At 46.6% G+C, this 115,343-nt stretch carries 103 protein-coding genes (2 of these 103 only partly in view); 61 read left to right on the top strand and 42 right to left on the bottom strand.

The window, feature by feature from the left end:
* Nucleotides 1-290, bottom strand: partial view of an N-acetylmuramic acid 6-phosphate etherase gene (gene murQ / locus JK130_RS01540; protein ID WP_218352435.1) — the start only. The gene continues 628 nt to the left of window position 1, outside the view; only the first 290 of its 918 coding nucleotides appear in the window; it begins with the start codon at nucleotides 288-290; the stop codon falls past the left edge of the window.
* 185 nt (nucleotides 291-475) lie between these two features.
* Between murQ and alr the strand changes: the two genes are divergently transcribed.
* A complete protein-coding gene (alr, locus tag JK130_RS01535) occupies nucleotides 476-1,555 on the top strand; it encodes an alanine racemase (protein ID WP_218352434.1) in 1,080 nt (359 codons plus the stop codon).
* 55 nt (nucleotides 1,556-1,610) lie between these two features.
* Nucleotides 1,611-2,390 carry a ZIP family metal transporter gene (locus tag JK130_RS01530; RefSeq protein WP_218352433.1) on the top strand — a complete coding sequence of 260 codons (780 nt, stop codon included), beginning with the start codon at nucleotides 1,611-1,613 and terminating at the stop codon, nucleotides 2,388-2,390.
* A 97-nt stretch (nucleotides 2,391-2,487) separates the two neighbouring features.
* On the opposite strand, the gene JK130_RS01525 is transcribed toward JK130_RS01530, so the two are convergent.
* The 8 genes from JK130_RS01525 to JK130_RS01490 all read right to left on the bottom strand — a co-directional run bounded on the left by JK130_RS01525 (nucleotide 2,488) and on the right by JK130_RS01490 (nucleotide 7,825).
* Complete coding sequence (locus JK130_RS01525) at nucleotides 2,488-3,183, bottom strand: YitT family protein (protein WP_218352432.1); 696 nt, start codon at nucleotides 3,181-3,183, stop codon at nucleotides 2,488-2,490.
* Nucleotides 3,184-3,397: 214 nt separating this feature from the next.
* A complete protein-coding gene (locus JK130_RS01520; RefSeq protein WP_218352431.1) occupies nucleotides 3,398-3,745 on the bottom strand; it encodes a hypothetical protein in 348 nt (115 codons plus the stop codon).
* 247 nt (nucleotides 3,746-3,992) lie between these two features.
* Entirely contained in the window at nucleotides 3,993-4,472 is a 480-nt protein-coding gene (locus tag JK130_RS01515; RefSeq protein WP_218352430.1) for a hypothetical protein, read from the bottom strand.
* Nucleotides 4,473-4,598: 126 nt separating this feature from the next.
* Entirely contained in the window at nucleotides 4,599-5,375 is a 777-nt protein-coding gene (locus JK130_RS01510; RefSeq protein ID WP_218352429.1) for a glycosyltransferase family 2 protein, read from the bottom strand.
* Nucleotides 5,372-6,163 carry a glycosyltransferase family 2 protein gene (locus JK130_RS01505; RefSeq protein WP_218352428.1) on the bottom strand — a complete coding sequence of 264 codons (792 nt, stop codon included), beginning with the start codon at nucleotides 6,161-6,163 and terminating at the stop codon, nucleotides 5,372-5,374. The genes JK130_RS01510 and JK130_RS01505 overlap by 4 nt, the downstream gene beginning before the upstream one ends.
* 159 nt (nucleotides 6,164-6,322) lie before the next feature.
* A complete protein-coding gene (locus tag JK130_RS01500; protein WP_218352427.1) occupies nucleotides 6,323-6,910 on the bottom strand; it encodes a DUF6151 family protein in 588 nt (195 codons plus the stop codon).
* A 24-nt stretch (nucleotides 6,911-6,934) separates the two neighbouring features.
* Nucleotides 6,935-7,303 carry a VOC family protein gene (locus JK130_RS01495; protein WP_218352426.1) on the bottom strand — a complete coding sequence of 123 codons (369 nt, stop codon included), beginning with the start codon at nucleotides 7,301-7,303 and terminating at the stop codon, nucleotides 6,935-6,937.
* 192 nt (nucleotides 7,304-7,495) lie between these two features.
* Nucleotides 7,496-7,825: a DMT family transporter gene (locus tag JK130_RS01490; protein WP_218352425.1), complete on the bottom strand. Its 330-nt coding sequence runs from the start codon at nucleotides 7,823-7,825 to the stop codon at nucleotides 7,496-7,498.
* Nucleotides 7,826-8,052: 227 nt separating this feature from the next.
* Here JK130_RS01490 and JK130_RS01485 point away from each other — a divergent pair, with 227 nt between their 5' ends.
* Nucleotides 8,053-9,363 carry an NRAMP family divalent metal transporter gene (locus tag JK130_RS01485; RefSeq protein ID WP_425514578.1) on the top strand — a complete coding sequence of 437 codons (1,311 nt, stop codon included), beginning with the start codon at nucleotides 8,053-8,055 and terminating at the stop codon, nucleotides 9,361-9,363.
* 1 nt (nucleotide 9,364) lies between these two features.
* On the opposite strand, the gene JK130_RS01480 is transcribed toward JK130_RS01485, so the two are convergent.
* From JK130_RS01480 to fadB, 6 genes are all read right to left on the bottom strand, one after another.
* Nucleotides 9,365-9,706, bottom strand: coding sequence for a DUF805 domain-containing protein (locus JK130_RS01480; protein ID WP_218352424.1), 342 nt, complete (start codon nucleotides 9,704-9,706; stop codon nucleotides 9,365-9,367).
* Nucleotides 9,707-9,736: 30 nt separating this feature from the next.
* Nucleotides 9,737-10,210 carry a LabA-like NYN domain-containing protein gene (locus JK130_RS01475; protein ID WP_218352423.1) on the bottom strand — a complete coding sequence of 158 codons (474 nt, stop codon included), beginning with the start codon at nucleotides 10,208-10,210 and terminating at the stop codon, nucleotides 9,737-9,739.
* 47 nt (nucleotides 10,211-10,257) lie between these two features.
* Nucleotides 10,258-11,097, bottom strand: coding sequence for a PhzF family phenazine biosynthesis protein (locus tag JK130_RS01470; protein ID WP_218352422.1), 840 nt, complete (start codon nucleotides 11,095-11,097; stop codon nucleotides 10,258-10,260).
* A gap of 220 nt (nucleotides 11,098-11,317) precedes the next feature.
* Complete coding sequence (locus tag JK130_RS01465) at nucleotides 11,318-11,857, bottom strand: histidine phosphatase family protein (protein ID WP_218352421.1); 540 nt, start codon at nucleotides 11,855-11,857, stop codon at nucleotides 11,318-11,320.
* Nucleotides 11,858-11,990: 133 nt separating this feature from the next.
* Nucleotides 11,991-13,154, bottom strand: a complete 1,164-nt coding sequence (gene fadA / locus JK130_RS01460; RefSeq protein WP_218352420.1) for an acetyl-CoA C-acyltransferase FadA — start codon at nucleotides 13,152-13,154, stop codon at nucleotides 11,991-11,993.
* A gap of 18 nt (nucleotides 13,155-13,172) precedes the next feature.
* A complete protein-coding gene (fadB, locus tag JK130_RS01455) occupies nucleotides 13,173-15,323 on the bottom strand; it encodes a fatty acid oxidation complex subunit alpha FadB (protein WP_218352419.1) in 2,151 nt (716 codons plus the stop codon).
* 436 nt (nucleotides 15,324-15,759) lie between these two features.
* Between fadB and JK130_RS01450 the strand changes: the two genes are divergently transcribed.
* The 3 genes from JK130_RS01450 (at nucleotide 15,760) to JK130_RS01440 (ending at nucleotide 20,005) form a co-directional block, all read left to right on the top strand.
* Nucleotides 15,760-17,769 (top strand): transglycosylase SLT domain-containing protein, encoded by a 2,010-nt coding sequence (locus JK130_RS01450; protein WP_246587653.1) that lies wholly within the window; start codon nucleotides 15,760-15,762, stop codon nucleotides 17,767-17,769.
* Between the two features lie 169 nt (nucleotides 17,770-17,938).
* Entirely contained in the window at nucleotides 17,939-19,258 is a 1,320-nt protein-coding gene (gene pepQ, locus JK130_RS01445; protein ID WP_218352417.1) for a Xaa-Pro dipeptidase, read from the top strand.
* Nucleotides 19,259-19,282: 24 nt separating this feature from the next.
* Nucleotides 19,283-20,005: a ZIP family metal transporter gene (locus JK130_RS01440; protein WP_218352416.1), complete on the top strand. Its 723-nt coding sequence runs from the start codon at nucleotides 19,283-19,285 to the stop codon at nucleotides 20,003-20,005.
* A gap of 33 nt (nucleotides 20,006-20,038) precedes the next feature.
* Here the strand turns inward: JK130_RS01440 and ispB are convergent, their stop codons facing one another.
* Complete coding sequence (gene ispB, locus JK130_RS01435) at nucleotides 20,039-21,013, bottom strand: octaprenyl diphosphate synthase (protein WP_218352491.1); 975 nt, start codon at nucleotides 21,011-21,013, stop codon at nucleotides 20,039-20,041.
* 466 nt (nucleotides 21,014-21,479) lie between these two features.
* On the opposite strand from ispB, the gene rplU reads away from it, so the two are divergent.
* From rplU to folA, 4 genes are all read left to right on the top strand, one after another.
* Nucleotides 21,480-21,791: a 50S ribosomal protein L21 gene (rplU, locus tag JK130_RS01430; protein ID WP_218352415.1), complete on the top strand. Its 312-nt coding sequence runs from the start codon at nucleotides 21,480-21,482 to the stop codon at nucleotides 21,789-21,791.
* A gap of 15 nt (nucleotides 21,792-21,806) precedes the next feature.
* Entirely contained in the window at nucleotides 21,807-22,064 is a 258-nt protein-coding gene (gene rpmA, locus JK130_RS01425; RefSeq protein WP_218352414.1) for a 50S ribosomal protein L27, read from the top strand.
* A 276-nt stretch (nucleotides 22,065-22,340) separates the two neighbouring features.
* Nucleotides 22,341-23,498 (top strand): Obg family GTPase CgtA, encoded by a 1,158-nt coding sequence (gene cgtA, locus JK130_RS01420; protein ID WP_218352413.1) that lies wholly within the window; start codon nucleotides 22,341-22,343, stop codon nucleotides 23,496-23,498.
* Between the two features lie 8 nt (nucleotides 23,499-23,506).
* On the top strand, nucleotides 23,507-24,010 hold the full coding sequence (gene folA, locus JK130_RS01415) for a type 3 dihydrofolate reductase (protein ID WP_218352412.1): 504 nt from the start codon (nucleotides 23,507-23,509) through the stop codon (nucleotides 24,008-24,010).
* A gap of 553 nt (nucleotides 24,011-24,563) precedes the next feature.
* Here the strand turns inward: folA and rpoS are convergent.
* The 9 genes from rpoS to ftsB form a co-directional block, all read right to left on the bottom strand.
* Nucleotides 24,564-25,556 carry an RNA polymerase sigma factor RpoS gene (gene rpoS / locus JK130_RS01410; RefSeq protein WP_218352411.1) on the bottom strand — a complete coding sequence of 331 codons (993 nt, stop codon included), beginning with the start codon at nucleotides 25,554-25,556 and terminating at the stop codon, nucleotides 24,564-24,566.
* A gap of 73 nt (nucleotides 25,557-25,629) precedes the next feature.
* Nucleotides 25,630-26,454 carry a peptidoglycan DD-metalloendopeptidase family protein gene (locus tag JK130_RS01405; protein ID WP_218352410.1) on the bottom strand — a complete coding sequence of 275 codons (825 nt, stop codon included), beginning with the start codon at nucleotides 26,452-26,454 and terminating at the stop codon, nucleotides 25,630-25,632.
* A gap of 44 nt (nucleotides 26,455-26,498) precedes the next feature.
* Nucleotides 26,499-27,080: a YqaA family protein gene (locus JK130_RS01400; protein WP_218352409.1), complete on the bottom strand. Its 582-nt coding sequence runs from the start codon at nucleotides 27,078-27,080 to the stop codon at nucleotides 26,499-26,501.
* A complete protein-coding gene (locus tag JK130_RS01395; RefSeq protein WP_218352408.1) occupies nucleotides 27,077-27,712 on the bottom strand; it encodes a protein-L-isoaspartate(D-aspartate) O-methyltransferase in 636 nt (211 codons plus the stop codon). Before JK130_RS01395 ends, JK130_RS01400 begins: the two co-directional genes overlap by 4 nt.
* Before the next feature lie 37 nt (nucleotides 27,713-27,749).
* Nucleotides 27,750-28,493, bottom strand: coding sequence for a 5'/3'-nucleotidase SurE (gene surE / locus JK130_RS01390; protein ID WP_218352407.1), 744 nt, complete (start codon nucleotides 28,491-28,493; stop codon nucleotides 27,750-27,752).
* 40 nt (nucleotides 28,494-28,533) lie between these two features.
* Nucleotides 28,534-29,601 (bottom strand): tRNA pseudouridine(13) synthase TruD, encoded by a 1,068-nt coding sequence (gene truD / locus JK130_RS01385; protein ID WP_218352406.1) that lies wholly within the window; start codon nucleotides 29,599-29,601, stop codon nucleotides 28,534-28,536.
* A complete protein-coding gene (gene ispF / locus JK130_RS01380; protein WP_218352405.1) occupies nucleotides 29,601-30,077 on the bottom strand; it encodes a 2-C-methyl-D-erythritol 2,4-cyclodiphosphate synthase in 477 nt (158 codons plus the stop codon). Before ispF ends, truD begins: the two co-directional genes overlap by 1 nt.
* A 17-nt stretch (nucleotides 30,078-30,094) precedes the next feature.
* Complete coding sequence (gene ispD, locus JK130_RS01375; protein ID WP_218352404.1) at nucleotides 30,095-30,808, bottom strand: 2-C-methyl-D-erythritol 4-phosphate cytidylyltransferase; 714 nt, start codon at nucleotides 30,806-30,808, stop codon at nucleotides 30,095-30,097.
* A gap of 4 nt (nucleotides 30,809-30,812) precedes the next feature.
* A complete protein-coding gene (ftsB, locus tag JK130_RS01370) occupies nucleotides 30,813-31,100 on the bottom strand; it encodes a cell division protein FtsB (protein ID WP_218352403.1) in 288 nt (95 codons plus the stop codon).
* Between the two features lie 621 nt (nucleotides 31,101-31,721).
* Here ftsB and putA point away from each other — a divergent pair.
* Nucleotides 31,722-35,534, top strand: coding sequence for a bifunctional proline dehydrogenase/L-glutamate gamma-semialdehyde dehydrogenase PutA (gene putA / locus JK130_RS01365; protein WP_218352402.1), 3,813 nt, complete (start codon nucleotides 31,722-31,724; stop codon nucleotides 35,532-35,534).
* 177 nt (nucleotides 35,535-35,711) lie between these two features.
* Here putA and JK130_RS01360 read toward each other — a convergent pair whose 3' ends face one another.
* A complete protein-coding gene (locus JK130_RS01360) occupies nucleotides 35,712-36,317 on the bottom strand; it encodes a TIGR04211 family SH3 domain-containing protein (protein WP_218352401.1) in 606 nt (201 codons plus the stop codon).
* Between the two features lie 220 nt (nucleotides 36,318-36,537).
* Between JK130_RS01360 and JK130_RS01355 the strand changes: the two genes are divergently transcribed.
* Nucleotides 36,538-38,043, top strand: coding sequence for a CYTH domain-containing protein (locus JK130_RS01355; protein ID WP_218352400.1), 1,506 nt, complete (start codon nucleotides 36,538-36,540; stop codon nucleotides 38,041-38,043).
* A 36-nt stretch (nucleotides 38,044-38,079) separates the two neighbouring features.
* Nucleotides 38,080-38,883 (top strand): hypothetical protein, encoded by an 804-nt coding sequence (locus tag JK130_RS01350; RefSeq protein ID WP_218352399.1) that lies wholly within the window; start codon nucleotides 38,080-38,082, stop codon nucleotides 38,881-38,883.
* 17 nt (nucleotides 38,884-38,900) lie between these two features.
* On the opposite strand, the gene mutH is transcribed toward JK130_RS01350, so the two are convergent.
* Complete coding sequence (gene mutH / locus JK130_RS01345; protein ID WP_218352398.1) at nucleotides 38,901-39,575, bottom strand: DNA mismatch repair endonuclease MutH; 675 nt, start codon at nucleotides 39,573-39,575, stop codon at nucleotides 38,901-38,903.
* 235 nt (nucleotides 39,576-39,810) lie between these two features.
* On the opposite strand from mutH, the gene rppH reads away from it, so the two are divergent.
* The 7 genes from rppH to JK130_RS01310 all read left to right on the top strand — a co-directional run bounded on the left by rppH (nucleotide 39,811) and on the right by JK130_RS01310 (nucleotide 47,263).
* On the top strand, nucleotides 39,811-40,344 hold the full coding sequence (rppH, locus tag JK130_RS01340; RefSeq protein ID WP_218352397.1) for an RNA pyrophosphohydrolase: 534 nt from the start codon (nucleotides 39,811-39,813) through the stop codon (nucleotides 40,342-40,344).
* A 36-nt stretch (nucleotides 40,345-40,380) separates the two neighbouring features.
* Nucleotides 40,381-42,672, top strand: coding sequence for a phosphoenolpyruvate--protein phosphotransferase (ptsP, locus tag JK130_RS01335; RefSeq protein ID WP_218352490.1), 2,292 nt, complete (start codon nucleotides 40,381-40,383; stop codon nucleotides 42,670-42,672).
* A gap of 142 nt (nucleotides 42,673-42,814) precedes the next feature.
* Nucleotides 42,815-43,621: a sulfite exporter TauE/SafE family protein gene (locus JK130_RS01330; protein ID WP_218352396.1), complete on the top strand. Its 807-nt coding sequence runs from the start codon at nucleotides 42,815-42,817 to the stop codon at nucleotides 43,619-43,621.
* Between the two features lie 4 nt (nucleotides 43,622-43,625).
* Nucleotides 43,626-44,444 carry a prolipoprotein diacylglyceryl transferase gene (gene lgt / locus JK130_RS01325; protein WP_218352395.1) on the top strand — a complete coding sequence of 273 codons (819 nt, stop codon included), beginning with the start codon at nucleotides 43,626-43,628 and terminating at the stop codon, nucleotides 44,442-44,444.
* A gap of 3 nt (nucleotides 44,445-44,447) precedes the next feature.
* Nucleotides 44,448-45,281 carry a thymidylate synthase gene (locus JK130_RS01320; protein WP_218352394.1) on the top strand — a complete coding sequence of 278 codons (834 nt, stop codon included), beginning with the start codon at nucleotides 44,448-44,450 and terminating at the stop codon, nucleotides 45,279-45,281.
* 9 nt (nucleotides 45,282-45,290) lie between these two features.
* Nucleotides 45,291-46,307 carry a response regulator gene (locus JK130_RS01315; RefSeq protein WP_218352393.1) on the top strand — a complete coding sequence of 339 codons (1,017 nt, stop codon included), beginning with the start codon at nucleotides 45,291-45,293 and terminating at the stop codon, nucleotides 46,305-46,307.
* Nucleotides 46,307-47,263, top strand: coding sequence for a sensor domain-containing diguanylate cyclase (locus JK130_RS01310; RefSeq protein ID WP_218352392.1), 957 nt, complete (start codon nucleotides 46,307-46,309; stop codon nucleotides 47,261-47,263). The genes JK130_RS01315 and JK130_RS01310 overlap by 1 nt, the downstream gene beginning before the upstream one ends.
* Before the next feature lie 28 nt (nucleotides 47,264-47,291).
* On the opposite strand, the gene JK130_RS01305 is transcribed toward JK130_RS01310, so the two are convergent.
* The 6 genes from JK130_RS01305 to rapA all read right to left on the bottom strand — a co-directional run bounded on the left by JK130_RS01305 (nucleotide 47,292) and on the right by rapA (nucleotide 55,821).
* A complete protein-coding gene (locus tag JK130_RS01305) occupies nucleotides 47,292-49,475 on the bottom strand; it encodes a hybrid sensor histidine kinase/response regulator (protein ID WP_218352391.1) in 2,184 nt (727 codons plus the stop codon).
* A 58-nt stretch (nucleotides 49,476-49,533) separates the two neighbouring features.
* Entirely contained in the window at nucleotides 49,534-50,880 is a 1,347-nt protein-coding gene (locus tag JK130_RS01300; RefSeq protein ID WP_218352390.1) for an AmpG family muropeptide MFS transporter, read from the bottom strand.
* 44 nt (nucleotides 50,881-50,924) lie between these two features.
* On the bottom strand, nucleotides 50,925-51,248 hold the full coding sequence (locus JK130_RS01295) for a hypothetical protein (protein ID WP_218352389.1): 324 nt from the start codon (nucleotides 51,246-51,248) through the stop codon (nucleotides 50,925-50,927).
* 142 nt (nucleotides 51,249-51,390) lie between these two features.
* Nucleotides 51,391-52,224, bottom strand: a complete 834-nt coding sequence (locus tag JK130_RS01290) for a DUF3530 family protein (protein WP_218352388.1) — start codon at nucleotides 52,222-52,224, stop codon at nucleotides 51,391-51,393.
* 58 nt (nucleotides 52,225-52,282) lie between these two features.
* On the bottom strand, nucleotides 52,283-52,993 hold the full coding sequence (gene rluA, locus JK130_RS01285; RefSeq protein ID WP_218352387.1) for a bifunctional tRNA pseudouridine(32) synthase/23S rRNA pseudouridine(746) synthase RluA: 711 nt from the start codon (nucleotides 52,991-52,993) through the stop codon (nucleotides 52,283-52,285).
* Nucleotides 52,993-55,821 carry an RNA polymerase-associated protein RapA gene (gene rapA, locus JK130_RS01280; RefSeq protein ID WP_218352386.1) on the bottom strand — a complete coding sequence of 943 codons (2,829 nt, stop codon included), beginning with the start codon at nucleotides 55,819-55,821 and terminating at the stop codon, nucleotides 52,993-52,995. Before rapA ends, rluA begins: the two co-directional genes overlap by 1 nt.
* Nucleotides 55,822-56,150: 329 nt before the next feature.
* On the opposite strand from rapA, the gene JK130_RS01275 reads away from it, so the two are divergent.
* From JK130_RS01275 to JK130_RS01255, 5 genes are all read left to right on the top strand, one after another.
* Complete coding sequence (locus JK130_RS01275; protein WP_218352385.1) at nucleotides 56,151-57,548, top strand: PhoH family protein; 1,398 nt, start codon at nucleotides 56,151-56,153, stop codon at nucleotides 57,546-57,548.
* 241 nt (nucleotides 57,549-57,789) lie between these two features.
* Nucleotides 57,790-58,239 carry a hypothetical protein gene (locus tag JK130_RS01270; RefSeq protein WP_218352384.1) on the top strand — a complete coding sequence of 150 codons (450 nt, stop codon included), beginning with the start codon at nucleotides 57,790-57,792 and terminating at the stop codon, nucleotides 58,237-58,239.
* A gap of 289 nt (nucleotides 58,240-58,528) precedes the next feature.
* Nucleotides 58,529-60,820, top strand: coding sequence for a sulfotransferase (locus tag JK130_RS01265; RefSeq protein WP_281420588.1), 2,292 nt, complete (start codon nucleotides 58,529-58,531; stop codon nucleotides 60,818-60,820).
* An 8-nt stretch (nucleotides 60,821-60,828) separates the two neighbouring features.
* Nucleotides 60,829-61,647, top strand: a complete 819-nt coding sequence (locus tag JK130_RS01260; protein ID WP_218352382.1) for a sulfotransferase family protein — start codon at nucleotides 60,829-60,831, stop codon at nucleotides 61,645-61,647.
* A 743-nt stretch (nucleotides 61,648-62,390) separates the two neighbouring features.
* Nucleotides 62,391-63,371, top strand: coding sequence for a hypothetical protein (locus JK130_RS01255; RefSeq protein ID WP_218352381.1), 981 nt, complete (start codon nucleotides 62,391-62,393; stop codon nucleotides 63,369-63,371).
* Nucleotides 63,372-63,483: 112 nt separating this feature from the next.
* On the opposite strand, the gene JK130_RS01250 is transcribed toward JK130_RS01255, so the two are convergent.
* Nucleotides 63,484-63,621, bottom strand: coding sequence for a hypothetical protein (locus JK130_RS01250; RefSeq protein WP_218352380.1), 138 nt, complete (start codon nucleotides 63,619-63,621; stop codon nucleotides 63,484-63,486).
* 1,211 nt (nucleotides 63,622-64,832) lie between these two features.
* Nucleotides 64,833-65,048: a hypothetical protein gene (locus JK130_RS01240; RefSeq protein WP_218352379.1), complete on the bottom strand. Its 216-nt coding sequence runs from the start codon at nucleotides 65,046-65,048 to the stop codon at nucleotides 64,833-64,835.
* Between the two features lie 105 nt (nucleotides 65,049-65,153).
* On the opposite strand from JK130_RS01240, the gene JK130_RS01235 reads away from it, so the two are divergent.
* From JK130_RS01235 to JK130_RS01145, 19 genes are all read left to right on the top strand, one after another.
* Complete coding sequence (locus tag JK130_RS01235; protein ID WP_218352378.1) at nucleotides 65,154-66,122, top strand: glycosyltransferase family 61 protein; 969 nt, start codon at nucleotides 65,154-65,156, stop codon at nucleotides 66,120-66,122.
* 41 nt (nucleotides 66,123-66,163) lie between these two features.
* Nucleotides 66,164-66,499, top strand: coding sequence for a hypothetical protein (locus JK130_RS01230; protein ID WP_218352377.1), 336 nt, complete (start codon nucleotides 66,164-66,166; stop codon nucleotides 66,497-66,499).
* A gap of 193 nt (nucleotides 66,500-66,692) precedes the next feature.
* Nucleotides 66,693-68,678, top strand: a complete 1,986-nt coding sequence (locus tag JK130_RS01225; protein WP_218352376.1) for a glycosyltransferase family 2 protein — start codon at nucleotides 66,693-66,695, stop codon at nucleotides 68,676-68,678.
* A 50-nt stretch (nucleotides 68,679-68,728) separates the two neighbouring features.
* Nucleotides 68,729-69,739, top strand: a complete 1,011-nt coding sequence (locus tag JK130_RS01220; protein WP_218352375.1) for a glycosyltransferase family protein — start codon at nucleotides 68,729-68,731, stop codon at nucleotides 69,737-69,739.
* Between the two features lie 342 nt (nucleotides 69,740-70,081).
* The gene (locus JK130_RS01215) at nucleotides 70,082-71,077 is read left to right on the top strand and encodes a glycosyltransferase family 2 protein (protein WP_218352374.1); all 996 of its coding nucleotides are present in this window, start codon (nucleotides 70,082-70,084) and stop codon (nucleotides 71,075-71,077) included.
* Between the two features lie 1,344 nt (nucleotides 71,078-72,421).
* A complete protein-coding gene (locus tag JK130_RS01210) occupies nucleotides 72,422-72,802 on the top strand; it encodes a BlaI/MecI/CopY family transcriptional regulator (protein ID WP_218352373.1) in 381 nt (126 codons plus the stop codon).
* Between the two features lie 5 nt (nucleotides 72,803-72,807).
* Complete coding sequence (locus JK130_RS01205; protein WP_218352372.1) at nucleotides 72,808-73,812, top strand: M56 family metallopeptidase; 1,005 nt, start codon at nucleotides 72,808-72,810, stop codon at nucleotides 73,810-73,812.
* Between the two features lie 4 nt (nucleotides 73,813-73,816).
* Nucleotides 73,817-75,106 carry a TolC family protein gene (locus tag JK130_RS01200; protein WP_218352371.1) on the top strand — a complete coding sequence of 430 codons (1,290 nt, stop codon included), beginning with the start codon at nucleotides 73,817-73,819 and terminating at the stop codon, nucleotides 75,104-75,106.
* A gap of 8 nt (nucleotides 75,107-75,114) precedes the next feature.
* On the top strand, nucleotides 75,115-76,362 hold the full coding sequence (locus tag JK130_RS01195) for an efflux RND transporter periplasmic adaptor subunit (RefSeq protein ID WP_218352370.1): 1,248 nt from the start codon (nucleotides 75,115-75,117) through the stop codon (nucleotides 76,360-76,362).
* 11 nt (nucleotides 76,363-76,373) lie between these two features.
* Nucleotides 76,374-79,532: an efflux RND transporter permease subunit gene (locus JK130_RS01190; protein ID WP_218352369.1), complete on the top strand. Its 3,159-nt coding sequence runs from the start codon at nucleotides 76,374-76,376 to the stop codon at nucleotides 79,530-79,532.
* Nucleotides 79,525-80,220 (top strand): HupE/UreJ family protein, encoded by a 696-nt coding sequence (locus JK130_RS01185; RefSeq protein ID WP_218352368.1) that lies wholly within the window; start codon nucleotides 79,525-79,527, stop codon nucleotides 80,218-80,220. The genes JK130_RS01190 and JK130_RS01185 overlap by 8 nt, the downstream gene beginning before the upstream one ends.
* Before the next feature lie 43 nt (nucleotides 80,221-80,263).
* The gene (locus JK130_RS01180; RefSeq protein WP_218352367.1) at nucleotides 80,264-80,800 is read left to right on the top strand and encodes a hypothetical protein; all 537 of its coding nucleotides are present in this window, start codon (nucleotides 80,264-80,266) and stop codon (nucleotides 80,798-80,800) included.
* Between the two features lie 109 nt (nucleotides 80,801-80,909).
* Nucleotides 80,910-81,296, top strand: coding sequence for a mercury resistance transcriptional regulator MerR (gene merR / locus JK130_RS01175; RefSeq protein WP_218352489.1), 387 nt, complete (start codon nucleotides 80,910-80,912; stop codon nucleotides 81,294-81,296).
* A 136-nt stretch (nucleotides 81,297-81,432) separates the two neighbouring features.
* On the top strand, nucleotides 81,433-81,780 hold the full coding sequence (locus JK130_RS01170) for a mercuric transporter MerT family protein (RefSeq protein WP_218352366.1): 348 nt from the start codon (nucleotides 81,433-81,435) through the stop codon (nucleotides 81,778-81,780).
* Between the two features lie 45 nt (nucleotides 81,781-81,825).
* The gene (merP, locus tag JK130_RS01165; protein WP_218352365.1) at nucleotides 81,826-82,113 is read left to right on the top strand and encodes a mercury resistance system periplasmic binding protein MerP; all 288 of its coding nucleotides are present in this window, start codon (nucleotides 81,826-81,828) and stop codon (nucleotides 82,111-82,113) included.
* Nucleotides 82,113-83,594, top strand: coding sequence for a mercury(II) reductase (gene merA, locus JK130_RS01160; protein ID WP_218352364.1), 1,482 nt, complete (start codon nucleotides 82,113-82,115; stop codon nucleotides 83,592-83,594). Before merP ends, merA begins: the two co-directional genes overlap by 1 nt.
* 495 nt (nucleotides 83,595-84,089) lie before the next feature.
* Entirely contained in the window at nucleotides 84,090-84,599 is a 510-nt protein-coding gene (locus JK130_RS01155) for a DUF305 domain-containing protein (protein ID WP_218352363.1), read from the top strand.
* 14 nt (nucleotides 84,600-84,613) lie between these two features.
* Nucleotides 84,614-85,345, top strand: coding sequence for a MauE/DoxX family redox-associated membrane protein (locus tag JK130_RS01150; RefSeq protein WP_218352362.1), 732 nt, complete (start codon nucleotides 84,614-84,616; stop codon nucleotides 85,343-85,345).
* 57 nt (nucleotides 85,346-85,402) lie between these two features.
* Complete coding sequence (locus JK130_RS01145; RefSeq protein ID WP_218352361.1) at nucleotides 85,403-85,561, top strand: hypothetical protein; 159 nt, start codon at nucleotides 85,403-85,405, stop codon at nucleotides 85,559-85,561.
* A 103-nt stretch (nucleotides 85,562-85,664) separates the two neighbouring features.
* Here JK130_RS01145 and JK130_RS01140 read toward each other — a convergent pair whose 3' ends face one another.
* Together JK130_RS01140 and JK130_RS01135 are read right to left on the bottom strand one after the other, a co-directional pair.
* Nucleotides 85,665-86,411, bottom strand: a complete 747-nt coding sequence (locus JK130_RS01140; protein WP_218352360.1) for a copper resistance protein B — start codon at nucleotides 86,409-86,411, stop codon at nucleotides 85,665-85,667.
* A 10-nt stretch (nucleotides 86,412-86,421) separates the two neighbouring features.
* Entirely contained in the window at nucleotides 86,422-88,224 is a 1,803-nt protein-coding gene (locus JK130_RS01135) for a copper resistance system multicopper oxidase (protein ID WP_218352359.1), read from the bottom strand.
* 701 nt (nucleotides 88,225-88,925) lie between these two features.
* Between JK130_RS01135 and JK130_RS01130 the strand changes: the two genes are divergently transcribed.
* From JK130_RS01130 to JK130_RS01080, 11 genes are all read left to right on the top strand, one after another.
* Nucleotides 88,926-89,282: a hypothetical protein gene (locus JK130_RS01130; RefSeq protein ID WP_218352358.1), complete on the top strand. Its 357-nt coding sequence runs from the start codon at nucleotides 88,926-88,928 to the stop codon at nucleotides 89,280-89,282.
* 112 nt (nucleotides 89,283-89,394) lie between these two features.
* Nucleotides 89,395-89,940: a DUF411 domain-containing protein gene (locus JK130_RS01125; protein ID WP_246587651.1), complete on the top strand. Its 546-nt coding sequence runs from the start codon at nucleotides 89,395-89,397 to the stop codon at nucleotides 89,938-89,940.
* Complete coding sequence (locus tag JK130_RS01120) at nucleotides 89,940-91,352, top strand: TolC family protein (protein ID WP_218352357.1); 1,413 nt, start codon at nucleotides 89,940-89,942, stop codon at nucleotides 91,350-91,352. Before JK130_RS01125 ends, JK130_RS01120 begins: the two co-directional genes overlap by 1 nt.
* Entirely contained in the window at nucleotides 91,345-92,928 is a 1,584-nt protein-coding gene (locus JK130_RS01115; RefSeq protein ID WP_218352356.1) for an efflux RND transporter periplasmic adaptor subunit, read from the top strand. The genes JK130_RS01120 and JK130_RS01115 overlap by 8 nt, the downstream gene beginning before the upstream one ends.
* A gap of 12 nt (nucleotides 92,929-92,940) precedes the next feature.
* Entirely contained in the window at nucleotides 92,941-96,090 is a 3,150-nt protein-coding gene (locus JK130_RS01110) for an efflux RND transporter permease subunit (RefSeq protein ID WP_218352355.1), read from the top strand.
* Entirely contained in the window at nucleotides 96,083-96,805 is a 723-nt protein-coding gene (locus JK130_RS01105) for a PepSY domain-containing protein (protein ID WP_218352354.1), read from the top strand. Before JK130_RS01110 ends, JK130_RS01105 begins: the two co-directional genes overlap by 8 nt.
* Nucleotides 96,802-98,634 carry a 2Fe-2S iron-sulfur cluster-binding protein gene (locus JK130_RS01100; RefSeq protein WP_218352353.1) on the top strand — a complete coding sequence of 611 codons (1,833 nt, stop codon included), beginning with the start codon at nucleotides 96,802-96,804 and terminating at the stop codon, nucleotides 98,632-98,634. Before JK130_RS01105 ends, JK130_RS01100 begins: the two co-directional genes overlap by 4 nt.
* Nucleotides 98,631-98,984, top strand: a complete 354-nt coding sequence (locus JK130_RS01095; RefSeq protein ID WP_218352352.1) for a copper resistance CopC family protein — start codon at nucleotides 98,631-98,633, stop codon at nucleotides 98,982-98,984. The genes JK130_RS01100 and JK130_RS01095 overlap by 4 nt, the downstream gene beginning before the upstream one ends.
* Before the next feature lie 9 nt (nucleotides 98,985-98,993).
* Complete coding sequence (locus JK130_RS01090; RefSeq protein ID WP_218352351.1) at nucleotides 98,994-99,896, top strand: copper resistance D family protein; 903 nt, start codon at nucleotides 98,994-98,996, stop codon at nucleotides 99,894-99,896.
* Nucleotides 99,897-99,905: 9 nt separating this feature from the next.
* Nucleotides 99,906-100,367: a nuclear transport factor 2 family protein gene (locus JK130_RS01085; protein WP_218352350.1), complete on the top strand. Its 462-nt coding sequence runs from the start codon at nucleotides 99,906-99,908 to the stop codon at nucleotides 100,365-100,367.
* Between the two features lie 132 nt (nucleotides 100,368-100,499).
* Complete coding sequence (locus tag JK130_RS01080) at nucleotides 100,500-100,934, top strand: ion channel (RefSeq protein WP_218352349.1); 435 nt, start codon at nucleotides 100,500-100,502, stop codon at nucleotides 100,932-100,934.
* A gap of 5 nt (nucleotides 100,935-100,939) precedes the next feature.
* On the opposite strand, the gene JK130_RS01075 is transcribed toward JK130_RS01080, so the two are convergent.
* The 3 genes from JK130_RS01075 to JK130_RS01065 all read right to left on the bottom strand — a co-directional run bounded on the left by JK130_RS01075 (nucleotide 100,940) and on the right by JK130_RS01065 (nucleotide 105,185).
* Nucleotides 100,940-101,899, bottom strand: a complete 960-nt coding sequence (locus JK130_RS01075) for a hypothetical protein (protein WP_218352348.1) — start codon at nucleotides 101,897-101,899, stop codon at nucleotides 100,940-100,942.
* 61 nt (nucleotides 101,900-101,960) lie between these two features.
* Nucleotides 101,961-103,355, bottom strand: a complete 1,395-nt coding sequence (gene cysG, locus JK130_RS01070; RefSeq protein WP_218352347.1) for a siroheme synthase CysG — start codon at nucleotides 103,353-103,355, stop codon at nucleotides 101,961-101,963.
* A 117-nt stretch (nucleotides 103,356-103,472) separates the two neighbouring features.
* Nucleotides 103,473-105,185, bottom strand: coding sequence for a DEAD/DEAH box helicase (locus JK130_RS01065; RefSeq protein WP_218352346.1), 1,713 nt, complete (start codon nucleotides 105,183-105,185; stop codon nucleotides 103,473-103,475).
* A gap of 216 nt (nucleotides 105,186-105,401) precedes the next feature.
* Between JK130_RS01065 and prsT the strand changes: the two genes are divergently transcribed.
* Complete coding sequence (gene prsT / locus JK130_RS01060; protein WP_218352345.1) at nucleotides 105,402-108,176, top strand: XrtA/PEP-CTERM system TPR-repeat protein PrsT; 2,775 nt, start codon at nucleotides 105,402-105,404, stop codon at nucleotides 108,174-108,176.
* Between the two features lie 65 nt (nucleotides 108,177-108,241).
* Here prsT and JK130_RS01055 read toward each other — a convergent pair whose 3' ends face one another.
* Together JK130_RS01055 and tolC are read right to left on the bottom strand one after the other, a co-directional pair.
* Nucleotides 108,242-109,069 carry an ion transporter gene (locus JK130_RS01055; protein WP_218352344.1) on the bottom strand — a complete coding sequence of 276 codons (828 nt, stop codon included), beginning with the start codon at nucleotides 109,067-109,069 and terminating at the stop codon, nucleotides 108,242-108,244.
* Between the two features lie 258 nt (nucleotides 109,070-109,327).
* On the bottom strand, nucleotides 109,328-110,722 hold the full coding sequence (gene tolC / locus JK130_RS01050; RefSeq protein ID WP_218352343.1) for an outer membrane channel protein TolC: 1,395 nt from the start codon (nucleotides 110,720-110,722) through the stop codon (nucleotides 109,328-109,330).
* A 274-nt stretch (nucleotides 110,723-110,996) separates the two neighbouring features.
* On the opposite strand from tolC, the gene nudF reads away from it, so the two are divergent.
* From nudF to parE, 5 genes are all read left to right on the top strand, one after another.
* A complete protein-coding gene (nudF, locus tag JK130_RS01045) occupies nucleotides 110,997-111,626 on the top strand; it encodes an ADP-ribose diphosphatase (RefSeq protein WP_218352342.1) in 630 nt (209 codons plus the stop codon).
* A 34-nt stretch (nucleotides 111,627-111,660) separates the two neighbouring features.
* Nucleotides 111,661-112,056, top strand: a complete 396-nt coding sequence (locus tag JK130_RS01040; RefSeq protein ID WP_218352487.1) for a DUF1249 domain-containing protein — start codon at nucleotides 111,661-111,663, stop codon at nucleotides 112,054-112,056.
* On the top strand, nucleotides 112,017-112,790 hold the full coding sequence (locus JK130_RS01035) for a metallophosphoesterase family protein (RefSeq protein WP_218352341.1): 774 nt from the start codon (nucleotides 112,017-112,019) through the stop codon (nucleotides 112,788-112,790). Before JK130_RS01040 ends, JK130_RS01035 begins: the two co-directional genes overlap by 40 nt.
* Nucleotides 112,787-113,368 (top strand): YqiA/YcfP family alpha/beta fold hydrolase, encoded by a 582-nt coding sequence (locus JK130_RS01030; protein WP_218352340.1) that lies wholly within the window; start codon nucleotides 112,787-112,789, stop codon nucleotides 113,366-113,368. Before JK130_RS01035 ends, JK130_RS01030 begins: the two co-directional genes overlap by 4 nt.
* 118 nt (nucleotides 113,369-113,486) lie before the next feature.
* Nucleotides 113,487-115,343, top strand: the 5' portion of a protein-coding gene (parE, locus tag JK130_RS01025; RefSeq protein ID WP_218352339.1) for a DNA topoisomerase IV subunit B. The gene runs 42 nt beyond the window's last position; 1,857 of the gene's 1,899 nt are visible here — the first part of the coding sequence; it begins with the start codon at nucleotides 113,487-113,489; its stop codon lies beyond the right edge, outside the window.

Genomic DNA, 115,343 nt, shown 5'->3' with positions numbered 1-115,343 from the left:
AATGTGGGACGGCACTCTACAGCATCTAGTATGCCCAGCCGGCCACTGGTCCCTGCACCAATGTAGATAAGCCGGCCGCCTTGTTGCAGCTGCGCTGTAGTTAGCTCGACCGCCTGCGCTAATTGGGGCAGCTGGTCCGCAACAGCAGGGGCAACCTTATGATCTTCCTGGTTTATTGCCGTGACAATATCCAGGCTGGAGCCGGTATCAATATCCAAAGTATCCGGGTTGCGGCCCTCAGAGAGCAGTTGATTAAGTTGCAGCATAATATCGGCATGGGAGTCGCTCATGGGGTTCCTTTTGAATCAGGTAATACAGGCCAAAAATTCAGGTTTAAAAGGGTGATTCTGAATTTGATTACCATAGCATATTTTACTTCGAATTAGCCGTTTGCATAACGGCTAAGCCCTTATGGTAACTATAAAACGTGATAATATAAAAACCTGGTAACACACAAACTGACTGGCAAAGTACATTGAGCAGACAAACCCGGGCTATCATTCACATTGATGCGCTGCAGCACAATTTAAAGGCGCTAAAAGCACTGGCGCCAACCAGTCAAAGCATGGCAATTATTAAAGCAGATGCCTATGGCCATGGCGCTCTTACTATTGCGCAGGCCTTGCAGCATCAGGCCGACGCCTTTGCGGTCGCCATTACCGAAGAAGCGGTACATCTGCGAAAGCACGGCATAGCAACACCGATTATTGTATTAGAAGGCCCACATCAACCACACGATTGTGACCTTGCCGCTCAATATCAGCTTACCTTAGTGGCGCACAGCGAGGCGCAGCTGGACTGGATTAATACCGCCAACTCACCTGTGCAGTTGTGGCTTAAAGTTGATACCGGCATGCACCGGCTAGGGCTAAGTATTGAACGGGTGCCCGAACTGGTACAACGTTATCAGCACCTTTTGAATGAACACAGTGTGTTGGTAACACATATGGCCTGCGCCGACGAGCTGGATAACAACTTTACTGAGCAGCAAACCAGCAAAGTTGAAGCGCTTGCCCGTAAGGTGAATTTACCGTTATCTATCGCTAATTCTCCGGCACTTTTATACTGGCCTGAAACTTACGCACAGTGGAACCGGTTGGGAGTCGCCTTGTACGGTGTGAATCCGGCGTATCCGCGCCCGTGTAATCTGGCGCTACAACCTGTAATGACCTTACAGGCAAGTATCATAGCTATGCGGCAAGTGCCCAAAGGCGACGGGGTGGGCTATGGACAAATCTGGCGGGCTAAACGTGATAGTAAAGTAGCAACGGTAGGTATTGGTTATGGTGATGGGTATCCGCGCCATTGCCAAAACGGTACGCCGGTGCTGGTTCATGGGCAACGCGCACCGCTTGCTGGCCGCGTTTCTATGGATATGCTTTGTATCGATGTGACAGATATTGAGCACGTTAAAGTGGGCGACTTAGTGGAATTGTGGGGGCAGAATTTGTCGGTGAATGAAATTGCAGCAAGCGCTGATACTATTGCTTATGAACTTATCACGCGGGTGTCGGCCAGGGTGCCCCGGGTTAGTGACTCCCACGTTCAGAAGTGAACCAACCCTGGGTCATCCGGTTATAAAGAACACTTTGTTGTATTGATGAGCGTGTATGCCAGCCAGCGATGTTATTTTAATGGGTTTTACGGCCAGCTTTTGTGCCAGCCTTGGAACCGCAGCGGGCAGCCTCGGAGTATTTGCTATACGTCGTTTGTCGCGACGTATGGAAGACGGTTTGTTAAGTCTGGCCGCTGGCATCATGTTAGCCGCCACCTTTTTTTCACTACTATTGCCGGCACTTGAGTACGCCAGCGCCGATTATCAGTCAGACCCGCTGGGCGGTTTGGCTGTGGCCACGGGCACCCTGTTGGGGGCTTTCACCTTATTTGCCATCCATCAATATGTACCCCACGAGCACTTTATTTCTGGCCGCGAAGGTGGCGATAACTACAAGCTTGGACGCATCTGGCTGTTTGTTACTGCAATAACCTTACATAACTTTCCTGAAGGGCTGGCTGTGGGGGTGGGTTTTGCAGGCGGCGAGCTGGACAACGGGATCACACTGGCAATTGGTATCGGCTTACAGAATTTTCCGGAAGGGCTTGCGGTTGCTGTTGCTTTATTATCGGTAGGTTACAGTGCAGGTAAATCGGCTTTAATCGGTATTTTATCTGGGTTAGTAGAGCCGGTTGGCGGATTAATAGGCGCCATCGCGGTTTCTTCAGCAGCAGTACTGATGCCGTGGGCCCTGGCCTTTGCCGCAGGAGCAATGCTATTTATTATAAGCGATGAAATCATTCCCGAGACTCACAATAACGGCAATCAGAACCTTGCTACATTCACGTTACTCACCGGTTTTGTTATTATGATGCTGCTTGATACCAGCCTGTAATGACATAAATAACCAATCAGGTCGCGGCATTTGTAAAGCAACCAGAGCGTTGTATTAACATGTCAAACCCTGACCCGATACCAGCGCTACAACAAATTTAGCTATTTTGTGGCTGTAAGGCTGAACTAAGCTCAGCGTCTGGCGCTGAACGACCAGAGCTATGCTGCACCGGTTTATCATCAGACTGATGTTTTTTACCCGGAACATAGCGTTCCGGGCGATGATTTAGCGACAACACCAGATTCAGACAAAATGCAGCCAGAATAGAGATCATTATCAATGACCAGTCAATAAAGGCCAGGGCGCTCAGTAGAATTATTGTGTCCACACTAAGCTGGAATACACCGGCTCGTAAACCAAAACGCGCCTGCAGATAAAAGCCTAATATGCCCACCCCTCCAAGACTGGAACTATGCCGGAACATAATCAACATGCCGGTACCTATTAATACGCCGGCGAAAATAGCAATAAAGATAGGATTCGCATGGGAAATATCGACAAATGCAGGTATCTGCTCAGAAAGTACAGATACTGTAGTTACTGAAATAAACGTATTTAGAGTAAATCGCTTACTAATTTGAGTCCACGCCAGTGCGTAGAATGGCAGATTGATTAAAAAGAACAGTAAACCGAAGTTCATGGGCAAAGCATGAGTGCCTAACATTGCCAGACCCGCGGCACCGCCCACCATCAAGTCCTGAGACTGAAACAAGTGAACGCCGAATGCGACAAATAAGCCAGCACATATTAGTGCGAAAACATCTTCGACAAAACTGTGTTTTGTTTTTTGCATAAGATAAGAAACCCGTAAATGAACCCTGTTCAAAAGACGAGCCGATTATACGCAGCTAATGATGAGAAAATAGTCAGCAGGGCAAGGTAAACCAGGTCTTCGAATTGCGTTTCGGTAGCCAGAGTTTACGACTTTTATCAAAAACGTAAACAGCCTGTATGAGGGGTGTGAAAACAACCAGCATAAATTTATGCAAACAAGGGTTTAGTGCTCATTATGCGAAGGTCCGAACAAATTCAGCATCAGGAAATAAGGTCTTTGCCCGGCTGGCATTTGAAAACAAATATTCGTCGCACAACCATATATCTACAAAGTCGTTGGTGTCAGTGAATAGTGTCAGGCATTCATGCGAAACCTGAATGCGGCGAATATGGTGTTTTTCTACAAAAGTGGTGAATCTGGCTGACAAACGAGCCAAACTGTTATGGCGAACACCAACCAGGCTATCTAATTCTGTAAGTACATAGTTCGGGCGGTTTAATCGCTGAGAATGCATAGCCCAAAGATTGATCAACACATAAAGACTGAAGATACCTGCGCTAACGCCTAGATAAACAGACATACATGTGTCTCCTTTTCGCCTAAAACTGCACTATTATCTGAAATTGCTCGCAATACTGACTTGTACGCCAATATCTATGTACGAACTAGGCCGTTAAATGGCTTACGATAACCACGTTCGCGCCTGATAATATGTAATAGTGGGTTATTAAAATAAATAATTTACTTTACGCTATTTTTAGAATGTTTAGCGAACAGTATATGACCGGGTAAGCCCGATTTTGGGTTTAAGGCCCGTCGCCCTCTGGTTAATAATCTTTAGTATTACAGGGTAATACGGGCATAATTTTTATGGTTGCGTGGGGCAGGCGAAGACGAAAAAACGCTTCTACCGCTGGAAAATAAAGCGCTGCGAAGCTTAGCTGCGCCATTACCGTATCATCTTCTTTAACCAAAAGCTGAATCCAGGCCCGGCTTTCGGATTTTCCCATCACTACCAAATCGATACTGGTTTTATTCCAGCGCCGACTGTTCACCACAATATCTTCACCGTCACACCGTAACCGGGCCCAGGGACTGCCGTTAGCAGTACGTTTGCGCCGTTGGTCAATGGCAAAGAAAAACATAAGTAACACACTGAAAATGCTTAATATGAGCCACAACCATACTGAAAGCACGATAAATGAAATCATCCAACCGCCCGCAAAACCCAACAGGCTATATGATGACAACAACCAGTCAGGCCAGTGTTGCAACTTTTTTACGCTATCAATAGCTTGATTAAACATGGCGGTTCCTTTGCCTTAACTTCAATGTTTGGTTTAAGTAAAACTGATCCGCGATTTGTTTATAAATTATACTGTTTTAAATTAGTGCAATTTTGAAAAAATAGAAACTAAACTTTAGATGTAGATCTACCAATGGTCTTTATCTGTCTTTTGCTTATTGCGGCGGTGTAATTCGTAAAGCTTTGCCTCTTTTAAAAAAGCATACATGGCATTGGTAGTCGCAAGAATAAGCCCGCGAAACCCAGACAATACATGTTTTCGTAAAAAGTATTCTTTGATAAACATAAGCGGAAATACAAGACTCAGTTTGATGAGTGAGCAGGTCTTGCCACGCGCGAATTTTTCCTGCGCGCCCAAAGAAGAATAGCGGTTTTGCTTTGCCATATAGGTGGCCAGATCGTCATAACCGTGATGTACAATAAGGCCAGGGACGGTGTGTGTCGTGCCATCAACAATCACATTTTCATGAACCAGCCGTTGGGTAGGGTAATGAGTTTTAGACTTTTGAAATACCCGTACAATTGAACGTTTGTGAGCCGAACGGTGCATGGGGGCACCCATAAAAAGATCTTCAAAATACACCCTCAAACCGGTGTATTGCTGTTGGTTTACTCGCTGTTGTATTTCGCTTACAACCTGCTCGGGGACAACCTCATCGCCATCCAAATTAAAGCACCATTCATTACGACATGCTTCCATGGCAAATTGCTTTTGACTGGCAAACCCCAGCCAGCTTTGTTTCAGTACCTTCGCACCGTGTTGTTTGGCAATGTCCACGGTATTATCGGTAGAGCCAGAGTCCACCACAATAATTTCATCAAACTGAGCGACCGAGCGTAATACTTCATCCAGCATTTGTTGCTCGTTGTAGGTAACGATAAAAACACTTATCGGGGTATTCATTGATGGGGGGTCTCTTGCTTAGAATCAGACTGCATTTTCATTGCTGCTAAGGCGGCATACTTGTGAAACGCATACTGCCCTAACACCAGGGCCATAAAAAACCCCGCTTTTCCATCTAAAAACCCACCCCTGAGTAAGTATTGCTGTAAAAAGTCGGTGAAAAAACGCAAAACGGCATAAGGCAGGGAGCCGGTTTTACCTTTTGCATGTTTTTCTGCTGCCAGAATGCAGGCGTATTTCAGATGCTTTTCTTGTAAGTGTTCATAGGTTCGCCAGCTGAAGTGTTTCAGCGGTTGCGTTAATGTTCGTACTACCGGGTTGTTAATTTGCAGTACTTCGTGAACTTGCGAATTTTTAAACTGGGCGCCATTTTTGTTTAAAAAGAGTTTGCCCTGTGGTGTCGAATAGCGGCCATGATTAAGTGGCTTGCCAAACAGATAGGTTTGCCAGGGAAGCCGCAAAATGTTGGCGTTAAGGTCGGGTTCGCTGAGTACGTCATCTATTTCTTGTTTTAGTGCCACCGTGATATTTTCGTCGGCATCCAGGTTCAGCACCCAATCATGTTTACATTTAGCCAGTGCACGGTTGCGCTGTGGGCCGTAGCCTGGCCAGTCGGTAATGTAAACTTCATCGGTATAGTTACGACACAATTCAGCGGTATTGTCGGTACTGCCTGAGTCAAGAATAATCAGCTGATCTACCCACCCTGCCAAGCCTTGCAGGCAAGCCTCTATTCGGTCGGCTTCATTACGTACAATTAAAAAACAGGACAATGGGCGTCTTTTCATTTTGTCTTTGCCAACAGTGTGTTATCTGATTCAAAGTTACCGATATTGTAGGGTCTGTAACTTTGTCGTTAAAATCAAGGTAGTGTGGCACAGCCCGCTACTGCTAATCAAATAAGGCGGCAAAGCGGCGCGGTGAAGACGCAGTTTATTCAGATTAGTTTATCGATAAGGAAGCAAACTTGCGCGCTGCTCCGGCGATAAGATTTGCGGCTGTACGACCGGTTCGCCATTTTGTTCAAAAAACGGATTTTTTTTGTAATTACCCGACCAGCGTGCTTTAGCAACTATGGTTGCTGCACGCCACATGGTAGCCGGAAACCCTTTTGATTTAGGTTTTGGCGAGCCTTGCGCCGAGTCAGTATGAACCACAGCCATTTTGCCCGGAAAATCTTTTGGGATTGCGGCAGGTGTTAAAATATTATCTACCAGCCCTATAAAAGCGATGGATGAGCTGGCCAGCGTGTTGCCCACCGGGCTATTGCAGCATTGGGTATACCAGCGCAGCAAGCCATCAGAGCGAAGTCTGATGGCCGCCAGATGCTCTTGCCCGGTAGTGAATACCACACGGTGTGGTGACAGCTGCACCAGGTGCGTTCCGCCCTGAACATTCAGCACTCTGTCATTAGCCTGTAGATAGTACGCAAAGGCCTGACAGTCTTTGCAGTAGCACAATACTCTGCTGCAGGAGCCCCCTGGCTTTATGTAGCCCTGCACACTTTTACATTCGCAGGCAAGAGAGTGATTCATAGATTTCCTTGTGGTTTAACTGTGCTAAGGAGTGGCCGGTTCCCACAACTCAATAGGATTTCCTTCAGGATCATTAAGCCGGGCAAAGCGCCCGTTAGGGTAACTCTGTGGATCCACTTTGACCTCAATGCCAGATTTTTGCAACTGCTCTACCATAGCGGTTAAGTTATCTACTCGAAAATTAATCATCCAGACTTTGTCTGGGTTTCCAAAATAATCACTGGTTTGCTCAAACGGAGCAAATACGGTAGTGCCAGCGCTTTGCTGCCATCCCGGGTCGTCGTAATTATCAGGCACCTGGCTAACACCCAGATGGGTTTCATACCAGCTGGCCAACGAGGAAGGAGATTGAGAGCGAAAAAACAGCCCTCCTATACCGGTCACTTTTTGCATAATTTAACGCCTTAAAAAAGCAGGTAAGAAGCGCTTAACGCTTGCGCTGGTTATCGTCAAAACTCAGTCTCATAAAGCATGGCTAAAACACCACCATACTGCAAGTATAACGGGTTGCGCAAACACCTACAGCAGGTTACTCATAGTGCAGGCGCCGCATTTACCAAAGCCGGGTAAGGCACCACGATATTTTTAGTGTAGAGCGGTTTGAGAAAACACGTTAATAATAAGCACCCCCAGCAAAATAAATGTCATGCCGATAAGCGCCGGTAGGTCAGGAATCTCTTTATACCACAGTGCCCCTAACGCGGTGATAAGCACTATGCCAGCACCTGACCAAATAGCATAGGTGGTACCTACCGGAAGCGTTTTCACCACCAGCGCCAAAAAGTAAAAGGCGATACCGTAACTGATCACACAAAGTGTGCTGGCCAGACTATGTGTAAAGCCCGCGGAGGCTTTCAACGCCAACGTGCCCAACACTTCGGCGCATATCGCAATTGCTAAAAATCCATATGCCATATCGTCTGCCTATTCCTGTAAATAACAATAAATACGTAAATCTTACTTTTTACGGTACTGTTTTTTATGCATTTAAGTTTTGCATATGTTGATAAGTGCTGGTGGCATGCTGGACGTCATATCAGGCGCTATTTAAATAATAGGGAAGTGAACCATAAAGTACTTATGTAAAATAATCAGTCAACAAGGAATTTACATGGCAATTGAACCTGTTGCACGAAAGTGCAATGCTAGCAGGCTCTTTAGGGGTAAATGACAAAGTAAAGGATGTAGCAGTGGAAAAGGCGGTAAATACAACCGAGACGAAGCTGGGCAGTGTTATAAAGCTATTAGGTCCAGGTGTGTTAATGGCTACCGCTTCAATTGGCGGCAGTCACCTGGTCGCTTCTACCCAGGCTGGGGCAAAATTTGGCTGGCAACTCGCCTTTTTAGTGCTAATGGTCAATTTACTTAAGTATCCATTTTTTCGTGCCGGGGTTAGCTACACCATTAGTACCCACAAAACGCTGCAAACCGGTTATTTAGAAATGGGCAAAGGCTATTTATTGGTTGCCCTGGCGCTTAACAGCTTATCGGCGGTGGTTAATGCTGCAGCGCTTTTGATGTTCTCGGCCAGTCTGCTGAGCTACTTTTTGCCGCTCGCGCTACCTTTGCCTATTATGGCGGCACTACTGCTGGCCGCGATTTTATTTATTCTGTTGGCGGGTCATTTCAGAGCGCTCGATAATGTGGCTAAGGTCATTATGATATTGCTGGTGATGGCTACTGTGGCTGCTACAGCTGTGGCCTTTAATAATGGCCCGGTAGCCCCCGCAGACTATGTTTCTCCGTCGCCCTGGACCTTGGCCGCAATTGGCTTTTTGGTGGTGACGATGGGGTGGATGCCTGCCCCAATTGAAATTTCGGCAATTACATCGCTGTGGTTAAAGCGCCAGTGTAAAGAAGCTGCAGTGACCCCACGTTCGGCAATGTTTGATTTTAATTTAGGCTATTTTACCACGCTGTTTTTAGCTCTGGTGTTTTTATCTCTGGGGGCACTGGTTTTACATGGAACGCCGCAGGCACTGGCCTCGGGAAGTATTGGCTTTGCCCAACAGCTGGTTGGTATGTATGCCAGCACTATCGGTGAATGGTCCCAGTCACTTATCGCTCTTATTGCTTTTTTATGTATTTTTGGGTCGGCGCTTACGGTGTATGATGGTTACTCGCGAGCGGTAGCCGAAGCTCTGGTGCTGGCAAGAGGCGATAAAGAAGCATCGCATGGTTTGTTTGCTAAAGTATTACTTATTGTGGCGGTGGTCAGTTTTATTATCGTACTGTTTTTTAAATCGGCATTACTGGCAATGCTAAGTTTTGCCATGACCCTGGCGTTTATCACCACGCCGATGTTCGCCTGGCTCAATCATCGGCTGGTGAAGCGGGCCCCGCTAGCGCCAGAGGTTAAAAGCGGACCAATACTGACCCTGTTCAGCTATCTTGGGTTAATTTACCTGTTTGGGTTTCTGGCCCTGTTTTTATGGTGGAAAATTGTCTGGTAACTTATTTGGGATAGGGCCCATATTGATTGTCGTCAGGTGTGCTGTCAAAAAGCATAAATACCAGTAACACGATTGGGCCTATTATGGGAATAAATGACACCAGCCACCACCAGCCAGAGCGATCGGTATCATGAAGTCTTCGCATTGTTACCGCCACACTGGGAACAAGTATAAGTAAATTATAAATCATTCCAATAGTATCAAATGCCCCTATAAACTTGCTCAAAATTACAAATGAAGCAATAAGGGCAATATTGACTGCTTGAAAGCCCCAGTATTCGGTACGCCGGGCCCGGCCCGAAAAAACCGCATAATTTTTAAGTACGTGTTTGTACCAATACATAGTGATGCTCCTTTATTAAAAAGGTAACCGTTAAAGCAATAAACTGTGATCAATGGGCGTAAAGCGACTGGCGGCACGCTGTAAACTGGCAGCGGTTAATGACGGCGCGCCATACACTTCTACGGGAATATTGTATTTATGTTTTATACGCTCGACCAAAATATCAAAATCGCCATCGCCTGATACCAGAATCATCGCATCGCTTTGCGCTGCGTATTCCATCATATCAACTGCTATACCTACATCCCAGTCGCCTTTTGCCGAACCATCGGCGCGCTGAATATAAGGTTTCAGTTTTACTTCAAAACCAATAGCCCGCAGTATATTTTGAAATTGTTTTTGTTTTTCATCGTTTTTATCCACCGCATAGGCAAACGCCTGCGTAATCTGGTATTGCTGCGATACGTGCGCCCAAAAGCGGTTGTAGTCAAAGTTTTTGCCAAAACTACTGCGGGTGGTGTAATACACATTTTGCACATCTACAAACACACTGACATTCGGCATACTGATTCCCTGGTTGTAATTTTATTATGCTAAGCGCCGGCGAAAGGCTATACGTTGATGGTGCCGGTTAAGTAGGGTACGACTGCACCGCAAATATATACCTTTTCTGGCGTTACCCGGCACTCAAGCCTGCCGCCCCGGGCCGAGGCCTGATAGGCTTTTAATGTTGTTTTGTTTAAGCGCCGCGCCCAATAGGGGGCAAGCCCGGTATGAATAGAGCCGGTAACCGGGTCTTCATCTGAGCCATTGGCTGGCCAAAAATACCGCGAAACAAAGTCAACGCTATCTTCTGATACGTTAGCTTCGCTCAACGCGTTTGCCTCACCGGGCGCGGTAATCACCACATCCAATGGAGCTAACGACGCGATTATATTAGGATTTTGTGTTATTTGATGGATCTGCGATGCGTGCTCAAAAACAGCAAAATAAGCCTGATCATTTTTTAAAACTTCAACGGGTTTTTGAGACAATCCGGTTAACAACGCCTCTGGAATAACAGCAACAGGCTCAGGCATCCGGTTAGGAAACATCATTTCAAGGCGGCCATCAGAAAGTCGTTCAATTTGAAATACGCCTACCACGTCAGCAAAAAATGTAATGGTTTGGAGATCGGGCTTTGCCGTAAAAATTACGCTGGCAGAGGCTAGCGAGGCATGACCACAAAAATTAATTTCACAAACCGGCGAAAACCAGCGAATTTGGTAATCAAAAGGTGTATCAGCATTAGATGGTAGGCTTAAAAATGCGGTTTCTGATAGATTATTTTGACTCGCGATATTTTGCATCAACGTTTCGTCTAAGGGCGTATCGGTCACAACTACCGCTGCCGGATTACCTTTAAACTGAGTTCGAGTAAATGCATTAACAATATCCAGTGTTAACTTCATTATTGATAACCTGTTTAAAAAAACCGTCACTGGGTTTTACAGTAATTTTTTTAACTTGTCACCGGCTGACGGTTTTTGATTGGCTGTGCAAGAATACCTCACAAAACAACAAAAGGGTCTTGTATCAATGGCCCCAAAACCCCCGGCATTTATACAATGCCAATAGCCGGTTATGTTGTATTGGCTGTTCTGTTAAACAAAACCTAAAGCGATATACTGATTATTTTTGTTGGTCAGAGCACTTAAATGTCTGGTGGAACACATTAACCTGCGCGTTACCAGCGTTGAGTACTACCTGATACAGTCTGTCATAATCTGCTTCGGTTAGTGCAGAAACCGGCTGTGCGCTTAATAGCCCGGCCAACGTGGCGGTGGTATTGCTATGACCTACCACTAAAATGAGATCATCTGACTGCTGGAGCAAAGATTGCGCAAACTGTTCCAGTTGACGCGGATTGTATTCTTGTATTTTTAGGTTATGAGCGTTTGCGACAGGTTCTGCGGTATGCAAAGTGCGCAGATAGTTGGTGCTATAAACCGCGTTTAACGGCACCTTTTTAAAAAAATGCGCTAAAGATTGAGCCCGGGCGTGACCACACTCAGTTAACTGCGGATCTTGTGTATGAGAATCAGAGATTATTTTTTCGGCATGGCGAACCAGATAAATGGATTTTGTATGGGTGGCTATAGTTTCAGCCCAAACTGAGGGGGCAAGCAATAACGCCGCCAGACACAGTGCCCGGCCTAAGTGTAAAGTCATTGAAAATACCGCAGATAATAAGCTTATAACAATGAATATAACCAAAAACTAAGATAATAAGGCAACTTAATTGTGACAAATACAAAAAAAGGAGCCGGTAAGGCTCCTTTTTAATAGTGTCTAGCTGGAATAACTACACGCGTTCAAAGATTGTCGCAATACCCTGACCCAGACCAATACACATGGTGGCAAGGCCTACAGATTTATCATTAGCTTCCATCAAATTAAGCAAAGTGGTACTGATACGCGCGCCTGAACATCCTAATGGATGGCCTAATGCAATCGCGCCGCCGTTCAGGTTCACTTTTTCGTCATAGTTGTCAAGCCAACCAAGCTGCTTGATACATGACAGCGCCTGAGCAGCAAACGCTTCGTTAAACTCGGCCAGTTGAATATCATCCATGGTCATGCCCGCGCGTTTTAGCGCTTTTTGCGTGGCCGGTACCGGGCCAAAGCCCATAATAGCCGCATCACAACCCGACACGGCCATGGCCCGAATTTTAGCACGAGGCTTCAGGCCAAGCGCTTTAGCACGATCGGCCGACATCAGTAACATGGCTGAAGCACCATCTGAAATGGCCGAAGAAGTACCCGCCGTAACACTACCATTGACCGGGTCGAATACCGGGCGCAAATTACCTAGTGTTTCAACGGTGGTTTCAGGACGAATTACTTCATCATAATCAATAACCTTCAGAACACCATCTGCATCGTGCGCTTCGATAGGCGCGATTTCATTGGCCCAGCGGCCTTCTTCGTGCGCCTTCGCGGCACGTTGATGTGAACGGGCCCCGAAGGCGTCTTGCATTTCACGGGTAATACCATTTTGGCGGCCTAATAATTCGGCCGTCATACCCATATTTCCCGATGCTTTAGCGGTGTACTTAGCCAGGCCTGGATGAAAGTCCAGATTGTAATTCATAGGAACATGGCCCATGTGTTCAACCCCGCCTATCATAAAGACATCACCATTACCGGTCATAATGCTTTTTGCTGCATCATGCAGTGCCTGCATTGATGAACCACACAAACGGTTAACGGTGACCGCGCCGGTGCTACGAGGGATGTCAGTCAGTAACTGAGCATTACGGGCAATATTAAAGCCTTGTTCTTTGGTTTGTTGTACACAACCCCAAATAATATCCTCGATTTCAGCAGGATTTACCCCGCTATTGCGCTCAAGCAGCTTACTCATTAAGTGAGCAGACAATGTTTCTGCCCGCACATTTCTAAACACACCGCCTTTAGAGCGCCCCATGGGGGTACGAATACAATCAATAACTACTACATCTTTCATGTCTTTTCTCCTAAGGGGTTATGCGAAGTACGACTTGTTATTTGCCGCCATCTCGCGGGTGCCTTCGGTCACTTCATACAGTGGTCCCAAATGGGCATACTTGTCGGCCAACTCAACAAACTTGTCGACCCCCATAGTTTCAATCCAGCGGAATACACCTCCTCTAAACGGAGGAAAGCCAATGCCATACAACAACGCCATATCGGCTTCAGCAGCACTTGCTACAATGCCTTCTTCTAAACAGCGAATGGTTTCGTTGGCCATAGGAATCATTAATCGCGCGATAACTTCGTCTTTATCAAACTCCTGCGTATCGGCCGCCTGAGCATTAATCAGCTCGTAAGCGCGCTCAGCCGCATTTTTAGTCGGACGACCCCGTTTGTCGGTGCCGTACTCATAAAAACCTTTGCCGTTTTTCTGGCCGTAGCGCTCTTCGTTGTACATCAGCGTTACCGGATCGTTGTCCAGCTTGCTCATGCGCTCAGGAAAGCCTTCAGCCATTACGCCAGACGCATGATTGGCAGTATCCATACCCACTACATCAAGCAAATATGCCGGACCCATTGGCCAGCCAAAGACTTTTTCCATTACTTTGTCGACCTGGGCAAAGTCTGCGCCATCAAGTACCAGCTGGCTAAAGCCGGCGAAGTACGGAAACAGCACCCGATTAACTAAAAAGCCGGGGCAGTCGTTTACTACAATCGGTGTTTTACCCATTTTCATAGTGGCGGCGACGACAGCGTTAATGGTGTCATCAGAGGTTTTTTCACCACGGATAATCTCGACCAGGGGCATACGATGCACGGGGTTGAAGAAGTGCATACCACAAAAACGTTCTGGCTTATTCAGGCTTTCAGCAAGCTTGTTGATAGAAATGGTCGACGTGTTTGAGCAAATAATGGCATCATCGGCAACCACTTGTTCGGTTTCTTTTAAAACCGATGCTTTCACTTTTGGATTTTCTACTACCGCTTCAATAACTAAGTCAGCGTCTTTAAGTGTGTCGTAGTCCAGTGTCGGGGTAATAGCATTAAGGGTTGTTGCCATTTTAGATGCATCAACCTTGCCTTTTTGCATGCCTTTGCCCAAAATTTTGGCCGCTTCTTTGAGGCCAAGATCAAGTGCATCACGGTTGATGTCTTTCATGATAACGGGCGTGCCTTTAACTGCACTTTGATAGGCAATGCCGCCGCCCATAATACCCGCGCCTAAAACGGCGGTTAAATTTTGCTTTTTAGTGGCCGCTTTGGCCATCTTTTTGCCTTTGCTTTTTACCAGCTGGTCGGCCAGAAAAATACCAATTTGAGCTTGTGCTGCATTTGTTTTAGCAAGCGTAACAAAGCCTTCATTTTCCAGCTTAAGGGCACCATCGCGATCTTTTGAAGCGGCATTTTTTACCGTTTCGACCATTAAATGCGGTGCCGGATAATGCTTGCCCGCCATTGAAGCTACCATGGCAGCCGCGGTTGAAAAGCTCATCATGGCTTCGTTTTTGCCCAGTGTTAACGGGGCTTTTTTCTGCGCTCTACGTTTTTTCCAGTTCAGGGTTTCGCCGGCTGCGTCTTTTAGCATTGAAAGCGCTGCGCTTTGCAATTTGTCAGGTGCAACTACGGCATCAACAGCGCCTTCCGCCAATGCTTTAGGCGCTTTACGATCCTTACCGGTAGTCATCCATTCAAGGGCATTGTCAGCGCCGATAATTCGGGGCAAGCGCACAGTGCCGCCAAAGCCTGGCATCAGACCTAATTTTACTTCAGGCAAACCAATGGCTGCGGTAGTATCGGCAACGCGTAAGTCACAAGCCAGCGCCATTTCGCAGCCGCCGCCAAGGGCAAAACCATTTACTGCTGCTATGGTGGGAAAGGGCAGATCTTCAAAACGATCAAACACTTGTGACGTCTTTGCAACCCAGTCGTTAATCTCTTCTTTTGACAAACTGAACATATCCGTAAATTCAGTTATGTCAGCGCCTACGATAAACGTTGATTTTGCACTGCGAACTATTACACCTTTTATGTCGCTGGTCTGGCTCAGTGCAACAGTGGCTTCGTCCAGTTCCTGAACTGTTTTTTGATCAAACTTATTCACTGAACCAGCAGCATCAAATACCAGTTCAGCAAAACCATCCTCTAGCAGACTGACTGCCAGGCTTTTGTCTTCGTATATCATTTTATTTCTCCTTCGGCGACGGCCGAATTGTTAATGTGTAAGCAATCTATTCCAAAAACATGGACCTGCTGTAGTGCATTAACGCGTTAGGGTGCATTGATTTTTGACAAACCAAAAGAAAAATTCAACAAAAATTCAAACACGTGTTTCAATTTAGTTTACATATAGTGATGTTCATTTGACAATTCAACCTCGAAATTATGATTATCTGGCGTATAATTGATTTGCCTGCAGTTGCTGTAGAAACTGGTGGGTAGCGTATTTACCGCAGCAAATCTTATATTTTGTTATGCTGACTTTTTCTTCACTGTCTGCAGTATTTTCTTTGTCTATACTTATGCATAACAGACAGAGCAGGGCAGTTGACCCTGGTAGTATTGTTTTGCCTGCTAAGGGCAAAATACATTGTTGTTAGTCTTCAAAAGGGATGGCATTCATGCAGTATGGCAAATACATCTTCAAAGCAAACCTGATTTTTTCAAATCTTCTTTTGCTGAGTATCTTATTCACCGTCAATGCAACCGCACAACTTTTACCCGACAACGGGCAAGCACAATTACGCACTGAATTTGAGCGGGTGGAAAAAGCACTGCGTACGACTGCCCGTAGCAAACTAGGTGGGCTAGATGACGATATAGCAGCGTTGCAGGATTATCCACTACACCCTTATCTGGTGCGTCAACGACTGTATCGTGACTTAACTATTGCACAGCGTCCACAAATAGAAACTTTTTTGGCCACCTATGCGGGTCAGCCAGCCAGCTATGGCCTGCGCGCATCCTGGCTTCGGTATTTGGCAGAAGCAGATAATAAAACGGTTTTTCTGGCGAATTACCGGGAAGGCATGGGCGCCACAATTACCTGTCAGTATCTGCAATACAAGCTGGAAGACGCCGGTAATCCTAAATACTGGCTCAATAAAGTAAAACCTATCTGGCTAAGTGGTCAGTCGCAACCCGATGAATGCGATCCTATTTTCAAACAATGGGAAGCCGCCGGTATGCTCAGCGATTCGCTGATTATTGGCCGCATGCGTAAAGCTGCGACTTCTGGCAACCCCAGATTGGTTCCGTATTTACAAAAGAAATTGCCCAAACGCAGCCGCTATTTAGGGGATTTGTGGTTATCGGTTCGTAATGCACCCGACTATGTGCTGAACTTTCGGCGTTTTCCGCTAAATCATAAAGAGCAAGAAACGCATATTCTGGTATACGGTATTAAAAAGCTGGCCTGGCAAGCACCTGGCAAGGCGGTAAAAGCTTACCACTACTGGAAACGAAAGCGTTTGTTCAACCAACAGGAGTTGCATGACATTCACCGTGCTATTGCACTTAGTAAAGCCATAGAAGATGAACCTGATGCGCTGGCCTGGCTTGAAAAAGCGGATGTAAAAGGGGCTGATCAAGATGTGAAGCGCTGGCATATGGCGTATTTGCTTCGGTATCAGCGGTGGGGGAAGGTGTTAGCATTGATTGAACAAGCACCTCAGCAGGTGCAGCAGTCAAACAACTTTGCTTACTGGCGGGCCCGTAGTCTGGCTGCTTTAGGCAAACCGGAACAAGCCGAAAAACTATTCGCTGAATTAGCCGGCGAACGTCATTTTTATGGTTTTATGGCCAGCGCCCGAGCCGGTGTTAGCCCAGAGCTTTTGCATGCTCCGGTTAGTCGTACTTCTGATCAGGTAAGCGAAGTTGAAAAATACCCGGCCGCACAAAGAGCCTATGAATTTTTACAGCTTGGACGTCAGTTTCAGGCCCGGCGTGAATGGCATTATTTGCTAACACATGTAGACAGCGCGCAGTTAAAAGATGCGGCATTGATTGCAAACAAATGGGGCTGGTACGATCAATCAATCATTAGCTTTACCCGCAGCGGCTATTTAAATGATGTTGAAAAACGGTTTCCTTTAGCCTATGCCTCACAGTTTTCGGCGGTCGGCAAAACCTACGATATTCAACCGGCTTTTGCTATGGCTATTGCCCGGCGAGAAAGCTCATTTATGCCTGACGCCGTATCGCCTGCCGGCGCCACTGGATTAATGCAGCTTATGCCCGGTACCGCCCGGTATCTGGCGAAAAAGAATCTTAAACGCTCAACCTTGTTTGAGCCCGAACAAAATTTACAGTTTGGGGTGCAGTATTTGCGATATCTGGGTGATAAGTTAGCAGACAACCCGGTGCTGGTATCCGCTTCTTATAATGCGGGCTGGCGTAAAGTTTTGAACTGGTTACCGGCCAGTAATAACATTGCTACAGACATTTGGATCGAGAATATCCCTTACAAAGAAACCCGTAATTATGTTAAAGCGGTTATGGCTTATCGATATATCTACGAACACCAACTAGGGACGCCTTCTTCGTTGTTCGAACAATTGACCAACAGTCACATTCCGGCGGCAACTCAAATTGATCACTCTGGCCAACAGCTACAGCTGGCTCCGCGCTAAGCACCGTCTTTGTCTGGCAGTACCGGGCTGGATTTATACCTGGTACTGCAATCGTGTTAAACTTAAACACCTTTGCCTGACCTATATACTATGGGTTGGCTCACGTTAAGGCACTCGGCAGAATAACAACCGCGGCCCTCAGGCCGCCTTGATAAAATAAAGAGGAACTATGACAACGCATCACGACGCCTATAAAGAGCATATTGACACGTTGCAGGCTCGCACCCGCGAAGCGCTTGAGCGCGAAGGGCTGGATGGGCTGGTGATTCATTCAGGCCAGGGTAAGCGGTTATTTTTAGATGACAATCATTATCCGTTTAAAGTAAACCCGCAGTTTAAAGCCTGGCTTCCGGTAGTCGACAATCCAAATTGCTGGCTGGTGGTCAATGGCGTTGATAAACCTAAGCTTATTTTTTACCGGCCGGTAGACTTTTGGCATAAAGTTCCCCCTGAACCCACCGACTTTTGGACCCGCCATTTTGATATTGTGATGCTAAAACAGGCCGATGCGGTTGAAAAGCACCTACCTTATGATAAGCCTCGCTTTGCCTACATCGGAGAGTACATCGAGGTGGCCAAGGCCTTAGGCTTTGAAAATGTAAACCCGGACAGGGTGCTGCATTATCTGCATTACCAGCGGGCCTATAAAACAGAATACGAACTACAATGTTTACGCCAGGCTAACACACTGGCTGTTGCCGGACATCGGGCTGCTGCACAGGCATTTCATGCAGGTAAAAGCGAATTCGATATTAATCTGGCTTATGCCGCAGCAAGCCGTAATGGCGATAACGATGTGCCTTACAACAGTATTGTAGCGTTAAACGAACATGCCGCGATATTGCACTATATGCAATGTGATACCACAGCGCCGTCTTATAATCGTTCTTTTCTCATCGACGCCGGGGCCAGCTACCATGGCTATGCCGCCGATATTACCCGTACCTATAGTCGAGAAGATGACCGTTTTGCCGAACTGATTCAGCGTGTTGATAAAGTTACCCGCACATTGGTAGATACATTAAAACCTAATGTGGCGTATACCGATATCCATGTGCTGGCGCACGATGGTATAGCGCAGATTCTTCATGATGTAGGTTTGGTAAATTTACCTGCCCAGGATATTGTAGAAAAAGGGATCACCCGAACGTTCTTTCCTCACGGTATAGGCCATTTCTTAGGCTTGCAGGTGCACGATGTGGGTGGCATGGTCAATGATGATCGCGGCACACCAAAACCCGCCCCTGAAAATCATCCTTTTCTTCGGTGTACCCGAATGGTTGAGACCGGACAGGTATTTACCATCGAGCCAGGTTTGTACTTTATTGACTCGTTGTTAGCCGACTTGAAGGCCACGGATGCGTCGAAATATATCAACTGGGACACCATCGATCTTTATCGTCCTTATGGCGGTATCCGAATTGAAGACAACATTATTGTACACCGGGACCGCAACGAAAATATGACACGGGATCTCGGTTTAGATTAACCTTTAGAAAAACAGAGAGCGCCGATGTCTGAGCCTAATATCTTTTATGTACTGGCGATTGCTCTGATAGCCGGTATGGCGATGCCCACCGGCGCTATTCTGGCTAAAGTTGATAAATTACAGCCGCAATGGCTGGAGCAAGAGGTACGTCACGGTGTATTGGCGCTGGGGGCCGGGGCGCTTATATCTGCAGTAGCTTTGGTTCTGGTACCTGAAGGTATTTCGTATCATGGGGTACCCAGTGCCACCGCATGCTTTTTGGGTGGGGCACTAAGCTTTATGGCCTTAGACCGATATCTTGCCGCCCATGAAAGCTCTGCCAGTCAGCTTGCTGCAATGCTAGCCGACTTTATCCCCGAGTCCATTGCCTTGGGTACGGCGGCGGCGATGGGAGGCAGCACCTTGTTAATCGGCGTGCTGATTATGGTGCAAAACTTACCTGAAGGGTTTAATGCTTATCGCGAAATGCAATCGGCAGAAGGTGAGCGCAGACCTGACAAACTGGTATTGAAATTCGCCACTATGGCGTTATTAGGGCCGCTGATGGCGATAATTGGCTTTTATGTACTATCTGCTTATCCTGGCGTAGTGGGTGGCATTATGCTATTTGCTGCAGGCGGCGTTTTGTACTCGGTTTTTCAGGATATAGCCCCACAAATTAAAATGGAAAATAGCTGGTTACCGCCTTTGGGGGCGGTGCTGGGGTTCTTAATCGGGATGATAGGGTACATGCTGGAACACAGCTAATCCCTAAGCTGTGTTCAGATACTATAGTGTCGCTTATTTTGTACGTTCTACTGACATATGGGCCAAAGAAATAAGCGCCTGTTTGTAGGGCGAGTCAGGTACTACTGAAAGGCTCTGTATAGCCAGCTCAACTTCTTTATCGGCACACTGTCGGGTATATTCTAATGCGCCCGTTTCATGCATAACAGACTGAATCTGAGACAGGTGTTCCATACCGTTTGCTTCTTCAATAGCCGCTTTAATCAGCTCGCTCTGCGCCGCATTTTTGGCGTTCCACATTGCATATAATAGCGGCAGGGTAGGTTTACCCTCGGCTAAATCATCGCCAACATTTTTACCCATTTCGGTGGCATCAGCAGCATAATCGAGTATGTCATCAGCTAACTGAAAGGCAGTGCCTAAATGCTTACCATAGTTTTGCATCGCTGTTTCTATATGCGCGGGTTGATCTGTAAGCACCGCAGCTAACTGGGTGGCAGCTTCAAACAAACGGGCGGTTTTGCCGTAAATCACGTCAAAGTAACGCTGCTCGGTAGTTTGCGGGTCGTTACAGTTCATTAACTGCAATACTTCGCCTTCGGCTATCTGATTGGTGGCTTCAGACAAAATTGACATCACGCGCATACGCTGCAAACTGACCATCATTTGAAACGAGCGGGTATAAAGAAAGTCGCCCACTAAAACGCTCGCCTGATTCCCAAAAATGGCATTGGCGGTTTCACGACCGCGGCGCAACGTTGATTCGTCCACAACATCATCATGCAGCAAAGTTGCGGTATGAATAAACTCGATAATAGCGGCCAGCGTGTGATGATCATCGTTTTCAATATTCATCGACCGGGAGGCTAATACAGTAAGCAACGGGCGTAACCGTTTACCGCCACTATTTACAATGTAAAATCCGAGCTGATTAATAAGCGAAACATCTGAGTCGACTTGTTGTTGTATCAGTTGGTTAACCGCTTTCATGTCGTTAGCGGTAAGCTCCCGAATTTGCTCTAAGTCCATATGCATAGGCAAAAATAAATACAGGTACAGTGGGTTTGCAGCCGATTGTACCTGATTGGCATCGCTACGCCACCTGATTGTCTCAAAAAGCTGTCTCCTGAGCGTTTTCTGGATTAATAAATAATGGAACCCAGGGTTCTGTGGCTTTTTTAGCAAAAAAACTGACTAGCGGATGTTTTTATAGGTCTTATCAACTGGGATAAAGCTGATCAAAAGTGATCGTGATAGATCGCAAATTCGCTGAAGCTAAAAAAGTCGTCTTCAAAGGTAAGATATTTATGCAAATTTAGCAGGGGCTGTGGTAAATTTAGCCACCTAATGTTGCGAATATGTACAGCGATCGTGGTCCGTGCGAAAAACAATCAAATTTTGTGTTTTGCGGGGTTGTGGATTGCGGATGTTTCACGTACAATTCGCGCCCTGTTTTTTGAATTGAAGCGTCAAGTGACGCAGAGCGGAGTAGAATATGTACGCGGTTTTCCAAAGTGGCGGTAAACAGCACCGTGTGGCTGAAGGCCAGACCGTTCGTCTAGAGAAGATCGAAGTCGCGCAAGGCGAGACTGTTGAATTCGATAACGTATTAATGGTTAGCAATGGTGACGACGTTAAGATTGGCACCCCTTTAGTTGCTGGTGGTAAGATTACTGCTGAAGTTGTAACGCACGGTCGTGGCGAAAAGATTAAAATCGTCAAGTTCCGTCGTCGTAAGCATTCTCGCACACAAGCGGGTCACCGTCAGTGGTTCACAGAAGTGAAAATCACTGGTATTAACGCATAATAGGAGCACGAACACATGGCACATAAAAAAGCTGGTGGTAGTACCAAAAACGGTCGTGATTCAATAAGCAAACGCTTAGGTGTTAAGCGCTTTGGCGGTGAATCAGTTCTTGCAGGTAACATCATTGTTCGTCAACGTGGTACACGTTTCCACGCTGGCGACAACATGGGTATCGGCAAAGACCATACGTTGTTTGCATTAAAAGACGGTAAAGTTCAGTTTGACGTAAAAGGTCCGAACAACCGTAAATTTGTAAGCATCGTATCTGAATAAGTGCGAACGCATTTGCCTAACGGCTTAAAAAACCCCGCGCAAGCGGGGTTTTTTGTTTTTAAGATAATAATCAGTACAAACAAAACTATTGTTCAACTGGTATAAAATTTTACAGAATCCTCAAAGCACTGCTTTACTAAAAAGAGAGTTATTTGCTTTTTGTACTCTTGTTCAGTGATGAAGACCGCGTAATAGTGTAAACTGCAGGTTATATACAGCCGGCAAACGCTGTCGTCCTGCCTGCTCTGTTCTAACTGGTTAAATCCGGAGTTATAAATGAAATTTGTTGATGAAGCTGAAGTTCGTGTTGAAGCCGGCGATGGCGGCAACGGTACAATAGGCTTTCGACGTGAAAAATACGTTCCTAAAGGTGGCCCGGACGGTGGGGATGGGGGCGATGGCGGCAGTGTTTATCTGGAAGCTGATGAAAACCTGAATACGTTGATAGACTATCGTTTCGAACGCTTTCATCGGGCTCAGCGGGGTCAAAACGGCCAGGGCAGTGATTGTACAGGTCGTGGCGGTGAAGACTTATTTATGAAAGTACCTGTAGGGACCCGCGCTACTGATGTTGAAACCGCTGAAGTCCTGGGCGATCTTACTCACCATGGCCAAAAATTAAAAGTGGCTCAGGGCGGGTTTCATGGCCTGGGAAATGCCCGTTTCAAAAGCAGTACTAACCGCGCACCCAGACAAAAAACCAATGGAACACCGGGCGAAATTCGTAATCTCAGACTTGAGCTTATGCTATTGGCTGATGTAGGGCTACTGGGAATGCCTAATGCGGGTAAATCGACATTTATACGCTCGGTTTCTGCGGCAAAACCTAAAGTTGCAGATTATCCATTTACCACATTGGTGCCTAATCTGGGTGTGGTACGCCAGGACGCACAGCGCAGTTTTGTTATTGCCGATATTCCGGGTCTGATTGAAGGTGCTGCAGAAGGTGCAGGTTTAGGTATTCGGTTTTTAAAGCATTTAGAGCGTTGCCGTATATTGATGCATATTGTTGATTTGCTACCCGCAGACCTAAGCGATCCGGCTCAAAATGCCAAAGCAATCATAGATGAGCTACAAAAATACAGTCCTAAACTGGCTGAAAAACCACGTTGGTTAATATTCAACAAAGCCGATTTACTGCTTGAAGATGAAGTAGACGAAGTGGTTGAAAAGGTAACAAAAGCTCTGGACTGGGATGGTCCTGTTTATAAGATTTCGGCGTTTCAAAAATTACACACCGATGCACTGTGTCGTGATGTGATGGACTTTATCGAAACACTGCCGGCGCCTGAAGAACAAGAAATTGATGAAGAAGAAGTCACTTTTAAATGGGACACTTACCATCAAAATGCGTTACAAGAGGCGGATGATGATCTTGATGACGACGACTGGGACGAAGACGATTACGATGTTGATGTTGAATATCGTAAGTAAGGAATAGTATGAAAATTGCCATGATAGCGGCTATGGCTCACAACCGCGTTATTGGGTGTGACAACAAAATGCCATGGCATCTGCCTGCTGATCTTCGTTTTTTCAAAAAGGTTACCACCGGTAAACCGGTGGTAATGGGTCGCAATACCTTTGAGTCAATAGGGCGGCCCTTGCCAAATCGCACGAATATTGTGGTCACCAGTAACGCTGATTATAGCCCCGACGGAGTGATTGTCGTAACTAACCTTGACGCTGCATTACAGGTCGCCAGCGAGCATATGGGCGAATCTGATGAAGTAATGGTTATTGGTGGGGGGAAAGTGTATGAAGCGTTGCTATCAAAAACGGATGTGCTTTATTTAACGCATATCGATTTGAATGTTGACGGCGATACGTATTTTCCCGACTATAATAGTCAGGGTAACTGGCACCAGTTTGACAAACAGGTATTCAAGGCCGATGAAAAAAACCCGTATGACTATACCTTTGTGACATTAAAGCGTTCAGCCTGAACAATACCGTGGCAAGCTAGTAGGTCTAGGCAATAGCACTGTAGTTCAATATCGCTATAACGTGGATTGCGCTAAATTTGGCTGTATTAAGACCAAAAATTTTTGATATTAATAAAGCCAGCACAAATCATCACAATTATTACCCCATTAGCCAGACATAAGCATGTTTGTCAGTACGTCTAAAAGATTGCTGATAATAAATTACTGATAAAAGCCAACCATATAGCCTGGACCCCATTCCACTTTTAGCTACATACTATCTGCGTTTCTGAAATACCATCGGCGGTCGGTTTGACTGAGTCATCAAATGGCTCGTGTTTACCCACAAATACTTCCATTATTTTTTATTACACCAGGTCTTTAAAACATTGGATTTGCCGGTTGTAGTGGTCGTACAGACTTTGCAAATCAGACTTACCACGCAGTCACTACGCTCATATTTAGTATTTGTTAATGTTGTTATAGAAGCCCTTTTTATATCAATGTAGTTCAGGTTAGAACAATGCAAACAAAAAAGCCGCCTGGTTAAGGCGGCTTAATGCTAAAAGGCAGGTTATTCGCCCATATGGCTAAACAGGTTATCTAATGACAAACCTTGATGGCTTAGCATCTCACGCAGTCTGCGTAACGCCTCTACCTGAATTTGACGTACCCGCTCGCGGGTTAGCCCTATTTCAGCGCCAACATCTTCTAACGTACTGGGTTCATAGCCCAGCAAACCAAAGCGGCGGGCCAATACTTCGCGTTGTTTCGGGTTAAGCTCTTCAAGCCATTTAACAATATTGTGCTTAATATCAGTGTCTTGAAGATTACCTTCAGGCCCATGTTCTGACTGATCAGCAAGAATATCTAGTAACGCTTTATCGTTTTCACCTCCAATAGGGGTGTCGACCGATGTAATGCGCTCGTTCAAGCGAAGCATGCGTGTAACGTCCTCAACCGGCTTGTCTAGCGCGTGAGCAATTTCTTCAGCGGTAGGCTCATGGTCAAGTTTTTGGGATAACTCGCGGGCAGCGCGAAGATAAACATTTAGTTCTTTAACTACATGAATAGGTAACCGAATAGTTCGGGTTTGATTCATGATGGCCCGTTCAATTGTTTGTCGAATCCACCACGTCGCATAAGTAGAAAATCTGAAACCCCGTTCAGGGTCGAATTTTTCTACGGCTCGAATTAAACCCAGGTTGCCTTCTTCTATTAAATCAAGCAAAGCCAAACCACGGTTATTGTAGCGACGAGCAATTTTTACAACAAGTCGAAGGTTACTGACTATCATTCGTTTGCGGGAAGCTTCGCAACCTTTTAAGGCGCGACGTGCAAAGTGCACTTCTTCTTCTGCGGTAAGCAGTGGCGAGAATCCAATTTCGCCTAAATAAAGTTGAGTGGCATCAAGGTTCTTATAGGTTTCACTGGGTGCAGCGAAAACATCATTTTCGTTGTCCAACTCCTCGTTTAAGGTTGCTGCTGCTTTCATATCGATATCGTCGATATGGTCCTTTTCATCGCGAGACGTTGACTGGGCTACAGCCATTTTTGTTTGTCCCATAACGGCATCTCCTGCGTTATATGTTTACCTTAAGACGTTCTCCTTGGAATATTATTATTATTTATTGTTATTTTTAGCGATTCGGCAGGTATTTAAGAGGATCTAATGATTTTCCTCTATACCGCACTTCAAAATGAAGCTTTACGAAATCAGTGCCACTGCTTCCCATTGTTGCAATTTGCTGACCTGCATCAACCCACTGCTGTTCTTCAATCTTAATGGATTCGTTATGCGCATAAGCACTCAAAAAGCTATCGGTATGTTTGATGATAATCAGGTTACCGTAACCTCTTAAACCGTTGCCGGCGTACACCACTTTTCCTGCCGCTGATGCAAAAACAGGGGTACCCGCTGATGCGCTAATTGTAATCCCTTTACGGCCAGTTTCACCGCGATTAAAGGTGCCGGATAATTTACCCTGAGCAGGCCATGTCCATTTTTTGACCTTATCAGGAAACCCTCGTCTCACCATATTTTTGGCGTTTTTCGACGGTTTGTTGACGCTTTTAACCGGCTGGTTGTTAACAGTATTTTCATTGTTAAGATACGCCTGCTCTTTGGGCCGGTCAACACGCCTTTTGTATAATATTTGAGTAGATTGAGCAGAATTTTTGCTTTTTTTGATGTCGGGCTTGCGCTTCGCATTTGCTAATTTGGGCGCCGACAGGCGTAGTTTTTGACCCGGTAAAATTTGATACGGTTGCGACAAATTGTTGTATCGGGCTATATCATGATGGTCTTTATTGGCATACCAGGCAATAGCAAATAAAGTGTCCCCTTTCTTAACGGTGTAAGTGTCGGCGCGGTAATGAAAATCTTTAACTTTAGGTTGGCTGTCTAATACAACCAGGGGGGCGGGAGTATGTTCAGAAGCACAGCCAAAGATTAGCTGTGGCATCAGGGATAACCATAAGATGCGTTTAACGCTGCTAAACAAGTTAGCTAACCTTTAATAATGAAGTAAGCCAGAATTGCCAATACGACCACTGCCCACCCTAAAACCTCTACATACTGTCGAAGTTTAGCTTCCATTGGCTCACCCCCCCATCGCATCAACCCTGCGACTAAAAAGAAGCGCGCGCCACGGCCTACTGCTGAGGCAATAAGAAACGGCACAAAAGCCATCTGCAGCACACCTGCACTTATGGTGAATACTTTATACGGTATAGGTGAGAAACCAGCCAGAAATACAATCCAGACTCCATATTGTTCAAACCAGCTCATGGCAATCGAAAGCTTATCGGCATAGCCAGATGAGGCGATAACGGGTTCTAGCCAGGCTTCAAAGGCAAAATAACCCAAAAGATAGCCCGCAATGCCACCAAGCACCGAAGTGAGCGTGGTCAGCAACGCAAAATACCACGCCCGGTCAGGCTGCGATAATGACATTGGCGCTAACATTACATCTGGCGGAATCGGAAAAAACATGGACTCGGCAAAACTAAGCCCGCCAAGATAGCGGCTTGCGTGAGGATGACGAGACCATCGTAGCGCCATGTCATAACACGGCTGAAAAATTTTCACTGAAGATCTCCTGCAACCAGCGGTACAAATCTGACTGCTTCAACGGTTTGTGTGAGTAATTCACCGTCAATACGGTCAATACAAAGAAGTTGTTGCTGTTCATCGCCCACTGGAATAATCAGCCGGCCACCTTCTCTAACTTGCAGCAGCAGATCATCGGGCACCCGACTAGCAGCAGCCGTAACAATAATGGCATCAAAAGGCCCTTTAGAAGCCCAACCTTTCCAGCCATCACCGTGTTTCATGGAAATATTGTGCAAATCGAGCTGGTTCATGCGTCGTTTAGCCTGAAACTGCAAACTTTTGATACGCTCTACGCTACAGACTTCACCAAAAAGCTGAGCCAATATCGCAGTTTGGTAGCCCGACCCGGTGCCAATTTCTAACACTTTACGGGGCTGATTAGTCGCCTCTAATAGCAGTTCGGTCATGCGCGCCACAATATAGGGTTGCGATATCGTTTGTCCCTGTCCAATCGGCAGAGCGGTATTTTGATAAGCTTTGTGGTGTAATGCATCTGGCAGAAATAAATCCCGGGGCGTCACCGCCACCGCGTTTAATACCTGCTGATTTCTTACCCCTTCCTGATAGAGCAGTTCAGCGAGAGTTTCCCCTTTTCTCGATGATCTCATGAGCGTGTAAGTTTCCTGAACAAAAATATTGTTGTTATTATTTGTTTAACCAGTCTTTCATTTCTTCAAGACTTTGATGGGCAGTCATATCCACATCAAGTGGTGTTACAGAACAATAGTTATTAGCAATTGCATAAAAGTCAGTACCCTCAGAGGCATCTTGCTCTGCGCCAGCCGGCCCGTACCAGTAAATAGGGCGACCAAACGGGTCCTGGCTACGTTGCATACCTTCGGCGCGGTGGCGACGCCCCTGGCGTGTTACTTTAATGCCCGCCAACTCTTCATAAGGTACGTCAGGCACATTAACATTCAAAATTTGATTGGCCGGTAACGGATGCTGCTTTAATTTGACAATAATATCCAGCACTACCTGCGCTGCCGTTTCAAAATAGTTGCCATCATGGCTGGCCAGTGAGACGGCTATCGCCGGCAGGCCCATGTACCGGCCTTCTGTTGCCGCAGCGACCGTACCTGAATAAATCACATCATCACCCAAATTAGCGCCATGGTTGATGCCTGATACCACTAAGTCGGGTTCTTGCTCTAAAAAGCAGTTCACCCCCAGGTGAACGCAATCTGAAGGTGTACCATTTACTGAGTAAAATCCGTTATCAAGCTGCTGAATACGCAATGGCTGATGCAGCGACAGTGCGTTACTGGCCCCACTGCAGTTACGGTCGGGCGCTATAACGGTAACGTCGTGATCCTGTTGCAAAGCTTTATGTAGCGCATGAATACCTTTGGCAAACACACTGTCATCGTTACTTAAAAGAATTTTCATGCTGTACTCCAAATGCCTGAGGCAATATTTTTAAACCCGTTCAGGCTTCGGCGGGCGCCGATTTTGTTACCACACACTCGCGTAATACTGAGGTGGCAAAGCAGCCGCTGGGCAATGAAAAAGAAACCGTCAATGTATCATCTTGCTGTTCGCATTCAAGATTTTGTGGCCAGATTTTTATTGTGCGGCGTTCTTGCTTAAGCCCGGCCTGACCAAGAAATTCGGCTATGTCGGCGTAACAGTTGGCGACCTGATGTTCCATTTTGTACGCTTCGGCAGCGGTGGGTAAGTTGCCTTTGCCCCACAATGCAGCAGACGGCGCCAAATCTTTTTCCTGATAACGCTTTTGCACGGTGCTATCGCTGCCGTCATGAATAAAAAAGCTGTTAGAGCCAGACAACATTAACGCGTCACCTAAAATAATATCGTTAAAGACAGCCGCCTGAATGCGCTGAGATAGCTGGCAATTAAACAGGTAACTGCGTAACGCAGATAATGCCATTGAACGCTTATTTCGGTTACGTATGGTTTCGCCTTCAAGCATTTTTTGCGCTAATTGCAGGTTACCGCCCTCAGTACGCTGGCCTTCGCTATTTTGTCTGACCACCCCAAAGCGCTGCTCACCATAATAATTAGGCACACCCATAGCTGCGGCTTGTTCAAGACGAACAATAACCTCTTTGGGCGCGCTAACCTGTCGCAAAGTGATAGTAAACCGATTGCCTTTTAACTGACCGGTTTTAAGTTTTTTATTGTGCCGGGTCTGACTTAATACCGCTACTCCAGGCAACGTAAACTGGCTAAAATCAAAGTCGGCCTGACCGGGCGCATGTAAGCCAAACCACTGCCGGGTTACCGCAAATTTGTCTTTGCGGCCGGCGTACGTCACATTACGCAGGGGCAATCCGGTAAATTTAGCCAGCTCTTCAGCAACAAAGGCCGTGTTTGCATTGCGCTTTTCAACTAAAATAAGCTGATGCTCGCCCTCGCCAGTCAGCGGATATCCCAGGTCTTCAATAACGACAAAGTCTTCGGCGTGCTGTTTAAATATGGCGGCAGATTGTGGCGCACCATACAAGTGATGCCAATGTTGTGTGGATAATGTCATTAATTACGCGCCTCAAGCAAAACCACTGCGTGGGCCGCAATGCCTTCTTTACGTCCGGTGTACCCCAGCTTTTCAGTCGTAGTGGCTTTCACATTAATCTGGTCTGTTTCAACCTGACAATCACTGGCAATATGCCGGCGCATATCCTCTATATGGGGCGCCATTTTTGGTGTTTGGGCAACAATAGTCATATCGGCATTGGCAATGCACAAGCCTTTTTCGTGCACAATACTAATAACGTGCATCAGAAGCTTGCGACTGTCTGCTCCGGCAAACGTGTCGTCGGTGTCGGGAAAATGCCGGCCAATATCACCCAGTGCTGCCGCACCAAGTATTGCATCGCACAAAGCATGTAACAAAACATCACCGTCTGAATGTGCTACCAGTCCATATTCATGTTCAATCGCGACACCACCTACGATTATCGGACCCTGGCCACCAAATTTATGAACATCGAAACCGTGTCCTATTCGCATATTTCACCTGTATTGTGTTAACTATTATGACGTTGAGCAGACAAATAAAACTGTGCCAGTGGCATATCTGCAGGTCGTGTAATTTTAATATTCGCCGGGTCTGCGTCTACCAGTACAACCTTATGGCCTGCCGCTTCCATCGCTGAGGCTTCATCGGTAATTGAGAGGCCTTGGCGTTGAGCTTGCTCTAGTGCGCGACGCAGCTGGTCTACCCGAAACATTTGTGGTGTAAGAGCATGCCATAAATTTTCCCGGCTTTCAGTGTGGGCAATCTGAACCGGACTGGCTGAATTATTGTGTGCGCGCTTCATAGTATCGCGCACCGGCGTTGCTAAAATAGCGCCCGGAGTATCTGGCTCAAGACATGCCTGAATAAGTTTGTCGATGTCGTGCTGAGCCAGACAGGGACGGGCGGCGTCATGAACTAATGCCCAGCAATGATCAGGTAATCCCGACAGGGCTGCATGGACAGAGTCACAGCGCTCACGGCCCCCGTCTACCCGGGTGAGCCACGACGCCTGGGCCAGCGGTAACTGTTCAAAAAAAGGGTCATCAGGGCTTAAAGCCACAACCACGCGCTTAATTAAGGGGTGTTTGTAAAGGGCGTGCAAGGTATGTTCAAGTATTGTCTGGCCGTGAATCTGCAAATACTGTTTTGGGCGGTCAGCCTGCATTCTGCTGCCTATGCCAGCAGCAGGAACTACCGCTACAATAAAAGGAGGTGTGGTCATATTTTTATTGGTCTGCAGGCAAAATTCGGTAAAAAGTCTCGTCTTTTTTAATAAGCCCTAACTCGTTTCTGGCCCGTTCTTCTATGGCTTCAAGGCCTATCTTTAAGTCATCGATATCCGCTTCAAGCAACGCATTACGCTGGGCTAAATTAGCATTTTGCAAAGACTGGCGATGCACTTCGTGCTTAAGTTCGTTGTAATCAACCATGCTGTTTTTACCAAACCACAATCGATGTTGCAGTAAGCCTAGCAAGACCAGCAACAAGATTGGGATCCATTTGTCTTTAAGCACTGCGGCCACCTACAGTTAATCTGGCCAGCTATTATGCCGACTGACAACCAGCTTGCATAGGCAAAAGCAGAATATATCCCTAAAACCGGTGACGTTTTACCTCAGTTTGTTGTAATTTGAGTATCCAAACTAAGAGTCTAATGCAAGATATTGATAGTCGTTTGATAGTCGTTTGATAGTCGTTTGATAGTGGGTTGATAGTCGGTAAAGAGCCCCGTGCAATCATTAATGGCCCCTTACCTCATGTTTAAAAAGCAACCCTCATCCAATTAAACTAACTTAATGGCTATCGTGTTAGACGGTAAAAGCGGAAGACGCTCACTATTCAGACGCGAATTAACCTGTTGTTAACACGAGTTGGCGAAATGCATAAAAGTGCTTTGAGCCCTACAACAATAAGGGTTTGCGGCATTTTAATTTATGGTAGTATCGGCAAATTGTTGAGCCCTACTCTGATCTCTAACAGGGGCTCATCAGTTAAAACCAGCACAGGCAATCAAAAACACATTATTTGGTCGCTTATCTAGCCAGGTGACGTCGCTTGCAATGTAAGCAAAACAACGAGACTGTATGCCTGACTAAACCCTACATGATTTTTGAACTGAATTTAAAAGGCGAGTAATGCTTACTAACCAAGACCTCAATACTCTGACGTCTATACGTCAGCGAATTCGCGATCATTATCGAATCGATGAATCGGTGGCGATTGACCAAATATTGCCTATTGCTGAGGTAAATCCCCGCGCCCGAAGTCGCGCCTGGGAACGTGCACGCAAGATGGTTCTGAAAATTCGCCGCGAAGAACAAGGCCACGGCGGCGTAGATGCACTATTAAACGAATACTCATTATCTACCGCCGAAGGGGTGGTTCTAATGTGTCTGGCCGAGGCGCTGTTACGGGTTCCTGACGAAGAAACTCAGGACGAACTGATTCGTGACAAATTGTCGCAAGGACAGTGGACCCCGCATTTAGGCAACTCAGACTCCATGTTTGTTAACGCTTCTGCCTGGGGCCTTTTGCTTACCGGAAGCATGGTGAACTATGCCGACAAGCGCAAAAGTGAGCAGTTTGGTCTGCTTAAACGCACTCTGGGACGCCTGGGCGAGCCGGTAATCCGCCGTTCGATGAATATTGCCATGCGTGTTATGGGTCGCCAGTTTGTTATGGGCGAAAACATCGAAGATGCAGTAGACAGAGCGCGCGAAAAAGAGAAAAAAGGCTATGTCTATTCTTACGACATGCTTGGTGAAGCGGCTCGTACCGTGGCCGATGCCAAGCGTTTTTATAACTCTTATTCACATGCAATAAAAGTTATAGGTAAAGCGGCCAACGGACGTGGTCCCAAAGGTTCTCCGGGTATTTCAGTAAAACTGTCTGCTTTAAGCCCACGCTTTGAATTTTTGCAATATGATCGGGTAATGTCAGAGATACCCCCGCAGCTTAAAGAGCTGTGTGTAATGGCCAAGCAGTATGATATCGGCCTGACAATAGATGCTGAAGAAGCCGATCGTCTTGATTTGTCTTTAGATATTATTGAAAAAGTCTTTACCGATCCGGATCTGGAAGGCTGGACCGGTTTTGGTATTGCTGTTCAGGCTTATCAGAAACGCGGTCTGCACGTTATTGACTGGGTACGCAAACTGACTCAGGAAACGGGCCGTACTATGCAAGTGCGTCTGGTTAAAGGGGCATACTGGGATACTGAGATAAAACTTAGCCAGCAGATGGGCCTGGAAACCTTCCCGGTATTTACCCGTAAGTCTTCAACTGACGTTTCTTATCATGCGTGTGCCAATCGCCTGTTAGACTACCGTGATACCATTTATCCGCAATTTGCCACCCACAATGCCTATACCGCTTCTGTAATTTTAGAGCTGGCGGGTGATGACAAAGACGGTTTTGAGTTTCAGTGTTTGCACGGCATGGGCGATACCTTGTACGACCAGGTTGTGGAAGAAGACAAAATTCAGTGTCGTGTATATGCCCCGGTCGGAGAGCACGAAGAACTGCTGGCTTATCTGGTTAGACGCTTATTAGAAAACGGTGCTAACTCCTCATTTGTAAATGCAATTGTTGATGATGAACAGCCGGTAGAGTCTTTGCTTGAAGACCCGGTCGAAAAGACCCAGCGCCTGAAAAATCGTTATAATAATCAGATTAAACCGCCCCGTGGGCTGTATGCTCCAGAGCGTGATAATTCACGTGGACTGGACCTTACCGATCATATTGCCGTAAATGCATTACAACATGAGCTAGAACGCTGGAATAAAGTTTATAGCGTGTCTGAAAGTGATATTCCAGAAAACGGAACACCAGTTCGCAATCCGGCCGACCACTCAGATATCGTGGGTTATCATGTTTATGCTACGCCTGATGAAATGCGCACGGCGCTTGATAAAACTGATGAAGCCTTTAATAGTTGGTCAAAGCGTTCAGTAGAAGAACGGGCAGACATACTTGAACGTTCTGCAAATGCGCTTGAGCGACACATGGGCGAGCTTATTGCAATTTGTATCCGTGAAGGCGGTAAGGTTGCACAAGACAGTATTGATGAAGTTCGTGAAGCGGTAGATTTTTTACGTTATTACGCAGCACGTGCCCGCGAGCTGGATGAAGACCAGCGTTTGGTCCCCCGTGGCGTAATATTGTGTATTTCGCCCTGGAATTTCCCGCTGGCGATTTTCACTGGCCAGATTGTGGCTGCGTTGGTTACTGGTAATACCGTCATTGCGAAACCAGCAGAACAAACCAGTATCATTGCCCGTCGTTGTATTGAAATCATGCAGTCGGTTGGTTTGCCTGAAGACGCCTTACAGCTATTGATTTGTCCGGGTAAAGAAGTAGGCGAAACGCTGTTACCCGATGAAAGAATCAAAGCCGTTATGTTCACCGGCTCTACCGAAACCGGAACATTAATTTCACAAACACTGGCTTCTCGCGGCGGTGAACAGGTGCCATTGATTGCAGAAACCGGCGGTCAGAACGCAATGATTGTCGATTCGACCGCATTGCCTGAACAAGTAGTTGATGACATTGTGTTCTCAGGTTTCCAAAGCGCAGGTCAGCGCTGTTCAGCATTACGTGTGTTGTATGTACAAGAAGACATCGCAGACGATTTAACCGAAATGCTGATTGGTGCTATGAAAGAGCTGGACATAGGTAACCCCATGTATCTGAAAACAGATATTGGCCCGGTTATCGATGAAAAAGCTTTGAAATCACTGACTAATCACCGTGAATATATGAAAGGAAAGGGTAAGCTACTGTATGAAGGTTCGCTGCCTGAAGGTGCTGACAATGCTACTTTCTTCCCGCCTACTTTGTATGAAATTGAAAACATCAATGTGCTTGAGCGTGAAGTATTCGGCCCGGTAGTGCATATTGTGCGCTTTAAAGGTACCGAGATTGAAAACGTTGTTAAGGAAATCAACAGCACCGGTTACGGACTGACCATGGGTATCCACACGCGTATCGAAGACCGTGCACATGAACTTGCTACACTAAGTCGTGCGGGTAACGTTTATATTAATCGTAACCAGATTGGTGCGATTGTTGGCGTACAACCTTTCGGTGGTCGGGGGTTGTCAGGTACTGGACCTAAAGCAGGCGGTCCCAATTATCTGCCACGCCTGATGATGGAGCGGGCTACGCCTAAGCCTTCTCAGGTTAAAGATCTTGACCAGCTTGATGAAGCACTGTCGGGTGATGAAAAAGACGCAAAAGAAGCGGCGAAGCTGATGGACAACGGTTTAGCGGTCGAAGCAAAATGGCGTCATACTCCACTTAACGACCGGTTGTCGAATGTGCGCCAGCTGCTGGCAAAAATTGCCAAAGTAGATATTGTTGAAGAGCTGGCCGACGACCTTAACCGGACCTTGGCTACCTCGCGTCAACAGCTGATTTCTATCGAACGCCGCTTGAAAAACCCCAAAACACTGCCAGGGCCGACGGGTGAGTCGAACATGCTGCACCTTGAACCGCGCGGTATACTGGTATGCTTTGCTGACAAAGGTGTAACCTTTGAATACTGGACATTGTCTATTGTGACAGCGTTGGCGACGGGTAATATTGTTGTATCAGTGGTCTCTGACTTATTCTATGAAGAAGCTCTGGAGTTTCAGAAAAAGTTCAACGCGACAGGCGCACCGAAAGGGGTATTACAGGTAGCGCGGCTTAAGCACCTTGATGCATTGCTTAAAGATGAAGATTTGGCTGGGGTAGTGGTAGATTCTCATACCGAAAGAACCGCGCAAATCTCAGCGATGCTAGCCTCGCGTGAGGGAGGAGCCATTCTGCCGGTTATTACTTCAGAATATCACGACAATCTGATTCAACGTCTGGTGACCGAGAAAACGGTCAGTATTGATACCACAGCATCAGGCGGTAACACGTCGCTGATGACGTTGGAAGAAGATGAAGAAGAAGATATGTAATCTGGTAATTTAGCGATAGTGAAACAAAAAGCCCCGACGTTTAAGTCGGGGCTTTTTTATGTTCAAAGCTAAAGCCTGACAAGCTTTAGCAACGACGCTCGGTTTAACCAGATTTAAAAATCATGCTTTGCCAATCCTTTTAGCCGCCCATAGAAGATGAAAAGCTAAATAAGCAGATTATACCCACTCACTACTGCGTCCGCGCTTTTTAGGAATATAGGTTAAAATAACACCTAGCAAAATACCTGCGCCCGCCACCATACCACCGCGGGTAAACCACTTAATCATTTCATCCTTTTCCTGATTTTCAAGCTTGGTAGAAAGCTGTTTTATTTCCCGGCTCTGAGTGTCTGTGGCGCTGGAAAGCTGGGTTAACTTTTGACGGGCTTCGGATAACTGGCGTTTTAAACGTCCGTTTTCTGATTGTAAGCCCTGTTGGGACGCCTGACTATCTGCCAGCTTTTGGCTGATGATAGGAAGTTGTTCAGCCCGGGACATCTCATCACTGACAAACTTTGATTCTACCCAACCGGTACGATCCTCTGTGTGCTCGCGAATTTGCATAAACTCTGCGTTACGATCATTTTTTAAAATAGTAATAGGCGTTCCGGCTTCAATACTGCCCAGAATGCGGTAGTTACGTCCTGGCCCGGTATGCATAAATACATACAAATCATCCCGGATGTAATGAGAGGAAGACGGCTCCATTTTTGGAGCATCCTGTAGGCCAAACGCCTGAAAAGACAACGCGATCAACATGACCGTAAGCCACTTTCGTAACATAAAGAATCCGTAAACTTGTTAAACCAGCAAAAGATGTTAGAGACTGTGGGTACGAAAGGCAAGTGTCATGCCGCTCACAGAACGATTGAATCAGCCATTTGGTCTTGATTTGTGCAAGTTACCCCGATTTTGCCTCCAACACCAGTCCACCCATTGCCAATTCTCGCTGGCAGGGGTAAGGTGTCTGCATTATTAATTCTGCAGCCTGTTTACCTACTTCATGGCCGAAATTGAACTCAAATTTGTTACTCCGCGCCACACCGTTAATGCTTTTGCAGACAATGTTATCCCTGCGCTGACTCAGCTTGGTATGCAGGTGGCAAAAGCCCGGCATATGCAGCTGCAAAATGATTACTACGATACCCCAGAGCACGACTTTCAAAAAAACAAAATTGGCTTTAGGGTGCGAGGCAACGATGGGGTTTTTGAACAAACATTAAAAACTCAGGGAAAAGTCAGCGGAGGGCTTCACGAACGCGCTGAATATAATATTGACCTCGATAGCTCACACCCAGACTTAACATTGTTCGATCAGCACGTCTGGCCCGCTAAATTTGATGCACGTGCTGCAAATGCAAAATTAGAGCGTCAATTTTCAACCAATTTTACCCGTACCGCATATGATGTGAGTTTCGACGGTTCGTTGATTGAGGTAGTGCTTGATGAAGGCGAGGCGACTACCGGCAAAGCTCAATCGCCTATAAACGAGATTGAGCTGGAAGTAAAAAAAGGTGGAGTAAGCGCCTTATTTGCCATTGCTGAAGTGATTAATAGTATTTTACCGGTCACTGTATCGGATGTTTCAAAAGCCGCGCAGGGTTATCAGTTGTTAAACGGGGTAAAAGCGCAGGTAGCGCCAATGCCAGACTTTTTGCCCTTGCCTTCTCAGGTTTCTACAGAAAAAGCGTTTACTATCGCGGCGCAGCATGCGCTAACTCATTGGCAACACCACGAACATCTTTATTTGCAAACCGGGTCGGTCAAAATGTTGGGCGAGGTAGCGCGGAGTATAAGATTGTTATTGCAGTGCGTTTCGTTGTACTTACCCGTATTACAATGTTCGCAGTTACTCGAATTACATAGCCTGTTAATGAAATATACGCCGCAGTGGTTATGGCAGGATGATTTACAATCATTACGCTATCTGGCTTCACGTAAAAGCTTGTTTCATAAGTGTCTGAGTCGTCATCCCTCACTGCAAAGCTATGTGCAAGGTCGTAAAGCGGGGCTGGTTCAGGCGCACGATCCTGAAGGTTTATTCTACTCAACGCAGTCTACTGAGATAAAACTCCGGGTCACCCAGTTGTTGCATGAACTGCCCTGGCGAAGCGAAGCGAATCACTATGCAATGCCCGCCATTGAGCACGCTCGGGGGTGGCTATCTCAGGGCTGGCAAACTGTGCAACAAAGTATGTCTACCACCCGGTCTATGGGCGCTGCAAATTACACGGCGATAGAAATTATATTGCGGCAAACATTATGGAGTGGATTTTTACTGGCCGATTTATTCAGCGGTGAAAGAGAAGCATTTCGTGCACCCTGGCTGGATATTTTAACCGGTATTGAAGAATTAAAAGCACTTATGATGCTGGACAGCATTATTGAAGATACTGAACCCGAAGAGGCAAGTAAACTTAACCACTGGGTTGCTCAGAAAACCCATAGCTTGCTTACGGTTATGGAGCGCACCCGCCAAATGGGCATGCAGGGAGATACCTACTGGTAGCCGCAATGATGTATCAAATAGACAAAGGACGGTGCCATGCCTGAATATACCACCTGGATGTTTTATAGTTTATTGGGGCTGGGACTGGCTTGGCTTTGCGCAGGCGTGGTATTGCTGCGGATGCAGTCAGCACTTGTTGGCAGAAAATGGTTATGGTTAAGCTGGTGTGTGTGGCCTTTAAGTTTAACAGACGAAGCAGTAGCCCTGGCTTCGGATAGCTGGCTGTCGCTCTACGGATTAACTGACTGGGTCCCCGTTTTATTAATGACACTGTTTTACCGGGCTTTAAAGCCACGCCTCATTGCGCAGGTTCGTCCGGTTAAGTGGGTATCCTGGCTGCCAGTTTGCTTATGCCTGGCTTTACAACTGCCCTTGGCGCTAAGCGGCTTGCCCGAAAAGCAACGTTTGTTAGCAGGTGGGCCTGTAGGGCATCCTCTTGATTTTTGGCCGGTGTATGCCATTGCTTTATTGGTCTGTTTTGGTGTTTTAGTTTTGGGGTTGCTTATCACCGAAACGGTGCAGAATTATCATAAATATCTTTACCAGCGGGTCACTTGTCCCACCGATTACAAAATACGGTATGTGGTGCCAGCGATGTCGTCAATGGTGGCGATTGGGGGTGTTCTTACGTTATTAGTCACAGCGGTTACCTTTGGTTTTCTGAATATCATGCTGTGGCAAAATGGGGTGGGGCTTATCTTTGCTATCGCCACGCTAAGCGTACTGTATTTGCTTATTATTCCACAGCGAACCTCTCCGTGTCCTATTGACTATGCGCAGGTCGACGAGCAACACGCTGAACAGATTTTAATGCAAGAGACGGTCAATAAATCTCGCTAAAAGCCTGACCAACCCGCTTAGCTGAATGCGTTTAAAAGGATATTTCGGGTAAAGCTTTTACGCAGATAAAAACCTCGCGGCCGAGTGCGGATGCGCTCGCCTTCAGGTCCTAACGCATCCGTAAGCACGCTACCGTTAGCGGCTTTAGGCCGAAGCTGCAGTGCTTGCCCCTGGCGCGCGGTAATTTGTTCTACCTGACCCAGGACTATTTGCTCGGTGAGTTCTTCCCAGTCGGCCTGTAATAGCGCATTTTCACTGACATTCGGGGACCACAAAATAGCATTTGCCACCCTTCGTTGTGCCACGGGTAAGCGACGATCTCCTTCTACCGGAAGCCACAGAACCTGGCCTAGTTTGTTTTTTACATTGCTGCGCTCCCAGGTTATGCCCGGCGCTCCCATAAGGGGTGCGTAACAAACGTAGGTTGTTTCAAGAGGTTGCCAGTGAGCATCAATAGGTACAGTTTTTAACTCTACGCCGAGCTCAGGAAAATCTTGCTGAGGCCGTGAACCAGCGCTGGCGCCTAACCACAATTCCAATAACTGGCCTTGCCAGCCTTTATGTCGTTGCAGGTTATCCGGAACGCTTATGTTCGCCATTTGCGCAAGTTCGCCTAAACTTAAACCGGCAATACGCTGACAGCGGGTCAGTAAGTCGTCAATATTGCATGGGCCAGTAGAAGGCGGCTGCATTCAGATTCCTCTTGATCAATATACCAGGCTAAGCTGAAAAATATCTACATGCCGGTTAGTGTACCGTCTCACCGCGTCAATACAAGGCTGGGTAAGGGCTGGCAGATACCCCATAGCGCTATTTAGGTTAAGGTTATCAGCCCGTTAATAACCAAAGCGGCATTAATACTTTGAAAGGCTAACAGTTTATGGTCAAATGCTAGAATACTAAAGGTTATCGTGCCCGGGAGTCTAAGTGATAGATACCGATGGATTCCGTGCGAATGTGGGCATAGTGATTTGCAACAAAATGGGTCAGATATTTTGGGCAAGACGTTATGGTCAGCATTCATGGCAGTTTCCACAAGGCGGAATCGATGAAGGGGAAACTGCAGAACAAGCAATGTACAGGGAGTTGCACGAAGAGGTAGGGTTACGCCCTAAAGATGTGACAATTTTAAGTGTAACCCGTAATTGGTTACGTTATAAATTGCCAAAACGTCTGATTCGTCAGGGCAGCAACCCCGTTTGTATAGGTCAAAAACAAAAATGGTTTTTGTTGCAGCTAGACTGCGCCGAAACCGACGTGGATGTACTGAAAACCGGACATCCTGAATTTGATGACTGGCGCTGGGTAAGTTACTGGTATCCAGTAAGAAATGTGGTGTCGTTTAAGCGCGATGTGTATCGTAAGGTTATGAAGGAGTTTGTCCCGGTTGCAATGCCAGCCTTAGGACGTTCGTCTTCTGGTCCTACGTCCAAACGTCAGCGAAAGCGCCACCGGGGTTGATGGCAGGAGACCGTTTACGTGACTAGCCAGGGCAGCATGCTTACAACATTGAAGCGTATTGTACAGGAAGTAATTCAAATTCCGGTACTTGACGAAGCTTTGTTGCGCCTTGCCAGCCGGGTCAAACAAGTTACCGGTGTGGATTCATGCTCGTTTTATCTGGCCGATTACGAGCAGCAGGTATTTGTTCTTAAAGCCACAGATGGTTTACAAAGCGACGCGGTCGAGCGTGTTCAAATTGGCTTTTCAGAAGGCCTGATTGGACTCGTCGGACAGCGCGAAGAGCCTCTCAATATCGAGGATGCGCATGAGCATCCTCGCTTCAAATATTATCCTGAAGTGCATGAAGAAGCTTTCAAAGCCTTTTTAGGAACCCCCATTATTCATCAACGCAAAGTGCTGGGTGTGATCACCATGCAGCATAAAGAGCGTCGTTTTTTTGATGAAGATGAAGAAGCGTTTTTAGTAACACTGGCTGCACAACTGGCGCTAGAGATCACCGGCGCCGAAGTTCGGGGCGCGCTATCAAGTGTCTCTATGCCTGAGGCGCAACCGCGTCAAAAAAAGGTCACAGGGATAGCAGGCTCCTCAGGGTTGGCGATTGGTGTGGGGTACTCCACCGACTCAACCATCGATCTTCGCCGTCTGGCTTTACGAAAAACAGATGACAAGCCGCGCGAAGTGCAGATGTACCGCCAAGCGGTCGACACTACCCGCAAACAGGTTGATGAATTATCTCGTCGACTTGATGACGATTTGCCTGATGACGTAAAAGCCATTTTCCAGTTGTATCATCACTTGCTTGATGCCAACAGTTTAGGTCGGGAAGTTGAAGCAAAAATACAGCAAAATTGGAATGCGGCGTCTTCGCTGAAAATGGTGGTAGAAGATTACGCTGCCCGTTTTCAAAGTATGGAAGACCCATACATGCAAGAGCGGGCGATTGATATCGTTGACTTATCCAACCGCATTTTAACTAATATTTTATTACAGTCTGAGGGCGAAGCGCCGCGTGTTCGCCAAGTTCAGAAAGACAGTATTCTGGTAGCTGAAGAAGTTTCAGCTACCATGTTGGCAGAGTTTCCCCAGCACTATCTTAAAGGTATTATTTCAATACGTGGTTCAAACAACTCTCATGCGGCGATTTTAGCGCGGGCAATGGGTGTTCCTGCGGTTATGGGCTGTCAAAGTGTGTCACCAAGCCTGTTAGACGGTAAAGAAATTCTGCTTGATGGCTATTCGGGCGAAATTATTATTTCTCCCGAGCGCAGTATTCGCAACGAATTTGTGATGCTGGTGGCCGAAGAGGCCTTACTTGATGAAAAAATAGATGCCGAAGCCAATCAGGAGTGTGAAAGCCAGGACGGCTGCAAAGTTGCGCTTTTGGTTAATGCGGGCTTATCGGTCGATATTGAAACTGTCGCGCGTAGTCTGGGTAAAGGCATTGGCCTGTATCGCACCGAAATTCCTTTTATGTTACGCGAAAGCTTTCCTTCTGAAAAAGAGCAAGCCAAGTTGTATCGGGAGGTACTTAGCTGTGTGCCTGAGCAGCAGGTGACGATGCGAACGTTAGATGTAGGGGGTGACAAACCTTTACCGTATTTTCCCATTAATGAGGAAAACCCGTTTTTGGGTTGGCGAGGGATACGCCTAACGCTTGACCATCCTGAAATTTTTCTGGTTCAAATTCGCGCCATGCTTAAGGCCAGTTTAGGTTTAGATAACTTACAAATAATGCTGCCGATGATTTCATCGGTCAATGAAGTCCAGGAAGCACGCCGACTGATTGACCAGGCATTTTACGAAGTTACCGAAGAGCTATCTGGCGGGCAGGACAAGCTTAAACGCCCGCGGTTAGGTATTATGCTAGAGGTACCTTCAGTGTTGTACCAGCTGCCTCAGCTGGCCCGTCATGTCGACTTTTTTTCTGTGGGCAGTAACGATTTAACTCAGTATTTGTTGGCGGTCGACCGTAACAATACCCGGGTGGCTGGGCTGTACAATAGTTATCACCCAGCGGTATTGAGCGCTCTTTACGATATTGTTAAGCAAGCCGATGCCAACCAGGTGCCGGTGACCATATGCGGTGAAATTGCCGGCGAACCGGGCGGGGCGATTTTATTAATGGCAATGGGGTATCGGCGGCTGAGCATGAACACCCACAATCTACGCAAAATTAACTGGGTTATACGCAATGTAAACCTGGCCGAAAGCCAGCGTTTGCTGTCATGCGCTTTAACTTGCCATACCCATGACGAAGTGTTTTGTTATATTAATGATTACTTGGATAGCAAAGGCTTAGGGGGGTTAATTCGCGCAGGCTCATAAGTTTTGGCCGGTGCTAATCTCTTCTGTTTTCCGCACGCTAATTTCACGTTCCTGACCGCTAAATTCACTTTTGTGTGTTAGTCTGGCTGCCGCCAAATCTGCGGCGTTAAAACAGTCTTCATCATATTTTTGGGAGTAAAATATGGAACCGGTTTACCTGATTATCCTCAGCTGCATTGGTATTGGCGTGATTGTAGGCTTGCTGGCCGGGCTGCTGGGAATTGGGGGTGGGTTAATCATTGTGCCGGCATTATCTTATTTGCTGGTCCATTCGTTAAAACTCGACACCAACCTGGTTATGCCAATGGCAATCGCCACCTCGCTTTCGACCATTATTTTTACAGGAAGCTCTTCAGCGTTTGCTCATTACCGGCTAGGAAACTTAAGTCGTTATCTGGTGATATGGTGCGGGTTAGGTATTGCGGTCGGGGCGGTTTTAGGAGCCCAGGTTGCCAGCAGTATTTCCGGCCATACTTTAAAAAATGTGTTCGCGGTTCTGGTGATGCTGATTGCCTTGCAAATGGTGCTGGGACGCAGCAGTATGTCATCCTATACTGCCGGTAAACCGACACTGGGCGCAGTAGGCGCGGTGACCGGCTTTGTTAGCTCATTAATGGGTATTGGCGGTGGGGCGTTGTTGGTGCCAGCATTAGTCTGGTTTCAGGTAAATGTTCGCAAAGCTATTGGATGTGCTGCACTAAGCGGACTCATCATCGCCCTGTTTGGTACCGTGAGCTTTGTGGTCGCCGGTCTGGACAAACCTGAAATGCCAGCCGGTTCGCTAGGCTATGTGTATTTGCCGGCTACGGCTGGTATTGTTGCCTCGTCGATGATTACTGCGGGTATTGGTGCACGGCTAGGCCAAAAAATAGATACACGAATTTTAAAAAAGATGCTGGCGGTCCTGTTGGTACTGGTTAGTATACGAATGATTGTAGGAATAGAGTAAACCCATGGTGGAAAGTAGTTTTTTGGTGTTTCCGAATATAGACCCGATCATAGTGAGCTTAGGTCCGCTAAAAGTTCGCTGGTATGGGCTTATGTATTTGGTTGGATTTGTGGCGGCCTATTTACTGGCCCATAAACGGTTGGAACAGACCTCATGGAGCAAAGAACAGCTCGGCGATTTATTGTTCTGGAGTTTTGTGGGCGTGATTATAGGTGGTCGTGTTGGGTATGTGTTGTTTTACCAATTTGATTTATTTGTGGCCGACCCTCTCTACCTTTTCAAAATATGGACAGGAGGCATGTCGTTTCATGGCGGCCTGCTGGGGGTACTTACTGCCATGTACTGGCGTGCCAAAAAGATGAATGCGACCTTTTTGCAGGTAGGTGATTTTGTTGCGCCATTGGTACCCATAGGATTAGGCGCAGGCCGTATTGGTAATTTTTTGAATGCTGAATTGTGGGGCCGTCCTACAGACGTGCCCTGGGCTATTGTGTTTCCCAATGCCGGTAACGTTCCTCGTCACCCGTCACAGCTGTATGAATTTGCACTTGAAGGTGTGCTGTTATTTGTCATACTCTGGTTATATTCGGCCAAGCCCCGTCCGGTAGGCGCAGTCAGCGGTTTATTTTTATTAGGATACGGTGTATTTCGTTTCATAGTAGAATTTTTCCGCGAACCAGACGCCCATTTGGGGGTATACAGCTTTGGGCTAACCCAGGGGCAGCTATTGTCTCTGCCTATGATAGTACTGGGTATTTGGTTTATTGTTCGAGCTTATCAAAAAGAATCAAAAACGGCGGTAAAAGCCGGTAAGAAGTCGTAACTTATGAAAGAATATTTACAGCTGATGCAGCATGTACGCGAGCATGGGGTCAAAAAAGAAGATCGTACCGGAACCGGAACAATAAGCGTATTTGGTTATCAAATGCGGTTTAACCTGGCAGAAGGTTTTCCGTTGGTCACCACCAAAAAATGCCATCTGAAGTCAATTATTCATGAGTTACTCTGGTTTTTAAAAGGCGATACAAATATCGCTTATTTGCAAGAGCATGGTGTGTCTATCTGGAACGAATGGGCAACTGAAGCCGGCGAATTAGGCCCGGTGTATGGCGCTCAGTGGCGCAGCTGGCCCACCCCAAATGGCGATACTATTGATCAGATAAGTCAGGTCGTTGAGCAAATCAAATCTAACCCTGATTCAAGACGCCTGATTGTCAGTGCCTGGAATCCTGCGGTGTTGCCAGATGCCAGCCTATCTCCAACTCAAAATGCTGAGCAGGGCAGGCAGGCATTACCGCCCTGCCATACTATGTTTCAGTTTTATGTCCTTGACGGTCGCCTTTCGTGTCAGTTGTATCAGCGCAGCGCCGATGTGTTTTTAGGGGTTCCTTTCAATATTGCCAGTTATGCACTGCTGACCCTGATGGTGGCACAGGTGTGTAATTTAAAGCCGGGCGACTTTATTCATACGCTGGGCGATGCGCATTTGTATACCAACCATTTAGAACAGGCTGATCTTCAGTTATCCAGAGATCCGATGCCAGCCCCTGAAATGCAAATAAACCCTCAGGTTAACGACTTATTCGCCTTTAACTTTGAAGATTTCACTTTGCACAACTACCAGGCTCATCCGCATATAAAAGCCCCGGTCGCAGTTTAGGAACAGTCTATGTCCACAGCAGTGTTAATTTGTGATGACTCGGGGTTTGCGCGCAAGCAAATGGCCAGAGCACTGCCTGCGGGCTGGGATATTTCACTAAGCTTTGCCAACAATGGCGAAGAAGCGATTTCAGCTATTCGCAAGGGCGACGCTGACGTGGTCTTTCTGGATTTGACCATGCCGATAATGGATGGGTATGAAACGATGGAGATCATTCGGCGCAATGATCTTCCCTGTCTGGTTATTGTGGTTTCAGGCGACGTACAACCAGAAGCCCGGCAACGCATGATGGCGTTAGGGGCCCTGGACTTTATTCGAAAGCCCATAGACAATCAAAGGCTTACCGAATTATTAGCAAGCTATGGCATCTACAACGGTCAGCAGGCGCCCGCTACCAACCGATTGGGTTGCGCCCAGGGTAGCTCTGCAGAAGACAAACTTGATGCTTACCGCGAACTGGTTAACGTGGCCATGGGGCGTGCGGGTGAAAAATTGGCGCGGCTGTTGGGCGAATTTATCGACCTGCCAATTCCTAACGTTAACTTTATCGAAAGTAATGAGCTGCATATGGCCATTGCTGAAATTCATCACAACGAGCGGGTTTCTGCTGTTTCTAAAGGGTTCGTCAGCGCAGGTATTAAAGGCGAAGCACTGGTGATTTTTAATGACACCAATACCCATAATATTATTGAATTGCTTCAGTATCGCGGCAAACCAGACGAACCTCAGCTTCAGTTAGAAGCGCTTATGGATGTATCAAATATTTTGACAGGCGCGTGCCTTAACGCATTATCTGATCAGCTGGATGTTCAGTTTAGCCATTCTTTGCCCGAGCTGCTAGGTCGTCACCGTGGTTTAGATACCCTGCTAAGCGATAACATCTCGCGCTGGAGCAAAGTTATGGCGGTTGAAATTGCCTACGGTATTAAAAGTCGTGATATCAGTTTTGATTTGCTGTTGTTGTTTCCTGATGATGCAATGGAAAAAATCTACACCCGGCTGGTTTCGATGGGGCAGCAGATATAATGACCAATACAAATTTATCCGCGAAATCCTGGCAAGAAGAATTGTTACGTTCACTGGAAGTGGGAATTGTTGTACTTAACGAACAATTTCAGGTTGAAGTCTGGAATCCGTTTATGGAAAACCACTCTGATATCCGGCCTTCCCAAATTTGCGGTCAGTCGCTATTTTCGCACTTTAGTGAAATAAATGAAGATTGGTTACGGGCCAAAGCCGATCCGGTATTTAACCTACATACCCCGGTATTTCTTATCTGGGAACAGCGCCCTTATTTGTTTCGGTTTGGCTCAAATCGTCCTATTACCTCAGATTCGGCCACCATGTATCAAAATGTGACCCTGTTTCCGTTGGGCACCAACGCCCAGGGCCAGGTTAACCGAATTTGTATGCTGGTGTACGATGTCACCGACCAGGCACTAGGGAAACTTCGGGTTGAACGCCTAAACGATGAGTTGAAGCATATGAGCCGGGTAGATGGCCTGACAGGCTTATATAACCGGCGTTATTGGCAAGAACGTTTTGACGCAATTTATAAGTTGTCTAAAAGACGGGAAACAAACGTTACCGCAGTTATGCTGGATATCGACCACTTTAAAAAGGTTAATGACACCTATGGCCATCAGGCCGGTGATAAAGTAATTAAAACCCTGGCAAAGCTGATTCAGCAGTGTATTCGTGAAACAGACCTGGCTGGTCGGTACGGCGGCGAAGAGTTTTCGCTGGTACTTCCCGATGCTAATGCACAACAAGCTATGCAGGTTGCTGAACGTATTCGGCTGGCAGTGCAGGGCACCCAGGTACAGCACGACGAGCATACGATCACCTTTACGGTAAGTTTAGGGCTGGCTCCTTTTTGTTCCGACAACCCCACGGCAATGGCCTGGCTTGAGCAGGCCGATCAGGCGCTTTATGATGCTAAAGCCAGCGGGCGAAATATGGCGATTACTTATACTCAGTAAGGCGGTGTAATCTGATATCGGCAGCCAATCAACGTATCAATAACGCCTGTTTTAGGGTGTGACGTAATTCTTGATAAGCCACCGGCTTTACCAGATGATAGCGAATACCCGCCATGCGTGATGCTTCCCGATCGGTTTCGTAAGCATTAGCGGTAACCGCTACCATTGGCGTAGTGGTACCTGATGTCAGTATTTGTTCTGCCAGCTCTAAACCGCTTTTATCCGGTAGGTTAATATCCATTAATATGACATCGAATCGCTTTTTCAGTGTGGCCTCCAAAGCAACCTGGGCAGTTGATGCTAACCAACATTTATAGCCCAGATTTTCGACCATATCCTTCATGATTTCTTGATTAATCGGCTCGTCTTCAACCACCAGAATATTGGCCTTGCGCTGCTCAACCCCACTTAGAATTCCATCATTTGCCAGGTGGTGCAGTGTATCTACAAACCGGTTTCGGTCTACAGGTTTCACAAATGTCTGCCAGATGGGTAGGTCGAAGCCATGCACTAAGTTGGCGATGTCAGGAGTGGCTGAAACAAAGATAATAGGGGGTAATTTGTCGTCAAACGTGTCGCGTAACAGTGATGATAATTCTATACCCGACAGAGCCGGCATAAAGTAATCAACAATCAGCGCTTTATACTGAGTAATATCCACCTGTTGCTCTAGCAGCGCATTACCATCTACAAAACTATCGACATTGAACCCCTGTGATTCAATGAGATTAGTCAAATGCTGACGAGAAATAGCAATATCATCAATCACTGCAAATTTGGCCTGGTGAGGCGTAGGCGTTACCTGATACCGGTCTGTGACAATTTGCAGGGGCAGTTTCAACTCAAAGCAGGAGCCTGATACGCTAGTAGATAAAAGTGTTAAGTCACCATTGTTGGCTTGCAGGTGTTGTCTGGCCACGCCCAGGCCCACCCCGGCACCGGGTGAGTTGTTATGATGCGCCAGCTTGCCTCGATAAAATGGCTGGAATATCGCCTCTTTTTCGTTTTTGCTGATTCCGGCGCCGGTGTCGCAGATGGTGATACCTAACACCCCGTTACTCTGATTGATGCTGGTCATAGTCATAGCGACCGTTACCGAACCACTGTCGGTAAATTTCACCGCGTTATCAAGCAGATTTTTGATGCTTTTAGCAAGCGCCTGGGGTGCGCCTTGTACATACTGAGGTAATAGGTCCCCTTCTTCACAATGCAGCTCCAGATTTTTTTTCTTACACTGATAGGAATACATGCTGACACACTCATCAATGAGTCTTATTAAATCGAACGGCTGGTCAGGTAATTCTTCTTTAAGTTCAGTACTGCCCAATGTATCAATTAAATTATTGGTAAGGCTAAGCAACTGGTGGGCGGCTTCGTTCGCATTTGCAATAAGGTCGACTTGCTTTTCGGGCATATTTGGCAGCAGTTCGATTGCCCCCAGCATAGAGGCTATAGGTGTTCTGAATTCATGACTCATTCGCATCAAAAATTCGTGTTTAGCTATCGACGCTTCGCGTGCTAACTGCTGCTGTTGGGCCGCATGATAGTTGGCTTCCAATACGTTATTGTGCTGCTCTAGTAACAATTTTCGCAAAGGATAAAACAGCCATAGTAAACCGCCTAAAAGTCCTAAAGCCAACAAAATAAATAGCAATTGAGTCGTTCGCTGTTGCTTTGTAAGCGCGATATATTGCTCAGTAGTAAGTAGATTGACGGTCTTTTCGACGCGGCGGGTTAGCTCAGACAGCGCTGCATAGGATATTGGTTGGAAGGACAGATTGCCGTCGCTTTGCTCGGCAATACGACGACCCCGCTCGGCAAAAAGTTGCAATTGACCATCTAATGACTGTGGGCCACCGAAAAAGTGAGACTCATGAGTTAACGCATCAATGTGTTTCAGTAAACCTGCGGGGTCGGCGATAAGTTGTTGGTGGTTGTCTGTCAGTACATCGACCTTTTGCCGTAACTCTCTTTGTAAACGAGTTTGTTCATTAGCATCTTGCGTATCTTGCAGAAGGTTCTCTAATAAACCGATACGCTGAACCAAAAGCGGCTGTTGACGGGCCACAGAAAGCACTGAAGAAATAGATTGCTGATTAGAAAGCTGGTATTGGTAAATAATAAAAACAATACCTATTAAAGCAATAACAAGAGAAGCGCCGTACCAATAAGTTCTGGTTATTGTTTGATTAACACGACTGGTAGTGATCATTACTGTCCATAAAAAAATGCTTTAAACCAAAGATAGTGGGGATTACCAGCTTTTCCAGTTACATTGTGCGTGAAGTACTTTCTGCCTGTGCAATATCGGTGCGTAATGTGCGCAATAATAGTAAACCGGGAATCACCATCACCGCGGTCAGCACAAAAAACAGACTCCAGTTTCCGTTCAGGATATCCACCACCCAGCCTCCGCTAGACGCCAGTGTGTTTTTACCCGCAACACTCAATGACGCCATAAGGGCATACTGAGACGCCGAGAAAGTGCGATTACACATCAGACTGATGAACGCCACCATAGCAACTGTGCCCCAGGCTGAAGTAAAACCGTCTACCACAATTGCTGCGGCAAAGAGCGTTTTATCCGGGCCAACTTCGGCAATCCAGGCGAACATAAGGTTACTGCTTGCCATGGCAATACCGGCAATAAACAAACCCCGGTAAATGCCATAGCGAATGTTCATAATGCCGCCCAGCAGCGAAAACACGATGGTGACCCACCAGTTTAGCAACTTAGAATAATAGCCAATATCGGTATTGGTAAACCCTACCTCTTTGTAAAACACGATGCTCATGCGACCTAAAAAAGCCTCGCCGATTTTAAACAAAAAAACAAACGCCAGAATAGAAATCGCCAGCCGAAGACCATTTCGGCTAAAAAACTCTTTAAAAGGTTCAACAAGGGTAACGCCCAGCCATGCCATTATTGAGCGTACCTTACTATGGCTGCCTTGCATCGCATGAGCATAACGACTCTCTGCCTCATGCAACATAGTGCTTCGATCAACCTGGGGTTCTTTAGCCAGTAAGGTAAACACAGCGATGATCAGCATAATGGCTGCCAACAACAGATAAATATCAGGCCAGTTCCAGCCGGGTAAATCGGCCACCACAAAAGGAACAGCCCCTAAACCGCCGTAACCGGTCCACCATCCTGCGGTAGCCAGTGAGGAACCCGCAGATAATTTATCTTTTTCGTTATCGGCAATAATATCAATACGATAGGCATCAATAGCGATGTCCTGAGTCGCTGACAGTATGGCTATAATCAGACTTAACAAGGCCACGGTATAAATAGAACCCTGGATATTTAGCGTAGACAAACCAAAGCAACACCCGGCAATCGCCAATTGCATAGTAACAATCCAGCCGCGCCGCTGACCTAAAAAAGGAATGCGTATTCGGTCAAGCAGTGGTGACCATAAAAAGTTAACCGCATAAACACTGAATACAATACCAAACAAGCCAATACTGGCACGCTGAATACCAGCATCAGACAACCACGCCGCCATAACCGAACCAATCATGACAAAAGGGAAACCACTGGAGATACCAAAAAGGAATATGCTTAATAATCGGCGATCGCGATAAGCATGAATAAATTGCGGGAACGACATAGAAACGGGCTTACAGTGAAAAGTGACAGGACAAAATAACCGGTTTAAGGACGAATACCTACACAATCTTCCGGATAAACACCGTGACCTTCTAAAAAGCTGGCACACGATTGCAGTTCATCAATAAGCTGTTCATCGTGCATAAGTTTGTCGACATCCCAAAAATGCATTTGATGCAGCAGGTGCCAGAAAGTGCGTTCCTGACTGGAGTAGGGTTGTGCCAAATCGTACTCTACCTGACTCCATTCTTCCAGAATATCCCAAAAAAATAGCTCAAGCTCACTATAAGCGATTTGACTGTTCCAAAAGCCACGCAGATAGAAGCAAAGTTGTTTAGCTTTTTCGTTGATAAAAATATCGACTTTCACTAATTGTCTGCCAGTCAGTTGGGAATTATTGCGCTAAGTATAGAGGGTTATTTAACAAATGGGTACTTTGCTGCATTAAACTCTAAGTATATAAATAAAACAAAAGTGGTTAACTTATATACTAAAGTTATAGATGAATAATTTACCAGCCTAAATAATCAACCCAACTATAGATAGTTTTACTGACCTGACTTACGTACGGCGAAGCAAAATCCGGGTCGCTAAAAATGTGCGCAAAAGTACCCACGAGCGGCTGTTGCCGGTAATGCAACTTCAGGTTTATTTTTGCAGCCTGCGCTCGCTGACGGGCGGTTTGTGCTGACCAGCGATTGGATAAATCGCTGCTGATATCTAGCAGTGGGGTTTGAGAGTCTTTAACAAGGTTCGCGATATTTTGATTAATTGTCTGGTCTGGCCAAAAAGGAGCAATGGTGACCAGTGAGTCTACTGCCGGTAATTTTTTTTGTGCATCAAGATTAAGTAAGACGGCCGCATTCATACCCTGGGCAATAATAATCCGATAGCCTTGGCGGTCAGACAACGCGTTAAACACTCCCCCTACCCGCAACATCATCTGCGTACTGATCTCAGAATGACTTAAAGGCGATTGGGTATTGTCTGTATATCGTGATACCACTTCAGGCAACGGCGCGGCTTGCTCAGGCGGGGGCGAAGCGTAGTCCATGGGGAGCAGGATTGCATGCCACCCCCAGCGGCTCAGACGTTTTGCAAGCCGGTGTGCCACAGGCAGCGTCAGCCCCTGAGCCAGAGGGTCAACGATAATCACCACCATGCCACGAGGTAAGGTTACCTGAGCAGGTTGCTGCAACGCTACTGCCGACACTTCGCCTGCGTTAAACTCAAGCAGCTCGGTTGCAGAGTAACGTGTGCGTAGTTCTTCGTCCAAAGCACTGGCCAGAGCAGAGGCGCTAAATAGCCCTATTGCTAAAATAAGCACCTTACTTGTTATACGCATTACTTTTTGCCTGCATTACCCCATAGGTAATTAGGGTATCGGCGTATCGGCAAAAAACTTAATTTTCGATATAGTCAGGCAGGGCTAATGGTTCGGGCTGATACCCGCTAAACGGTATCTCAGTGGTAAAGTGACACCAGTTGTGAGTTAACGGATGGCGAATAATCAAGGTTTGTGCATGTAGCTGAAGCCTTGAAGCCATCGCTTTACCTTCAGCATCAGCATACAACCGGTCGCCTAATATTGGGTGTCCCAGCGCCAGCATATGAACCCGCAGCTGGTGCGAACGCCCCGTAACCGGCTTTAATGACACCAGCGACTCAGTCTCGCTACGTTCGATAACCGTATAGTATGTTAGTGAAGACTTACCCCTTTCGTAGTCAACCATTTGCTTGGGACGATTAGGCCAGTCGCAAATTAATGGCAGGTCAATCATGCCCCCGGGCTGGGTTATTTTTCCTTTTACTCTGGCAAAATAACGTTTTTGGGTCTGGCGGGTGGCAAATTGATTCGACAGGTAGCGGTTACTGTCTTTATTCATTGCCATAATCATGATACCCGAGGTGGCCATATCTAACCGGTGCACCACGCAAGCAGTAGGATAAACACGTTGCATTCGCGTAATTAAAGCATCTTTATGAGCCAGGGCCTTACCCGGCACACTCAGCAAGCCGCTAGGTTTATTGGCCACCACGATGGCCTCATCCTGATATAAAATATCAAGATAAGGCGTCATGGGTGGGTTGTAGACAAAATCAGGATTCGGCATTAAGGGTTATTCACCACAATTCGCAACGCATCCAGCTGCACTTCTGCGTTATCAAAGGCATTACTTAAGGCATCAACCTGAGTTTTGATAAAGTCAATTTCGCTATCACGAATAGCCGGATTCTGTTTTTGCAGTTCCTGTAAACGGGTCATTTCGCTATTAAGTGCTGCCTGCATGTGTTCCCGCGACGTGTGTAGCAATGTTTGTGCTTGTTTCTGAGCCAGGTTACGCGCCGTTTCAATTTGTTTGTTCACCGGGCCTTTTAATGCCTGCAATAGTTGTTGGCCGATTTTTTTATTGGCGCGGCGGGTTTTATCAAACGTGATATCTGACTCTTTGCCATCGGCATCAATACATAGCTTAATGGGGGTACGTGGCAAAAAGCGGTCCGCCTGCAAATGTCTTGGCGCATTCACACTCAATACAAATAAAGCTTCTAACCAGTAAGCGCCTTTTGGAAGCGTACGGTCACCAATAAAACCAATGCTCGCCTTACCCACTGTATCGGTCAAAATCAGGTCCACGGCGTTGTGCACTAAGGGGTGGTCCCAGCTAATAAAGTGAACATGTTCTAAGGTGGTGGCTACGCGTCGGCGAAAAGTAATGGTCATGCCATCGGGGTCAAGCCCTGGCAGACTGTTGATCATCGACTCACCCGGGCTAATGACAAAACAATTATTGCCCATGTCTTCCTGATTAACACCGATAGCGTCAAACAGCCACGACATAAATTCAGGCAAATTGCTGTTAGCGTCTTCAGCAATAATTTCATCAAGCAAGTCTTCAACTTTGCCATGACCTGATGCATTTAGCTCCAATAAGCGATCGCGCCCGGCATCAAGTTGCTGTTTTAAATCGGCGTTGAGTGTGGCACTGCGCTCAATCAGTTGATTTAAAGAGTCGCTGTCTTCAGGCATCTGTAAGCAGCCTAGCAAATCGTCTTCTACCTGTTCATACACCGCTGAACCTGTGGGGCAGGTTTTTGCGAAGGCGTTGAGGCCTTCGTCGTACCATTTCAGTAATACCGCTTGTGCTGAGTCCTGCAAATACGGGACATGAATCTTGATGTCCTGCGTTTGCCCGATACGGTCAAGACGACCAATACGCTGTTCAAGCAAATCCGGGGTCATGGGCAAATCGAATAACACTAAGTGATGTGCAAACTGGAAGTTACGGCCTTCGCTACCAATCTCACTACACAGCAAAATTTGCGCACCGTCTTCGGGGTCGGCAAAATAGTGCGCTGCTTTATCGCGCTCAACGATGCTCATACCTTCGTGAAATACACTGTGACGAATACCGGCGCGCATCCGAATGGCTTCGCCCAATTGCTGAGCAGTTACCGCGCTGGCGCAAATAAGTAATACTTTTTCAGGTTTGACGGTGGGCAAAAATGACAGCAGCCACTCAACCCGCGGGTCCAGCTCGGTCCAAAAGTCAACCAGCGCCGGTTGGCGTTCCGGAAACAAGGTTTCATTCAGTTCAGTAGCGCTGGCCAGAGCGTCTTCATACACTTCAGGTAAATCCTGGGCATAGGTGTGAAGCTCGCGGTTTGGAAAGCCACTAATGCCGGCGCGGCGGTTTCTGAATAACAACCGGCCCGTACCATGGCGATCAATAAGCTTATGCAACAAGGCATCACGCTCGTCCATATCGTTCAGGTTTTCAAGCTCATTGGTAGCTTCAGGGGCTAGCTGCTCTAAACGCTGTAATTGCAACTCATCAAGCGAAGCATCTTCAAGCAGCGGTGCTACCGCCTCGGCCAGTTCACTATAATGACCTTCTTCTTCTAAAAAGCGGTCGTAGTTGTGAAAGCGGGCAGGGTCGAGCAGTCGCAGGCGAGCAAAATGACTTTCGTGGCCTAGTTGGTCAGGCGTTGCGGTTAACAGCAAAACCCCAGATATTTTTTCTGCCAATGCTTCAATACACTGATAATCGGCCGAGGGCGATTCTATTGACCAAGCTAAATGATGGGCTTCATCCACCACCAGCATATCCCAGCCAGCTTCCAGCGCTTGGGTATGACGCTGTTCGTTGTCTCGTAAAAAGCTTAGGCTACATAAAACTAATTGTTCTTGTTCGAACGGATTAATTTGTTCATCGTCCATAGCCTGACAACGTTCTTCGTCAAATACCGAAAAGGCTAAATTAACGCGACGCAGCATTTCTACCAGCCATTGGTGGACTAATGAGTCGGGCACCACAATTAATACACGCTGCGCACGGGCTGTCGTCAGTTGCTGATGAATAATCAGCGCTGCTTCAATGGTTTTTCCTAAACCAACTTCATCGGCCAGCAATACTCTGGGGGCATTTCGGTTGCCTACCTGTGAGGCAATGTGCAACTGATGCGGAATCAGTTCAATGCGTGCGCCGGCCAAACCGATAATAGACGAACGGTAATAGTCGCTTAAGTAAGAAAACGCTCGTAGTCGCAAGTCAAACCACTTAGGTTTGTCGTGCTGCATGTTCATCAGCCGCTGCTCGGGTTGATTCAGGCGAATCTGATGATCGAGCAAGGTTTCAGGTAACTTTTGAGTTTCGCCGTTATCATGACGGGTACCAAAATAAATAATTGCGTCATGGCTTATCTGAGTGTCAGTGATGGTCATGCTCCAGCCATCCTGACTTTTAACCTCATCGCCAATGGCAAACGTTAGCCGGGTAAGGGGGGCATCGTGCTTAGTGTATTTACGGCTATCTCCGGTGGCAGGAAAGTAAACCTCCACAGAACGGCTGTCCTGATTGATAATTGCGCCTAATCCTAGCTCTGATTCCGTATTACTTAGCCAACGCTGGCCCACAGCGTAATCGTTTGCTGAAGTCATCTTTTCTCTGGTCGCTTTTGATAAAAGGGGCGGTATTGTACTTATCCCACAGCCGCGAATAAAGTTTACTTCGCGAAAAAATAATGGTGGCTCATAAAACACCGCTCATTGTGCCATGCCAGTACACAAATAAATGCTAATCAACGGGTTTAATAACAAATAAATCGTAAAAAATGATGCGAAGAGTTCAATTCTGACTTATGGTGAAAGTGTAAGTTGATGCGATGCAGCACGGGTCGTTCTCTTCGGTCCTGCTGCCTTGTCTAGTATTACCCTGGCTGTCGTCAGTGTTACAAGATGGCCCTGGTTTTTGTTTACCGGAGTGTAGGATGCCAAGCAAAAAAGCCATTGAAACAAAAATTTACGTCCTCGATACCAATATCCTGCTACACGAACCCCATGCCTTTCTCTCTTTCAAAGAACACGATGTTGTGGTGCCAATGACGGTGCTTGAAGAGTTAGATTATATAAAAGACAGTAAAAAAGATGTGGCCCGGGATGCGCGGGTCTCAATTCGTGCAATGGAAGATTTACTGCACGATGCCACGCCTGAACAAATGCTTGAAGGTGTCAGCATGCAAGGACTGGGCGCCGGTAAAGATGCACCTACTGGCTCGCTTTCTATTTATGCAGATTTAAACATGATTGAAGCTCAGCAGGTTTTCACCAGCAACGAAAACGACAACCGCATTATCAATGTTGCCCTGCATCTGCAAAAAACGTTTGCGCCCCAGCAACTGGTGCTGGTAACCAAAGATTTAAATATGCGCCTTAAGGCAAAAGGGGCCGGACTGGCAAATGTGCAGGATTATCGCACCGATCAGCTTATCAGTGACATAAAGTATTTATCGCGAGGTTACCACCGCTTCGAAGGAAATTTCTGGGATCAGGTAAGCTCAGTAGAAAGTCGCACCGAAGGGCGAGACACCATTCATACGCTAACGCGACAGATGTTGCCCGAAGCCTATGTTAATGAGTTTTTGCTTGACGGCACCCGCGAATTTGCCGGTTTGGTCGAGTCTGTAGATGAGGACCATCTTGAGGTTCTCGATTTAGGCTATGATCGTTTGATGAACAAGCATGCGTGGGGCATTTCACCTAAAAACGTGGGGCAGGCAATGGCTATGCATGCGCTACTGGACACCCACATTGATCTGGTCATTCTTACCGGTCCTGCCGGCAGTGGCAAAACACTATTAGCGTTAGCCGCCGCGCTAGAAATGGTGGTAGAAAAAAACATGTATGACAAAATTATTGTCACCCGTAGCACCCCCGATATTGCTGAGTCTATTGGCTTTTTACCGGGCACAGAAGAAGAAAAAATGGCGCCATGGCTAGCCGCGATTACCGATTCATTAGAAGTCTTGCATAAGAATGACGAAAATTCGAAAAGCTCAATGAACTACATTATGGAAAAAGCCAACATTCAGTTTAAGTCAGTTAATTTTATGCGTGGCCGCAGTATTCAAAACGCCATTGTTATACTTGATGAGTCGCAAAACCTTACCGCTTCTCAACTAAAAACCATTATTACCCGCTGCGGCGAAGGAACGAAACTTATTTGTAGTGGAAATCTGGCTCAAATCGACAGTAACTATTTATCGCCGGTGACCTCTGGATTAACCTATTTGGTAGAGAAGTTTAAAAACTTTTCTGGCAGTGCCACCATTAACCTTGACGGCGTGGTGCGCTCACGACTGGCACAGTTTGCTGAAGAGCAGTTGTAATTTAAAGATAATGATTTTGCAGCAAATTTGTTATGAAGCTTTTGGCACTGGGTTACCTTGCGGCTCAGTGCCAGTGACTGCAATTGGTCACAAGCGGCCATTACAAGCTTAACTATTGGACTGCCGTAAAGAGCGATAAGCGGACATAGAGGTTTGAACAACAATTTTCTGAATTTGCCTATAGATGATGAAGACAGTTTACTGTAACTCCAGGGCGCTTTCGTAAGCTATCGCATCGCGTTTGGGCCTCGACAAGGGCAAAAAATGTTTACTTTACAAACACTACCTACGAGCACAAGCGACGGCATCACAACAAGAAAAAGCCAGCCCTGAACTTGCCAATAAAGAAGACGATAACCAGTCTGACAAGCCTTATCACGTAAGGTCATTGTCATGGGCTCAGCGCCGGGTAACCGGCGGGTTAGAGCGAGTATTCAATGTCGATGTGGCTAAGTGCGAGAAATGCCAAAAGTACAATGAGACGATAATTGCCTACATCATAGACACTGATGTTATTGAAAAAATATTGGCTTACTGCAACAAAATATATCCAAACTCATCGAAAGTATCGCAATTGCCGCCACGTCGGGCGCCTCCCAATGAGCAGCACGACATAGGTTTCGCCATTCAACGCGACTTCGATTTTGGAGCACCATCCCACTTAACACGATACTGCAAAAATATATTTTGAAGATACGAAGCGTTGCATGTAACGCTAAGACTTTAAGTACTAAAGGATTATTAACGTAAACAACTAACCGCCACCATTTTCACAAATCTCAGCAAAGCGCCCTTCAATAAATATAAGACCATCCTAAAAAGACAGCTGTGACATGGGGTAGTGCGTAGTGTTAATTTGCCTTATAGTCTGTTAATTTATCTTTTACTCGAAATAGTGATGTGTTGAGCTGTCGTGACGACAACCTTTACAAATGCATTTCGATATTAGCGAAGACAACATCTAAAACGATGCCGCATGGATGCTTCCACGCCGCGAAGTGCCTGTTGCTGATACGACACTGGGAAAAATTTTGACGAATCAACCAGCTAGGGTCCATAGCCCGATATTCATACTGGGCCCTGGACGCTCAGGGACGACACTGTTGCGCAGTCTTCTGTCTGCTCACTCCCGTCTTGCGATAACGCCAGAGACCCACTTTTTGGCGCATGCCAACCGCTGGGGTCTGAGTCAGGGTGCTCCCCAGGACTTTGAGGCCTACTGGGCCGACTACACCTCGTGGCTTCGATTCAAAGATCTCGATATCGATGCCGACCGCTGCCGCGAGAGGATCGAATCAGCAGGCAATCACTCGTTTCAAACCATTTTTCGGTCAGTGCTGGCGGTGTATCAGGAAAAAAGCGGTGTAGCACGTATCGGTGAGAAAACGCCTGGACACTCTGCTTACATTCCTACCTTGCTCGACTGGTTCCCCGATGCGCGCTTCCTGTTTACCCAGCGCGATCCGCGGGCGGTCATCGCCTCGCAGCTGAAAACCTGGTATGTGAAGGAGCGTTTGTCACCGCGCTCGCTGCGGCAAGGGCTGCTGAACGGAACGCGGGAGCAGGAGCTCATATTCTTCGCCAATGACTGGGTTGAGAACTTTCAGCAGCGCTGGGCTGCCAGAGCAAATGATTCGAGATTCTACAAAGTGGTCTACGAGGATCTCGTCCGCGATCCAGAGACAGAAATCCGCTCGATTTTCACGTTTCTGGACGAAGATTTTGAAGCCTCTGTAATGGAAGAGCGCAAGGATGAGTTCGCTTCGGCAGACAGCTCGAAGCAGAACCACATTGACGAATGGCGTAAAGGGCACCTTGGCCGAAGTGCCAAGCCGATCTCGGCAGATTCACTGCTGAAATGGAAAAAGGATCTTTCGTCGACAGAAGTTGCCATTATCGAAGGCATTTGCGGCGATGCTATGCAGTCACTCGGCTACAAACCGTCGTTGTCTGCTCGCAAGCGTTCAGCAGGCAAGGCTGTCGCGAGTGTAACAACGATGTTGGGCGCTGGCGAAAAGCGCGGTCGCAGGTTCGCCTCGAGCGGACGGCGGCAGGCGAGCAAAGTGAGGGGGCGAGTCGAAGACCTGCTGCTCAGTCTGATAAGGGTTGGCGTTGAACGTGGTATTCCGGCATCTCGCTTCGGCTATCGGGGCATTCAGCGTGAAACAGTGCAGCAGTATTTCGAACGCAACGGCAATGCCAGTCAGGCTGGTACATATCGAACGATTCATCCGCAAAAACGTGCGTCGAATCCTCTGCCGGTCACTATCGAGTCACGTGACGCACTGCCGGACGATCAGGGCTGGTGGGGCTATTCATTCTGGGATGTTCCTGAACGGATCAGTCAGGAAACATATATCGCTACGGTTCCTGACTGTCTCATCACCTGGTACAAGGATGCAAACAAGAAAGATGACTTTTATCCGGCCATACTGAACAAAGACTGGTGTGCCTTCGATATGCGCGAGTTGCGCTTTCGTCCCCTGCATGCCGTTACGCTTCGCCAGTCTGCCGAACCGGCGCGCCTTAAAAAGGCCACATGGTTCATCGAAAGGGTGTATCACAATCATTCGCACTGGCTGACCGCCCACCTGCCCAGATTACTGCTGTTGAAAGAACAAGGGTTGCTTGATGACGTCATTCTGCCCCCGGAAAGAACCGATGCGATTGATGATTCGCTACGAATGTTGGGGCTCGATCCGGATAGCTTTCAGACTTACGATCCAGCGCGACCGCTGTTCGTCGAAGAACTGACGATACTCGGTACCGATCGCTTCCGACCGGAGTTGCTGCAACTCGTCCCGCAGGCATTCGGTGTCGACGATGCCCCGCCACCGCAGCGCAAGGTCTTCATCAGTCGACTGAAGGCACATCGCCGACGGCTCATCAATGAAGACGAAATCTGGCCTTTGCTTGAACCACTTGGCTTCGAACGGGTGTTAATGGAAGATTTGTCTTTTGAAGAGCAGGTCAAACTGATGCGGGAGACCGCCGTGCTGGCCGCCCCACACGGCGCAGGTCTGACCAATATGCTCTTTTGTCAGAAAGGCACCCACATCATCGAAATGGCCGATCTGAGCTTTCCGAACCCAAATTTCTACGCCCTGGCTTCGGCGATGGGACATCATTACTGGCTGGTTCACGCAACGTCCGTGGGAGACATGCATCCACTGGAGAAAGATCTGCAGGTCGATGCCGCTGCTGTTAAAGCAGCACTGATAAAGCTTCAGCAGTTTACCGCTGATACCAACCAAAGCGCTGACATCGTATGAAATATCCAATGAAACCGCGTACTGACGACAAGCGGCTGAAGCGTTCAAAGCGTTTTCTGGCTCACCGTCTGACTGCGCCCCTGCGGGCACTACCCGACTTTCTGGTCGTCGGCGAAATGAAATCCGGAACCTCTAGTCTGTTTTACTATCTGCAACGTCACCCGGATATTCTGTCTCCCTGGCGAAAGGAATTGCACTTTTTCAACCTCGGGCATAGTAAGGGTCTTGGTTGGTATCGTGCTCACTTTCCACTGCGCAGGAATCTTGGAGCGAACAAGCTGACTGGCGAAGGCTGCCCCGAGTACCTCTACGCGCCGGGCGCAGCCGCTCGTATGCACAAAGTCCTTCCGAACGCACGTCTCATCGTCATATTGCGTGATCCGGTACAAAGAGCCATTTCGCATTACCATCACGAGGTTCGGATGGGTCGCGAGTATCTGCCGCTCTTCGACGCATTGAAGGTCGAGGAAGAGCGTCTTGCCGAAACCGATATCAACGACCCTTTCGGCCTCGAAACCTATTTGCACGCCTCTTACAAACGCCGCGGATGCTACGCAGACCACCTTTCTAACCTGTTTTCAATTTATGATAAAGAACAGGTATTGATATTGGGGAATAACGAATTACTGAGTGATCCGAAGGCAGTCATCGATCGTGCCTATGAATTTCTCGGATTGCAGCCTGCGACAGACGAAATTGATTATCCCCGGAAAAATGTTGGAGACAGAGAGGCTGTCGCGCCTGAGGTCTTAAGCTATCTCGAAAGCCATTTTAAGCCTCACAACGACAGACTCTTCCAACTACTTGGGAGGCAAGTAGACTGGTGAGTCTATGAATAACAGTCCGGATATCAGCATTGCGGTTGTCATCCGCTGTTTCAACGCCGAGCCTGTCCATCGATCAGCACTAAAAGGCCGCTGAAAAGAGGAAAAAAATAGGGGTGAAAATGAAAAATTTCGCTTCACTTTTCACTTATTAAGCTGGTCAATGGTGAGATAGGGCGCTCGGCAAGTTTGTTGCTTTTCAATTAACTGACTGCAAATGTCGTTTGAAGACGATATCATAGTGATAAGATTTGGTTATTATGGGAAGGAAGCCCGGTAAACTGCAATTTTCTGCAATTTTATCCGGCACTAAGTCATCAAAGGACTTGGCTAAACAAGTTGTTTTTTACCCCGCTTTTGAGAGCGCACCTTCTTATAAGTTGGGCTCAAACTCAATGGACTGGTATGAGCGAGGAGCGGACTTAGAGGTTGCAAAGACAATTTCTTGAGTGTTCCCGAAAGTGGGCGTACGGCTGACCACCGCTAGCGAACTGTGTAAAAGCATAGAAGTTACCGGGATACTAGACCGAGCTACTAGATCGAGATACTAGAAGGGTACCCGGTCACTAGCAGGGAGGGGGTTACGACACTGCGGTTTAACGAAGACTGACAGGACATGGGTAATCGAGGTGACAGTTTTTTACGTGGCAAAAACAGCGGGCCGAAATCAGGTCGTTGGCGAGCTAATCGGCAAAATCTAAGGACGTATATGGCCCACATACACTATCACCGCAACTGGAGACAATATGGAAGTTTCAAAACCGGGTAATAGCAAAGCTCGGCGAACGCTTCACTTACACATCGGAATACCGAAGACAGCCACCACCTGGCTGCAGCAGGATGTTTTTCCTCTGCTTGATCACCTCTACTACGTGGGGTGTCCTGAAAATCGGCTTTTTCAACAGCCCGAGGATCTGACGGATCAGCGACTAATGGCGAGCACGTTAAAGCGCTCCAGTCAGGTCTGGACCGGTTTCGGAAATGCTATTTTTGAGCAGCTGGTGGGCGACCGTCAGACATGGCTCGCCGGTGGACAAGATCTGTTAATCTCGGAAGAGGGGATAGGACGCCAGGCTAGCCGTCCTGCTTTGCTTGGCGCTCACCTGCATGAAATGCGGCAAAAAGCTTTAGAGTGGGGATTTGACCGCCTCAAAGTCGTTTGCATAATTCGCAGGCAGGATCATTGGTTAGCTTCCCATTACGCCCAAATGTCTGACAGGAACCCAAATGCGGGCCAGGCTGACTTCGAGCGACTGGTAAACGAGGTCACGTCGGCGAGCCTGGGACGCTATGGTTTTGGTATGCTGCTAGATTTCTGCACCATCACCGATCACCTAGAGAACGCAGTGGGAGACGACGGCCTGACAACGTTGCCTTACGAGCTATTGAAAACATCCCCTCGCGCGTTTTTGTTCCAGCTGTTAGGCAGTTTGAACACCCCCTCACATAAAATCAGGGAGATCGTGGAACGGACACCTGGCACGACTGCCAACATTCGCTCTGAGAAGGGGATTTGGCGCCTGCGGCCCCGTTCGGCTCGGCGAATTGCTGGCGTCAGGTTACCAAACTGGAGCTGGGGTCGAGGCAATCCCACCATTGAACTTACGCCAGCCCTTGTTAAAAAAATCTGCGATGCCTATTCGGCGGGCAATCAGGCACTCGCCGCCAATAAAGGCATTGATCTGGAAGAACATGGCTATTTTGACTTCAGCACAGGCAACAGTTGAAATTATCAGCACCAGACAGTTTGAAACACACCTGCCAGAAACACCTCAAATAAATCGAAAAAATTTCAAATAAATAGATGCTTACAGAGCATTGGGAATGCAAACTAAAAAATTAGGCTTGTTTGCCTCGACGAAAACCTACTCCTAATAGGCTTATATCCAGGCAGGCCAGAGATCTCAGTTCAGGAACGCTGCCGCCTGGGCCGCCACCGCCCAAAGATTTGTTAGTGCGCTGAACCTCAACATACATTTTATATGCTTTTCTTCGAGGGGTCATTACGCAAGAGTATGGAGAAGTGAAATTCAAGCGTGTCAAAGGGCCAAGTCACTCTGCTACGCAAGGGCTAGTGAATTCCATCAGCCATCGAGTTGCGCAGTACCTGGAGAAATCAGGCTTATTTGTGCGAGATACGAATAACACATTTCTGACCTTGCCGCTTGAAGATGAAGATAGTCTGCTGTATTTACAAGCTGCATCTGTTAGTTAGCGCATCGCCGATGGAAATGGATGTTGGCAAAAAATATATCCGCTATAAATGCTCCCAACCGAAACAAAAGATAACTTTGGTCAATGAGCACAATTTGATGGTTTTAGATGACATGCCTGGGTGTTCGCCGACCCCCATTAAGCAGATAAACCTGGGCGGCTATGTAGATATATTGCGAGACCAGCGATTAGCGAATAAAGATTAAGTGTTACCTATAGAGGTAAACTCAGATATGAACTCAAGCCACTCTACAAAGACGGTACAATTCACATCTTTTGGGGGCCGCTAGAATTTATAGGCAAGCTCGTTGAATTGGTGCCGCCTAGAATAAACTTGACTCGGTGTTATGGTGTTCTTGAACCAGGTCGATGTCATGGGCTCGGCAACCGGCGAGTCAGAGCGAGTATGCAATATCGATATTGCTGCGTGCGAGAAATGCCAAAGGTACAATGGGACGATAATTGCCTGCTTCCTGGAACCTGATGTTACTCAAAAAAATAACGGGTCACATCAACAACATATATTCAAATTCATCGAAAGTATCGCACTTGTCGCGACTTCGGGAGCTTCCCAATGAGCAGCACGCCATAGAGTTCGCCATTCAACGCGACTTCGGTTTTGGACTTTCAATACCCAAGGACTACTAACATACGCAACTAACCGCCTCCATTTTCACAACTCTCACCAAAATGCCCTTCAATAAATATCAAACCATGTTAAAAGACAGCTGTGGCACGGGGTAGTGTATAGTGTTAATTTATCTTATACTCAGCTGATGATAAGTTGAATTCTCTAGTAAAGATACTGATTTTAATGGTTATTTATCACATACCAGTCTTTATCAGGATATCAGTCAAGATCATCCTGAAGGCGGGCAGTCAGTTGGATGATGTTAGCGCCTACAGCGAGCTCGTCGAGAGGAATAATCATTTCACCGAAATGATGACACGCCCGATCGAATAATAAATTAGAGTCAGACAGAGCTGGCCTCAAACTTAATCACTGGATGAACATCGTGGCAAATCCCGAAGCTATCATGAAAAAACAGACCCGTATATTGACCTCCGTTAGCCGACTCCAGGTCAGTAGGGTGAGTGGCGTGTTGAAAAAAGCGTTGAACAGAGTAGCGCGGGCTGGTATAGCGAGAGGCGCTCCACCAGCCTGGTTCGGTTATCGAGGTGTACCCCATGAGACAGTCCAGGCCTATTTTGCTCGACACTCTGGATCAGCGGATGCCGGAACGTACAAAACGGTGCATCCTCGGGGGCAGGCGACTAATCCACTGCCAGCCAATATGGCCTCGCGAGATCAGCTTCCGGATGATCAGGGCTGGTGGGGGTATTCTTTCTGGGATGTGCCGGAGCGAACCAGTGATGAAACGTTTATAGCAACAGTTCCGGATTGCCTCATCACCTGGTACAAGGATCCCGATAAGAAAAATGATTTTTATCCGGCGATCCTTAACAAGGATTCCCGAGCTTTTGATATGCGTGAACTGCGCTTCCGCCCACTTCACGCTACCACTCTTTCCCGTTCGCCAAAACCTGCCCGTCTGAAGAAAGCAACCTGGTTCATCGAGCGGGTCTATCACAACCATTCCCATTGGCTTACGGCTCACATGCCCAGACTGCTGCTGTTACGAGAGCAAGGGTTGCTTGACCAGGTAATATTACCGCCCGAACGATCAGCCACTATCGATGATTCTCTGCGTCTGCTGGGGCTCAAACCAGAGGATTTTCAGAGCTACGACCCGGACCGGCCACTGATTGTTGACGAGCTCACCATATTGGGCACAGACCGGTTCCGACCTGAACTTCTGCAAATGGTGCCCGAAGCCTACGGCGTTCACGAAGCCCCAGCTCCACACCGAAAAGTCTTCATTAGCCGCTTGCGAGCCGCTCGCCGGCGACTCGTCAACGAAGAGGAGGTTTGGAAGCTGCTAGAGCCGCAGGGCTTCGAGCGCGTGTTGATGGAAGATCTTTCCTTCGAGGAGCAGGTCAGGCTCATGCGTGAAACCGCCGTTCTTGTGGCGCCGCATGGGGCAGGTCTGACGAATATGATGTTCTGCCCTAAAGGGGCGGACATTATCGAAATTGCGGATCTTGGTTTCCCAAATCCGAATTTTTACGCGCTGGCCGCTGCCATGGGACACCGATACTGGCTGATCCCAGCAACATCGCTCGGCGATGTTCACCCTCTTGAGAAAGACCTGCAGGTCGATCCGGTTCTGGTGAGTGAAACCCTCAACCAAATGAAAGTCTGAGGCCAGCTCCTTTTGGCAATTTTTTCCACTGAAGGCTATGCATGAAGTTGACAGATAGCAGATATAGTTTTAAAAATCTTGCTGACAAAGCGAAAAGGAGTGTGTTATCCGTTTTGCGACGAAAGCCCGATTTTCTGATCGCCGGTACGCAAAAACGCGGAACAACCTCTCTCTATGCCTATCTCAAGGAGCACCTTCAGGTCCCTACTTCGACGGGGCCCAGGGAATTGCATTTCTTCAATATGTATGTCCATAAAGATGATCTTCTCGTTCTGGATTACCAGGATATGAGCAGCAATCTCCACAGATTCCTGAAGCAGATCTGGGACTTTCTTGGCAACGATGAGTTCACCAGGGAAAAGTGTGACAAGCTTTGAAAAACCCGCCACTGGGTGGGGGCACAGAGACGCCCTTGGGCAGAAGATGGAGCAGCTATGGCCGCGCTTCGGGAGTATTAGGCACCACACAACGAAAAACTTTTCATGTTGCTGGAACGCCGGCTGTATTAGCAGTAGTGTGTCAAGCGCAGGGGAATCATAGAGACGTTATGCCATGAATTTAGGAGACCAGATGAAGAGCACGGATATCAGCATTGCCGTCATCATACCCTGCTTCAACGCTGAGCAGTATCTCGCTCAAACCCTTGGCTCTGTGCTCATCCAGAGCCGGCCCGCCAACGAAATTGTGGTCGTTGATGATGGGTCCACCGACGACAGTCTTACCATTGCGCGTCGATTCGAAGTCGCTTATCCCGACATCGTCAAAGTGCACTCGGAGCGCTCCGGCAATGCGCCCCGAACTCGCAATATTGGTGCTGCTCTCACCCGTGCCGATGCTCTCATGTTTCTTGACGCTGATGATGTATTGGCGCCTGATGCTCTTGAAGCTCTCGCCGCGGCCCTCGCAGCACATCCAGGAACACTTGCTGCCTGTCCCTGGCGGCGTATCGAATTGCAGGACGGCAAGTGGCTCAGTCTTCCCGCAACCTGTGCCCCCCGTAGAGCCGATCAGGATGCATTAAGTGCCTGGTTGACAGGATGGTATTACCCGCCTTGCTCGGTACTTTGGTCACGAGAAGCCTTCACCCTTATCGGCGGCTGGGACGAGGAGGTCACATCGAATCAGGACGGCGATCTGGTTATGCGGGCGCTTGTGCACGGCATTGCGTTGACAGAAACTGAGACCGGAACGGCTTACTACAGAAAGCTACCCCAGGGCCAGACTTCTTTGAGCGGCAAGCGACTCAGCTACGACGGGCTTAAAGGTAGAATCAAGGTCATCGAAAAAATCGCCCGGATGTTAGAGGAGAGCGGTCGTATTGAGCCTTACCGCCAATCAATCAGACGAGCTTTCGCGTCGCTTTCTTCAAATGCAGCACATCGTTATGAAGGCTTGTGCCACTACGCACAGATGAAAGGCGATGAATACGCGCCACCGTTCTGGAGTCGTGTGTCCACGCGAGCTGCAGACTTTCAGCGCAATCCTGCACAGACAAGACCGGCCGCCCTTCCACCGCGCGATCAGGTAGAAGAGATCCGGTTCGGCTTGGATCTTGGGAGTCAGGTGCTAGAGGCTCAGGAAAACCTGCCCAAAGCAAAAAGTAACGGTTGGGAAACCTCAGTCGAGCACCCCGCAGTTAGTGTTATTATTCCTGTCTACAATCGCGCGCACCTTCTTCACCGCACACTCGACGGTGTTCTGCAACAGACATTCGAAGACTTCGAAGTCCTCATTATCGATGACTGCTCGAAGGATGATCCTGCCTCGGTGGTAGCCGCCTTCGAGGATGCCCGACTGCGCTATATTCGGCAGCCTGAAAACAGGGGTGTCGCCGCTGCACGTAACCGGGGTTTGCGGGAAGCGCGAGCGCCGTTCGTTGCTTTTCTTGATGACGACGATGAGTGGTTTGCGCAAAAACTGGAGTTGCAGGTCAATTTGTTGAAGGACGCATCGCAGGAGGTCGGCCTTGTTTACACGGGCACCGAGACCGTCTTTGATGAGGGTAGTCCTGTGAAGGACAGGCCTTCTGCACGCGGCGATCTGTATCTGGAGCTGTTGATCCGGAATATCCTTCATGGCGCGCCAGCCAGTGCCCTCATGCGCCGCAATGTCATCACCAACGTCGGCTTCTTTGATGAGACACTTCCTGCCATTGAAGACTACGATTACTGGTTACGCGTGTGTCGCTACTACAAAATTGAATGCATTAGTACACCCCTCGTTCGTTACAACGATTTCCGAGCGCAGTCAGACACAAAGCAAAACCAGGAGCGGCGTTCGCTTAACATCAAGGCAAACCTCGACGCACGCGCACAGTTTTACAAGAAGCACGGTAAACAGATGCGCCTGGCGGGCGTCGCTCATCTCTTTTTGATCGACACCGCACGCCGCGCTCTGGTAGATGAGTGGAGCGACCGACAAACTGCAAGACGTCTATCGTTGCAAGCACTGCTATTAGCGCCAACTTCCAGGCCCGTTCACCATATGCTGCTGAGGTCTTTTGGCTTATTGAAAGCGCGGCGACTTATAGCTGGGTTGCTTCCCGCCAAAGGCTGAATAGGAGACTCCCGGCAAGAGTCAGACTTCATATGAAAGTAAAGGAAACAATGAAAGCATTAGAAACATCAGTAAATCCTGAAACAGGGAAGCCTGTCGCTCTCAGGCGAGTGTTCCTTTCGCCAGGCTCCCGTGACCGCTCGGAGCCCATGTATGGTCTGGCGCGCGAGTTAACAAGTCTGGGCATCAAGGTTTACCCATCGGATCAGACGATGACAGATAATCCTTATCAATGGCTGAATTCGGCATTTCGCGGCCAGGCTTTCGTTTTTACTCGGTATTTCAATTACGACGGCCGATATCTTCGACGCCAAATCTATCGTGCCAAAATGCTTGGTTGTATGGTTGTACGGTGGTGGGTGGGCTCAGACGTATTGAACTGCCTGGAGTCTGAGCAAACTATGCGAGTTGCCAGGCAAGTCGACAAGGCTGTAGATCTTAATATTACTGTCTCGCCGCATCTGGTCACCGAACTGCGCGACATTGGAATAAAAGCCGAATACGTACCGTCATTTTGTGACTTCACTGCGCTGCAAGATGCCTCTCCAGCAAGGCTGCCAAAAGGTGTCCTGACTTATCTACCGACCAATCGCAGAGCGTTCTACGGCGAAGAAGCGCTGATTGCTGCCATAGAAGCAAATCCAGATCTCGAATTCTTCGTCATCGCCGATGAATCCCACGCTCTGAAACACTACCCCAACGTCCATAGCCTTGGATGGGTTGATGACCTACAAAGTATTTGGTCGCAGGTAGGCCTGCTGCTAAGGGTGACTGAACACGATGGCATGCCACGGATGGTCCTGGATGCGCTTGCCCGCAGCAGATACGTAATTTACTCCGAATCGTTTGACGGGTGCTGGTTTGCGAAGTCCCCTGACCAGGTGCTCAAGCATCTGGAGGCATTCAAGGCACTCGAGGCCCCCAATGTTGAAGGACCTGCAGTTGTGAATATTTCGAAGAATGCGAATCACCAGTATGCCAAGCTGATAGAGAAACATCTCCGGTCTGGGGACCTGAAGCGACGCTGGCAAGTGATGAAAGCCTATTGGCAACTGAGATGAGATAAGCCCCATTCCAGCAGCTACGTCCGCAGCCACTGCTAACGGAGGATGGAGGGTACTGAAAAATTTTTCGCGAGTGCTGAAGCGAGCTATGAACTGTCTGCTGGACCACGGCGTATCTAATGGGTTCGCAGTTGTCAGGCTCGGTGAAAAGCTTGATGGGTTTGCGGCGAGCCAGTCACCAGATTGCGCTCAATCTGTGGGGAGGGTGACTTTACAATCCACTTTACCCATGTTACTTGTTAAATCTGATGTCCGTTCAAATTTCGCACGCAAAAATGGGTCAACAGATTTCGTTGGAATGCCAGCAAGACCTACAATAATAAATGGAGTTTAATTCCCATGGCAAAGATAACTGTTGTGATTCCCGCATATAATGCAGCGAATACTATCCGGCCATGTTTGGATAGTGTTTGTGAACAACTTCGCCCGGTCGATGAGATCATTGTCGTTGATGATGGTTCCTCTGATGTTACCAGTAGCATCGTATCTGCTTACAGCGACAAGGTAAAACTAATAGTCCAGGAGAATCAGGGAAGCGCAAAGGCCAGACAGACTGGCACTGACGCAGCCGTGGGTGATTACATTGCCTATCTGGACTCTGATGATTGTTGGCTTGACGATCACTTGCTAAAAGTCGAGCGCGCGCTGAATGCAACCACAGTTGATTTTCTGTTTACAGATCTGAGACGTGCACGGCCGGGGGCTTCGCCTTCAGAATACTCCGTAAGAAATAGTACATTCTTCCCCTGGTTCAGGGAACGCTTTCTAAGTAAAGCCAACACAGTCTCTGGCGTAGATAAACTCTACGAATTTTCTCAGCAGCAAGCTCTTGATCTATTACTAAAAGGTTACCCAGTCTTTCCGTCAACGGTTGTAGTAAGCAGAAAAGTATTGCAGAGCGTAGGTGAATGGGATGTGAGATTCAAAAGGTGTCAGGACTTCGACTTTGTGCTGCGCATAGCACGAAAGTTTGGCATGTATTATTTTGACGACGTCCATACTATATTGAGTTTGCATGAGGGTAACTCCGATGCTAACGCTTATGTTCTAATGCAGAAAACTGGTGGTATCAAGGTTCTCAAAACCCATCTGGAAGAAAACCGAGACAATCCGGAATACTCAATGGTTGTTAAGCATGCGCTGTCCGCGAAACTGTATGATATTGGCAGAAGATATATGCAACAAGAAGATTATAATAATGCTATTAGCACTTTTATAGAAACAATTTCTTACCCCGGAAAACGTAGTAAAGCTATGATTCAATTGCTCTTAAGTGCTGTTTTCGTATCAAAAAATTATTGTCTGAATCTCATGAAACATTCCCACCTACGCTGAGTCGTAAAGCTCAACCACAGTGCGGCAGATACAGCCTAGAAACCTGCATCCCTGAAATACACCCTGGCGACTTAAATCGCGTGCGCCAGTCCACTCCTTTCGACTGCGAATACGGCTCGATATTTTCCCTTATGAGCTCAATCTAGATTCAGAATCGATCAGTTCAGATCCAAATGGTGTACTGTTCAACCCGTACTTGAGGCGTTTGTTGGCTTCACGGGCACCTGGGAATGCCGAAGTGTTGCCGCCAGCGCCCTGGACGTTAGACTCTGCCTCTTGCTCGATCAAACAGAATCGAGATGCGGCAGAACTTTCAACAACAGTATGTAAGACACTTTTTTCCTATCTTCATCGGGATTCACTACGTCACAGACATCAATCTGGACAACCTCAAAAGATCGTAAGCCTGCGCGATAGGTACATTTCAGAAAGAGGCCATAGGTGGGGTGCTGAGCGACATTAGTATGCAATAATAAGGTAAGTTAATTTTGACTAAACGGTTGTAAACCCGAGGTTTTTTAATCCTTTTGTTTAAATTTTTTGAGATCTTTAAGTCACTTATCACCGGTAATGTAAAACTGACCCACTGAGAGATTCGTCTTCCGAAATCTTTTTTGGAGGGAACTAACGAGAGGGGATCGTCAGTACTGATTTTCTGTTTTTTTGATGGGTTTATTTTCTAACTAAAAAGGCAGTTGATGCCCGACACCTAGCAAGTAATACCAAATATAAAGCTGTCGTACTCTGCTAATCATCCTTTGCGCAGTACTCCATGTTAAGCGTCGAGATTTTACGAGGTTGAAGTAATTCTTTATCAATCGTTGCGCCGGTGATCGAAATTGCTGAGACATAGGAGAAGTCGTTTGATGCAAGAAAGTCGAGAAATAGTTTTAGATCTTTGCGATGCTGTAGATGATCTTTCTATCAAGCGGCTCGCCACTGCGGGAGGCTATATAGGCCTCAGACCATACAATCTTTGATATTTTTTTATTTAGATGTGTGGAGAATTCGCCTCTAGGAGTCTTGCGCGTGATATGTTCATAACGTAGCTCTATATGAGGTGACTACTATTTTCGATCTTTGAATACGAGGATATGAGAACGGTTTGCTAAAGAGCAGTTATAAGTTAAGCAGGAAACTGGTCGCTTTGCAGCAGTTAGCCCCTTTCAGCGTGCCGCAAACCGCCTCAAAGAGTTTTTTTCGTCAAGTAAACGCGGTGATCAATGATTGTAGTTGGTACCCATATTCGAAGAGCTGCTTAAATATAGTTGCACAATAAAAACCGATTGCCTGTCGGTTTTTATTGTGCAACTATATCAATAACGGCAGTCAGAGAAAAAAGCGATGCAGCTAGGCGAATTAGAGAAACAAGTTTTGCACTATCTATGGAATATTGAGCAAGCGGATGCGAAACAAGTCCACAGTGCTCTTGGGAAAGCTCGTGAAGGCTCGCTTAATACAATTCAAAGTACTCTCGATAGATTGTTTAAAAAGAACCTTTTAAGCCGGACTAAACAAAGTCATGCCTACTTCTATCGAGCTAAAGTAGATCGCGAGGCCCTTATTGCCCAATTGATTACTGATGTCACCAGCGACTTTGTTGAAGAGGGTGAACACAGTCTGATTGCAGCATTTAGTTCCGCTTCTACTAAGCTCAATGATTCACAGCTCGATAGGCTTGAAAAAATGATTGAACTTCAACGTCAAATGCGCAAGGAAAGTTGAGATTCATGTTTGCCGGAAAATTAGCTATCTCACTAAATTTATTAAGCATTGGTATTTTAGCCTTTCTTATCAGTGTGTTATTTTTAGTATTTAGTACAAATTTTCTCCTGTTACGTTTGCGAAACCTAACCTTTAAATGGAGAAAAGTAGCGTTATGGCTGGTCGTTATCGCTCCATGGATGGTGGCGGCATGTAGTATGCTATTTTTCTTGTCAACTTTGTCTATCGTGTCTTCATTTGACTGGCTGGGTAGTCTTGCCCACTGGCACCATCTAGATACCTTTAACCTTATTAGTTGGCACGGGCTTACTTTGCTATGTACGTTGGGCTATTTGGTCTGGTCAGCAACAAAAATGCTCTTTTTTCATTACCGACATACTTCAGCGATGGCAGGTTTGACTGACTTGTCTGACCCTCAGACCCGCGAAAGTATAGGTCATTATCGATATTATCTTTTAAATGCGTCATCTCTTTTTGCTTTTACCACCGGATTGGTACACCCAAAAATTTATTTTTCAAGCGCTCTGAAGAAACAGGTCAACGAACAAGAATTGGATATCATAGTAAGGCACGAGGCTGCGCATGTGCGCTCACGCGATCCTATGTTTAAAATGATTTTTTGTGGCTTTGCCCAGTTTTTACCTCGAGCAGCCGCCCGAAATCTAATTAATCACTATATCTTGCTAACTGAAGAAATCGCTGACCATTCAGTTTTGCAGCATTATGATTGCTTGGATGTAGCCCAAACTTTGATAAATGTTGCCCGGGTACAGCACTCTATTTCAGATGACCCTAAATTTGGACAGGCGAGTTACTTTGGCAACGATCAGATAAGCATGCGGATTCAGCGTCTTATATGCCCGTCCACGCCACCATCACGTCTTGCTATCGCTGGTATCGCTACAGGCCTGAGTTTATTGATACTTGCAATTGTACCGATATTAGCGGTATCGACGGTAGATAGCATTCATCATTCAATTGAAGCCGTTTTCACCCACCAAACAAGGTAAAAGAATGGATATCCGTTTTCTGAGTACTCGCACCTTCAAAAAACCGATTGCTAGTCGGTATTTTGCAGTATTTCTGGGTGCTAGCTTTTTTTTCCCAGCGACCGCTGTTGAGCCCTCAAAAGAGGTTCGGGTAATAAGTTTGTCAGACGCTGTAGCAATGACGTTGAACAACCATCCAGATTTGAAAGCGTTGGTGGCTGAAGAAAGCGTTTGGAAAGGAAAAATACAGCAAGCAGGAATAGGCATACGTCCTCAGGTTAGCTTGATGTTAGAAGATGCTATGGGAACGGGTGACTATAGTGCGACAAAGAATATGCAATCGACAATGAGCTTTTCATGGTTACTACAAAAAGAGCAACTCGATACCCGTGTCAAAAGTGTTCAAAATGCAGCCAGTCAATTAGCGTTAGACAAGCAAATTAAAGCGCTTGATCTGGCGTCAATTGTCGCTAAAAACTTTATTAACATTTTGGTTGCCCAAGAGCGCTTGGAGCTAAATGAGGCTGCGGTCACACAGGCTGTTGAAGTCACAAATGTTATTTCAAAAAGAGTGAAAGCAGGCAAAGGTTCAGTTGCTGAAGAGCAACTGGCTCAGGTCGAGCTAAGCCATCGTAAACTGACGATGGAGGACACGGAACATCAATTGGATGGATTATACTACCGGCTCACCGCATTAATCGAAGGCGGTACATCAAATTTTATTGTCTCAGGTAATTTACTCGAAGTACCTGCTATTCCCTCTGTAACAAAGCAGCTAACGAAGTTACAACAAACGCCTGGCGTGAAACGGTTAGCCAACGCTCAGCGTTTGGCACAATCCCGTATTGAGTTAGCTCGTATTGAAGCAAAACCTCAATGGCAATTTTCTGCGGGCTTACGACGATATGAAGCTACCGATGATTTTGGTTTTGTGGCGAGTGTTGCTATCCCCTGGGGCGACAACAACCAAAATGCTGGGAAGGTTGCCGCATTGCGTGCAGAGCAACAGGTATTGGCGCGTGAACAAGAGGGGCTTTTGAAAAAGCTTGATGTTCAGCTCTATGTTTTACTTCAGGAAATGAAGCACTCCGAACATGTTATTCAAACAATTCGAAACGATATTATTCCATCACTAGAAAGCGCGCTTACTGAGTCAAAAGTCGCCTTTGAACGTGGTCAGTTAAATTACAACCAGTATAGCAGCGTACGACGTGAACTATTGAACGCGCAGTCAAAGTTGCTAAGTGCGTTTGAAAGCCTGCACTTACAACATATTGAAATTCAACGCCTGACCGGTACCTCTATAACACAGTGAGATTTTGTATGAAAATTAGCAATGCCTTTTCTTCAATCAGTCTGGCACTTCTACTGAATATAAGCTTGGGGTTAAGTGGTAGTTTCACTTCGCCGTTCGCCATCGCTGCCAGCGAAAATGTGACTACTAACCCTGAAAAAGGAGCACATGGGGGACGTATGTTACGAAAAGACAACCTTGCGTTAGAGCTATCAATTTTTGAAGCTGGAGTACCGCCTGAATTTAGGGTGTGGGTAACGCAAAATGGCAATCCCGTACCGCCTGCTTCAGTAGATTTGACTGTTAAACTCACCCGACTTGGTGAAGGAGTGGATAACATCAACTTTACAGCTCAAAGTGACTTTCTACGTGGGGATATGGAAATTTATGAACCGCATTCCTTCTTGGTTACAGTCACCGCAAAGTACAAAGATGAGACTTATATCTGGGAATACGAAAATTTTGAAGGGCGAACCTCAATCGAACAAAATGTTGCGAACGCAATGGGAATTAAAACAGAAATTGCAGGAGCTGCAGTATTAACGCAAAGTATTCCTGTTTTTGGTGAGCTAACTTTGCCTCCTTCAGCGGTACACAATATATCGGCCCGGTTCGAAGGTGAACTAATCACTATTCATGCGGAATTGGGAGACGAAGTACAGAAGGGACAAACTTTACTTACCATCGAAAGCAATGAAAGCTTAAACAAATACGAAGTTACAGCACCTTCAAACGGAACAATAATTGGTCAGTTTGCCAATATAGGTGAGCAAACCTCAGACCGAACCCTATTAAAAATAGCGGATACAAGCTTCTATATGGCTAAGCTTGCTATCTTCCCCAGCGACCATCAGAGCGTCAAGCCTGGAGCTACTGCGACCCTTAAAGTTGAGGGAAGAAAAGGCGTGATTCAGGGTGAAGTGTCTTTTATTCAGCCACAGGTACGTGAAGATCAAGCAAAGATTGCTTGGGTGAAAGTTTCCAATAGCAAGCGTCAGCTATCGGCGGGAAGCTTTGTTACAGCTGATATCAAAACCGCCACTATTGATGTTCCTTTAGCCGTTAAACGGGTGGGTCTTCAAGGGTTTAGAGATTTCACGGTGGTTTACGCTAAGGTTAATGAGCAATATGAAGTACGAATGTTGACGCTGGGAAGACAAGGTGAAAAATGGGTGGAGGTATTAGGGGGACTGACGCCCGGTACTGAGTATGTCACCGAAAATAGCTATATTCTTAAAGCCGACATCGAAAAGTCTGGCGCATCACACGATCATTAGGAGTGTAAATCATGTTGGAGTCGATTCTACGCTTCTCGATAAAGCGGAATTATCTTGTGCTTGCACTAGTACTTGCATTAGCTGGGCTAGGGCTATGGAACTATACTAAGCTTCCGATAGATGCAGTTCCTGATATCACCAACGTACAGGTAATGATTAATACCGAGGCGCCCGGTTATACCCCGTTAGAAGTTGAGCAGAGGGTCACTTTTCCATTGGAAACTGCTTTGGCCGGTTTACCTGGTCTAACTTATACGCGTTCTGTCTCGCGTTACGGTTTATCACAAGTCGTGGCTATTTTTAGTGACGACACAGATGTTTATTTTGCACGACAACTTGTCAACGAGCGGCTGTCTTCGGTTCGTTCTGAACTTCCTAATCAGGTCACTCCATCACTGGGTCCTATCGCAACCGGCCTTGGCGAAATATTCATGTTTACTGTAGATGCGAAGCCGGGTGCGAAGTATGGTGACGGAACACCTATCACACCAACCGATCTGCGCACTGTGCATGACTGGACAATCAGACCACAACTTATGCGTGTTGAAGGTGTAGTGGAAGTGAACCCAATTGGTGGGTACGAACGAGAAATTTTAGTAGCGTTTAAACCCAAAAAGCTATTAGCCCATAATCTGACTCAGGCTGATGTAGTTAAAGCTATAACAGAGAATAATCAAAACCGGGGTGCAGGGTTTATTGAGCAAAACGGCGCTCAGTGGTTACTCAGAATTCCGGGCCAGGCTGAAGATACTGAGGCGATTGGTAACATTCCTGTAAAATCCAACCAGGCATCGGCTCTGTACATCAAAGATGTTGCAGAAATAAAGAATGGCCAGGGTTTGCGTAACGGTGCGGCCACGCAAAATGGCCGCGAAGTTGTGATGAGCACCGTATTTATGCTCATTGGCCAAAATAGTCGCACTGTTGCTCAGGCTGTTGGCGAAAAGCTCAAAGAAATAAACAAAACACTACCCGCTGGTATTAGCGCAACTGCTGTATATGACAGAACCAAGCTAGTAGATAAGACCCTGACAACAGTTCAGAAAAACTTAGCGGAAGGCGCTATCCTTGTAATAGTTGTTTTGTTTTTGCTATTAGGTAATTTTCGGGCAGCCTTCTTAACCGCATTAGTTATACCTTTTGCAATGTTAATGACAATAACCGGAATGGTAGGAACCCGCGTAAGTGCAAACCTGATGAGTCTGGGTGCGCTAGATTTTGGTTTATTAGTCGATGGAGCTATTATTATTGTGGAAAACTGCTTGAGACGTCTAAGTCAGGCTGCCAATAATGAACCAAGTAAAAGCTCAGTACTGCCATTAAACGAACGGATGGGATTGGTCTTCGAAGCGACGCGAGAAGTTATCAGACCTGCGATGTTTGGGGTATTTATAATTACAGCTGTGTACCTTCCGATTTTTGCTTTAGAGGGTGTTGAAGGAAAAATGTTTCACCCAATGGCGACTACAGTGGTGATAGCATTATTGAGTGCAATGATACTATCTATAACTTTCGTGCCTGCCACTATCGCTCTTCTGTTTAAAAAACCAGTTCGGGAAAAGCAGAGTTTAATTATTCGGGGCGCTCTATGCGTGTATCGTCCTGCTTTAGGGTGGGTATTAAAATTTCGCTGGGTGGTACTGGGTGCCGCTACGGGGTTAGTTGTATTTTTTGGCTACCAAGCCACAAAACTGGGTAGCGAATTTGCGCCAAATTTGGATGAAGGTGATATCGCTATGCATGCGTTACGGATTCCAGGAACGTCGTTGAGTCAGGCTATCGCGTTACAGGAAACGTTAGAAGAAAAAATTAAAATGATGCCCGAGGTGGAGCGAGTTTTTGCCAAAATAGGCACAGCAGACGTTGCCACCGATGCGGTACCTCCGAGTGTGGCAGACAACTTTATTATTCTCAAAAATCGTAATCAATGGCCCGATCCGGATAAACCCAAGGCTCAAATTGTAGAAGAACTGGCTGCTCTGGTGAAACCAGTACCTGGAAATCGATATGAATTTTTACAACCTATTCAAATGCGTTTCAACGAATTACTGGCCGGAGTACGTGCTGAACTGGCTATAAAAGTATTCGGGGATGATTTTGATGCTTTGACTAAATTGGGAGCAGAAGTCAATTCTGCAATTGTAGATATCGACGGTATTGCAGATGTTCAGGTTGAACAGACGACCGGCTTACCGATGCTAAACATACTTCCTAAGCGACAAAAACTTATGCAGTACAATATCAGTACTGCCGATCTACAATCTCAGGTTGCCACTGCTATGGGAGGAACAGTAGCAAGTAAGTTTTATGAAGGTGATATACGCTCTGATATTGTAGTGAGACTGGGTGAGTCGCAAAGGCAAGACGTAGACGCATTAGCATACTTACCGATTCATCTTTCCAATGGCCGCAGTGTTCCTCTTCAGGAGTTGGTAACCCTTGAACTCGTCTCAGGAGCTAATCAGATTAACCGGGAAAATGGTAAACGCCGAGTCGTGGTAACGGCAAATGTGCGAGGTCGGGATTTAGGCGGTTTTGTTGCTGATATCAAACAAGCTATTGAAACTAAAGTTAAAGTTCCTGCGGGTTACTGGATTGAATACGGGGGAACTTATCAGAAGCTTCAATCAGCCTCAAAACGGTTAAGTATTGTTGTTCCGGTAACGTTAATTATGATTATTGGCTTGCTTATCCTGGCCTTAAGTTCCTTTAAAGATGCAATGATCATATTTACAGGGGTGCCGTTGGCGTTGACGGGTGGGATCGCCTTTTTACTAATAAGAGACATCCCATTTTCAATATCGGCGGCGGTTGGTTTTATTGCTTTGTCTGGCATCGCGATATTGAATGGCCTGGTTATGGTTTCTTTTATCCGAGAATTACGGAACAAAGGGGCTACCTTAAGCGAGGCGATTTTTGATGGGGCCCTGACCAGACTTAGGCCAGTATTGACCACTGCGCTGGTTGCCTCGTTAGGTTTTATCCCTATGGCGCTTAATACCGGGATAGGGTCTGAAGTACAGCGGCCTTTGGCTACCGTTGTTATCGGCGGAATCATTTCCTCGACGTTACTGACTCTGTTTGTTATACCTGCGCTTTATCGGGTTTTACATAAAGAAAAGGAAGATAATGTGAGCAAATCTACAATTTCAGGTTCTTCAAATGTCTAGTCAGTTGATCAGTGTAAGTCGTTGCTTGCTTATTGCAATACTGGTAATGGTTAGCTTAGAAAGCTTCGCGCACGGTGTTGATGACAATACACGCACTTTTTTGGAACACAATGAAGGCATACAGTTTGCCCCGTTTTTGTACATCGGGGCCAAACATATGCTCACCGGCTACGATCATTTGCTTTTTTTGGGCGGCGTTGTGTTCTTTTTATACCGCAGCAAAGACATTTTACTTTACGTTACTCTATTTACCCTTGGCCATAGCATCACTCTGTTACTGGGGGTATTAAGCGATCTTCAGGTTAACGCCTATTTAATTGATGCCATAATTGGGCTATCGGTGGTCTATAAAGGCTTTGATAACCTGGGCGGATTCAGACGTTGGTTTAACTGTCATCCAAACACACAATGGGCTGTGCTGATATTTGGATTATTCCACGGTTTAGGGCTGGCGACAAAACTGCAAGATTTCGAATTACCCAGCGAAGGCCTGATAACCAACTTAATTGCGTTTAACCTGGGGGTAGAAGTAGGTCAATTTGCTGCGTTAGCGATTATTTTACTTATTATTAATGCATGGCGTAAGTCAGCTACCTTTGAGCGGTTCGCGGTAGCTACCAACACCTTGCTAATGAGCGCCGGATTTATGCTTATAGGTTACCAGCTTACGGGCTTCGTGTTGTTATAAATAGCCAGATTTTTCTTCGTATTAATAAAAAACAGAGAGAGTTATGCCCCATACAGTCAGCAGCAAAACCCTGATAAAAGCAACGTGTGCCGCACTAGTGGTAGCAATCGTGGCGTTGATAATGTTTATCTTACCGGCCGAGTATAATATCGATATGACCGGCGCCGGCGAAAGTCTGGGACTAACTACATTAGCGCAAACGAATGAGCCGCCATCAGCGGACGGCGAAACGTTAATTAAGAGCGGGGAAATCTCCGACAACGAACAAACAATAGCAGTGGTTGTGCCTTCAGGACGAGGCGTAGAGTATAAGTTTTTTATGCCGCAATACGCCAAAATGACCTATGAATGGCAAACCCAGGGCGAAGCCCTTTATTTTGACCTTCATGGTGAACCTGAAGGCGATACGTCAGGCTACTTTGAAAGCTACGCAATTACCACCGCCGCTAAAATGGAAGGCAGTTTTACCACACCGTTTGCTGGTTCTCACGGCTGGTACTGGAGAAACAACACAGACAAAGAAATCACTGTGACACTCACCGTAGCAGGGAACTATGAAGTTATTGGGCTGAAAAAGTAAGTCTACTATGGTTTAGCGCCACAAGGGGGCTTCGGTTTTATTGCTTAAGAGTAATATAGTGTACGAATTTCGGAGCCCTTGACGACGCTATTAAATCAACGGAAAAGTTATTATGAAGACGATTAGCAAGGTGGCAAAACAATTAAACGTGAATGTTGAGACCATTCGCTTTTATGAGCGAAAAGGGCTGATTGATAAGCCATCGGCGCCTTCAACCGGGTATCGTGTTTACCCAGAAGCTACTATTGCTCGGATACATTTTATTAAGCGAGCTCAAACATTGGGGTTTACACTCAGTGAAATTGGGGAGTTGCTTACCTTAAGTGACAGTCCTTGTCATAAAGTTGAGCAGCTGGCCAAACAAAAACTGGCTGAAGTAAAAGCCAGGTTGGCAGGCTTACAACAATTAGAAACCGCACTGTCTGCGCACATTGTCCAATGTCAGAGTAATAACGAGAGCGACTCCTGTCCTATCATTAATACCCTGCTGCTTTAGAACCTTTTTTGATAACCCCAGACAATCAATTACATCCCTGTTTTCTTTACTTCAAAAAACTATCGTAAACCCTGCTTGACTCCGTACCTTGGTACATAGTTTATATTCTCGTCATCAGGCTACGATGAGAAAGAATATGAACACGAACAAATCTGCGCTTTCTATGTTAAGTGCGATTAGCGCTGCTATTGGCGCTAGTCTTTGTTGTGCAGGGCCTTTAGTCCTGTTGCTACTGGGTGTCAGTGGCTCATGGATAAGTACTCTTACCGTCTTCGCACCTTATCAACCGTTTTTTATACTTATCACCGTTTTGTTACTAAGTTATGCGGGTTGGTCTGTTTATCAAAAAGAAGAAGTTTGCGAAGCAGATAGCAGGTGCGCCCAGCCCAAAACTATGCGCCGTCGCAAAGCACTATTTTGGATAACAACTGCCATCGTGGCTGTGCTGATCACCAGTCAGTACTGGCTGGTGCGGCTGGTCTGATTTTATGTTTCCCCTTACACTACCAAGTAAATAAGCGAGGATGTTATGAAAAAGCGCGTGTGTCTGTTAACCCTGCTTTTCAGTGCGAATATAATGGCAAAAATGCAGGCCGTAGAGCTAAACGTACCTTCGATGAATTGCGCTACTTGTCCGCTAACCGTAAAAAAATCTTTAGATAATGTACAGGGTGTACATTCTGTCGAAGTTACCTATAAACCCAAAGTGGCAAAAGTCACCTTTGACGACGAATATACCGAAATTGAAGCATTAATGGCAGCGACCAAAAATGCTGGCTACCCCTCTACCTTAGCTCATCGTCCAGGAGTAAAATAATGTCATCAAAACGTACTTATGATGCTGCTAAAGATACTGATGAGGGTCATGCGTGTGCAAATTCTGTTAATCAAAATGATTCTTCCTCGCTGCATATTGCGATAATAGGCAGCGGCTCAGCAGCCTTTGCCTGCGCCATAAAAGCCGCGGAAAGCGGAGCAAGTGTTACCCTCATTGAAAAAGCAGAGCACGTGGGGGGCACCTGTGTAAATGTGGGTTGTGTGCCATCAAAAATACTGATTCGGGCAACTCAGCTTATGCAGCATCAGCGCGCAAATCCGTTTGATGGAATTACAAATATGCAGCCAGAGATTCAGAGGAGTCTACTGTCACAACAAATAAACACTCGGGTAGATGAATTGAGAGAAGCAAAATATCAGTCAATTCTTGACCGAAATCCGGCTATTACCTTAATTCGAGGTAGCGCGTGCTTTAAAGATGCACGAACGCTGTTTATTGATAAGCCAGATGGTTCGCAGCAAACACTTAACCCCGACAAAATAATGGTAGCTACCGGCTCGACCCCGACCATACCTGATATCGAAGGTCTTAATGACACTCCTTTCTGGACATCTACAAAAGCCATTTTTTATGAGGCGGTTCCACAGTCGCTGGCAGTTATCGGTTCGTCAGCCGTGGCAGTGGAAATAGCCCAGGCCTATGCGCGTTTGGGTAGTAAAGTGACCATCCTTGCTCGCCACACACTTTTGTACTCAGAAGACTCTCTTCTGGGTGAAGAGCTTACTGAATGCTTTAAAGAAGAAGGCATTCGGGTGCTTGAATATACTCAGGCACACAAGGTTTCTTATAATGACAATCTATTTACACTGATTACTGATGACCACACGCTGGAAGTACAACAACTGTTGATTGCTACAGGGCGCCGGGCAAACACCTCAGAATTAGATTTACAGGCCGCAGGCGTAGAAACAGATAAAAGTGGTACGATTTTGGTTAATGACCAACTGCAGAGCTCGGTCAAACATATCTATGCTGCTGGGGACTGTACCACTATCCCACAGTTTGTTTATGTTGCGGCCGCCGCCGGAACTAAAGCGGCTTTGAATATGACCGGCACCCCGGCTAAGTTGGATTTAACCACTATGCCAGCGGTTATTTTCACCGACCCGCAAATAGCGACTGTTGGTTTAACTGAAAAGCAAGCTGAGGCGAAAGGGTACGATGTTACCAGTCGGGTGCTAGCTATGGAAAATGTGCCTAGAGCGTTAGCTAACTTTAACACCCAGGGGTTTATTAAGCTGGTGGCTGAAACGACATCTGGCAAGTTATTAGGCGCACAAATACTGGCTCATGAAGGCGGCGAAATAGTACAAAGCGCAGCATTGGCAATCGCAAATTCGATGACAGTAGAAGAGCTCGCCAGCATGTTGTTTCCATATCTGACTATGGTTGAAGCGTTGAAGTTGTGCGCCCAGACATTTAACAAAGATATAAAAAATCTTTCCTGCTGCGCGGGTTAACCATTATCTGCTCTACGGGATTAACTCTATTAGGCTGCCTTAGCAACCGCGAAGCAGCCTTAGATCTGATGCTTAACGTACTTACAGCGCTAACCTGAACGTTTTATCGCGATAACTTTGTAAAATCTTCACGCATTACAGATAATACTTTTCGGCTCTACATTATATACTGATGACGTATTTTCACAAAAAACTTTTCTTATTTTATATCAGTTCAGTTAGTGTTGCTCTAATCTTCAGATAGCATTTTCATCTTCTTTCTAACTTTACCTTCATGATTTTAGCAAGGTATTTTAGGACGTTAATTTTTGTATGGTGTATTAATTTGATAGTCGGGCTTTTCTATTGTTATAGCTATTTTAAATAAACGAGCGATAATCTTAAGCATTTTCGGTATAAGATTAATTTTGTGTAATGTTTTTTGAACTTATAATCCACATGAGAGGTAAAAAGTTTTTTAACCATATTTTTTAATGTTTGTTTGAGGGTCTGAGTATGAAATATTCAAAGTTCTTTGCAATGATTGCAACATCGACAATCGCGATGTTCGGATTGATGTATTTAAACACATATGCCATGTCACATGTCTTTTTTAGTGAAACCAGAACCTATATGGCCATTTACATGGGCGCTGTTATGGCCATTATTATGTTGGCATTTATGTTGGGTATGTATAGTAACAAAAAGCTAAATGTCAGCATTTTTGTCGGCGCATTTATCATATTCATTTTAGGCGTATTCCTGGTCCGGTCGCAAACCACCGTATCAGATACTTCTTACATGAAAGCCATGATTCCGCACCATTCGATCGCGATTCTTACCAGTGAGCGTTCGAATATTGAAGACAAACGCACCAGAGAATTAGCAAATGGCATTATTAAGGCGCAACGCAAAGAAATTAAAGAAATGAAATGGCTGATTGACGATATCGAAAAAAATGGTAAGGCCAAAACTGCTGCAGAGGCTGCAAATCGCCCCATTCCTGACTTTAAAGGCAAGCTATAACAGGAGCATATCTCATGAGCAAGAAAGCAATCATTTATCGGATGGTTACCGATGAGCATATTTGTCCGTATGGTCTGCGCTCTGTCGACCTGTTAAAAAGAGAAGGGTACGATATTGAAGACCATAAACTAACGTCTCGGGAAGAAGCTGACCGGTTTAAAGAAAAGCATGATGTTGAAACAACTCCACAAACCTTTATAGATAATAAGCGCGTGGGTGGCTACGACGAGCTGCGTGAGTTTTTTGATAAAGATGAAGCTGGCCAGCAAGGCACTACCTATACACCGGTTATCGCTATATTCTCGGTAGCCGCGCTATTAACACTTGCACTTCAATGGTTTGTATCAGGGGACTTTTTCTCTATTCGAACATTGATGCTATTTATAGCGTTTTCTATGACGCTGTTAGCGGTTCAGAAACTTCAGGACCTATATAGCTTTACCAACTCTTTCATTACTTACGATTTGTTGGCAATGAAATGGGTTCGATACGGGTATATTTACCCGTTTGTCGAAGCTTATGTCGGTATTGGTATGGTGGCACAATTGCCCGCGCTTATCGTTGCACCTTTCTCGTTATTTATCGGTACGGTGGGGGCGGTATCGGTGATTAAAGCCGTGTACATAGACAAGCGAGAATTGAAATGTGCCTGTGTAGGTGGCGACAGCAACGTGCCCTTAGGCTTTATCTCACTGTCAGAGAACCTGTTTATGATAGTAGGGGCGTTGATTATGTTGTTCTGGTAGAGGGTGGCATAAATTCTGCTTTTTGTAGAGAAATTGAGTGAACAAAACGGTGACATTATGCAATTAGATTCAAACTTTTTTTCTACAAACTCTCTTACTACTCAGCCTAAAACTGAGCAAAATCAGACGCAAGGGGGCTGTAATAAAGCCGACAGTAAAGATGAGAATAAACAAAGCTTCAAAGATATTTTGAGTAGCCTTGAAGGCAAAAAGTAGTACCTTTTTCTCATTCTATAAAAAAGGCCGGCAAGTTATTGCCGGCCTTTTTTTATTTGTTTTTTTTCTAAAAAACTATTAATGTGTTCTGTGAATAGTTAATTCAAAACCAAAGTCTGGCGCCAATGACTATTCCTTTTTCTGATGTATCTTCACCGAGTCTTTTTAATTTATCCCTTTTGTTTCCTAAAGATTCGCTCCAGTAAACTCCAATGTAAGGGGCGAATTCTCTTGCAATTTCCTGCCGATATCTTAGCCCTATTCTTATATCGCTAAAGCCACTTTCTCGATCGTATTTTTCAGAGTCGGTTATATTGGCAACTAATTCAATTCTTGGTTGTAAATAAGAGGTTTGCGATAGCAGCCACTCATATTCAGCTTCGCCCACAAATTGAATATCACCTTCTTTGTTTATCCTTAATGAATTTTCCATTTCAAACCAGTAGGGTGCCAATCCTGAAAAACTAAATACAGCGTATTCTTCTAAATTACTTTCTGAGGATAATTCTCCTTTTACACCAGCGCCAACTTGGAAAGACCAGAATGGTGAAACTAGATACCCATACAGAAGTTCAGCTCTTTCAAGATCGGTGGGCTTACCGTCATTTTGAGTATTTTCCCCTTCGCTTTTAAATACTGCGCGATGATAGTCGCTTCCATACCACGCCTGCATATCCCATACTGCCCGATTTTCCCGGGCGTTAGTACGAGTTAATTCAAGCCGGTCAAAAAATACCTGACCGGTGATAATTTCAGGCACGGGGGAAGGCCATTCGGGTTTAACCTGAGCTTGTGTACTGAAGCAACTTAGTGTGCCCACAAGCAAAATACTTTTGTTGATATTTTTCATAATTTGCTCCTTACGACACATTGACCACACGAAACATACCGGCTTCCATGTGATAAAGTAGATGGCAATGAAATGCCCAGTTACCAGGTGCATCAGCGGTAATCAGTAGCGACACTTTTTCACTTGGTTTCAAATTAATAGTGTGCTTACGTGGACGAGGATAATTGCCATTTTCAAGCTCCATCCACATTCCGTGCAAATGAATCGGATGGTCCATCATGGTGTCGTTCACCATGACAAGTCGTAAACGCTCTCCAAATTTAAAGTTAACGGGCCCATCGACTTCATTGAATTTTACTCCGTCAAAAGACCACATATAACGTTCCATATTGCCGGTTAAATGCAGCTCAATTTGTCGGGAAGGTTCTCGTTCATCTGGCCAGGGATGCGCACCTTCTAAATCGGTATAGACAAGAACGCGCCGGGGAGCATCTTCAAGACCTATACCTGGTTCATCAAGTCTGGACTGAGGATTTTTAGCAATCATTGCCGCCCCGGCTCCATGGTGGTCATCATCATGCTCAATCGTGATGTTTTCTACAGGCAAGGCACCGCTTTCTGCGTTTGCGTGGGAATGCGCGGAAGCTTTACTTTGATGACCTGAGCCTGACATTTTATCCATGTTCTGCATGCTGCCCTGTGTGTCAGAGCTCATGTTCATACCACTTGAATTGTCATTCATCTTCATGCTACCCATACCCATTGCAGCCATACCGCGTTCGGTCATTTCGCGGCGAGCCGGAATAGGGGCTGACATTCCAAGTTGCGGGGTAAGGGTACCGCGGGCAAAACCACTTCTATCAAAACTTTCAGCAAAAAAAGTAAAGGGTTTGGCAGATTTAGGCTCAACAATAACATCGTAAACTTCTGCTACACCAATGCGAAATTCGTCAATTTTAACGGGCTTTACAGGCTGACCATCGGCAGCAACTACGGTCATTTCTAATCCAGGAATTCGGAAGTCGAAAAAGGTCATGGCAGATCCATTGATAATACGCAGCCTGACTTTTTCACCCGGCGAGAATAGCGCCTGCCAGTTATCATCCGGCGTCCGACCATTCATAAGGTAGGTATAGGTACTGCCGGTTACATCAGCAATATCTCTGGGGCTCATGCGCATGTCCCCCCACATTTCACGTTGTTTCCAGGTTTTTGCCAGCCCCTGTTCACTCACGTCATCGAGCGTGTCGAATATTGTGCGTTTTTGATAGTTGTAATAACCCTCGGCCACTTTCAGTTTTCTTAAAACATCGTGTGGATCTGCAAATGTCCAGTCACTAAGCACAATAGTATGTTCGCGGTCTGCGCCTATATCCCCATCTTTAGGTTCAATAACCAAGGGGCCTAAGTGCCCGCGCTGTTCCTGTACCCCTGAATGACTGTGATACCAGTAAGTGCCGTATTGCTCTACATCAAATGCGTATTTGAATGTCTCACCCGGTTTAATACCGGCAAACGAAACACCCGGAACCCCATCCATATTTTCAGGAAGTAAAATTCCGTGCCAGTGAATAGACGTATCTTCGTTTAATTGATTGGAGACATGCAAGTTTGCACGCTGACCTTCGCGTAGCCTTATTAGTGGGCCCGGCATTTGCCCGTTGATTGCAATTGCATTACCCAACTTGTGGCCAATAGGCATGCGGGCGTTAGCAATGTCTAAATGTATGACGTCGCTGGTAAGCACCTGATCTTTAAAATTGCGGCCCTGAGGCGCCGCCCAAACTGGCGCTATACGAGAAAGCGCAGCGGCAGCACCCACCCCTAACGCACCTAATACAAACTTTCTTCTACCTTGAGCAATATCGTGCATAGCAAGGTTCCTCCACAATTCACATCCCAATTCACCGATATGCAGGGCGCTGATAAATATAAGCAGCACCACTTCTCAATGAAATATGGCTATATTTAAATAAAATCTTTTAACGTATTTATATTAGCTGTGTAGAGGGGCAATCGGAGGTCTGAATAAAGGCGCAACGAAACGTTTTGCAACGCGATGTTCTGTGAATACGCTGAGCTCGTTAAATGCCTGAGCGGTAAGCGTTTGATATGAGGAGACCATAGCAAACACGGCATGACACGATACTGCTTTGCATTTGCATATCTTTTCGCAGCAATCTGGATGAGATGTGTTTTTGGCCGTATCGGCTAAGCTTGTAGCTTGAGAGCTCTTTAGGAAAGAAGGGGTCTCGGACTGTAGTAAACGATATTCTGAAAGTTGGGTAACCGGGTCTTTGGGTGATGCAACGGTATCGGATGAACACGCAGCCGCACTTCCTGCAAATAAAAGCAGTAGCGCAAAAGCGATGAAAACTTTACCGAAGATACTTTTCATAGCACGTTTATAGACCTTTTATCGCCTTTAGGCGACTTGACCAGCAATTCAAAACAAAAAATCTTGTCTAGCCTTACCCAATACCAATGTTTTTCAACTTTAGATTACTTTTTAATGATTTTCTTTTACAGCAGCACACAAATCTGTATATCATAAAAGCGTATCAAGAGGGTATTATGAAAAAACGTTGGTCTCAAATTGTGTGTCTGATCATGCTGACTGCCTTAACATGGCAAACGTCGGCTATGGATACTATGGTTTGTGAAATGCCCAGCGATACGCATAGTGAGCATATGCTAATGGTCGGTTCTCAAAGCGTTGCTATGGACATGGGCGCTGACACAGTTGATCACTCGCAGTGTTGCCAAATGACCTGCGCTTGCCCGGCAAATGCCTGCTCTGCTTATACTCCGCTTAGCTCTGATAATGCATTAGCGCTGTCTTTTCATAGTGATAATGCCATTAAGCACGCAGGTTTGCGCGCTCCTATCCAAGTCTCCAGTTCGTTGTATCGTCCTCCTATAACAGCCTAGCCCCAGGATAAGTGTGTCTGCTGTATGGCACATTACCATTGGGTTTTACTATTTTTATGTGAAGTGAATTGCTCACTTTAATCATTAAATTTGGCTGTAATCAGAGGCACGCATGTTCAACATTCTTCTTTCGCTTGGCGCGATGTTATTATTATTTTCAAGCGCAGGTTATGCGCAATCTACTCTACCTGAGTCTATCCAGACCGAATCTGCCCAAACTGAAGTTAACTCTCAGATTCAGGCTCTGTCTCAAGAATCGCCAGCAGCGCTTACTGTGTTTAAATCCCCCTCATGTGGGTGCTGTGGAAAATGGGTACAACACGTCCATACCGAAGGGCTTAATGCGGGGGTCAAAAATACCGCTTATTTATCTGATGTAAAGCGCCAGTATCAGGTTGCCCCTCAATATCAATCTTGCCATACCGCCGTTAGTCGTGATGGCTATGTGTTTGAAGGTCATATCCCGGCCCGCTACATACAAAAGTTTATCGATAACCCGGTACCTGATGCGATAGGTCTTGCCGTACCTGGCATGCCGATGGGCAGCCCGGGAATGGAAGTAGGTGAGCGCTTTCAGCCTTACCAGATACTTCTTTTACACAAAGATGGCACTCATAGCACATATGCACAAATTGACGCCTATGAGGAACAGTTTTAATGTCGGGCTTCACACGCAAACTCAATGTCGCTCTGACACTACTAACGCTTACTGTGTCAGGTGGTGTCGGCGCACAATCGCTGCCATCTCTGGATTCATTGATCACCACGGCGATTGAAAACGACCCCTGGCTAAACGGTAGTCAACTTTCACAACAAGCCCTGCAGCAAAAAGCGATAGCGGCAGGCACCTTGCCCGACCCTGTGGTGAAAATAGGTATGCTGAATTTACCCGTAGACTCGGGCAGTTTTTCACAGGAAAACATGACTCAGCTACAGGTAGGTGTCTCGCAAATGATTCCGCGAGGCCAGTCATTAGAGTTAGAACAACAAAAGCTCAACATTGCTGCTTCTATTGCGCCCTATCAACGTGAGACCCGCAAAGCGGCTATTGCAAGGGCGGTTTCACTATTATGGCTGGATATATACCTGGCCAAAGCATCCATTGATCTTATTGAACAGAATAAATCATTGTTTGAACAGGCTAAAAGCGTTGCCGAAACGGCTTACTCAAGTGGGTTAGGTGAGGCCAGTCAGCAAGACGTGCTTCTTGCCGAACTGGAGCTTATTCAACTAGAAGATAAATTAGCAGAAGAATATCAACAGCTTGAAATACAACTGCATACACTTAACCAGTGGCTCATCAACCCTCAAACCAATGCAAATTCTACCTTATTCACAATTGATGAAGTTGTTCAGCGTGATTTTGGGCAGGGTAAGTCGCGCCGCGCTTTACCTGAATTCAGTCTGCAATTTCCTGAGGTCTGGTTAAACACTCAGGTACATCGTACTGAAATACTGGAAAAGTTATTTACTCACCCCACCATTACGGCCCTTGATTTAGAGCAACAAGCTCGCGAAAAAGATGTGGCGCTGGCCCGACAAAGCCTCAAACCGCAGTGGGGGGTGAACGCATCGTACGCATACCGCGATGAAAACGCGATGGGTGATTCGCGCTCAGACTTGTTCAGTATTGGCGTAAGTTTTGATGTGCCGTTATTTACGGGCAACAAGCAGCAAAAACAAATCTCAGCTGCTATTTACAATGCCGAGGCGTTTAAAACCGAAAAACATCTTGCGATAAGAAAACTACTGTCGCAGGTTGCCTCATTCAGTGCGAAGCTGACTCGTTTAAATGAACGTCAGTCTCTCTATACTGCCCGAATTTTGCCGCAAACCACACTGCAATCTAAAGCATCACTGAATGCTTATACCAACGATATGGGCGACTTTTCTGAAGTTATTCGTAGCCGCGTTACCGAACTGACTAATCAGCTTACCTTATTGACGTTAAATGTGGGCGTGGCGAAAACAAAAGCGCAGCTTAACTATTTGCTGGCTCCTTTGTCATTAACATCCACATCGTCAACATCAGCGCTCACTCAGAAACAAGGATCTGCTCCAAATGAATAAAAACGTTATTATTGCCTTACTGGCAGGTCTGGGCCTGGGGGCATTATTGGTGGCTTTTTTAAATGACTCACCAGAGACTCCTGTAAAAAATGAGGCTGAAAAACCTTTGTACTGGGTTGCGCCTATGGATGACAGCTATCGGCGTGACGAGCCGGGTCAATCACCGATGGGAATGGATCTGGTCCCGGTTTACGCTAACAGCAACACTGAACAGGACTCCACCGCCGGTACGGTAAAAATCTCTGCACGGGTAGAAAATAATCTGGGTGTACGCACTGAGCCGGTCACCTTGGGAACGCTTAAGTCAACGATTCAAACCGTAGGTTATGTCCAGTTTGATGAAGAACAACTGACACACATTCACTCGCGGGTAAGCGGCTGGATTGAGAAGCTAAATATTAAAGCGAATGGGCAGAGTATTGAGAAAGGCGACCCCCTTTATTCTATTTATTCTCCCGAGCTGGTTAATGCACAAGAAGAGTATTTGCTGGCTTTACAAAGTGGTAACCAAAAACTCAGGCAGGCAGCCAAAAATAAGCTACACGCGCTCAAAGTATCAGACAACTCAATTGAAGCGCTTAAAAAATCAAAACAGGTTAAGCAGCAAATAACGTATGTATCGCCCCAAACCGGGGTTGTTAACGCCCTTAATATCCGCGAGGGCTTTTATGTAAAACCTGAAGTGACCTTGCTAAGTATTGCTGACTTATCTGCTATCTGGATAAATGCTGAAGTGTTTGAGCGGGATGCTGCGTTAATTGAGCAAGGCCAGCCTGTGGTTATTCAGGTACCTGCATTACCAAATAAAGAGTGGCAGGGTAAGGTCGACTTTGTTTATCCCGAGCTGGACGAAAATACCCGCACGCTCACCGTGCGGATAAGGCTGGATAATCCCGATGACATCTTAAAGCCTAACATGCTGGCAAATGTCACTATTGAAAAAACTGCGTCGCAAAGCGCTATCTTAGTTCCGGCTGAAGCGGTAATCAGAACCGGACAACAGAACAGGGTTGTGGTTGTGGTAGGCAATGGTCAGTACAAGTCAGTTGAAGTCGCACTGGGGCAGATAAGCGATGAGCAAATCGCTATCACTCAGGGGCTTAATAAAGACGACGTAGTGGTGACGTCAGCCCAGTTTTTAATTGACTCAGAATCCAGTAAAGCTTCTGACTTCAAGCGAATGGAAGGCGCATCATCAGACGCTTCTGTTTCACAGCGGTCATCTGAACCGACTAATCAGGGGCACGCGGCTCCCACATCTCAAACAGCAGCAAAAGATAAAGGTGAATCTGTTTGGGGGCAGGGAAAAATCACTAAGGTAATGGCCGGTCATCGAATGGTGACTATCGATCATCAACCCATTGAAGCCTGGGAATGGCCGCAGATGGTGATGGATTTTACCGTGGGGGAAAGTGTAGACATCAATGCGCTTGAAAAAGGACAGTCATTGCATTTTGAGATTACCCGGCTAGCTGAAGGTGGATTTGAGATCACCGGTGTTCATATTATGTCATCAGACAGTCAGCCCGCTAAGGCCCAAGCCAAGCCGATGGCTCCTGACCATTCAATGCATTAGTGGAACAGCAATATGATTGAATCAATTATTAGATGGTCAGTCGCAAACCGCGTACTGGTGTTACTTATGACCCTGATGCTGGTGCTAGGTGGGGTTTATTCGCTTAACAAAACACCGGTTGACGCCTTACCCGATTTATCTGACGTACAAGTTATTATTAAAACCAGTTATCCGGGGCAATCGCCGCAGGTGGTGCAGGATCAGGTAACGTATCCGCTGACTACCGCTATGTTATCGGTGCCCGGCGCCTCCACTGTTCGTGGGTACTCATTTTTTGGTGACTCGTATGTCTACGTTATCTTTGATGACGATACAGATTTGTACTGGGCGCGCAGTCGCGTACTGGAATATCTGAACCAGGCTGCCTCGGCATTACCTGATGATGTTCAGCCGCAACTCGGCCCGGATGCCACGGGTGTGGGTTGGGTATATATTTATGCTTTGCAGGATAAAACCGGTCAGCATGATCTTAGTCAGTTGCGCAGTCTGCAAGACTGGTTTTTAAAATACGAACTGCAAACTGTAGATGGCGTATCTGAAGTCGCTGCGGTAGGTGGTATGGTCAGACAGTACCAAATTCAGGTTATGCCCGAAAAGCTGCGTGGTTACGGTATTCCGTTGTCGCATGTTCAGCAAGCTGTGCAGCGGGGAAATCAGGAAAGCGGTGCGTCGGTGGTCGAAATGGCCGAAGCAGAATATATGGTGACCACAACCGGCTATATTCAAAACCTGGATGATATCCGCCAAATTCCACTGGGGCTGGTAAAAGAGGGGACAGCATTAACCATCGGCGATGTTGCCACGGTAAATGTGGGCCCCCAGATGCGCCGCGGTGTGGCCGAGCTAAATGGTGAAGGCGAAGTAGTGGGCGGTATTGTGGTGATGCGTTTTGGCGAAAATGCCGAAAAAGTCATTGCGGGGGTTAAAGAACGACTGCAGTCGCTTAAAAAATCACTACCACCGGGTGTAGAGGTGGTACCGGTATACGACCGCTCGCAGCTTATCAATAACGCCGTAGACAACCTATGGACCAAGCTTGGTCAGGAACTCGTCGTTGTGGCGCTGGTGTGTGTGGTGTTTTTGTTTCACCTGCGCTCATCTATTGTGGCGGTGATTACCCTGCCGTTAGGTATTCTGGTCTCGTTTATTGTAATGTATTTTCAGGGTATCAACGCCAACATTATGTCATTGGGCGGCATTGCGATTGCTATCGGCGCTATGACCGATGGCGCGATCGTTATGATAGAAAATATGCATAAGCATATGGAAAAAACCCCGCTAACCGATGAAAACCGCTGGCAGGTAGTGATCCGGGCTGCCTCTGAAGTTGGGCCAGCTCTGTTTTTCAGCTTACTGATTATTACCGTATCGTTTTTGCCGGTATTTATTTTAGAAGCTCAGGAAGGTCGCATGTTTGCGCCGTTGGCTTTCACCAAAACCTATGCCATGGCTGCCTCAGCCGGACTGGCCGTTACTTTGGTGCCGGTCTTAATGGGCTATTTTATTCGCGGCAAGGTAACCTCGGAAAAGAAAAATCCGTTAAACCGCTTATTGGTAGCAGGCTACATGCCGCTACTCACCAAAGTACTTAAATTTCCCAAGGCTACAATACTGATTGCCATCGTCGTCACTGTGGTCGGGTTTTATCCGGTCAATAAAATTGGTAGCGAGTTTATTCCTCCTTTAGATGAGGGAGACTTAATGTACATGCCCACCACATACCCGGGGATCTCGATAGGTAAAGCGCGGGAGCTACTTCAGCAAACTGACAAGTTGATTAGCACTGTGCCTGAGGTTAAAAGTGTGTTTGGTAAAGTGGGTCGGGCCGAAACCGCCACCGACCCGGCGCCACTGACCATGATTGAAACGTTTATTCAATTAAAGCCGCAAAGTGAATGGCGTGATGGCATGACCACTGAAAAACTTAAAACAGAACTGAACAATCTTATCGATTTTCCTGGTGTGACTAACGCCTGGGTCATGCCCATAAAAACCCGCATAGATATGCTGGCTACCGGTATCAAAACCCCGGTGGGCATTAAAGTGGCTGGTGAAGATCTGTCGGTTATTCAGCGAATTGGTAAGGATATTGAGACGATACTCAAAGAGGTCGATGGTACTGCGTCGGTGTATTCAGAGCGGGTGGCCGGTGGCCGCTATCTGAAAGTTGATATATCGCGTCAGCGTGCCAGCCGGTTTGGGCTTAATATTGGCGATGTGCAAGCTACGGTTTCTTCGGCTATTGGGGGCATGAATGTCACCGAAACCGTAGAAGGCCTTGAGCGTTACCCGGTAAATATTCGTTATCCTCAGGATTATCGCAGCTCGCCCGAGAAGTTAATGAGCTTGCCTATTGTTACCGATTCGGGCCAGCGTATTTCACTGGGCGATGTTGCCAATGTGTACGTGGAAGAAGGTCCACCAGGGATCAAAAGCGAAAACGCCCGTATCAATGGCTGGTCGTTTGTGGATATTAACAATGTCGATGTGGGTACCTATGTAGAAAACGCAAAAGCGGTACTACAAGATAAGTTGGATATTCCGGCAGGCTACTCGCTGACCTGGGCTGGGCAGTACGAATACATGGAGCGGGCCAAAGAAAAGCTTACGTTTGTATTGCCGCTTACCTTGGCCATTATTCTTATTTTGCTGTACCTGAATTTCCGGGCCTTTAGTGAAGTCGCTATGATTGTAGTGACGTTGCCCATGGCCATGATTGGCGGCTTATGGCTGCTTTATTTTGAAGGGTTTAATTTTTCAGTGGCTGTAGGGGTTGGCTTTATCGCCTTAGCGGGCGTGGCCGTCGAGATTGGCGTTATTATGCTGGTTTACCTGAATCAGTCTCTTAAAGAGCTGCTGGATGAGTCTGAAAAAAATGGTCAGGTTATCGAAGCCAGAGATTACCGCCAGGCACTTTTGCATGGTGCAGGCTTACGGATACGTCCGGTTATGATGACGGTGGCCACTATTATTATTGGGTTGTTACCCATAATGTATGGCTCAGGCACAGGATCAGAGGTAATGAGCCGGATTGCCGCACCAATGATAGGGGGCATGACCAGCGCCGTGGTGTTGACACTACTGGTTCTACCGGCGCTTTACTGTTTAGCAAAACAACATACTATTAAACATCATAACAAGAAGATAACGGCTGATGATTAGGGCTTTCAGACAGGCTCATCGTTGGCTGATGCTGGTGGTAGGCGCACAGTTTGTCATCTGGATGTTGTCGGGCGTGTATATGGTTATTACCGATATTCATACTGTTCATGGTGAACATCTGACCACAAAACAGCCAGTTTTTGCGGTTGATGAGGTGGTTCTATCGCCCGCTGATATTATGGCGCAATACCCGGCGGCGACAAAGGTGCGTTTGATATCCCGGCTGGGTAGCCCGGTTTACATTGCTACATTTGGGGCAAATTCTGCCACACCGGTTCGGCCTGAAACAATAAGCGCGATAACAGGGGATACTCTGGCTTCGGTAAATGAATCTACCGCACGGGCTATTGCTGCTTCTCGTTTTAGGGGGGGCACCGGTATAGCGTCAGCAACGCTGATTGAAACTAAGCAAAATTTGCCTGAAGAAGCTTCAGGACGGTACTTGCCCTTTTGGCGAATTGATTTTGATGCCCCTGAAGCGCCCACCTTTTATGTGCAACAACACACTGGTGAAGTGGTAACAGTACGTCACGATGGCTGGCGCAGCTTTGACTGGATGTGGCGTTTTCACATTATGGATTTAGATGATGGGCGAACCATCGGCAATGTGTTTCTTTTAAGTGCTATTTTCACTGGCTTATTAGCAGCTCTTAGCGGCGCGTTTCTGAGTTACTGGCGGGTGTGTCGGCCTCTTATAAAAGGGGAAGACCAATGAGTCTGTTAATTACAAAAAGTCATCGTTGGCTGTCGGTACCGATAGGTATTCAGCTGCTTATCTGGTTAGGTACTGGTTTGTACCTGAGTTTGTTTTCTAATGATGGCCCTGCGCTAAAAATTCAAAAGTCCCAGGGGCTGGAGTGGCAGGTATATGCCGACAAGCTATATCCGGTCAACCAGCTTCCGGTGAAAAAAGCTGAGTCAATACAAACGGTTTTGCTGGCTGGCAAGCCCGTTTATGAAGTTATTCTTTATTCTCAACCGCATAATTACCAGCCCAGACAAGTGCGGCTATTTGATGCGGTATCTGGCCAACCATTTTCAATTGACAAGCAGTGGGCGAAAGCGATAGCACTTGAACGCTACAGCGGTGATGCTGCACTCAGTAAAATTGAGCTTGAACAATCTTCGGGTGGGTTACTACCAAAGCAAAAAAATGCCTACTGGACAGCCTATTTTGATGATTCGGCATTAACGTATATCCATATAGACCAGCAGTCTGGGCGGTTATTAACAGCCAGCGATGAACATCGCCGGTTTGTGGCATTAATGTTCAAATTGCATTTCATGGACTACTGGGACACAGGCAGCTTTAACCACCCTTTGCTTATTATCGTTTCGGTCTTAGCGCTGGCCTTTGGGTTGTCAGGTTTGGCCTGGATCATCATGCTACTAAAAGCAGGACGTTTTACAGTGCGCCCCGGCGCTTTGCATAATATTGACGTTCTGGTGGCCAATAACAACCAAAACGTAGCCGTTCAGGGACGTAAAAATACAACGTTATTGACCACGCTAACACAAAACAAACTGCAGTTGCCGGCGAAGTGTGGCGGAGGAGGAACCTGTGGAACGTGTCGATTTTATACTCAGAGCAGCCTTCCGGTACAGCCTGCTGAAACACACCTTATCAGTCATAGTGAATTGGCTGCAGGCTGTCGTTTAGCGTGTCAACACGCTGCTCATTCTGTGGACTCAATAATAGTGAAAGACATAGCCACTCAGGCTTTGACACTTCAGGTTTCACGCGCCCAATACATTACCCCCACGATAAAAGAAATTGCCTTTAAGGTGGCAGGCGGGAATCTGCAAAAGTTCAATGCCGGCTCTTCGATGCAATTTTCTATTCCTGGTGGGAAACGTCGTACTGTGCCGGTTGATATTCCGGACCGGTGGCGATCTTACTGGTCTCAGTTTGACGCGCAGACAGTATCTTACAAAAGCACCACCCGAAGCTACTCGATAGCAAATTATAGCGGTGAATGTGATGAGCTGATTTTTACTATCAAATGGCAATGTAATACCACCACTCAAAAGAGCGGCGGGGCGGGCTCAAGCTATTTATGTTCTCTTGAATCGGGTGAGTCGGTCGAAGCTTACGGGCCGTTCGCCAGTTTTGCTGAGGGTGCATACCGGCCCGGCGTAAAAGTTTTGATAGGCGGCGGCTCGGGTATAGCGCCGCTTCGGGCATTGATTTATGAAGCGTTAATACAAAATAGCGTGTCACAAGAGATGGTTTTTATCTATGGCGCACGCAATGAAGAAGACTTGTGTTACGCAGATGAATTTGAACATCTGGCTAAACGCTTTAAAAACTTTACTTATCTGCCCACACTCTCATCACCTTCGCCAGCCTGGCGAGGACATACCGGGTATGTACAACAACTTACGCGCCAACGTCTTAATTTTGACGTTTTCAACAGTGCCAGTTTTTACTTATGTGGCCCTGCTCCTATGCTAGCAGAAGTAAAGTCATTGCTGTTATCGCAGCATATTGAGCCGCAACAGATTTATATCGATTCTTTTAATACAAATGAGGTTAAAAAATGAAAGTAATTCATAAGTGTTTAGTGATATCAGGTTTACTGTTTAGCAGTGCAGCGTTTTCTCATGGCGGGGTAGAGCTTACCAAAACCATGCCAAAAAACGATGCTATGTTAATGTCAGCTCCACAAACGCTGGAACTGTCATTCTCGGCCAAGCTTCAATTGATGAAGGTTACCCTGTCTAAAAAGAATGGTGACGAGATTGATTTTGGCTTTACACCCAGTCGTGAAGCAGAAGCAGACTATTCCTGGGAGCTTCCAGAGCTGTCTCCGGCCACCTATAACGTTGAGTGGATTGCGATGGGTAGCGATGGTCATAAAATGAAAGATTCTTATTCATTTATGGTGCACTAAGAGGGCTGAATGATGGAAATGTATATCTGGAATACGCTTATCATTATCTGTAAAGCTTTATTTTATGCAGGAACTGCGGGCATAGCCGGGTATGCATTTCTTCAGACATTTGGCTTTGAAGAAAGTACTCACAAACTGCCCGCAGCCTATACCCGCAAACTAACTCGCTATTTTATTTACAGCTTTGTACTTGCGGCTATTTCGGTACCAATATGGTTTTTGGCCAAAGTGGGCGCGTTTTCAGAAAGTGGCTTAAGCGGAGCACTGAACCCTACTATGCTTAGTATTATGTGGGATTCACCCGTAGGCTATATGGCACAAGTACGTGGCGGTGCTGCTGTTTTTGCTCTTTTGTCGCTGCTTGTCGCTACCAGGCTTCGTTTTCAGCACACCGTAACGCGTGGAGGTGTGTTGTTGGCATTAGCTGCTGCGCTTTACAGCTATACCCTTGCCGGTCACATATCAGAGCAAGGTTTAATTGAAAAAATGCTACTGGTAGTCCATGTTTTCGTTATGTCATGGTGGTTTGGTGCGCTGATCCCTTTAAAGCTTGCGTGTGGCCACCTGCCCGTGGAACAAACCAAGTCTCTTATGCATAAGTTTGGCTTATCTGCACAGTTTTTGGTGGGATTGATGATTATTGTTGGCGTGCTTATGGCATTGCAGTTATTTAATCATGTCTCGCAGCTTTTTACTTCAGCTTACGGACTTACTCTTATGGCAAAGATAGGGTGTGTTAGCGGGCTACTACTGCTCGCAGCACGTCATAAGCTCAAGCTTGTGCCGATGCTGGAAAATCGACAAACGTTAAGTAAGCTATCCCGTTCTATTTCGCTGGAAATTGCACTGGCAGCAACGTTGCTACTTATCACCGCCGCTCTGACCAGTGTGGTCGGGCCCAACTTTTCCTAAGGAAAATTCATGATTCGTTATTTTTTATTTAGCCTTTTGCTTATGGTTTCATTCACTGGTAATGCGCATGGTGACAAACCCGACACTCCACACGACGATTTATCAGGTAATAGTACTGAACCAGGCCACGCCGTTATCTCGTTTCATCGTGCTCTTAAACAACAAAATCAGGAAAAGGCCAAAAGTTTATTGGCAGAAGATGTCGTGATATTTGAAAGCGGCAGAATTGAAAAAAGTGCCCGGGAATACAGCTCTCACCACATGCTGTCCGATATGAAGTACCTGAGCAAAATGAAGTCTGAGCTGATTTTTCATCAGGTAGGTATACAAGGTGATCGTGCTATTTCGATGAGTGTTTCAAATACCAAAGATGAAAAAGGCAAGAGCTACAAGTTAATGCAGACTGCCGCCTTAAGAAAAGTGGATGGTCGTTGGATTATTTATCACCTGCACTGGTCAAATGATAGATAGCCTGTCTTTTCTAAGTATTTTGAGTTGTTGCATCTTTCAAAAAAAGGATGACAACAAGGATAGTACCTATCGACATTCAATATTGCCACATTTTAACAATGTGGCCCTTTAATACTGTTGAGTACAAAACTCATGTTTACTATGCTAATCATTACCTTAGCAACGTTAGCGGTTGCACTTACACTGCATTACTTCAATCTTACCTTGCTGGTCGATACACTATGCAGTAAAACCTCTAAACGCTACTTGCGCATGCAAATTGTCGTCATGGCCGGGGCAATTAATCAGGTCACTATATCTGCACTGTTTTGTCTTACCTATGTGGCAGGAGTTGAACTAGGTTTAGGCGAGTTTAAAGATGGCGGCAATTTCAAAGATATTTTTTATTTTTCTTTAACCACCATTACCACGTTGGGTCTTGGTAGTACTCAGCCCACTGAAGATTTGAAAATGGTAGCGGGCTTAGAGTCAGCGCTGGGCTTTTTGCTTATTACCTGTACCGGCTCCAAACTTTACAGTTATATGAGTGGTAAATCAGATTCAGACAATAAAGGCAATGGAGAGTAACGGGCTTACAACGCTTCCAAAGTATAGTGTCCGTTGGCTATGTCCTGATAACTTTTTGAAGCGACCTCACCAAAGGGCAAAAGTGCAGGGCCGGTGGGTTCAAATAAAACATAGGTCTCACCGTCATACTCAATAGATTGTTCGCCTTCATCAGGCTTAAGTGCAATGCCTAATAAAGCATGATTAGGCAGTAAAACCATAACTAAGGGTGTCTCGGGAAGAAACGCACGAATGATTGCGGCCGAAAGTACTGATTTGCTGTCGCAGTCGCCCAGATTCAGGTTTAGCAACCGCGCTGGTGGATTAAAACCCGCGCCACTGTGCTGTGTCCGATCTTCAAGAGTGTCATAGGGGATGGTTTGTACCCAGCCTAGTAGCAAGTTTAAATAGCGGCGGGCATCTGACTGTTGCTGCACCTTTTCGTAAATAGCCTGTGACAAGGGCACCAGCACGCGGGTATAGGCATCTACGTAGCGTGCATGATCAGGTTTAACTGCTTTTTCGTCAAACACGGTGGTGTAACGCGTATAATAATGTTTGTCTAAAAACTCGGCAAAAGCGGCTTCACGAGTAGCTTTTAATTCGCGGGTAAGCTTTTGATTTAAGTCACGACTGGTCGAGCGTACGGCAATCTGAACACCGCGTTCTTGCTGCTCAATGCTTACTTTGGCTTGTTTGGGATCAACCTGCTGCGCCGCTTTGGTCAAAGCAACATACACATACCGCTGAACCCGGGCCTGACTGTAACGAATCGGCTCACCAGGAGCGTTTGCCAAAACATCAGCTTCTATAGAAAAGTTCAGTGACTGAGTTTGCTGCTGAGCATCACGCCATTGATAGCTGTAATGATGCTGACCGTTGTTTTGGGTATGAGAAAAATCTAATTGCTGGGCAGACACCTGTAAACTGGTCCACAAAAGCGCTGGGGTGATGCTATACCGGTAAACTTTTTTTAGCATGTTCATAATCCCCCCGCTGTGCTCCGTCGATTTCACTATACTATGGCAATAAGGAAACACCAGTAATTTAGCTTTTGCCTGGCGTAAACCAGTCTAGCTGAGAATGTAACGAGACTACCGTGCCCACAATAACCAGGGTAGGGGGCTTTAATGCAGCCGTCTCTGGTTTTTGGGTTATGTCGGCCAAGGTGCCAGTCACTACTTTTTGTTCTGACAATGTCGCTTGTTGAACCAGCGCTATTGGCGTATTTGACGGTAAACCATGTTCAATCAGTTTTTCACAAATAACCGGCAACCCGGTCAGGCCCATATAAAACACTACGGTTTGATTGGTATGAGCTAATGCCGACCAGTTTAGTTCGATGGTACCGTTTTTAAGATGGCCGGTGGCAAACATAACTGACTGAGCATGGTCACGATGAGTTAACGGAATACCCGCATAGCTGGCCGCACCACTGGCCGCGGTAATGCCTGGCACTACCTGAAACTCTATGTTGTGTTTGATCAGGGTCTGAATTTCTTCACCACCTCGTCCAAAAATAAAGGGGTCGCCGCCTTTAAGCCGTACTACCCGGTTCCCCTTTTTGGCTTCGTTTACCATTAGCAGGTTAATCTCGTCCTGTGGCAAAGAATGATTACTTTTGGATTTGCCTACATATATTTTTTCGGCATCGCGGCGTACCAGCTCCAGAATTTGCGGTGAAACCAGCCGGTCGTATACCACCACATCGGCTTTTTGCATTAGTCTTAATGCTCTGAATGTAAGCAAGTCGGGGTCGCCCGGGCCGGCCCCCACCAGATAAACCTGCCCTTCGGGTTTCTTATCGGTGGCAGCTGCCTGTAGCGCTAATGAAAACTGATGTTCGGCTTTTTCGGTCTGACCTTTTTCGACCAATTCGGCAATATCACCGTCAAATACCTCTTCCCAGAAATACCGGCGGGCGGTGACACCATTTAAACTTTGTTTTACCTTCTCTCTGAATTTTTCAGAAAAATCGCCCAATCTGCTGATGTTCGCAGGGATCACGCTCTCCAGCTTTTGGCGTAAGTAGCGCAGTAAAACCGGAGCAACTCCGCCACTGCTTAGGGCAATAGTAATGGGCGAACGGTCAATAATAGAAGGGGTAATAAACTGGCACAGCGGGGTATTATCTACCACATTTACCAGTACTTTTTGCTGTTTGGCTAAGGTATGTATACGGGCATTTAATGCTTCATCGTCGGTTGCCACAAACACCATGTTTTTATGGGCAAGATCGTTATCTTCAAACGTGCGGTGTACCAGGGTTACCTGTGGATGTCCGTCATATCGCTGAACTGTCTTGCACATCCATGGTGCTACCACCGTAACATTGGCCGGGCTTTTTAACATTAATTCCAGCTTACGCGCGGCCACTTCCCCAGCGCCCACAATTAAACATTGCAGGTTTTGCGCATCTATAAATACCGGAAAATAACGCATTGCTTTTTACCTTAGCTCACAAACAAGAAAAGCGTCATTCTGACGCTTTTCTTTATTTAACAGAAACAATAAAAACCAAATTGTTATTGCTTTTTGTTATATGTAAACGACGTAAGCTTAACGCTTAGGGCCGCCTTTACGCTTAGGGGGTGTGTCGGTCCATTCGCGTAAATTTAAGCGTTGACCGGCAACTCGTGCTTTACGCAGAATATCTTTGGTCGGCTCGGCCATGCCTTCGGGCAAGTCAACTGTACTGAAAGTATCAAATATTTCGATAGCCCCAATGTTTTTGCTTTTCAGGTTTGCTTCGTTGGCAATAGCGCCCACAATGTTACCTGGCTTGGCTCCATGGGTATGACCCACTTCGATACGAAAACGCTGCATACCTGCATCAGGCTTGCTGCGGCCCTTACCAGGTTTACTACGACGGTCGCCACGGCCACGATCGCCACGTTCAGAACGATCGTAATCGTTGCGAGGTGGTTTGCTGTTCAGATCTGGACGGTCGCCCTCTTTTAAGAACAATGGCTCGTCACCCTGTGCCAGCTTAATCAGTGCCGCCATCAAACGCTCAGGCGCGGCTTCGGTTTCGCTTTGCAGTGTATCCACCAACGACATCAGCGACTCAATGCTATCGTCGTTACAGGCTTCAGCCACAGAGTTTTTAAAGCGTGACAAACGGGTTTCATTAAGCTCGCTAATAGACGGAATTGGCATTTGTTCAATAGTTTGTCTGGTCGCTTTTTCAATAGCAAACAACAAACGCTTTTCACGGTGCGAGATAAACAAAATAGCGTCACCAGCACGCCCGGCACGACCGGTACGGCCAATACGGTGTACATATGATTCGGTATCATAAGGGACGTCGTAGTTAATAACGTGGCTAACACGCTCAACATCAAGACCACGCGCAACCACGTCGGTAGCAACCAGAATATCAATGGCACCCTGTTTAAGCTTTTCTACGGTACGTTCACGGGCGTTTTGCGGAATATCCCCATTAAGAGGTTCTACATCGTACCCTCTGGCAGCCAGTTTGTCGGCCAGCTCTACGGTAGCGGTTTTTGTACGCACAAAAATTATCACACCGTCAAATGGTTCTACTTCCATAATACGGGTCAGTGCTTCCAATTTATGGTGACCGGCAATTTGGCAGTAACGCTGGCGAATGGTCGAGGCGGTAGAAACCTTAGACGCAATTTTTACGTGTTTAGGATCTTTCAGATAACGCTGGGTAATCTTTTTGATTGGCCCAGGCATAGTTGCCGAGAACAGCGCAGTTTGACGTGTGTCAGGGGCGTTCGACAAAATAGTTTCAACATCGTCGATAAAGCCCATACGAAGCATTTCATCGGCTTCGTCCAACACCAAAAAGCGCAGTTCGCTTAAGTTCAGTGTTTTACGATTAATGTGATCAATGATTCGACCTGGTGTACCCACTACAACCTGAACGCCACGCTTTAACTGGCGAATTTGGTTATCGTAAGACTGACCGCCGTATACTGGCAGCACTTTAATCTTTTGTGAAAAGCTGGCATAAACCTGGAACGCTTCAGCAACCTGAATTGCCAGTTCACGGGTAGGCGCTAAAACCAAAAGTTGTGGCAATTTGGCGTCCGGGTCAATGTTCGCCAACATAGGCAGGGCAAACGCAGCGGTTTTACCGGTACCTGTTTGTGCCTGGCCAAGCAAATCATGGCCTTGCATAAGCAATGGAATACTTTCCGCCTGAATTGGCGAAGGCTTTTCATAGCCTACTTTTTCCAGTGCTTGTAAGATAGGTTGTGGAAGATTGAGGTCTTTAAATGTCAAGTCGACAGTAGTGGTCATTCAGGATCCTGATGGGTAAGGCGGGCACAGCTTCTAAACGCTGGCATGTGTTGCAAAAAGGGTATTATAGGCCATTCGTGGACCAGATACCATTTAAACTGGTCGAGATCACTATAAAAATGGATTATTTTTTCGTCAGCCGAACTGGATTATTCTTCTGCGCAAGGTAAACTCTTGGCCGGCATACAAAAACATAACAAAAATGCAGGTGTAAGGATGAAATTATTTACAGTGAGTAAAAAGACGCTGTTGTCACTAACCGCCGCCCTGGCGGTTTCGGGCGTATTGTCAGGATGTACCGACAAATCAATGGAAGAACACCTGTCTACCGCCCGCAGTTACGCCAGCGAACAAGATATCGATGCGGCTATTATCGAATACAAAAACGCCATTGCTAAAGATCCGCAAGCGGCCGAGCCCCGCTTCGAACTAGGCCAAATTTATTTAGCTGCTAGCCGTTTTGAGGCGGCTGAAAAAGAGCTTAACAGAGCTATGGAGCTGGGTTACTCGCCTTCTGAAATAGTGCCCCTACTGTCCCAGGCCTACCAACAAACCGGCGCCGAAAACGCGTTAGTAGAAATAGATCACGATACTACTGGGCTTAGTGATGACGAACGCGCTGAGGTTGGTTTTTATAAATTGCAGGCACTGGTACAGCTGAATCAGCAAGACGAAGCGAACGCGTTAATTGATGAACTCAACACCTTAAAAACTGATTCGGTTTACCAGCCTCTGGCGCAAACTTATCGGTTATTGTTGAACAAAGAGTATACTGCGGCACTCCAACAAACTCAGAATCTGGCCCAAGCTGCTCCCGAAAACAAAGATGTATTACAGCAACTTGGTCGTCTTTATGCGTTAACCAAGAACTCTGAGAAAGCCATAGAGACTTATCAAAGCTATGTAAAGCTGTATCCGGATGATACGGCCAAACAACTTGCCCTGATTAGCTTGCTTATTGAAGCCAAACGAATGGACGAGGCGCAACCTTATGTGACCCCGCTTCTAAACCGCTACCCCGACAATGGGCTGCTGAACCAGTATCAGGGGTTTATTGATGCCACTAATAATCAGCATGAAAGCGCCCTTAAGTATTTAGAAAAAGCCATACAAGCAGGGCAAAATGCGCCAGCGGTGCGCCTGATGGCCGGGTTTGCCGCGTATCAGCAGCAAGACTTTGATGCGGCCAGTCAACATTTGTCGATGGTCACTCAGGGTCTGCCAGACAATCATCCCGCATTGCGGATGCTGGCTGACAGTCTGCTTCGACAAGGCGAAAACGACGAGGCTACAGAAATTTTGTCTCAGTTAGATGGCGGGGCTCAGCAAGACGCCGAACTGTTTTCTAAGGCAGGTTTTCAATTGTTACAGCAAGGCAATATGGTCGATGCTAAAAAAATGATTGAAAAAAGCAGTGAGACCAGCCAATCGGCTGAAGAGTTGGCCCGGCTTGGGGCGTTGCAACTGTCGGTTAATGATATCGAAGGTATTGTGAATCTTGAAGCGGCCCTTGAAAAAGCCCCCGATAGTATTGCTACACAAAAAACACTGATGGCCGCTTATATTGCTTCAGGCAACCAGCAAAAAGGCCGCGAGCTAGCCCAGAGCTGGATAAACCAAAAGCCAGACGATGCCCAACCCTATATCTATCTGGCAGAATTTGCCCTGCAGAACAAAGATATTGATGCGGCCCGAAATCTATTAAATGAAGCAGAAACGCGGGCGCCAGAAAACAACAAACTGGCATTAGCGCAAATAAAACTGGCATTGGTAGATAAACAATACGCACAGGCCCAACAAAAACTGGAGAACTATTTACCACAAAATCCGGCCGATATTCGGGCTATTTCGCTTTGGTTTGACCTGGCCCGCCAAAGCAAGCAGGTAAATACCGATACGGTGTTACAACACGCTGAACGCGAGCTTGAAAGTAACACTGATAATATGTCGCTGCGTATGCTGGTCGCCAAAATGTATTTTAGTCAGCAAAATTACCCGCAAACATTATCGGTACTCAAGCCTGTGACTGCCAATGAAAATGCGCCTGCTGCGTTCTGGAATATTAAAGGCCAGGCGTTAGTCCAGTTAAATGCAATCAGCGAGGCAAATTCTCATTACAAAATGTGGGTAAAACAGCATCCTCGTGATAAGTCAGCAGTACTGGGCAAATTATTGCTTAACGAAGCTCAGCGCAAGTACGATGAGGGGCTCGATACCATTAATACCTATCTGGAAAAGCGACCCGACGTACAAATACAAGTATTAAAAGCATACTTTCTGGCATTACAACACAAAGCCAAAGAGGCGCGCGCCGCTTTAAAGCCGGTCCCCGAAAATGTGTTGTCTTTGCCTTTTGTCAAAGGTGTTATTGCCCGACTGCATTTGCTTGAAGGCAACTTTCAAGCCGCGCTTGAGAACGCACGACCTGCTTACAACCATGATGCCAGCTCAAAACACGCCCGTTTGGTCGTGTCTGCCTATGACAATCTTAACCAGTCTGAGCAGGCGTTAGCCTTTATGGCTGAGCATTATGAGCAAAAACCCCGGGATATCCGAACCGCTATGATTTATGCAGAACGGATTATTGGCAACGACAAAAGTAAGGCAATAACACTGTACAAAGAAATGCTCAAAGTGGTGCCAGATAACTTTGTGGTACTTAATAACCTTGCGTATATGTACTTTGAACAGGGTAAATTAAAAGACGCTGAACCCCTTGCCCGACGCGCCGTTAAAGTGCAGCCTAAGAACCCTGAAGCCATAGATACGCTGGCACAAATTCTAAAGCAACAAAATCAAAGTGCTGAGGCCCTTAGAAATTACAAGCAACTGGACATGCAAAAGATACGCAGCGACCTGGTGTATTTGAATTATGTTGAATTGCTTATTGAACACGGACAGCAGGCGTTGGCTAAGCGTCGCTTGGAGTCGCGCACGTTTACACAAGCAAAAAATCAAGCCCGAGCTGATGAATTAAAACAAAAGCTTTAACCGCCATAGTGTTGTGGTGACTACGACGAATAATGGCAGCGGCGCCCCCTAGCGCCGCACTGCTGCTATTGCTTCGGGCTTAGATTTGACTGGACCTCAGATGCCGGTAACTGTGCTTTAATTTGTTTAATCTCATACATAAGCTCGCTGAGCGAAGGCTCGTCGTTCTGCTCTTCTTCAGCGGCCCGGGCTTTTGCATTTTCCTGTTCCATTACATTAACCACAATACCAATCACCATGTTTAAAAAGGCAAAAGCGGTAAAAAAGATAAAGCTAAGATAAAACACCCAGCTAAGCGGATAAACAGCCATCGTTTCGTACATGACATCGGTCCAGTCTTCAAATGTCATTACCCTGAACAGCGTTAACAATGAAATACTGATATCGCCCCACAATATCGGATTTATCTCTTCAAACAAGGTGCTGCCAATGGCCGCATAGATATAAAAGATAATAAACATCAGCAGCATGACATAGCCCAGCTGGGGCAGCGCTTTGACTAACGACACCAGCAAAATACGCAGTTCGGGAATAAACGAAATCATCCGCAGTACCCTGAACACACGTACCAGCCGGCCCACTACGGCCAGATCGGTATTATCAGCTGGTATCATAGACACCACGACTATGATGGTATCGAACCAATTCCAGAAGTTTTTGAAAAAGTCGAGTTTGCGCTTTTCTGCCATAAACCGAATGGTAATCTCGGTCAGAAAAAAGAAACTGATAAACCAGTCAAGCAACAAGGCAATAGAGCTAAAAGGTTGCGGAATGTCGTAGGTTTTTGCGCCAACCAATAATGCTGAAAAGACAATGACGGTAACAACAAAGGTTTCAAATAGTTTATTAGAGCGGATATTTTCAAACCGGCTCTGGAGTACTTCAGCCTGCATGCGCGTTCTTTTAATCTTAAGTAGTGAAATAGGGATTACAAATAAAACGCTGTAATACCACCAGGTAGAACAGCGGATGGATTTTATCGCGTTGCAAAAAAATAGATATGATTTTGTCGATGGCGGCGCAGATTTTCGGCAAAACCGCAGTGCAGGTTTGGCCAAAGAGATACAACCAAAGCATTTTTACCCATTATTTTTTTCACAAAAAAAGCCGGTGAAATCTCACCGGCTGCGGGCAGCAATACGTAAGATAGATTATTGCCGATTATTTTGCTGGTTGTTGGACTGGCGCACCGATTCAGGCGGCTGCAAACCGGCGTTAATCATTACTACATCTTCACTGGTCAAAGTACCGGCGGCTTCTTTTAAGCTAACCACTGACTGAATAAAGTCGTAACGGGCGCTGGATAAGTTGCGTCGCGCATCAAATAAATTGCGGGTACTGTCTAGCACATCCACAATGGTACGGGTGCCCACATCAAATCCTGCCTCGGTGGCTTTTAATGCACTTTGAGCAGACACTTCAGACTGTTCTAACGCCCGAATTGTAGAGATGGCGGCGTTAACATCATTAAATGAGCTGCGCACTGACTGTACGGTTTGGCGGTACGTTTGTTCTAAATCCTGAGCGCTGGCAATATACTGATATTTTGCCTGCTGGGTTTGAGCGGTGACGCGTAAACCCTGAAAAATAGGAATGTCTAAACTTACACCAACGCTATAACTATCAAGCCAGGGTGTTTCAAATTCGATAGCGGCGCCTGAAATATCATTTTTCGTTTTACTGGCGCCGGCTGACAAGCCCAATGTAGGGTAGTGATCAGAGCGTGCCAGTGAAATATCTTCTTTAGCAACATCTAAAGCCAGACGATTAACCAGTAAGGCCAGGTTTGAATCTTCGGCAATTTTTAGCCATTGTTCGGCCGAGGAGGGCGTGGGCATGGTTGCCGAAAAGCTATCCGTATCCAGGGTGTAAATACCGTCATGATATTTACCGGTAATGGCACGTAATGATTCTAACGCCAGCTCTACCTGGTTTTCGGCCTGAATTTCCTGAGCAACGGTACGATCGTAATTCGCCTGCGCTTCATGGACATCGGTGATGGCGGTCAGACCGACTTCAAAGCGCTGTTTAGTTTGTTCAAGCTGGCGATCAATCGCTCTTTTTTCTGAGCGAACAAATTCAAGGCTGTCTTTGGCGCGCAGCACTTCAAAGTACGCATCTACGGTTCGTACAATGAGTTCCTGCATAGTAGCGGCCAATTGAGCATCACTGCGCTGTGCGACTTTTTCGGCCCGATTTAAACCCACCCAGTTAGCGTGGTCATACAAAGACATGGTTAAATCGATACCGTAATTCATTGTGTCGGTATCAGAATCGAACGTAATCAGGGTAAGGTTTTGATCGGAGCCGGCAAACTGGGTTTGTTCGCGACTAGAGGTAGAATACCCTACGGCACCAGAGATTTGCGGTAACAAATTTGCCCGGCTAATGGCAATGCCCTCAAAGGCTGCATTTCGCTGAGCTTTAGCACCGGTGACTACCGGGTCATTTGCCAGCGCTTGCTTGTATACCTGCGCTAAATCGTCTGCAAAAGCTGAAGAGGTCACTCCTAAACTTATTACCAACGACAGAAGTGTTCGTTTCATTAATCCGCCTTCTTTGTATTCTATTGAGTCATCAGACTGCTAAAGGTTGTAAAGTGTATGAAAGTCAACTGCAAACCGATAGTCTATAGTCGTAACAGCAGGTATTTAACTGTAACAGAATATGTTATCGGGTTTATTGCAGAGAATACTAACAACGTAATTAACAACGTAACAAACCGTTGTCACCCCCAAGCGTTGCCAACCAGGTTCGTGTCGTTCCACGACTCTTATAATAGTTGTATACTACCCTTTTTACATGCGAGAGTGAATGTAAGTGAGCAATAAAATAAACAGCTTTACCTCACAAGACGTAAAAATTTTGCACAAAGAACCGCTTTATGACGGTTTTTTTAAAATGGTACGCTACGATTTCAGGCACAAATTATTTAATGGTGGCTGGACCGATACCGTTCAGCGCGAAATATTTGAACGAGGTCATGCGGTGGCGGTTTTGCCTTACGACCCTAAAACAGAAGAGTTTGTATTAATCGAACAAATTCGGATTGGCGCTTTACCCACCTCGAAGACACCATGGCTCATCGAAATTATTGCTGGTATTATTGATGAGGGTGAATCGCCAGAGTCGGTCTGTCATCGTGAAGCCCATGAAGAAGCGGGCATTCAGCTTGAAGACTTGACAAAGGCGTTAAGCTATCTGTCTAGCCCGGGCGGCACTACTGAACGCATTCATGTGTTTGTGGGTCGTACTGATGCTACTTTGGCCCACGGCGTTCACGGTCTGCCCACCGAGTCTGAAGATATTAAAGTATACCGGGTGGCCGAACAGGATGCCTGGAACTGGCTTCAAAGCGGTCAAATTGACAACGCCGCATCAATTATTGCACTACAATGGTTTTTTATACACAAACAAACTTTGTTGGAGAACTGGCATCACAGTGAGTAATCAGCAGCGAAAATACGTCCCCCATTTGCCCAGCATGCAGGCAACATGTGAACTAAACTATGCCCGTTTTTTGCGCGTGCTGCCCGACTGTGACACCCAGCATCTGGCCTTTGAGTTTACTATCGGAACGCATTTAAGCTATCGTATTACCCTGACCGAAACGGCGCGCTATACCACCACTTTGATGGTTGAACAACACAATGCCAGCACCCCGGATTATCTGAAGCCATCGATGCAGGTCAGGCTGTACCATGACGCGCGCATGGCCGAGGTTATCAGCAGCCAGAATACCGGTGCGTTTGCGCCTTCTTATACTTACCCAAACCGCAACATGCGCCAGCGCAACGAAAAACAAATGGTGAATCAGTTTTTGGGTGAGTGGCTTCAGTTTTGTTTAAAACATCAGCCTACCGTGACCAGCGAAGCCTGATGCGGGTTGTGCAGTTTACCGACTGTCATTTGTTTGCCCAAAAAGACAAAACCGGCTACAGCAACATCAACCCCTATAAGTCGTTGAGTCAGTGTTTACAGCTGGCCAGTCAGTTTCAGCCTGATTTGTTGCTTTGTACCGGAGATATCAGCGGCGATCATAGTGCCGCCAGCTATCGGCATTTTTTGCAGCGGTTGCGCGAGTATGTTCCTACTATCGAGACCCGGGTAATTGCTGGTAATCACGATCTCACCCACCACTTTGATACCATAATGTGCGAACACGTGCTTTGTGCTGGCACACCGGCAAGGTTGGGTAACTGGTGCATACATGGACTCGATACCCGACATAAAGGCGCACAGGGTAAAGTTGATGAGGATGAGCTATTACGCGTCGAGCACGCAATTAAGACAAGGCCCGATGCATATCATTTACTGGCCCTGCATCATCATCCTGTTGCCAGCAATAGCTGGATGGACACCCACAATCTGATTAACGCGACATCATTTTTAAATTGGTTAAGTACCCAGCCAATTTCAGCTGTAGTGCATGGACATACTCATACTGCCTGTGAAAACACCTACCAGCATCATACCATTCTGGGTGCTCCGTCTACCTGTTGGCAATGGGCAATGACCCCCGAATTTGGTGCAAGCTCGCACAGCGCAGGTTTTCGTATTATCGACTTACCCGATAACGGCCGCTGGCACTCACAAATAAGGAGAATTTCATGAGCGAAGTGCTGTATCTGCACGGTTTTTTAAGCTCACCGCAATCGGTAAAAGCGCAATCTACCTTGAGCTGGTTCGCCAGACATCACCCTGATACCAAGCTGTATGTACCGCAGTTATCTAATAGCCCGAATAAGGTAAAGCAGCAACTTGATGATTATCTGCAAAAGCATCCCTCAATAACCCGCGACGGACTACGTGTTATCGGCAGTTCAATGGGAGGTTATCTGGCCAGCCATCTGGTTGAGCAGTACGGTGGCCGGGCGGTACTGCTCAACCCGGCTGTGCGGCCTTATGAGCTACTTTTGGGTTTTCTAGGCGAGCACACAAATCCTTATACTCAGGAAAAGTTTTCGCTGGTCAATGATGACATGCACATTCTTAAAACTTTGGACACGCCCACAATCAAGTGTTTACAAAATTATATGGTGCTGTTGCAAACCGGTGATGAAACCCTGGATTACCGTCAGGCGCAGCAAAAATATCAGGGTGCTCAGCTGCATATAGAGCCAGGCGGCGATCATAGTTTTGTCGGCTATGAACAGCATTTGCCTGCTATTGCTCGCTTTTTAGCGGTATAATACAAACCGTTTACAAAATTGTGGGGTAGCAACAGCCCTGTTAAGATGTGTGTTTTTGTGATGCTGTATATATACTGGCATGTGTTTCGGTTAACCGCTTTTTGAGAAAAAGATAATTATGGCAACTCAATATAATTCAGAAGCAATTGAAGTTCTTAATGGTCTTGACCCGGTAAAGCGGCGACCTGGAATGTACACCGACACCACCCGGCCTAATCACCTTGGGCAAGAGGTTATTGATAACAGCGTAGATGAAGCCCTGGCCGGGCACGCCACGAATATTAAAGTGGTATTACACGAAGACCAGTCTTTAGAGGTCACCGATGACGGTCGTGGTATGCCGGTTGACATTCACCCCGAAGAAAAAATTTCAGGGGTAGAGCTCATCATGTCAAAGCTTCATGCCGGAGGTAAGTTTTCAAATCAAAGTTACGCTTTTTCGGGAGGTTTGCACGGTGTGGGTATCTCGGTAGTTAATGCGTTATCTACCAAAGTTGAGGTAACCATTCGGCGCGACGCCCAGGTGTATCAAATTGATTTTGCCAATGGCGACAAAACTGAAGAATTGCGGGTTGTCGATACCTGCGGCAAACGAAACACCGGCACAAAAGTGCATTTTTGGCCTGACGGTCAGTACTTTGATTCAGCAAAATTTTCGGCGTCCCGGCTTATTCATAACTTGCGTGCAAAAGCGGTTTTATGTCCGGGACTGCGCATTAAATTTGATAATAAGGTCACAAAAGAAGGTCACGAATGGCACTTTGAAGATGGACTGAAAGATTATCTTTACCAGGCGGTTGAGCAGTTTGAGACTATACCGGCAGAAGAACCCTTTATTGGTGCGTTTAGTGGCAATACCGAAGCGGCTGACTGGGCGGTTATGTGGTTGCCACAAGGCGGCGAACTGGTGACCGAAAGTTACGTAAACCTCATTCCTACTGCACAGGGCGGCACCCATGTGAATGGTTTACGACAGGGTTTGTTAGAGTCTATGCGTGAATTTTGTGAGTTTAGAAACTTACTGCCGCGCGGCGTTAAACTGACCCCGGACGATATCTGGGATCGCTGTGCTTATATTTTATCGACCAAAATGCAAGACCCGCAATTTGCCGGACAAACCAAAGAGCGTTTGTCTTCGCGTCAGGCCTCAGCATTTGTTTCTGGCGTAGTAAAAGACGCCTTCAGCCTGTGGCTGAACCAGCATACAGAAATTGCCGAAGCTCTGGCTGAAATGTGTATCAGTAACGCTCAGCGCCGATTACGTCAGAACAAAAAAGTAGCACGTAAAAAAGTAACGCAGGGTCCGGCGTTACCCGGCAAGCTTACCGATTGTTCGTCGCAGGACATTAATTACTCAGAGTTGTTTTTAGTTGAAGGTGACTCTGCCGGAGGTTCAGCCAAACAAGCGCGCGATCGTGAGTTTCAGGCCATCATGCCATTACGGGGTAAAATACTTAACAGCTGGGAGGTTGACTCAGGACAAGTGTTAGCTTCACAAGAGATACACGATATTTCGGTGGCATTAGGTATAGACCCTAGCTCGACCGATTTAAGCGGATTACGCTACGGAAAAATCTGTATTCTGGCCGACGCCGATTCTGACGGACTGCATATCGCCACCCTTTTATGCGCCCTGTTTGTACGACACTTCACTACATTGGTCGAAAAAGGCCATGTGTATGTCGCAATGCCGCCATTGTATAGGGTTGATGTAGGCAAAGAGGTATTTTATGCACTGGATGAAAGTGAAAAGCAGGGCATACTGGACAGAATAGAAGCAGAAAAAAAGCGTGGAAAAGTAAACGTTCAGCGCTTCAAGGGATTGGGTGAAATGAACCCCATTCAACTACGTGAAACCACCATGGATCCCAATACCCGTCGGCTGGTCCAGCTCACCATTGATGACTCAGAAAATATGCTTGAGTTGATGGATATGCTACTAGCCAAAAAACGCAGTGGCGATCGGAAAACCTGG

Source organism: Alteromonas lipotrueiana (genome assembly GCF_019249245.1).
Lineage (GTDB): Bacteria > Pseudomonadota > Gammaproteobacteria > Enterobacterales > Alteromonadaceae > Alteromonas > Alteromonas lipotrueiana.
The sequence above is the reverse complement of the archived record's forward strand: the minus strand, read 5'-3'. Positions and strand labels throughout refer to the sequence as shown.

Excerpts from the sequence above, each read along its gene's own strand:
- JK130_RS01465 (WP_218352421.1), bottom strand. The coding sequence starts at position 11,857 with ATGACTTTACACTTAGGCCGGGCACTGTGTCTGGCGGCGTTATTGCTT.
- ptsP (WP_218352490.1), top strand. The coding sequence starts at position 40,381 with ATGCTTACAACATTGAAGCGTATTGTACAGGAAGTAATTCAAATTCCG.
- cysG (WP_218352347.1), bottom strand. The coding sequence starts at position 103,355 with ATGCGTTATTTTCCGGTATTTATAGATGCGCAAAACCTGCAATGTTTA.
- JK130_RS01105 (WP_218352354.1), top strand. The coding sequence starts at position 96,083 with ATGATTAGGGCTTTCAGACAGGCTCATCGTTGGCTGATGCTGGTGGTA.
- JK130_RS01250 (WP_218352380.1), bottom strand. The coding sequence starts at position 63,621 with ATGTATGTTGAGGTTCAGCGCACTAACAAATCTTTGGGCGGTGGCGGC.
- JK130_RS01530 (WP_218352433.1), top strand. The coding sequence starts at position 1,611 with ATGCCAGCCAGCGATGTTATTTTAATGGGTTTTACGGCCAGCTTTTGT.
- JK130_RS01240 (WP_218352379.1), bottom strand. The coding sequence starts at position 65,048 with ATGGGGTACACCTCGATAACCGAACCAGGCTGGTGGAGCGCCTCTCGC.
- cgtA (WP_218352413.1), top strand. The coding sequence starts at position 22,341 with ATGAAATTTGTTGATGAAGCTGAAGTTCGTGTTGAAGCCGGCGATGGC.
- JK130_RS01145 (WP_218352361.1), top strand. The coding sequence starts at position 85,403 with ATGCAATTAGATTCAAACTTTTTTTCTACAAACTCTCTTACTACTCAG.
- surE (WP_218352407.1), bottom strand. The coding sequence starts at position 28,493 with ATGAAAATTCTTTTAAGTAACGATGACAGTGTGTTTGCCAAAGGTATT.
- rplU (WP_218352415.1), top strand. The coding sequence starts at position 21,480 with ATGTACGCGGTTTTCCAAAGTGGCGGTAAACAGCACCGTGTGGCTGAA.
- JK130_RS01085 (WP_218352350.1), top strand. The coding sequence starts at position 99,906 with ATGATTCGTTATTTTTTATTTAGCCTTTTGCTTATGGTTTCATTCACT.
- JK130_RS01485 (WP_425514578.1), top strand. The coding sequence starts at position 8,053 with ATGCTAGCAGGCTCTTTAGGGGTAAATGACAAAGTAAAGGATGTAGCA.
- fadA (WP_218352420.1), bottom strand. The coding sequence starts at position 13,154 with ATGAAAGATGTAGTAGTTATTGATTGTATTCGTACCCCCATGGGGCGC.
- JK130_RS01115 (WP_218352356.1), top strand. The coding sequence starts at position 91,345 with ATGAATAAAAACGTTATTATTGCCTTACTGGCAGGTCTGGGCCTGGGG.
- JK130_RS01140 (WP_218352360.1), bottom strand. The coding sequence starts at position 86,411 with ATGAAAAATATCAACAAAAGTATTTTGCTTGTGGGCACACTAAGTTGC.
- JK130_RS01230 (WP_218352377.1), top strand. The coding sequence starts at position 66,164 with ATGAAGTTGACAGATAGCAGATATAGTTTTAAAAATCTTGCTGACAAA.
- tolC (WP_218352343.1), bottom strand. The coding sequence starts at position 110,722 with ATGAAACGAACACTTCTGTCGTTGGTAATAAGTTTAGGAGTGACCTCT.
- prsT (WP_218352345.1), top strand. The coding sequence starts at position 105,402 with ATGAAATTATTTACAGTGAGTAAAAAGACGCTGTTGTCACTAACCGCC.
- JK130_RS01495 (WP_218352426.1), bottom strand. The coding sequence starts at position 7,303 with ATGCAAAAAGTGACCGGTATAGGAGGGCTGTTTTTTCGCTCTCAATCT.
- JK130_RS01320 (WP_218352394.1), top strand. The coding sequence starts at position 44,448 with ATGAAAGAATATTTACAGCTGATGCAGCATGTACGCGAGCATGGGGTC.
- JK130_RS01440 (WP_218352416.1), top strand. The coding sequence starts at position 19,283 with ATGTCTGAGCCTAATATCTTTTATGTACTGGCGATTGCTCTGATAGCC.
- JK130_RS01315 (WP_218352393.1), top strand. The coding sequence starts at position 45,291 with ATGTCCACAGCAGTGTTAATTTGTGATGACTCGGGGTTTGCGCGCAAG.
- pepQ (WP_218352417.1), top strand. The coding sequence starts at position 17,939 with ATGACAACGCATCACGACGCCTATAAAGAGCATATTGACACGTTGCAG.
- JK130_RS01290 (WP_218352388.1), bottom strand. The coding sequence starts at position 52,224 with ATGCGTATAACAAGTAAGGTGCTTATTTTAGCAATAGGGCTATTTAGC.
- JK130_RS01505 (WP_218352428.1), bottom strand. The coding sequence starts at position 6,163 with ATGAAAAGACGCCCATTGTCCTGTTTTTTAATTGTACGTAATGAAGCC.
- JK130_RS01395 (WP_218352408.1), bottom strand. The coding sequence starts at position 27,712 with ATGAGATCATCGAGAAAAGGGGAAACTCTCGCTGAACTGCTCTATCAG.
- JK130_RS01095 (WP_218352352.1), top strand. The coding sequence starts at position 98,631 with ATGAAAGTAATTCATAAGTGTTTAGTGATATCAGGTTTACTGTTTAGC.
- JK130_RS01475 (WP_218352423.1), bottom strand. The coding sequence starts at position 10,210 with ATGCCGAATGTCAGTGTGTTTGTAGATGTGCAAAATGTGTATTACACC.
- JK130_RS01080 (WP_218352349.1), top strand. The coding sequence starts at position 100,500 with ATGTTTACTATGCTAATCATTACCTTAGCAACGTTAGCGGTTGCACTT.
- JK130_RS01355 (WP_218352400.1), top strand. The coding sequence starts at position 36,538 with ATGGCCGAAATTGAACTCAAATTTGTTACTCCGCGCCACACCGTTAAT.
- JK130_RS01510 (WP_218352429.1), bottom strand. The coding sequence starts at position 5,375 with ATGAATACCCCGATAAGTGTTTTTATCGTTACCTACAACGAGCAACAA.
- rpmA (WP_218352414.1), top strand. The coding sequence starts at position 21,807 with ATGGCACATAAAAAAGCTGGTGGTAGTACCAAAAACGGTCGTGATTCA.
- JK130_RS01500 (WP_218352427.1), bottom strand. The coding sequence starts at position 6,910 with ATGAATCACTCTCTTGCCTGCGAATGTAAAAGTGTGCAGGGCTACATA.
- JK130_RS01310 (WP_218352392.1), top strand. The coding sequence starts at position 46,307 with ATGACCAATACAAATTTATCCGCGAAATCCTGGCAAGAAGAATTGTTA.
- rapA (WP_218352386.1), bottom strand. The coding sequence starts at position 55,821 with ATGACTTCAGCAAACGATTACGCTGTGGGCCAGCGTTGGCTAAGTAAT.
- JK130_RS01450 (WP_246587653.1), top strand. The coding sequence starts at position 15,760 with ATGCAGTATGGCAAATACATCTTCAAAGCAAACCTGATTTTTTCAAAT.
- truD (WP_218352406.1), bottom strand. The coding sequence starts at position 29,601 with ATGACATTATCCACACAACATTGGCATCACTTGTATGGTGCGCCACAA.
- merA (WP_218352364.1), top strand. The coding sequence starts at position 82,113 with ATGTCATCAAAACGTACTTATGATGCTGCTAAAGATACTGATGAGGGT.
- JK130_RS01480 (WP_218352424.1), bottom strand. The coding sequence starts at position 9,706 with ATGTATTGGTACAAACACGTACTTAAAAATTATGCGGTTTTTTCGGGC.
- JK130_RS01515 (WP_218352430.1), bottom strand. The coding sequence starts at position 4,472 with ATGTTTAATCAAGCTATTGATAGCGTAAAAAAGTTGCAACACTGGCCT.
- JK130_RS01130 (WP_218352358.1), top strand. The coding sequence starts at position 88,926 with ATGAAAAAACGTTGGTCTCAAATTGTGTGTCTGATCATGCTGACTGCC.
- putA (WP_218352402.1), top strand. The coding sequence starts at position 31,722 with ATGCTTACTAACCAAGACCTCAATACTCTGACGTCTATACGTCAGCGA.
- JK130_RS01075 (WP_218352348.1), bottom strand. The coding sequence starts at position 101,899 with ATGAACATGCTAAAAAAAGTTTACCGGTATAGCATCACCCCAGCGCTT.
- JK130_RS01215 (WP_218352374.1), top strand. The coding sequence starts at position 70,082 with ATGGCAAAGATAACTGTTGTGATTCCCGCATATAATGCAGCGAATACT.
- JK130_RS01170 (WP_218352366.1), top strand. The coding sequence starts at position 81,433 with ATGAACACGAACAAATCTGCGCTTTCTATGTTAAGTGCGATTAGCGCT.
- JK130_RS01120 (WP_218352357.1), top strand. The coding sequence starts at position 89,940 with ATGTCGGGCTTCACACGCAAACTCAATGTCGCTCTGACACTACTAACG.
- JK130_RS01125 (WP_246587651.1), top strand. The coding sequence starts at position 89,395 with ATGTTCAACATTCTTCTTTCGCTTGGCGCGATGTTATTATTATTTTCA.
- JK130_RS01090 (WP_218352351.1), top strand. The coding sequence starts at position 98,994 with ATGATGGAAATGTATATCTGGAATACGCTTATCATTATCTGTAAAGCT.
- folA (WP_218352412.1), top strand. The coding sequence starts at position 23,507 with ATGAAAATTGCCATGATAGCGGCTATGGCTCACAACCGCGTTATTGGG.
- JK130_RS01030 (WP_218352340.1), top strand. The coding sequence starts at position 112,787 with ATGAGCGAAGTGCTGTATCTGCACGGTTTTTTAAGCTCACCGCAATCG.
- JK130_RS01260 (WP_218352382.1), top strand. The coding sequence starts at position 60,829 with ATGAAACCGCGTACTGACGACAAGCGGCTGAAGCGTTCAAAGCGTTTT.
- JK130_RS01065 (WP_218352346.1), bottom strand. The coding sequence starts at position 105,185 with ATGACCACTACTGTCGACTTGACATTTAAAGACCTCAATCTTCCACAA.
- JK130_RS01220 (WP_218352375.1), top strand. The coding sequence starts at position 68,729 with ATGAAAGCATTAGAAACATCAGTAAATCCTGAAACAGGGAAGCCTGTC.
- JK130_RS01205 (WP_218352372.1), top strand. The coding sequence starts at position 72,808 with ATGTTTGCCGGAAAATTAGCTATCTCACTAAATTTATTAAGCATTGGT.
- JK130_RS01350 (WP_218352399.1), top strand. The coding sequence starts at position 38,080 with ATGCCTGAATATACCACCTGGATGTTTTATAGTTTATTGGGGCTGGGA.
- JK130_RS01275 (WP_218352385.1), top strand. The coding sequence starts at position 56,151 with ATGCCAAGCAAAAAAGCCATTGAAACAAAAATTTACGTCCTCGATACC.
- JK130_RS01110 (WP_218352355.1), top strand. The coding sequence starts at position 92,941 with ATGATTGAATCAATTATTAGATGGTCAGTCGCAAACCGCGTACTGGTG.
- JK130_RS01150 (WP_218352362.1), top strand. The coding sequence starts at position 84,614 with ATGAGCAAGAAAGCAATCATTTATCGGATGGTTACCGATGAGCATATT.
- JK130_RS01405 (WP_218352410.1), bottom strand. The coding sequence starts at position 26,454 with ATGCCACAGCTAATCTTTGGCTGTGCTTCTGAACATACTCCCGCCCCC.
- JK130_RS01330 (WP_218352396.1), top strand. The coding sequence starts at position 42,815 with ATGGAACCGGTTTACCTGATTATCCTCAGCTGCATTGGTATTGGCGTG.
- JK130_RS01470 (WP_218352422.1), bottom strand. The coding sequence starts at position 11,097 with ATGAAGTTAACACTGGATATTGTTAATGCATTTACTCGAACTCAGTTT.
- merP (WP_218352365.1), top strand. The coding sequence starts at position 81,826 with ATGAAAAAGCGCGTGTGTCTGTTAACCCTGCTTTTCAGTGCGAATATA.
- JK130_RS01255 (WP_218352381.1), top strand. The coding sequence starts at position 62,391 with ATGGAAGTTTCAAAACCGGGTAATAGCAAAGCTCGGCGAACGCTTCAC.
- JK130_RS01265 (WP_281420588.1), top strand. The coding sequence starts at position 58,529 with ATGCTTCCACGCCGCGAAGTGCCTGTTGCTGATACGACACTGGGAAAA.
- JK130_RS01055 (WP_218352344.1), bottom strand. The coding sequence starts at position 109,069 with ATGCAGGCTGAAGTACTCCAGAGCCGGTTTGAAAATATCCGCTCTAAT.
- JK130_RS01490 (WP_218352425.1), bottom strand. The coding sequence starts at position 7,825 with ATGGCATATGGATTTTTAGCAATTGCGATATGCGCCGAAGTGTTGGGC.
- JK130_RS01040 (WP_218352487.1), top strand. The coding sequence starts at position 111,661 with ATGCAGGCAACATGTGAACTAAACTATGCCCGTTTTTTGCGCGTGCTG.
- JK130_RS01195 (WP_218352370.1), top strand. The coding sequence starts at position 75,115 with ATGAAAATTAGCAATGCCTTTTCTTCAATCAGTCTGGCACTTCTACTG.
- fadB (WP_218352419.1), bottom strand. The coding sequence starts at position 15,323 with ATGATATACGAAGACAAAAGCCTGGCAGTCAGTCTGCTAGAGGATGGT.
- JK130_RS01180 (WP_218352367.1), top strand. The coding sequence starts at position 80,264 with ATGCCCCATACAGTCAGCAGCAAAACCCTGATAAAAGCAACGTGTGCC.
- rluA (WP_218352387.1), bottom strand. The coding sequence starts at position 52,993 with ATGCCGAATCCTGATTTTGTCTACAACCCACCCATGACGCCTTATCTT.
- JK130_RS01135 (WP_218352359.1), bottom strand. The coding sequence starts at position 88,224 with ATGCACGATATTGCTCAAGGTAGAAGAAAGTTTGTATTAGGTGCGTTA.
- lgt (WP_218352395.1), top strand. The coding sequence starts at position 43,626 with ATGGTGGAAAGTAGTTTTTTGGTGTTTCCGAATATAGACCCGATCATA.
- JK130_RS01235 (WP_218352378.1), top strand. The coding sequence starts at position 65,154 with ATGGCCTCGCGAGATCAGCTTCCGGATGATCAGGGCTGGTGGGGGTAT.
- rpoS (WP_218352411.1), bottom strand. The coding sequence starts at position 25,556 with ATGGGACAAACAAAAATGGCTGTAGCCCAGTCAACGTCTCGCGATGAA.
- JK130_RS01520 (WP_218352431.1), bottom strand. The coding sequence starts at position 3,745 with ATGTCTGTTTATCTAGGCGTTAGCGCAGGTATCTTCAGTCTTTATGTG.
- JK130_RS01190 (WP_218352369.1), top strand. The coding sequence starts at position 76,374 with ATGTTGGAGTCGATTCTACGCTTCTCGATAAAGCGGAATTATCTTGTG.
- JK130_RS01305 (WP_218352391.1), bottom strand. The coding sequence starts at position 49,475 with ATGATCACTACCAGTCGTGTTAATCAAACAATAACCAGAACTTATTGG.
- JK130_RS01185 (WP_218352368.1), top strand. The coding sequence starts at position 79,525 with ATGTCTAGTCAGTTGATCAGTGTAAGTCGTTGCTTGCTTATTGCAATA.
- JK130_RS01200 (WP_218352371.1), top strand. The coding sequence starts at position 73,817 with ATGGATATCCGTTTTCTGAGTACTCGCACCTTCAAAAAACCGATTGCT.
- ispD (WP_218352404.1), bottom strand. The coding sequence starts at position 30,808 with ATGACCACACCTCCTTTTATTGTAGCGGTAGTTCCTGCTGCTGGCATA.
- ispB (WP_218352491.1), bottom strand. The coding sequence starts at position 21,013 with ATGGACTTAGAGCAAATTCGGGAGCTTACCGCTAACGACATGAAAGCG.
- JK130_RS01155 (WP_218352363.1), top strand. The coding sequence starts at position 84,090 with ATGAAATATTCAAAGTTCTTTGCAATGATTGCAACATCGACAATCGCG.
- JK130_RS01100 (WP_218352353.1), top strand. The coding sequence starts at position 96,802 with ATGAGTCTGTTAATTACAAAAAGTCATCGTTGGCTGTCGGTACCGATA.
- ispF (WP_218352405.1), bottom strand. The coding sequence starts at position 30,077 with ATGCGAATAGGACACGGTTTCGATGTTCATAAATTTGGTGGCCAGGGT.
- JK130_RS01360 (WP_218352401.1), bottom strand. The coding sequence starts at position 36,317 with ATGTTACGAAAGTGGCTTACGGTCATGTTGATCGCGTTGTCTTTTCAG.
- mutH (WP_218352398.1), bottom strand. The coding sequence starts at position 39,575 with ATGCAGCCGCCTTCTACTGGCCCATGCAATATTGACGACTTACTGACC.
- JK130_RS01225 (WP_218352376.1), top strand. The coding sequence starts at position 66,693 with ATGAAGAGCACGGATATCAGCATTGCCGTCATCATACCCTGCTTCAAC.
- JK130_RS01210 (WP_218352373.1), top strand. The coding sequence starts at position 72,422 with ATGCAGCTAGGCGAATTAGAGAAACAAGTTTTGCACTATCTATGGAAT.
- JK130_RS01300 (WP_218352390.1), bottom strand. The coding sequence starts at position 50,880 with ATGTCGTTCCCGCAATTTATTCATGCTTATCGCGATCGCCGATTATTA.
- JK130_RS01525 (WP_218352432.1), bottom strand. The coding sequence starts at position 3,183 with ATGCAAAAAACAAAACACAGTTTTGTCGAAGATGTTTTCGCACTAATA.